At 60.9% G+C, this 108,547-nt stretch carries 93 protein-coding genes; 36 read left to right on the forward strand and 57 right to left on the reverse strand.

Features of this window, described 5'->3' with window-relative positions; all coding sequences use genetic code 11:
• Positions 1 to 504: 504 nt before the first annotated feature.
• From HBH1_RS19255 to HBH1_RS19275, 5 genes are all read right to left on the reverse strand, one after another.
• Positions 505 to 846 (reverse strand): BON domain-containing protein, encoded by a 342-nt coding sequence (locus HBH1_RS19255; protein ID WP_102664013.1) that lies wholly within the window; start codon positions 844 to 846, stop codon positions 505 to 507.
• Between the two features lie 232 nt (positions 847 to 1,078).
• Complete coding sequence (locus tag HBH1_RS19260; protein WP_102664014.1) at positions 1,079 to 2,461, reverse strand: sigma 54-interacting transcriptional regulator; 1,383 nt, start codon at positions 2,459 to 2,461, stop codon at positions 1,079 to 1,081.
• 49 nt (positions 2,462 to 2,510) lie between these two features.
• Positions 2,511 to 3,011: a hypothetical protein gene (locus tag HBH1_RS19265; RefSeq protein ID WP_006463378.1), complete on the reverse strand. Its 501-nt coding sequence runs from the start codon at positions 3,009 to 3,011 to the stop codon at positions 2,511 to 2,513.
• Positions 3,001 to 4,479: a HAMP domain-containing sensor histidine kinase gene (locus tag HBH1_RS19270; RefSeq protein ID WP_006463379.1), complete on the reverse strand. Its 1,479-nt coding sequence runs from the start codon at positions 4,477 to 4,479 to the stop codon at positions 3,001 to 3,003. The genes HBH1_RS19265 and HBH1_RS19270 overlap by 11 nt, the downstream gene beginning before the upstream one ends.
• 191 nt (positions 4,480 to 4,670) lie before the next feature.
• Positions 4,671 to 5,915, reverse strand: coding sequence for an ArgE/DapE family deacylase (locus tag HBH1_RS19275; RefSeq protein ID WP_102664015.1), 1,245 nt, complete (start codon positions 5,913 to 5,915; stop codon positions 4,671 to 4,673).
• A 240-nt stretch (positions 5,916 to 6,155) separates the two neighbouring features.
• Between HBH1_RS19275 and HBH1_RS19280 the strand changes: the two genes are divergently transcribed.
• Positions 6,156 to 7,583: an MFS transporter gene (locus tag HBH1_RS19280; protein WP_006463381.1), complete on the forward strand. Its 1,428-nt coding sequence runs from the start codon at positions 6,156 to 6,158 to the stop codon at positions 7,581 to 7,583.
• A 329-nt stretch (positions 7,584 to 7,912) separates the two neighbouring features.
• Positions 7,913 to 9,157, forward strand: coding sequence for an HD-GYP domain-containing protein (locus tag HBH1_RS19285; RefSeq protein WP_102664016.1), 1,245 nt, complete (start codon positions 7,913 to 7,915; stop codon positions 9,155 to 9,157).
• 74 nt (positions 9,158 to 9,231) lie between these two features.
• Here the strand turns inward: HBH1_RS19285 and HBH1_RS19290 are convergent, their stop codons facing one another.
• Together HBH1_RS19290 and folE are read right to left on the reverse strand one after the other, a co-directional pair.
• The gene (locus HBH1_RS19290; protein ID WP_006463383.1) at positions 9,232 to 9,657 is read right to left on the reverse strand and encodes a BLUF domain-containing protein; all 426 of its coding nucleotides are present in this window, start codon (positions 9,655 to 9,657) and stop codon (positions 9,232 to 9,234) included.
• A gap of 2 nt (positions 9,658 to 9,659) precedes the next feature.
• A complete protein-coding gene (gene folE, locus HBH1_RS19295; RefSeq protein ID WP_102664017.1) occupies positions 9,660 to 10,409 on the reverse strand; it encodes a GTP cyclohydrolase I in 750 nt (249 codons plus the stop codon).
• A 290-nt stretch (positions 10,410 to 10,699) separates the two neighbouring features.
• Between folE and HBH1_RS19300 the strand changes: the two genes are divergently transcribed.
• Entirely contained in the window at positions 10,700 to 11,365 is a 666-nt protein-coding gene (locus HBH1_RS19300) for a flagellar basal body L-ring protein FlgH (RefSeq protein ID WP_006463385.1), read from the forward strand.
• Positions 11,366 to 11,478: 113 nt separating this feature from the next.
• Here HBH1_RS19300 and HBH1_RS19305 read toward each other — a convergent pair whose 3' ends face one another.
• Entirely contained in the window at positions 11,479 to 12,054 is a 576-nt protein-coding gene (locus tag HBH1_RS19305) for a cell division protein FtsI (protein ID WP_102664018.1), read from the reverse strand.
• A 255-nt stretch (positions 12,055 to 12,309) separates the two neighbouring features.
• On the opposite strand from HBH1_RS19305, the gene HBH1_RS19310 reads away from it, so the two are divergent.
• Positions 12,310 to 12,750, forward strand: a complete 441-nt coding sequence (locus HBH1_RS19310; RefSeq protein ID WP_102664019.1) for a hypothetical protein — start codon at positions 12,310 to 12,312, stop codon at positions 12,748 to 12,750.
• Positions 12,751 to 12,772: 22 nt separating this feature from the next.
• Here HBH1_RS19310 and HBH1_RS19315 read toward each other — a convergent pair whose 3' ends face one another.
• Both HBH1_RS19315 and HBH1_RS19320 read right to left on the reverse strand, forming a co-directional pair.
• Positions 12,773 to 14,038, reverse strand: a complete 1,266-nt coding sequence (locus tag HBH1_RS19315) for a D-amino acid dehydrogenase (RefSeq protein ID WP_102664020.1) — start codon at positions 14,036 to 14,038, stop codon at positions 12,773 to 12,775.
• Positions 14,039 to 14,109: 71 nt separating this feature from the next.
• Positions 14,110 to 14,892 (reverse strand): SDR family NAD(P)-dependent oxidoreductase, encoded by a 783-nt coding sequence (locus HBH1_RS19320; protein ID WP_102664021.1) that lies wholly within the window; start codon positions 14,890 to 14,892, stop codon positions 14,110 to 14,112.
• Between the two features lie 377 nt (positions 14,893 to 15,269).
• Here HBH1_RS19320 and HBH1_RS19325 point away from each other — a divergent pair, with 377 nt between their 5' ends.
• Genes HBH1_RS19325 through HBH1_RS19340 form a run of 4 tightly spaced genes read left to right on the forward strand, consistent with a single transcriptional unit; the run spans position 15,270 to position 17,205 of the window.
• Positions 15,270 to 15,935, forward strand: a complete 666-nt coding sequence (locus HBH1_RS19325) for an amino acid ABC transporter permease (RefSeq protein ID WP_006463391.1) — start codon at positions 15,270 to 15,272, stop codon at positions 15,933 to 15,935.
• A 10-nt stretch (positions 15,936 to 15,945) separates the two neighbouring features.
• Positions 15,946 to 16,728 (forward strand): amino acid ABC transporter ATP-binding protein, encoded by a 783-nt coding sequence (locus HBH1_RS19330; protein ID WP_006463392.1) that lies wholly within the window; start codon positions 15,946 to 15,948, stop codon positions 16,726 to 16,728.
• 22 nt (positions 16,729 to 16,750) lie between these two features.
• A complete protein-coding gene (locus HBH1_RS19335) occupies positions 16,751 to 17,014 on the forward strand; it encodes a hypothetical protein (RefSeq protein WP_208399336.1) in 264 nt (87 codons plus the stop codon).
• Positions 17,014 to 17,205 carry a hypothetical protein gene (locus tag HBH1_RS19340; protein ID WP_102664023.1) on the forward strand — a complete coding sequence of 64 codons (192 nt, stop codon included), beginning with the start codon at positions 17,014 to 17,016 and terminating at the stop codon, positions 17,203 to 17,205. Before HBH1_RS19335 ends, HBH1_RS19340 begins: the two co-directional genes overlap by 1 nt.
• Positions 17,206 to 17,349: 144 nt before the next feature.
• Here the strand turns inward: HBH1_RS19340 and HBH1_RS19345 are convergent, their stop codons facing one another.
• Entirely contained in the window at positions 17,350 to 18,195 is an 846-nt protein-coding gene (locus HBH1_RS19345) for a transporter substrate-binding domain-containing protein (protein ID WP_006463395.1), read from the reverse strand.
• A 427-nt stretch (positions 18,196 to 18,622) separates the two neighbouring features.
• On the opposite strand from HBH1_RS19345, the gene HBH1_RS19350 reads away from it, so the two are divergent.
• Complete coding sequence (locus HBH1_RS19350; protein ID WP_102664024.1) at positions 18,623 to 18,946, forward strand: hypothetical protein; 324 nt, start codon at positions 18,623 to 18,625, stop codon at positions 18,944 to 18,946.
• Here HBH1_RS19350 and HBH1_RS19355 read toward each other — a convergent pair.
• The 5 genes from HBH1_RS19355 to HBH1_RS19375 all read right to left on the reverse strand — a co-directional run bounded on the left by HBH1_RS19355 (position 18,943) and on the right by HBH1_RS19375 (position 24,946).
• Positions 18,943 to 20,277 carry a DUF2863 family protein gene (locus HBH1_RS19355; protein WP_102664025.1) on the reverse strand — a complete coding sequence of 445 codons (1,335 nt, stop codon included), beginning with the start codon at positions 20,275 to 20,277 and terminating at the stop codon, positions 18,943 to 18,945. The two genes, HBH1_RS19350 and HBH1_RS19355, sit on opposite strands and share 4 nt — an antisense overlap.
• An 11-nt stretch (positions 20,278 to 20,288) precedes the next feature.
• A complete protein-coding gene (locus tag HBH1_RS19360; RefSeq protein ID WP_102664026.1) occupies positions 20,289 to 21,224 on the reverse strand; it encodes a DMT family transporter in 936 nt (311 codons plus the stop codon).
• A 125-nt stretch (positions 21,225 to 21,349) separates the two neighbouring features.
• Positions 21,350 to 22,171: a MetQ/NlpA family ABC transporter substrate-binding protein gene (locus HBH1_RS19365; protein ID WP_102664027.1), complete on the reverse strand. Its 822-nt coding sequence runs from the start codon at positions 22,169 to 22,171 to the stop codon at positions 21,350 to 21,352.
• A 121-nt stretch (positions 22,172 to 22,292) separates the two neighbouring features.
• A complete protein-coding gene (locus tag HBH1_RS19370) occupies positions 22,293 to 23,672 on the reverse strand; it encodes an LLM class flavin-dependent oxidoreductase (protein WP_102664028.1) in 1,380 nt (459 codons plus the stop codon).
• A 17-nt stretch (positions 23,673 to 23,689) separates the two neighbouring features.
• Positions 23,690 to 24,946, reverse strand: coding sequence for an SfnB family sulfur acquisition oxidoreductase (locus HBH1_RS19375; RefSeq protein ID WP_102664029.1), 1,257 nt, complete (start codon positions 24,944 to 24,946; stop codon positions 23,690 to 23,692).
• A gap of 310 nt (positions 24,947 to 25,256) precedes the next feature.
• Here HBH1_RS19375 and HBH1_RS19380 point away from each other — a divergent pair, with 310 nt between their 5' ends.
• From HBH1_RS19380 to phaP, 3 genes are all read left to right on the forward strand, one after another.
• The gene (locus HBH1_RS19380; RefSeq protein ID WP_006463402.1) at positions 25,257 to 25,463 is read left to right on the forward strand and encodes a DUF3717 domain-containing protein; all 207 of its coding nucleotides are present in this window, start codon (positions 25,257 to 25,259) and stop codon (positions 25,461 to 25,463) included.
• A gap of 129 nt (positions 25,464 to 25,592) precedes the next feature.
• Positions 25,593 to 26,807, forward strand: coding sequence for a patatin-like phospholipase family protein (locus HBH1_RS19385; protein WP_102664030.1), 1,215 nt, complete (start codon positions 25,593 to 25,595; stop codon positions 26,805 to 26,807).
• 249 nt (positions 26,808 to 27,056) lie between these two features.
• Entirely contained in the window at positions 27,057 to 27,626 is a 570-nt protein-coding gene (phaP, locus tag HBH1_RS19390) for a TIGR01841 family phasin (RefSeq protein ID WP_006463404.1), read from the forward strand.
• Between the two features lie 100 nt (positions 27,627 to 27,726).
• Here phaP and HBH1_RS19395 read toward each other — a convergent pair whose 3' ends face one another.
• A complete protein-coding gene (locus HBH1_RS19395; RefSeq protein ID WP_102664031.1) occupies positions 27,727 to 29,334 on the reverse strand; it encodes an NAD(P)/FAD-dependent oxidoreductase in 1,608 nt (535 codons plus the stop codon).
• Between the two features lie 256 nt (positions 29,335 to 29,590).
• Between HBH1_RS19395 and HBH1_RS19400 the strand changes: the two genes are divergently transcribed.
• Positions 29,591 to 30,604, forward strand: a complete 1,014-nt coding sequence (locus tag HBH1_RS19400; RefSeq protein ID WP_102664032.1) for a helix-turn-helix domain-containing GNAT family N-acetyltransferase — start codon at positions 29,591 to 29,593, stop codon at positions 30,602 to 30,604.
• Between the two features lie 222 nt (positions 30,605 to 30,826).
• Positions 30,827 to 31,165 carry a YXWGXW repeat-containing protein gene (locus HBH1_RS19405; protein WP_102664033.1) on the forward strand — a complete coding sequence of 113 codons (339 nt, stop codon included), beginning with the start codon at positions 30,827 to 30,829 and terminating at the stop codon, positions 31,163 to 31,165.
• Here the strand turns inward: HBH1_RS19405 and mnmC are convergent.
• Positions 31,140 to 33,062: an FAD-dependent 5-carboxymethylaminomethyl-2-thiouridine(34) oxidoreductase MnmC1 gene (gene mnmC / locus HBH1_RS19410; protein WP_102664034.1), complete on the reverse strand. Its 1,923-nt coding sequence runs from the start codon at positions 33,060 to 33,062 to the stop codon at positions 31,140 to 31,142. The genes HBH1_RS19405 and mnmC overlap by 26 nt on opposite strands.
• A 136-nt stretch (positions 33,063 to 33,198) precedes the next feature.
• Here mnmC and HBH1_RS19415 point away from each other — a divergent pair, with 136 nt between their 5' ends.
• Positions 33,199 to 33,924: a GntR family transcriptional regulator gene (locus tag HBH1_RS19415; protein WP_102664035.1), complete on the forward strand. Its 726-nt coding sequence runs from the start codon at positions 33,199 to 33,201 to the stop codon at positions 33,922 to 33,924.
• Positions 33,925 to 33,972: 48 nt separating this feature from the next.
• Positions 33,973 to 34,908, forward strand: a complete 936-nt coding sequence (locus HBH1_RS19420) for an AEC family transporter (RefSeq protein WP_102664036.1) — start codon at positions 33,973 to 33,975, stop codon at positions 34,906 to 34,908.
• A gap of 39 nt (positions 34,909 to 34,947) precedes the next feature.
• Here the strand turns inward: HBH1_RS19420 and HBH1_RS19425 are convergent, their stop codons facing one another.
• The 7 genes from HBH1_RS19425 to HBH1_RS19455 all read right to left on the reverse strand — a co-directional run bounded on the left by HBH1_RS19425 (position 34,948) and on the right by HBH1_RS19455 (position 43,080).
• Positions 34,948 to 37,788 carry a bifunctional diguanylate cyclase/phosphodiesterase gene (locus HBH1_RS19425; protein ID WP_102664037.1) on the reverse strand — a complete coding sequence of 947 codons (2,841 nt, stop codon included), beginning with the start codon at positions 37,786 to 37,788 and terminating at the stop codon, positions 34,948 to 34,950.
• 173 nt (positions 37,789 to 37,961) lie between these two features.
• Positions 37,962 to 39,161, reverse strand: a complete 1,200-nt coding sequence (locus HBH1_RS19430) for a CobW family GTP-binding protein (protein WP_102664038.1) — start codon at positions 39,159 to 39,161, stop codon at positions 37,962 to 37,964.
• Between the two features lie 146 nt (positions 39,162 to 39,307).
• Positions 39,308 to 40,000 (reverse strand): GTP cyclohydrolase II, encoded by a 693-nt coding sequence (ribA, locus tag HBH1_RS19435; protein ID WP_006463413.1) that lies wholly within the window; start codon positions 39,998 to 40,000, stop codon positions 39,308 to 39,310.
• A gap of 147 nt (positions 40,001 to 40,147) precedes the next feature.
• Positions 40,148 to 40,897, reverse strand: a complete 750-nt coding sequence (locus tag HBH1_RS19440) for a Fic family protein (RefSeq protein ID WP_102664039.1) — start codon at positions 40,895 to 40,897, stop codon at positions 40,148 to 40,150.
• Between the two features lie 26 nt (positions 40,898 to 40,923).
• Complete coding sequence (gene lipA, locus HBH1_RS19445) at positions 40,924 to 41,922, reverse strand: lipoyl synthase (RefSeq protein WP_006463414.1); 999 nt, start codon at positions 41,920 to 41,922, stop codon at positions 40,924 to 40,926.
• Between the two features lie 40 nt (positions 41,923 to 41,962).
• Complete coding sequence (gene lipB, locus HBH1_RS19450) at positions 41,963 to 42,664, reverse strand: lipoyl(octanoyl) transferase LipB (RefSeq protein ID WP_102664040.1); 702 nt, start codon at positions 42,662 to 42,664, stop codon at positions 41,963 to 41,965.
• Positions 42,665 to 42,699: 35 nt separating this feature from the next.
• On the reverse strand, positions 42,700 to 43,080 hold the full coding sequence (locus tag HBH1_RS19455) for a DUF2917 domain-containing protein (RefSeq protein WP_102664041.1): 381 nt from the start codon (positions 43,078 to 43,080) through the stop codon (positions 42,700 to 42,702).
• A gap of 187 nt (positions 43,081 to 43,267) precedes the next feature.
• Between HBH1_RS19455 and gcvA the strand changes: the two genes are divergently transcribed.
• Positions 43,268 to 44,236, forward strand: coding sequence for a transcriptional regulator GcvA (gcvA, locus tag HBH1_RS19460; protein WP_102664042.1), 969 nt, complete (start codon positions 43,268 to 43,270; stop codon positions 44,234 to 44,236).
• A gap of 64 nt (positions 44,237 to 44,300) precedes the next feature.
• On the opposite strand, the gene HBH1_RS19465 is transcribed toward gcvA, so the two are convergent.
• The 3 genes from HBH1_RS19465 to HBH1_RS19475 all read right to left on the reverse strand — a co-directional run bounded on the left by HBH1_RS19465 (position 44,301) and on the right by HBH1_RS19475 (position 47,550).
• Positions 44,301 to 44,582, reverse strand: a complete 282-nt coding sequence (locus HBH1_RS19465; protein WP_039875317.1) for an HP0495 family protein — start codon at positions 44,580 to 44,582, stop codon at positions 44,301 to 44,303.
• A 187-nt stretch (positions 44,583 to 44,769) separates the two neighbouring features.
• A complete protein-coding gene (locus HBH1_RS19470; RefSeq protein ID WP_102664043.1) occupies positions 44,770 to 45,618 on the reverse strand; it encodes a D-amino acid aminotransferase in 849 nt (282 codons plus the stop codon).
• A 126-nt stretch (positions 45,619 to 45,744) separates the two neighbouring features.
• Positions 45,745 to 47,550, reverse strand: coding sequence for an ABC transporter ATP-binding protein/permease (locus HBH1_RS19475; RefSeq protein ID WP_102664044.1), 1,806 nt, complete (start codon positions 47,548 to 47,550; stop codon positions 45,745 to 45,747).
• A 320-nt stretch (positions 47,551 to 47,870) separates the two neighbouring features.
• On the opposite strand from HBH1_RS19475, the gene HBH1_RS19480 reads away from it, so the two are divergent.
• Positions 47,871 to 49,592 carry a methyl-accepting chemotaxis protein gene (locus HBH1_RS19480; protein ID WP_102664045.1) on the forward strand — a complete coding sequence of 574 codons (1,722 nt, stop codon included), beginning with the start codon at positions 47,871 to 47,873 and terminating at the stop codon, positions 49,590 to 49,592.
• Positions 49,593 to 49,704: 112 nt separating this feature from the next.
• On the opposite strand, the gene HBH1_RS19485 is transcribed toward HBH1_RS19480, so the two are convergent.
• The gene (locus HBH1_RS19485; RefSeq protein ID WP_102664046.1) at positions 49,705 to 50,361 is read right to left on the reverse strand and encodes an HD domain-containing protein; all 657 of its coding nucleotides are present in this window, start codon (positions 50,359 to 50,361) and stop codon (positions 49,705 to 49,707) included.
• Between the two features lie 309 nt (positions 50,362 to 50,670).
• Between HBH1_RS19485 and HBH1_RS19490 the strand changes: the two genes are divergently transcribed.
• On the forward strand, positions 50,671 to 52,524 hold the full coding sequence (locus HBH1_RS19490; protein ID WP_102664047.1) for an ABC transporter ATP-binding protein: 1,854 nt from the start codon (positions 50,671 to 50,673) through the stop codon (positions 52,522 to 52,524).
• Between the two features lie 190 nt (positions 52,525 to 52,714).
• Here the strand turns inward: HBH1_RS19490 and bglX are convergent, their stop codons facing one another.
• On the reverse strand, positions 52,715 to 55,069 hold the full coding sequence (gene bglX / locus HBH1_RS19495) for a beta-glucosidase BglX (protein ID WP_006463424.1): 2,355 nt from the start codon (positions 55,067 to 55,069) through the stop codon (positions 52,715 to 52,717).
• 268 nt (positions 55,070 to 55,337) lie between these two features.
• Here bglX and HBH1_RS19500 point away from each other — a divergent pair, with 268 nt between their 5' ends.
• Positions 55,338 to 56,882, forward strand: a complete 1,545-nt coding sequence (locus HBH1_RS19500) for a glucan biosynthesis protein G (protein WP_102664078.1) — start codon at positions 55,338 to 55,340, stop codon at positions 56,880 to 56,882.
• Positions 56,883 to 57,023: 141 nt separating this feature from the next.
• Here HBH1_RS19500 and HBH1_RS19505 read toward each other — a convergent pair whose 3' ends face one another.
• From HBH1_RS19505 to HBH1_RS19570, 14 genes are all read right to left on the reverse strand, one after another.
• The gene (locus HBH1_RS19505) at positions 57,024 to 57,938 is read right to left on the reverse strand and encodes a ParB/RepB/Spo0J family partition protein (protein ID WP_006463426.1); all 915 of its coding nucleotides are present in this window, start codon (positions 57,936 to 57,938) and stop codon (positions 57,024 to 57,026) included.
• Between the two features lie 28 nt (positions 57,939 to 57,966).
• On the reverse strand, positions 57,967 to 58,737 hold the full coding sequence (locus tag HBH1_RS19510) for a ParA family protein (RefSeq protein ID WP_006463427.1): 771 nt from the start codon (positions 58,735 to 58,737) through the stop codon (positions 57,967 to 57,969).
• A gap of 18 nt (positions 58,738 to 58,755) precedes the next feature.
• Complete coding sequence (gene leuE, locus HBH1_RS19515; RefSeq protein WP_102664048.1) at positions 58,756 to 59,388, reverse strand: leucine efflux protein LeuE; 633 nt, start codon at positions 59,386 to 59,388, stop codon at positions 58,756 to 58,758.
• A gap of 70 nt (positions 59,389 to 59,458) precedes the next feature.
• Positions 59,459 to 60,004, reverse strand: a complete 546-nt coding sequence (locus tag HBH1_RS19520) for a lipocalin family protein (RefSeq protein ID WP_102664049.1) — start codon at positions 60,002 to 60,004, stop codon at positions 59,459 to 59,461.
• Positions 60,004 to 60,666: a 16S rRNA (guanine(527)-N(7))-methyltransferase RsmG gene (gene rsmG / locus HBH1_RS19525; RefSeq protein WP_102664050.1), complete on the reverse strand. Its 663-nt coding sequence runs from the start codon at positions 60,664 to 60,666 to the stop codon at positions 60,004 to 60,006. The genes HBH1_RS19520 and rsmG overlap by 1 nt, the downstream gene beginning before the upstream one ends.
• Before the next feature lie 67 nt (positions 60,667 to 60,733).
• Entirely contained in the window at positions 60,734 to 62,662 is a 1,929-nt protein-coding gene (mnmG, locus tag HBH1_RS19530) for a tRNA uridine-5-carboxymethylaminomethyl(34) synthesis enzyme MnmG (RefSeq protein WP_102664051.1), read from the reverse strand.
• A 302-nt stretch (positions 62,663 to 62,964) separates the two neighbouring features.
• The gene (locus HBH1_RS19535) at positions 62,965 to 63,726 is read right to left on the reverse strand and encodes a sulfite exporter TauE/SafE family protein (RefSeq protein WP_102664052.1); all 762 of its coding nucleotides are present in this window, start codon (positions 63,724 to 63,726) and stop codon (positions 62,965 to 62,967) included.
• Positions 63,727 to 64,115: 389 nt separating this feature from the next.
• Positions 64,116 to 65,096 carry a branched-chain amino acid ABC transporter permease gene (locus HBH1_RS19540; protein ID WP_039875323.1) on the reverse strand — a complete coding sequence of 327 codons (981 nt, stop codon included), beginning with the start codon at positions 65,094 to 65,096 and terminating at the stop codon, positions 64,116 to 64,118.
• Between the two features lie 12 nt (positions 65,097 to 65,108).
• The gene (locus tag HBH1_RS19545) at positions 65,109 to 65,993 is read right to left on the reverse strand and encodes a branched-chain amino acid ABC transporter permease (protein WP_006463434.1); all 885 of its coding nucleotides are present in this window, start codon (positions 65,991 to 65,993) and stop codon (positions 65,109 to 65,111) included.
• Positions 65,994 to 66,142: 149 nt separating this feature from the next.
• Positions 66,143 to 67,351, reverse strand: a complete 1,209-nt coding sequence (locus tag HBH1_RS19550; RefSeq protein ID WP_006463435.1) for an ABC transporter substrate-binding protein — start codon at positions 67,349 to 67,351, stop codon at positions 66,143 to 66,145.
• Between the two features lie 189 nt (positions 67,352 to 67,540).
• A complete protein-coding gene (locus HBH1_RS19555; protein ID WP_102664053.1) occupies positions 67,541 to 68,296 on the reverse strand; it encodes an ABC transporter ATP-binding protein in 756 nt (251 codons plus the stop codon).
• Positions 68,296 to 69,066: an ABC transporter ATP-binding protein gene (locus tag HBH1_RS19560; protein ID WP_102664079.1), complete on the reverse strand. Its 771-nt coding sequence runs from the start codon at positions 69,064 to 69,066 to the stop codon at positions 68,296 to 68,298. Before HBH1_RS19560 ends, HBH1_RS19555 begins: the two co-directional genes overlap by 1 nt.
• A gap of 213 nt (positions 69,067 to 69,279) precedes the next feature.
• The gene (locus tag HBH1_RS19565) at positions 69,280 to 70,899 is read right to left on the reverse strand and encodes a GMC family oxidoreductase (protein WP_102664054.1); all 1,620 of its coding nucleotides are present in this window, start codon (positions 70,897 to 70,899) and stop codon (positions 69,280 to 69,282) included.
• Positions 70,900 to 71,055: 156 nt separating this feature from the next.
• Positions 71,056 to 72,567 carry a CoA-acylating methylmalonate-semialdehyde dehydrogenase gene (locus HBH1_RS19570; RefSeq protein WP_102664055.1) on the reverse strand — a complete coding sequence of 504 codons (1,512 nt, stop codon included), beginning with the start codon at positions 72,565 to 72,567 and terminating at the stop codon, positions 71,056 to 71,058.
• 283 nt (positions 72,568 to 72,850) lie between these two features.
• Here HBH1_RS19570 and HBH1_RS19575 point away from each other — a divergent pair, with 283 nt between their 5' ends.
• Together HBH1_RS19575 and HBH1_RS19580 are read left to right on the forward strand one after the other, a co-directional pair.
• A complete protein-coding gene (locus tag HBH1_RS19575; RefSeq protein ID WP_102664080.1) occupies positions 72,851 to 73,735 on the forward strand; it encodes a LysR family transcriptional regulator in 885 nt (294 codons plus the stop codon).
• A 457-nt stretch (positions 73,736 to 74,192) separates the two neighbouring features.
• A complete protein-coding gene (locus HBH1_RS19580; RefSeq protein ID WP_102664056.1) occupies positions 74,193 to 74,498 on the forward strand; it encodes a 2Fe-2S iron-sulfur cluster-binding protein in 306 nt (101 codons plus the stop codon).
• A gap of 777 nt (positions 74,499 to 75,275) precedes the next feature.
• Here the strand turns inward: HBH1_RS19580 and HBH1_RS19585 are convergent.
• Together HBH1_RS19585 and HBH1_RS19590 are read right to left on the reverse strand one after the other, a co-directional pair.
• Positions 75,276 to 77,324 (reverse strand): AsmA family protein, encoded by a 2,049-nt coding sequence (locus HBH1_RS19585; protein WP_102664057.1) that lies wholly within the window; start codon positions 77,322 to 77,324, stop codon positions 75,276 to 75,278.
• A gap of 131 nt (positions 77,325 to 77,455) precedes the next feature.
• Positions 77,456 to 78,415 carry a LysR family transcriptional regulator gene (locus HBH1_RS19590; protein ID WP_102664058.1) on the reverse strand — a complete coding sequence of 320 codons (960 nt, stop codon included), beginning with the start codon at positions 78,413 to 78,415 and terminating at the stop codon, positions 77,456 to 77,458.
• A 177-nt stretch (positions 78,416 to 78,592) separates the two neighbouring features.
• On the opposite strand from HBH1_RS19590, the gene HBH1_RS19595 reads away from it, so the two are divergent.
• The 3 genes from HBH1_RS19595 (at position 78,593) to HBH1_RS19605 (ending at position 80,717) form a co-directional block, all read left to right on the forward strand.
• Positions 78,593 to 78,826, forward strand: coding sequence for a hypothetical protein (locus HBH1_RS19595; protein WP_006463444.1), 234 nt, complete (start codon positions 78,593 to 78,595; stop codon positions 78,824 to 78,826).
• A gap of 590 nt (positions 78,827 to 79,416) precedes the next feature.
• On the forward strand, positions 79,417 to 79,734 hold the full coding sequence (locus HBH1_RS19600; protein ID WP_006463445.1) for a hypothetical protein: 318 nt from the start codon (positions 79,417 to 79,419) through the stop codon (positions 79,732 to 79,734).
• Positions 79,735 to 79,949: 215 nt separating this feature from the next.
• A complete protein-coding gene (locus tag HBH1_RS19605; RefSeq protein WP_102664059.1) occupies positions 79,950 to 80,717 on the forward strand; it encodes a class II glutamine amidotransferase in 768 nt (255 codons plus the stop codon).
• Between the two features lie 148 nt (positions 80,718 to 80,865).
• Here HBH1_RS19605 and HBH1_RS24990 read toward each other — a convergent pair whose 3' ends face one another.
• Complete coding sequence (locus HBH1_RS24990) at positions 80,866 to 81,081, reverse strand: hypothetical protein (protein ID WP_146012878.1); 216 nt, start codon at positions 81,079 to 81,081, stop codon at positions 80,866 to 80,868.
• On the opposite strand from HBH1_RS24990, the gene dnaA reads away from it, so the two are divergent.
• From dnaA to gyrB, 3 genes are all read left to right on the forward strand, one after another.
• The gene (gene dnaA, locus HBH1_RS19610) at positions 81,080 to 82,480 is read left to right on the forward strand and encodes a chromosomal replication initiator protein DnaA (RefSeq protein ID WP_006463447.1); all 1,401 of its coding nucleotides are present in this window, start codon (positions 81,080 to 81,082) and stop codon (positions 82,478 to 82,480) included. The genes HBH1_RS24990 and dnaA overlap by 2 nt on opposite strands.
• 639 nt (positions 82,481 to 83,119) lie before the next feature.
• The gene (dnaN, locus tag HBH1_RS19615; protein WP_006463448.1) at positions 83,120 to 84,226 is read left to right on the forward strand and encodes a DNA polymerase III subunit beta; all 1,107 of its coding nucleotides are present in this window, start codon (positions 83,120 to 83,122) and stop codon (positions 84,224 to 84,226) included.
• Positions 84,227 to 84,361: 135 nt separating this feature from the next.
• A complete protein-coding gene (gene gyrB / locus HBH1_RS19620) occupies positions 84,362 to 86,860 on the forward strand; it encodes a DNA topoisomerase (ATP-hydrolyzing) subunit B (protein WP_102664060.1) in 2,499 nt (832 codons plus the stop codon).
• A 236-nt stretch (positions 86,861 to 87,096) separates the two neighbouring features.
• Here the strand turns inward: gyrB and HBH1_RS19625 are convergent, their stop codons facing one another.
• The 5 genes from HBH1_RS19625 to HBH1_RS19655 all read right to left on the reverse strand — a co-directional run bounded on the left by HBH1_RS19625 (position 87,097) and on the right by HBH1_RS19655 (position 93,211).
• Entirely contained in the window at positions 87,097 to 88,011 is a 915-nt protein-coding gene (locus HBH1_RS19625; RefSeq protein WP_102664061.1) for an HNH endonuclease, read from the reverse strand.
• A 128-nt stretch (positions 88,012 to 88,139) separates the two neighbouring features.
• Positions 88,140 to 89,591: a hypothetical protein gene (locus HBH1_RS19630; protein ID WP_102664062.1), complete on the reverse strand. Its 1,452-nt coding sequence runs from the start codon at positions 89,589 to 89,591 to the stop codon at positions 88,140 to 88,142.
• 207 nt (positions 89,592 to 89,798) lie between these two features.
• Positions 89,799 to 90,785: a hypothetical protein gene (locus HBH1_RS19640; protein WP_102664064.1), complete on the reverse strand. Its 987-nt coding sequence runs from the start codon at positions 90,783 to 90,785 to the stop codon at positions 89,799 to 89,801.
• A 9-nt stretch (positions 90,786 to 90,794) separates the two neighbouring features.
• Positions 90,795 to 91,100, reverse strand: a complete 306-nt coding sequence (locus HBH1_RS19645; RefSeq protein WP_102664065.1) for a hypothetical protein — start codon at positions 91,098 to 91,100, stop codon at positions 90,795 to 90,797.
• Positions 91,101 to 91,864: 764 nt separating this feature from the next.
• Entirely contained in the window at positions 91,865 to 93,211 is a 1,347-nt protein-coding gene (locus HBH1_RS19655) for a HipA domain-containing protein (protein ID WP_102664066.1), read from the reverse strand.
• 136 nt (positions 93,212 to 93,347) lie between these two features.
• On the opposite strand from HBH1_RS19655, the gene HBH1_RS19660 reads away from it, so the two are divergent.
• Positions 93,348 to 93,848, forward strand: coding sequence for a hypothetical protein (locus HBH1_RS19660; RefSeq protein WP_102664067.1), 501 nt, complete (start codon positions 93,348 to 93,350; stop codon positions 93,846 to 93,848).
• Between the two features lie 660 nt (positions 93,849 to 94,508).
• Here the strand turns inward: HBH1_RS19660 and HBH1_RS19670 are convergent.
• Positions 94,509 to 95,096 (reverse strand): XRE family transcriptional regulator, encoded by a 588-nt coding sequence (locus HBH1_RS19670; protein ID WP_102664069.1) that lies wholly within the window; start codon positions 95,094 to 95,096, stop codon positions 94,509 to 94,511.
• A gap of 488 nt (positions 95,097 to 95,584) precedes the next feature.
• On the opposite strand from HBH1_RS19670, the gene HBH1_RS19675 reads away from it, so the two are divergent.
• Positions 95,585 to 95,893 (forward strand): helix-turn-helix domain-containing protein, encoded by a 309-nt coding sequence (locus HBH1_RS19675; RefSeq protein ID WP_102664070.1) that lies wholly within the window; start codon positions 95,585 to 95,587, stop codon positions 95,891 to 95,893.
• A 778-nt stretch (positions 95,894 to 96,671) separates the two neighbouring features.
• On the opposite strand, the gene HBH1_RS19680 is transcribed toward HBH1_RS19675, so the two are convergent.
• Positions 96,672 to 97,589 (reverse strand): AbiTii domain-containing protein, encoded by a 918-nt coding sequence (locus HBH1_RS19680; protein ID WP_102664071.1) that lies wholly within the window; start codon positions 97,587 to 97,589, stop codon positions 96,672 to 96,674.
• A 24-nt stretch (positions 97,590 to 97,613) separates the two neighbouring features.
• Complete coding sequence (locus HBH1_RS19685; protein WP_146012879.1) at positions 97,614 to 98,816, reverse strand: reverse transcriptase domain-containing protein; 1,203 nt, start codon at positions 98,814 to 98,816, stop codon at positions 97,614 to 97,616.
• A gap of 932 nt (positions 98,817 to 99,748) precedes the next feature.
• Here HBH1_RS19685 and HBH1_RS19695 point away from each other — a divergent pair.
• The 6 genes from HBH1_RS19695 (at position 99,749) to HBH1_RS19715 (ending at position 107,154) form a co-directional block, all read left to right on the forward strand.
• A complete protein-coding gene (locus tag HBH1_RS19695) occupies positions 99,749 to 100,267 on the forward strand; it encodes a hypothetical protein (protein ID WP_102664074.1) in 519 nt (172 codons plus the stop codon).
• A 674-nt stretch (positions 100,268 to 100,941) separates the two neighbouring features.
• Positions 100,942 to 101,451 carry a hypothetical protein gene (locus HBH1_RS19700; protein ID WP_146012880.1) on the forward strand — a complete coding sequence of 170 codons (510 nt, stop codon included), beginning with the start codon at positions 100,942 to 100,944 and terminating at the stop codon, positions 101,449 to 101,451.
• 373 nt (positions 101,452 to 101,824) lie between these two features.
• The gene (locus tag HBH1_RS19705; RefSeq protein ID WP_102664081.1) at positions 101,825 to 103,963 is read left to right on the forward strand and encodes an ATP-dependent nuclease; all 2,139 of its coding nucleotides are present in this window, start codon (positions 101,825 to 101,827) and stop codon (positions 103,961 to 103,963) included.
• Entirely contained in the window at positions 103,960 to 105,744 is a 1,785-nt protein-coding gene (locus HBH1_RS19710) for a UvrD-helicase domain-containing protein (RefSeq protein ID WP_102664076.1), read from the forward strand. Before HBH1_RS19705 ends, HBH1_RS19710 begins: the two co-directional genes overlap by 4 nt.
• 269 nt (positions 105,745 to 106,013) lie before the next feature.
• Positions 106,014 to 106,184, forward strand: a complete 171-nt coding sequence (locus tag HBH1_RS25145; RefSeq protein WP_158243311.1) for a hypothetical protein — start codon at positions 106,014 to 106,016, stop codon at positions 106,182 to 106,184.
• Positions 106,185 to 106,788: 604 nt separating this feature from the next.
• Positions 106,789 to 107,154 (forward strand): helix-turn-helix domain-containing protein, encoded by a 366-nt coding sequence (locus HBH1_RS19715; RefSeq protein WP_158243312.1) that lies wholly within the window; start codon positions 106,789 to 106,791, stop codon positions 107,152 to 107,154.
• A 652-nt stretch (positions 107,155 to 107,806) separates the two neighbouring features.
• On the opposite strand, the gene HBH1_RS19725 is transcribed toward HBH1_RS19715, so the two are convergent.
• Positions 107,807 to 108,268, reverse strand: a complete 462-nt coding sequence (locus HBH1_RS19725; protein ID WP_102664082.1) for a mobile mystery protein A — start codon at positions 108,266 to 108,268, stop codon at positions 107,807 to 107,809.
• 7 nt (positions 108,269 to 108,275) lie between these two features.
• A partial coding sequence (locus HBH1_RS25505) for a hypothetical protein (RefSeq protein WP_233207659.1) occupies positions 108,276 to 108,547 on the reverse strand: 272 nt, incomplete at its 5' end.

Consider the following 108,547-nt stretch of genomic DNA (forward strand, 5'->3'; position numbering starts at 1 on the left):
ACGCGCCTGGCGCTGTTTGCATCGCTGCGAATCGTTGTGTTCGTCAGCAGCAGAGAAACGAGATTATGTAGCAGTTAGTTCATCGCGTCAACTACTTTTTTGCGATCCGTTTTAAATTTTTTCGTCTCGCTTTTCACTACCGCTCGACTACTTCCATTTAAAACGTACTTCAAACTGCTTCACTACTCACCTGCTTCGCCCACCTTCGTCGCTTCGTTTTTCAACTTCGCTTCGTGTGTCGCGTCAGCAGGGGGCGAACTATAGCAACGCCCCCAACACCGCGCAAGCACTTTTTGAAAAATATTCGAAAATAATTTAGCCAAGCCGGGAAGCCGTCCGGGACAATCGCCCGCAAACCCAAGCCCATCATGGATTACAGGACCTCCACGGCGCGAATCGATGAACCCAAAAGAGAGCGGGCCATCCCTGACGGGACGGCCCGCTCTCTTCTTCATTGGGATTCGGCGAAGGCGCTGGTCTCAATCGCGCCCCCACCTGGCGCGCTTATCCGGCCTTTACAGTGAGGTCGCTCTTGACGTCGCGCACCCCTTCGATGCCGGCTGCCAACTGCAAGGCATGCTGCCCCAGCTCGGCACTGGGCACCGCCCCCTTGAGGGTGACCACGCCATCCTTGGTAGTGACGCTGATCTTCATGGCGGAAATCTGCTTGTCCTCGACCAATGCCGCCTTGACCTTGGCGGTAATGACCGAGTCGTCTATATAAGCCCCGGCCTTCTGGACGCTGGGAGCCGCGGCTCGCGATGTATCCGCAGCATGGACAGCAGGCGCGGCAGTCATCACCAACAGACTGGCGGCCAGCAGATGGGAAGCGAAGGTCTTTTTCATGGCGTTCTCCTTTTAGTCAATTCACTCATTCCGACTCTGCTCTGAAAGTCTCTATATAGAGCAGCACTTGCAGCCCTAGTCGCAAAGGCCATGCCAGCAGAAAATCTTCCTTTTAAATCAATCACTTAGAAATTCAAGTGGGTGGAAACAGGCTCAACCCATGCAGCAAACCCCTCGTTTCCGTCGGCTTGCCACGACGTGCCACCGGCCTCTTCCACGTAAGCCCTTGTTTTCAAAGGGGTCCATCCTGTCGCTCCATGACGACGGGCTCCTCCCCGCCGCGGAAGCGTCGCGGATCAAGTCCGTTCTTTTGCAGCAAGCGATAGAACTCGGTGCGATTGCGGTCAGCCAGCCTGGCCGCATCCGAGACATTGCCATCGGTCAGCTTCAGCAGACGGACGAGATAGTCTCGCTCGAATTTCTGCTTGGCTTCGGCATAGCGCAGCAGGTCCAGGGTCGGCACCCTCAATGCCCGCTGCACCAGCGTGGCGGGGATCAAGGGTGCTGTCGACAACGCGCACACCTGTTCCACCACGTTGTAGAGCTGCCGCACATTACCCGGCCAGTGCGCCAGGCTCAGTACCTCCAGCGCATCCGGTGCAAACCCGGTCAGGCGCTTGGGATACTTGGCAGCGATGCTCTTGAGGAAATGATTGGCCAGCAGGGCGATATCCTCGCGCCGCTCTTCCAGGGCGGGCAACTGCAAGGTCACCACATTGAGCCGGTAATACAGGTCTTCCCGGAACTGACCTTCGGTCATGGCCGCCTCCAGGTCGCGATGGGTGGCGGAAATCACCCGTACGTCCACCTCGCCGGACTGGTTGGCGCCCACCTGGCGCACGGTCTTCTCCTGCAGCACGCGCAGCAGCTTGACCTGCAATGCCATGGGCATGTCGCCGATCTCGTCCAGGAACAGGGTGCCGCCGTCGGCCGCCTGGAACAGCCCCTCCCGATGTTCGACCGCTCCGGTGAAGGCGCCCTTGACGTGGCCGAACAGCTCAGACTCCAGCAGTTGCTCGGGAATGGCGCCGCAATTGACGGCGATGAACGGCTTGTCGGCCCGCGGGCTGGCCCGGTGGATGGCACGGGCCAGCAGCTCCTTGCCGGTGCCGCTGTCGCCACGGATCAGGATGCTGGCATCGGACGCTGCCACCAGGCGCGCCTCGGCCAGCAGCTCATCGACCCGCTGACTGCGGCTGATGATATCGGCGCGCCAGGCCTCGTCCGGCGCTTCCTGGGCCGGTGCGGACAGGCTCAGCGCCTGGGCCACCTTATCCAGCAGCACATGACCATCGAAAGGCTTGGTGAGATAGGCGAAAGCGCCCTTGGTCGTCGCATCGACCGCATCGGGGATGGTGCCGTGCGCGGTCAGCAGGATCACCGGCAGGGCCGGATAGCGGCTGCGGATCTCCGCAAACAGCGCCAAGCCGTCCATCCCCGGCAGCCGCACATCGGTGATCACCAGTGCCGGCAAGGCAATGGCCAACTGCGCCAGCGCAGCCTCGGCACTTTCCACGGCCAGGATGCGGTAACCGCTGGCGTTGAGGCGCAGGGTCAACAGGCGCAGCAGGTCGGGATCATCATCGACCAGCATCAGGGGGGCAGTTTTTCCCATCGGGACTCCAGTTCCAGTAAAAATGGAACGGGCCCCGACGGCGCTGGCCTTACTTGCCGCCGGCCGGCAGGGTCCGTTCGATGTTCTTCAGCGCTTCCAGCTTGTCATTGAGCTGGTCTACCTTGCGCTGCGCTTCCTTGAGTTGCACCGAGGACTTCTCGGCATTGTCGGCCACCCGGCGCAGATCAGCATAATGACCTGCCAGCAACTGCGCCAACGGCTTGAGCTTCTCCGCTTCGACGCTGCGATCGGCCATGACGTTCCATAGCTGGGCTTCGGCCTTGGCCAGATCGATGGGGTCCCGGGTGAGCGAAAGCGCCATCGCACGGCGTACCGTCGTGGCAGGGCCGGCCGGATAGGCGTTCAAACGTTGCACTTCGCGCCCCAGTTCGGCCGGCGACATCTTGCGCAACTGGGCGTTATAGGCCAGCAGTTCGTCGATGTTGCTACTGGACTGGATGAGCTGGACGGTCGAGGTGGGTGCTTGCGGCTGCGCCGTACACGCCGCCAGCACCATGCAGGAAGCCAGGATCAGGATCTTATTTTTCATCAGGCAACTCGATTCGGAAATGCGCCCCGCCCTCGCGCGGAACCAGATAGACCTTGCCACTATGGGCTTGCACATACTCGCGCACCACCGACAGGCCGATACCGTTGCCACGGCGCGCGCCCGGAGGCTGGTGCAGGCCCTGATAGAACGGCTCAAAGATGCGGGCCGCGTCCGTCGGCGCCACCCCCGGCCCCTGATCGATGCACTCGACCCGCACCAGGCCCGGCGCCTCGGTCAGCATGAAACGGATGAACCCGCCCTCGGGGCTGAAGCGTACGGCGTTGGAAAGCAGATTGGCCAGCACGATGGCCATCTTCTCGGGGTCCACCACCACGGTACGTGCCGCCCCTTCGATCTCCACCTTCAGCTGGCGCGCCAGCCATTGCAGCCGCTGGTCATCGATCACCTTGTGCAGCAAGGCGCGCAGGTCGACCGGCACCGGATGGATGCGCTGGGCATCGAAGGACACCTCGTTATAGCGCAGCAGGTCCTCGATCTGGGTCTGCAGCGACTGCGTATTCTGGCGCAGGATGCGGGCAATCTCGCGCTGGTTCTCGCTCAACTGGCCGGCCACGCCGTCATCGAGCAGCGCCGCACCCTCGCACAAGGCGGACAAGGGCGTCTTCAGTTCATGCGAAACATGGCGCAGGAAGCGCGACTTCTCGGCCTCCAGATCGGCCAGGCGCTGGCGCAGCCAGTCCAGTTGCTGACCCAGGCGACGGATGTCGGCCGGGCCGCGCACGTCGATAGGCTGATCGAAGCGATTGTCGCCCAGGCGGCCGATGGCCTGCTCCAGCCGTGCCATCGGCCGCGACAGCCACAGGCCGAAGCAGAACGCCAGCAACACCGCCAGCACGATGGCGCCCACCACCTGGGCCGTAAGCAGCTGGCGCTGCTGTTCCAGAGCGGCAGACAAGGCATTGTTGCGGCGATCGACCTCGCGCCGGCTTTCCAGCGCGATGCGCTCGTTCAGGGCCGGCAGGCGGGCGAAGTCCTGGAACAGCTTGGCCTGCTCGCCCTTGTCCTTGCGCGAATCGGCTTCCAGCACGGCCGCCGCTTCATCGACATACAGGCCCCATTGACTGAACATTTCCCGCGGCGCCATCGGCAACGCGTCGGACAGCTCGCCCACCGCCTGCCGGGCCTGGTCGCGCGCTTCGTTGAAACGGTCGTGGAAAGCGGCGTCGTCCAGCACCAGGTACTGGCGCGCACTGCGCTCCATGGCCACGGTGCGCTCGGCCAGGCGCTGTGCCGCCTCGGTCAGTTGCACCGCCTGCCGGGCGGTGTCCCGGCTGTTGGCCGACATGCGGTCCAGCGTGAACAGGGCGTGGATGGAGGTACCGCTGAGCAGGGCCGCAATCAGCAGGAACGCCGCCAGCAGCAATTGGCGGAACGACAAGCCGAGATAGCCGGGCTTGCGCGTGGCTGCCGATGGGGGCGGATGGGTGTGCTCGATGGCGTTCAACATGCGATTGATCTCGGTCCCTCAAGACTTGCTTCGTTACCCGGGCAAGCAGGAAGCCGCCCGGCCCGGAAGATGCCGACAGGAAACGTCGGCCATCAGCGCGCGGGCACACATTGTAATCATTTGTCGATCCGGCGGCGATCCGGCCAACTTCCCGGCGGGCAACTTCAATTCGCGCCCGCCAGGCGTCGCACTCAGTCCTGCGGCCCGAGGAAGTCCAGCAGCATCAGCGCCACCACCTTGGTGGCCTTGCGCAGGTCGTCCAGGGCCAGGTTCTCATCGGCCTGCTTGGCGTTGGACTCCATCAGCGTGCGCGGACCCGCGCCGAACAGCACCACCGGGATGCCATGCTCGCCGTACAGGCGGGCATCCGTATAGAGCGCCGAGCCGTTGGTGGTGAGCGTTTCGCCCATGACCGTCTCGGCATTGCGCAGCAGGCTCCGCACCAGCTTCTCGTGACCCGGCAGCGGGCGCAGTGCACGCGCCAGCAGCAGGCGCCGGATTTCCACGCGGATGCCCGGCAGCCCCGCCACCGCATCCTCGATCAGCTTGCGTACGCCGGCCTCGACCTGCGCCGGGTCTTCCTCGGGGATCATGCGACGATCCATCTTCAGCACCACCTTGCCCGGCACCACATTGGTATTGGTGCCACCATCGATGCGGCCGACGATCATGGTCGGATGGCTGATACCGGGGATGGAGGAACGGATGTCCTTCAGGCCGGGCAAGGCGCCATAGATGGCATTGAGGACGGCATTGGCGGCCTGCAGCGCATCGTGGCCGGTCTCCGGCATGGAGCCGTGGGTGGCGCGCCCATGCACGGTCACCTCGAACTGCAGGCAGGCATTGTGGGCGGTCACCACGTTGTAGCTGAAGCCGGCCGCCAGCACGTAATCCGGCCGGGTCAGCTTCTGCTCCAGCAGCCAGCCGGGGCCAAGCAGGCCACCGAACTCCTCGTCGTAGGTGAAATGCAGCTCCACCGCACCGCGCAGCGAAGCGCCCAGCGCCTCCAGCGCGCGGGTAGCGAAGATATAGCTGGCGAAGTCACTCTTGGAGACCGCCGCCGCCCGGCCATAGATGCGGCCATCGGCCACTTCACCGCCGTAGGGGTCATGCGACCAGCCCTCGCCCGGCGGCACCACGTCGCCATGCGCATTCAGGGCCAGCGTCGGGCCGCCCTCGGCATAGGGGCGGCGCACGATCAGGTTGGTGATGCTCTGCATGCCATAGTCACGCACCTGCTCTTGCGGCACCGGAAACTTCTCGGCATTCCAGCCCCAGGCCTGCACCAGCTCGGCCACCACATCGGCGTGCGGGGCATTGTTGCCGGGGGGCGTATCGGTGGGGATGCGGATCAATTGCTGCAGCACGCCGACCTCCTCGTCGAAATGCTGATCGATCCACGCGCACAGGCGCTCCGACAACTGCTGTTTGGACATGCTGATGACTCCGTGATCAAAACGCGCCAGCCACGCCAGCGCAAACCGCCATCATAGCGCAGCCGCCCCGCTCGTGACCGCCGCCAGCGCGCTTGCACGTTCCCCGCTATCATTGTGCGGCGCTGCCCAGCCGGGCTGCACCTGTCTTCATTGCAGGATTCCAAGAGCAAACAAGCGGCGGCAGAGCTCCGGTACCGGTGCCATGCCAGCACGCACTCCTTCGCCAGATACCCAAGACCCATGTCCACGCTGCCCTCCTCCCCCGGCGCCACCGATCCCAAACACCACATCGTCATCGCAGGGGAAGGCCTGCCGCCCGACCAGCGCGGCCGCGCCATCCTGGCGCTGGGCATCGCCGTCGGCCTGGCCACGCTCGACACCGCCATCGCCAACACCGCCCTGCCAGCCATGGCGCTGGACCTCAACACCACGCCGGCCGCCTCGGTCTGGATCGTGACCGCCTACCAGCTGGCGATGATGGTGTCGCTGCTGCCCCTGGCGGCGCTGGGCGAGATCGTCGGTTATCGCCGTATCTATGTCTGGGGACTGGTGCTGTTTACCGCAGCCTCCCTGCTTTGCGCCGTAGCCTGGTCGCTGCCCACGCTGGTGATGGCACGCTTTCTCCAGGGACTGGGCGGGGCCGGCATCATGAGTGTCAACACCGCGCTGATCCGCTTCATCTATCCGACCCGCTCGCTGGGCCGCGGCGTGGGATTGAACACGCTCATCGTCGCCATCGCCTTCACAGTGGGTCCCTCGGTGGCATCGGGCATCCTCGCCATCGCACCGTGGCCCTGGCTGTTCGCCGTCAACGTGCCGCTGGGTGTGCTGGCGGTGGTACTGGCCCTGCCCTCGCTGCCGCATACCACGCTGTCCACCCATACCTTCGACCTGCGCAGCGCAGTGCTCAACGCCGCCGCCTTCGGCCTGCTGATCCTGGCCATCGGCGAAGGCGCGCACCAGGCCCAGGCCAGCGTGGTCGGGTTGGAACTGGCGGCCGCCATTGTCTGCGGCCTGTTCCTGCTCAAGCGCGAACTGTCGCATCCGGCGCCGATGCTGCCGGTGGACCTGTTCCGCCATGCGATGTTTTCACTCTCGACGGTCACTGCCATCTGCTCCTTCGCCGCGCAAGGCCTGGCCTTCGTCTCGCTCCCCTTCTTCTTCCATCATGACCTGGGACGCAGCCAGGTCGAGATCGGCCTGTTGATGACGCCCTGGCCGGTGGCCGTGGCCATCATGGCCCCCATCGCGGGACGCCTGTCGGACCGCTATCCGGTCGGCATCCTCGGTGGCGTCGGTCTGGCGCTGCTGTGCGCCGGGCTCTTGTCGATGACCTTCATGCCGGCCGCACCCACCGTCTGGGAAATCAGCTGGCGCATGCTTCTGTGCGGCATGGGCTTCGGCTTCTTCCAGTCACCCAACCTGAAAGCGCTGATGACCAGTGCGCCACCCCATCGCAGTGGCGGCGCATCCGGCATCGTGGCCACAGCCCGCCTGCTCGGTCAAAGCGTGGGCGCAGCGCTGGTCGCGCTATGCTTCAATCTTTCCGAAACGCAAGGCTCGCGCCTGGCATTGGGCTTCGGCGCCGCCTTTGCGGGGGTCGCATGCATTGCCAGCTTCCTGCGCCTGCTGACCAAGAATCCCTACGCACCACCGTTGAAAAAATAAGTTTTTCTCACCATTCCTCACGGCCGCAGCCTGCCGGATTCTCAGGCGGCGGCTATCCTTCCTCAGCATCTTGTCAGCTTCGGCGGACGCTGCATTCTCACTCTTTTCCACGCGCCAACATTGGCGAACGCAAACGGAAATTTCAGCCCGGAATTCCCGCTTAATCAACCTCAAGCAAAACGCATTCTGTTACGATAATTTCAGACAGCTTCGCCATGCAAGCGAGTCTGCCACGTAGGAGACACTACCAATAATTGGCGTCATTTCATCAGGGAAATCGAACCGCTTTCAGTGCGGGAAACAGTGACAGGCACAGACCTGAATTCGATATGTTGAAATCAATCGCCTTAGAACAATTGCGTTTGGGCATGTATGTCCACTCCATCCCCGGGGGATGGATCAGTCATCCTTTCTGGCGCAAATCCTTCAAGATCGAGAGCCTGGAAGACCTGCAGACGCTGCGCGACTGTCCGGTCGACGAGGTCACCATCGATACCGCCAAGGGCCGCGACATCGCGCCGGACCACCTGGAAGAAGACCCGGAAGATGCTCACGAAGAGCATGAGCATGACCCTACCGCAGTGGTCGCACTGGCCAGCCACACGGCTGATACCGCCGTGGCCGTGCGCAAGCCGGTCCAGCGCACCGAATCCGTGGTCGAGCGCGAACGTGCGGCACGCATCATTTCCTCTTCCAAGTCCACCGTGCTCAACATGTTTTCCGAAGCGCGCATGGGCAAGGCGGTGGACGTCAAGGATGCCGCCGAGCTGGTCACCGAGATCACCTCCTCGGTCTCCCGCAACGCCGACGCCCTCATCAGTCTGGCCCGCCTGAAGACCACTGACGATTACACCTACATGCATTCGGTGGCCGTCTGCGCCATGATGATCTCCCTGGCCAACCAGCTGGGCATGACGCAGGAGCAGACCAAGCAGGCCGGCATGGCGGGGCTGCTGCATGACGTGGGCAAGATGGCCGTGCCGTTGGACATCCTCAACAAGCCGGCCAAGCTGACCGAAGAAGAGTTCGCCTCCATCCGTTCGCACACCGTACAAGGCCACAGCATCCTGCAGCAGATCGAAGGCATCGGCGAGGTTCCGCTGGATGTCTCGCTGCACCATCACGAGAAGATCGATGGCAGCGGCTATCCCTTCAATCTCAAGTCCGACGGTATTTCCATCATGGCCAAGATGGGGGCGGTATGTGACGTCTACGACGCCATCACCTCCAATCGTCCCTACAAGGCGGGCTGGGACCCGGCCCGTTCGATCCGCCACATGGCCAGCAGTGCCGGGCATTTCGACCCGGTGACGATGCAGGCCTTCGTCAAGGCCATCGGCATCTACCCGACCGGCTCCTGCGTCATCCTGCAGTCGGGTCGCCTGGGCGTGGTGGTGGACCAGCGTCCGGACCAGTTGCTCACGCCGCGCGTGAAGGTGTTCTACTCGACCACCAGCCGCATGCCGCTGAAGTCCGACATCGTCGACCTCGCGCACGGCAGCGACAAGATCGTCGCCTACGCCGACCCGGCCAAGTGGGGCATCCGCAGCCTGCCCAGCATCGACCTGCTCTAGGGCCTGCCCAAAAAGAAACGGCGCCAGTTTCGTCCCTGGCGCCGTTGCTATGTCAGTACTGCCGCAAACCCGGTTCAGTCACGTTGCGCAAATGCCGCCGTCGAGGCCAGCTCATTCAACAGTGCCACGGTGGAACAGCAGGACACCTCGTAGGGATTGAGTTCACCGGTGACCGAATACTTCAGCAGCAGGGAACGATTGATCTTGTCCAGCCGGATCTTGCCCATGGTCCAGGAGGAATACTGGCGTTCGTCGATCGACTCATAGGCCAGCAGGATCACGTCCTGATGTCGCGCATCGCCCAGCAGCCGGCCGTACAGTCGGTTGACCTGATCGCGTCCGCCTTCGAGCACCTGCACGAAGATGGTATCGCTGTAGCACAGCACCCCGGTGATGCCCTGTTGCGGATTGCGCTGACGCGACGCCGCCAGGATGCCTTCGATGGTCTCGTGGGTGATGGTCTCGCGTGCGCGGCTTGCATAGATCAGACGAACCAGCATGATTAACCTCGTTGACGTTGAGAAATCAGCGCCAGGAATTCACGGCGCAGGTTGGCGTCACGCAGGAAAGAGCCACGCATGACGCTGTTGATCATCTTCGACTCCACGTCCTTGACGCCGCGCCAGTGCATGCAGAAGTGGTCGGCTTCCATGACGATGGCCAGGCCGTCCGGCTGCAGCTTCTGCATCAGCAGGTCGGCCGCCTGCGAGACCGCCTCTTCCTGGATCTGCGGACGGCTCATCACCCACTCCAGCAGGCGCGCATACTTGGACAGGCCGATCAGGTTGGAATGCTCATTGGGCATCACCCCCACCCACACCTTGCCCATGATCGGGCACAGGTGGTGCGAGCAGGCGCTGCGCACCGTGATGGGGCCGACGATCATGAGCTCGTTGAGGCGCTCGATGTTGGGAAACTCGGTCACCGGCGGCGCCACCTGGTAGCGGCCCTTGAAGACTTCATTGAGGTACATCTTGGCCACGCGCTTGGCGGTGTCCTGGGTGTTGTGGTCACTCTCGACATCAATCACCAGGCTCTCCAGGACAGCGGCCAGCTTGGACTGCACCTCGGCCTGCAACTGCTCCAGTTCACCCTCCTTGATGAAGGCGGCGATATTGTCGTTGGCGTGGAAACGCACGCCGGCCGCCTTGATGCGCTGGCGAATACGGGCCGAGACCAACTGATCATGCATCGTCGGTGCGGCTGCGGCTGCCTCGGAGCTCACCGCGGCCTGGTTTTTTTCTGTTGCCATGATGGTATGCGATCACGCACGACGGGATCGCAGAGTTGGGGGTGGCGCCATTATGCACGGAAATGCGCGACCGCATTGCCGCCCAACCTGCGTCAAGCCCGGGTCAATCCACCGGCTCGCAAGGTCTGCACTTAACTCTCGTTGAAGATTGTTTACCGCACTTTACAAGGACCTAACCGCTGCTTACACCGTTACCCACCATCATCCCTGCCAGTGCTGCCACGCCTGCAACGGCGTCGGTGGCCACGCGCGCCGGGCATCCAGCCAGGCCGTCCAACGGGGGGATCGTCATGTCATTCCAGTTTCGCCTTGCCGGCGCCTGCGCGCTGGCCGTTTCGCTGTCGGCCTGCAACAGCCCGGCACCGATGGTCAACGGACCTACCAGCGTACGCCCTGCCTATCAGGTGCCCAACGTGGAAAACAATGGCGCCATCTTCCGCGTCTCCAGCGCCCAGCTATTCGAAGAGCCGACCACCTACAACGTCGGTGACATCATCAAGATCGACATTTCCGAGTCGATCAGCAGCAGCAACAAGGCCGCCACCAACAACAGCCGTGACAGCTCCCTCACGCAGAAGGGACCCGGCTCGGGCGCACCGCTGGGCGGCCTGTTCACCCAGCTCTACGACGCCAACTATTCGGCCTCCGGCAACAACACCTTCAAGGGGTCGGGTGACAGCAGCAATACCAACACCATGAGCGGCACGCTGATGGTCTCCATCGTCGAAGTGCTTCCCAACCGCAACCTGGTGGTGGCCGGTGAAAAACGCATCGGCGTCAACGGCAACATCAACACGCTGCGCTTCTCGGGCGTGGTGCGCACACGCGATATCCGGGGCGGCATCGTGGCCTCCTCCAACGTCGCCGATGCCCGGCTGGAACAGGTCGGCGGCGGCTCCATTGCCGACGCCAGCACCGATGGCAACTTCTTCCGCCGCCTGCTGACGATCTGGTAAGCACGTTGACAGCGAAGGCAACAAAAGACAAACGGCAAGCCTGGCTTGCCGTTTTTCATTGTGTACTGGATAGCGTTGGATGTACGGGCCAGACGAACGCCCCGCCCCTTTTCTCAGAAACCGTTGGCGGCACCGCGCATGTTGTCCGGCGAATTGTCCGCCACGATGGGATTGCCCGGGAACAGCGCATCGATCAGGGGCGCCAGCTTGTCACCGGCAGACGCCCACTTGTCCTGGCCGAAGGAGCCCAGCCGGTATTGCGCCGTACCCAGTACGCGACCATCGCGCCGCAGGGTCAGCGCGGCATAGGTGAGATAGGGGGTATAGGCATCGGTGAAGACCTTGGTATCCCATTTGACGTAACCGACGTAACTCAAGGTCACCGGGCAGGCCAGCGACTGGGTGCCGGCATCATAGACCCGGCTTTGCACCCCGTGCTTCTGCAGCTCGCCCTGCAGGCCCGGCACGAAATCGCTCAGGGCCACCGAGCCATTCCACTCGATGCAGACATCGCGGATCGGATCCTTGCTGTAAACGATGGGATTCTGGGTGGTGTTGGGCGTCATCGCCTTGACGCTGGACGCCGCCGAGCCCACCAGGCCCACGGCATCCACCAGGGCATTACCGGAAGTGACGACGCAACCCGCGAGCGATGAAACCAGCAAGGTGGCAGTGATGATGGTGCGCATGATGCTCTCCCCCGAGCGCAATCCGATGTGCCGCATCCCGCATGGCGCGGGTGGCCGGATCACAGGCTGCCCATCATAGCGGCGCACGGCAGGGCGACTGTTCCGTTTTACCTGTATTTACGCTGGCCGCTTGCGCGCTTAACAGCAGGCAGCAAGACGCAAAGCCGCGCCGGCACGAACGGATGCAACATGGCCCACGGTGCTGGCACAATAGCCGGCTGTGGCCACCTGTGCCATGCCCACAAGGAGATTTCCATGTCCGCTTTCATCCCCCGCACCCTGCTGGCCGCGCTGGCCCTGGTCGTACTGCCGGCCGCGCAGGCCGATACCCTGAAGTCCGAAACCGAGGTGCGCGCCCTGACCGACAAGGTCATGGCCCAGGCCGGTGCCGGCCGTACCGACGACGCCTACGGCATGCTCTCGCCGTATGCGCTGGTCGACATCCGCGCCTTTGAAACCGCCCGCACCAACGCCCGCAGTTCGCGCATGGCCATCGAAGCCCTGGTCGGCAATTCGGTCGGCTATGAATTCATCCGTTCGGAAAAGGTCGGTGAATCCCTCATCAAGCTGACCTACATCGAAAAGACCGAGCGCCAGGCCATCCCCTGGATGTTCATCTTCTACAAGGCGCCGACCGGCTGGGCGGTCAGCACCTTCAGCAACGGCGCCAACGTCGACGCCCTGTTCGATCGCTGACGCCAGCCCGGCGACGCTCCACTCAGATCACGCGCTGCGGCTCCAGGTCGGCGCTCTCGATCTCGCTGGCCACGCCCGATATCTTGTCGGCGATCAGGCGCGAGGAACCGCAGGCCGTGGTCCAGCCATTGGAACCATGGCCGGCGTTGAGCCAGAGATTCGGATAACGGGTCGCACCGATCAGCGGCGCACCGTCCGGGGTCATCGGTCGCAGGCCAGCCCAGTATTCCACCTTGGCCAGGTCGGCGCCCTGTGGATAAAGATTCTTCAGCGACTTCAGCGCCGTGGCGCAATCGCGCGGCGTGACGCGCGTGTCCCAGCTGCCGATCTCGGCCGTGCCGGCGGCGCGGATATGCTGGCCCATGCGGGTGATGGCCACCTTGTAGTATTCGTCCATGACGCCACTGCGCGGCGCGCTGGCAGGGTCGGCCACCGGCACCGTGATGGCATAGCCCTTGACCGGATAGATGGGCAGGTCCAGGCCCAGCGGCTTCAACATCGGCACCGAGGCACTGGCGCAGGCCACCACGTAGGCATCGGCGCGCAGCGTGGCGTTCCTGGTGCGCACGCCGCTGACCTGACCACCGGCCACCTCGATGGCCTCTACCTCTGTGGACAAGTGGAACTCCACCCCATGCGCCTGCAGCCAGGCCGCCAGGGCGCGCGCGAACAACGGGCAGTTGCCGGTCTCGTCCAGGGGCAACAGCAGGCCCCCTTTCAGCTCGTGGCGCGCTGCGTGCAGGCCGGGATCGAAGGCCACGCAGCCATCGGCATCCAGCAATTCGAAAGGCACGCCCGCTTCGGCCAGCACCCGCGTCGACAGACCAGCATTGTCCAATCCCTCCTGGGTACGGAACAGCTGCAGGTTGCCGCCAGTGGTCTGTTCGTAGCGGATGTCCAGGCGTTCGCGGATCTGCTTCAACTGGCCGTGGCTGTAGCGCGCCAGACGCCCCATGCGCGCCTTGTTGATGGCATAGCGCTCAGGCGTGCATTGTGCCAGGAAGCGCTGCAGCCACTTCCACTGGTGCGCATCCAGGCGCGGTGTAAAGCGCAGCGCCGCCTCGATGCCCAGCCAGCTCTGCACCGACCACTTCAGCGACTTGGCCGGCATGCCCGGTGCGGCCCAGGGCGTGGCGTAGGACGGACAGACGTGTCCGGCATTGCCCACGCTGGTCTCGGCCGCCACTTCGGCGCGGCGCTCGACCACGACCACTTCATGGCCGCGCTCGCGGAGGAAATAAGCAGTGGTGACGCCGACGATGCCGGCGCCCAGCACGATGATGCGCATGGTTTGGACTTCTCGAAGAAAGATGAATGACGTAAATCTTATAAATTATTTCGTGGATGACAGCATGTGCACTACAGCGTCAGGCCACCATCCACATGCCACACCTGGCCGGTGACATAGGACGCCGCTGGGCTCAGCAGAAAGCCGATCACGTTGGCAATCTCCTGCGGCTGGCCCAGGCGCTGCATGGGAATACGCGCCAATGCCGCCTGCCACGCTGCCGGATCGATGGCCGACTTGGCCGGATCACTCTTCTGAACGTAACCCGGCGCCACCGCGTTGACCGTCACGCCTGCCGGCGCCAGTTGCACCGCCAGTGACTTGACCAGCGCCTCGATGCCGGCCTTGGCCGCCGCCGATGCCGGGAAGCCCGATTCACCCAGCCGATACACGTGGGCCACGAAGGAGCTCACCGCCACCACCCTGCCCTGTCCACTGGCCATCAACGGCTCGCGGCACGCCGTGACCAGACGGAAGAAGCCGCTCAACAAGGCATCCAGCGAACGCGACCAGTCCGCCTCGGAGAGCTCGCCGATGCGCTTGCGATCGGCAAAGCCGGCATTGGCCACCAGCGCATCGAGCCGACCGTGTTGCAGCAGCGCCGTATCACGCAGATGTGCGGCGGTCTGCGGATCGGCCAGGTCGCCCAATGCCAGGGTGCAGCGCGCACGCAGAGCGCGGCAGTGTTGCGCCACCGCCTGCAACTCGGGGGAGTCGCTGCGTGCATGGAGGATCAAGGCCACGCCAGGCGCGGCCACGGTGGTGGCGACCGCCGCGCCAATGCCGCGGGCAGCGCCCGTGATGAGAATGGTACGGACGGTTTCGCCATCGATGGCCGGGGAAGATGCGCTCATGGTCCTGAAGAAAAGAAGGCGCGTTCCCGGATGCCGGGAATTGACGTGAATGCACGTCAGCGCAATCCCGCCATTTTAGCCAAAGCCAGTCGCGGCGTGGGCTTGCGGGCTGTCGATTGCTGTCCTGCGCGATGCGCCGGCCGACCGTTCTCCATTACAATGGCCGGATTTGCAGGATTCACGACATGCGCCACCGGCCATGCTGGTCCATGTGATGACGCCCCTTCCCATGTCCGACCTTCTACCTGACCCATGCCTGCATGCGCCCCGGGCGCACAGGGCATGGTTCGTGCATGCGATGCGGGCATCCCTCTTCCACGGAGCCGGCCCCCGCCCTTCGCTGGAATCACGCGTTTCGTAACCAAGGAAAAACACAGATGTATCAATGGGACTTCGGCTCGCTCTGGCAATTCAGGAGCATCATCGGCATCGGCTTCGTCTATACGCTGAGCTATACGGTTGCCTGTATTGCCCTTGGCTTGCTGGTGGGCCTGGTGGTCGGTCTGGGTCGGCTGTCCACCAACCCCTTCATCTCCGGTCCGCTGCGCGCCTTCGTCGAAGTGTTCCGCTGCACCCCGGTGCTGGTGCAACTGGTGTGGTTCTACTACGCGCTGCCGGTGCTGCTGGGTATCGAGATGTCGGCCGGCACCGCCGCCATGCTGTCGCTGGCGCTGTACGGCGGCGCCTTCTATTCCGAGATCATCCGCGGCGGCATCGTCTCCATCGACCTGGGCCAGTCCGAAGCCGGCTGGGCACTGGGCATGACGCGCTTCCAGCTGATGAAGCGCGTGATCCTGCCGCAAGCCTTCAAGCGCATGACCCCGCCGCTGGTGAACCAGTCCATCATGCAGTTGAAGAACACCTCGCTGCTGTCGGTGCTGGCCGTGCCGGACCTGCTGTACCAGGGCCAGATCATCGCCCACGAAACCTATCGTCCGCTGGAAATCTACACGCTGGTGGCGATCATCTATTTCATCATCCTGCTGCCGGCCACCATCTTGGCCAAGCGCCTGGAAAATCGCCTGTCGGCGCAGCATGGTTGAGGAGAACAGGATGAACACCCAGGTCAACAACAACGCCAACGCGATGATCCAGATCAGCAATCTCAAGAAGGCCTTCGGCGAGCACGTGGTGCTCAAGGACATCTCCATCCAGATCGGCAAGGGCAGCGTGGTCGCCATGATCGGGCCATCCGGCTCGGGCAAGTCCACCCTGCTGCGCTGCCTGAACCTGCTGACCGTGCCCGACCAGGGCGCGGTGCGCATCGGCGAGCGCCACTTCGAATTCGACGGTCGCAAGTCGCGCCTGCCCAAGGATCGTGAACTGGCCGCCTTCCGCGCCCGCACCGGCATGGTGTTCCAGCATTTCAACCTGTTCCCGCACATGACGGCGCTGGAGAACGTGATGGAAGGCATGGTCACCGTACTGCGCACGCCCAAGGCACAGGCTCGCACGCAGGCCATGGAACTGCTGCAGAAGGTCGGCCTGGCAGACCGTGCCGACATGTATCCGCAAAAGCTCTCCGGCGGCCAGAAGCAGCGCGTCGCCATCGCCCGCGCCCTGGCCATGCAACCGGACGTGATGCTGTTCGACGAAGCCACTTCGGCACTGGACCCGGAACTGGTGGGCGAAGTGCTCAACGTGATCCGCAGCCTGGCCGCCGATGGCATGACCATGATCCTGGTCACCCACGAAATCGCCTTCGCCCGTGAAGTCGCGGACCAGGTCGTCTTCATGCGCGACGGTGTGGTGGTGGAAGCCGGACCGCCGTCACAGGTAATCGACAATCCGCAGCAGGCGGCGACCCAGGCCTTCCTGTCACGTTTCAATGCTTGACTACCAGTTACATTGAATTACGTTGAACGTAACTCATGAAAAGCTGGTCATCTCCGCCAAGGCGCGCAGGCTCGGTCTGGACGTACCGGACCTGATGTGCAAGGGCGCACTGGCCTACGAAGGCGGACAGATGGATGAGGCGCTGGGCGAACTGGCCAGCCTGGCCCGGCAGGCTGCCGAACGGGCTTGTGCCGCCATCGATGAGACGCTGGACTTTGTTGCCGCCAGCAACGCCCGCCTGGCGGCACTGGAGGCGCAACGGCAGATCAGCGCGGCGAGGTCCTGATGTTCGGTCTCACCGGGCGGCTGTGGACGGCATTGACCGCCATCATCAAACTGGAAGACAAGGTCACGCGACAAAGCGAAGCGATCCGCCAGCAACAGGCCAAGATAGAGAACCTTACCGAGCGCATGATCAGGCTCGAGACCCTGCTGGAAGTGGTGATCCGCTCCAGCGAATTCAAACGTCTCAATTGACGACAAACGCCCGGCCTTCGACGGGCAGTTCCACCCCTCCCCCGAATCAAGCAAAGTTCTCAACCCGGCCCTGCACAGGCAAAAAAAAAACCGCACCATCGCTGGTGCGGTCCGAGTGCTGGCGTGCGGGACGCCGGCCTGTACTTACAGCGGGATCTGCGGCGGCACATCTTCCGGCTTCACGCCGGAGAGCTTCTGCAGGTTGCCCAGCACGGTCGGCTTGATCTTGCCGGCAGCGCGCTCGGCCACGATCCACTTGTTGATGGTCTCGACCCAGGCCTTGTCTTCTTCCTTGGGGACGCCGATGTTGGTGGAGGTGGCTTCCAGCGGTTGCGGCACGTACATCTTGCCCAGCGCCGGGTTCTTCTTCAGGATGTTCAGCGCCAGCAGCCACACCAGCACCTGCGCATCGACACGACCGGTCTGCAGTGCCAGGGTGGCATCGTCGGCCTTTTCCAGGCGCACGATGGTGGCGTTGGGACAGACGCGGCTGATCATCTGGTCGTGCGAAGAACCGATGTCCACGGCGATCTTCACTTCCGGCTTGTTCAGGTCGGCCCAGGTCTTGAATTCCTTCTTGGAGACCACGGTGAAGGCATTCAGGAACAGCGGTTCGGTAAAGCCGATCACCTCGCGGCGTGCCGGCGTCGGATTCATGCCGAAGAACAGGTCGATCTTGTGGGTCTGCAGATCCAGCACCGAGTTGCCCCAGGTGGTTTCGGTGATGTCCAGCTTGACGTTCAGGCTGGCCGCCAGGCTCTTGGCGAAATCGATCATGAAACCGCCCCACTCACCGCTGGCCAGATCCTTGTTGTAGTAAGGCGCAGCACCACGCACGGCGCCGATACGCAGGGTCTTGGTACGCTGCACGCGGGCCAGGGTCGGTTCGGTCGAGCCGGTCGCAGCGGCGGCCTGGGCGAAGACATTCGGAATCGCGCTGGCAGCGGCAAGGCCGGCCACGCTGGTGATGAAACTGCGACGGTTGGTCATTTCTCTGTTCTCCCTGATTTGGCGGATGGCGCGGCCGCCGCGTGGACGGCAGCGTTGCGCAAGTGGTCTGCGCCCGGCCCACGCCGGACGGCGTCGACGATTTTAGCCCAGCCGCAGGCGGCCCGCCCGGGCAATTGCCGGCAGCAGGGACCCGAGTGGGGCTGCCTCCCAGCAGGCAGGAAAATCTTCCCGGCTACCGCACAGACAGTGGCGGCCTCACACCGTTGAACGAAATTTGACAGCCTGCGCATACGTGCAAGCCGGGTTGAAGATTTTCTTACAGCCACGCCATCCGGGTAAAAACGGGTAAGGCCGGCGCTCCACGGAAACCCACAAGCTTAATCTGGGACCTCTCGCATCGATGCCGCACGGCAATGCCACGATTGCCATGCACACACACGCGAGGACCAGTCAACGGGGGGATTTCATGCGTATTGAACAAACCAGCCAGCGTAGGGGCGGCATCGTGCTCGCCTGCCTGAGCGCCGTCGCCCTGGGCGGCTGCGCCAACTTCAGCGAAGTCAGCGCCGGACAGGACGAGCTCTATCAGGTCTCGGCCACGGGTGTGAGCTACACCATGTCCATTCCTGCCCTCACCGCAGCTGCGCGTGAAAAGGCCCGCGACTTCTGCGGCCGGCAGCAGATGCAGGCCGACTTGCGCCAGCTGGTGCGCGGTTGGCGGCCGATGCAGGTGGACCTGTATTTTCGCTGCCAGCCCACGGGCGTGAGCTTGCAGGCGCTGCTGGACTAGGCCTTCGGGAAATCGCGCTCGCGCAGCGGCTGGCCATCGGGGTCGATCGCCTCGGCCAGCTTCACTGCGGCCACACCCAACGAAGCGACGGCATCGGCAGCATCGAACAGGGCGACCTGCACATCCCCGTCGACAGGCTGTACCGAACGCGCCAGGAGTCCCTGCGCGCCCCGCAGCACGACCTGCAGCTGGATCTCGCCCTCTGCATCGTCGATGGCAAAGAAGGCGCTGGCCTGCGCGGCCTGCGCACCTGCTTGCGCCAGCCCAGCCTCCAGTTCCGACAGCATCTGCAGCGTACGATATTCCGCATTGCCGGTCTGCTTGGCACCGTGGAACAGGTCCTGGTACAGGAAGTGCAGCTGGCACTGCGCCGCCTCCCCGGATTGCCCGGTCAGGCAGCGCTGCATCAGCGGCGTGATCTGCTCGCTCCACTGGCGGAAGCGCTGCGCGCGCGCTTCGAAATAGGCATCGGCTGCCGCCTCTTCCGCCGGAATGGCATAGAAGGGATCGTCCACATCCTTCAAGGCGAAGCCCAGCAGGAAGCGTAATTCGAGCGCCTCATCGTCAGCTCCGAAGGCGCTCTCCGGCCAGCCGCGCATGCTGCGCTCGATGGCCGGCACGCTCAGTATCTTCTTGTCGGTGAGCGAGGCGAAGGCGTCGCGGTTCATGGCCTCGACTTCGCTGAAGCTGAGCGCATTGATTTCTTCAGGATGATAGAGATGGTGGACCAGCACCACGCGCGCGCCGGGGCTTTCCAGGCCGGCCTCCTGCAGGCTGGTGCGCAGCGCATCGAAGGCATCGCCATCGGCCAGCGCCAGCGCTTCCTTCAGGCCGCCACGGGTGCGCACCAGCAGCGGGATCAGGAAGGCGTTGATCTCCAGCTCCTTCTCTCCCCGTCGCAGCACGATGATGTCCGCGCCCTCTTCCACCACCTCGCGCAGGAAGGCATGACCACGCTGATCGTCGTAGCGCAATTGTTCCAGTGCTTCGTAGAGGGTATCGTCGTCGCGCTCGCGCAGGGTATTGCGCACCATGCGCTCCAGCTCATCCTGGCCGGTACGGCGACCGCGACGGTCTGGCGCACTGGCGGCCACGGCGCTGGCCAGGGCCACCATCTGCTGCACACGCAGTTCGTCTTCGTCCAGGCTCTGCGAGGCCGCGTGGGCCTGATGCTGGCGCCGACGTGCCGCTTCGGTGGAGACGTGGGTGCGGGGCTTGTCGCGGACCGGGCCCTGGGCGACCGGCTTGGCCGGCGGGCGGGGCTGGCTGGCAGCCGGTTTCCGGGCTGCGTTCGAGGGTGATTTGCCGGAGGGGCGCTTGGCTTGATTCATGTCTTCCTCGCTCAATGCAGCGGTAATTTTTCAGAACTGGAACGGCCAGGCAAGGTCGCCAGGAACATCCCCGCCAGGGCCACCGCAAAGGCCGTGGCCTGCAGCGCCGACAGGTTCTCGCCCAGCGCCAGCACACCGACCACGGCGGCCGATATCGGCAGCATCACCGTGAACACGCCCGCGCGCGCGGCCGGCACCACCTTCAGGCCGGTCATCCACAGCCAAACGGTCCACACACTGGCCGCCAGCGCGTAGAACACCAGCAACAGCCAGATGTTGGCCGGCACCGAAACGAAGTCGAACTGCAGCGCGGTATAGAGGCCCATGGGCGTCATCAGCAGCAGTCCCCACAGGTTGATGACGGCGCTGATGCGCTTGGGCGTAAGCACGGCGGTCAGCTTCTTGCCGATGACGGCATAGGCGGCCTCGCACAGCACCGCACAGAACACCAGCACATTGCCCAGCCACGCGTATTGGCCGTGGCTGGTTGCGGCCGCTGCTCCGTGATGATCCTTGGCCAGCGACAGCAACCCGATACCGATGGCGCCGCAGGCCACCGCACCCCAGACGCGCAGGCTGATCTTCTCCTTCAGGAAGACCCAGCTCATCACCGCCACCACCGCCGGAATCGCCGACATGATCACGCCGGCCGAGACCGCGTTGGTCATCGACACCCCGGTAATCATGCACAGCGTGAAGAGAAAATTGCCGAGGAAGGATTCGAGGAAGACCAGCCAGCGCGATTGCGGGCTCAGCGGCTTTTCATCGGCCGGCTTCTTCAGCCAGCGCAGCATGGCGATGGCGCCGATGCCAAAGCGCAGCCAGGCCAGCAGGAACACCGGCAGCATCGCCGCCAGCGGTTTGGTCAGCGCCACATAGGCGCCCACCATGGACATGCTCAGGATCAGGCAGCCGTAGCCCATGGGGCGGCTGGGGGTGTAGCTCATGTGCGGTTTGATGTTTGTCTCGGGACCAGGCGCCATGAAATGTGGCGCGCTGGGGGAGCCAGCATTTTACCCGTTCAATAGCTACCGACCGAAAGGTGACGCACGGCGGCCAGCGCCGCCCATGTTTACCACGCCGCCAGAATCCCGCCCTTGAATTCCGTCTCGATGTATTGCTTCACCTCCGGCGACTGATAGGCCTGCACCAGCTTGCCCAGCCATGGCTGGCCGCGATCCTTCTCGCGCACGGCGATCAGGCAGGCATAGGGGCTGTCGCCGCTTTCCACTACCAGGCTGTCGCGGGCGGGATTGAAGCCGGCCTTGGAAGCATAGTCGGCGTTGATGGCGGAGGCATCGAGGTCGTCCAGCGTGCGTGGCAGTTGCGCAGCGTCGATCTCGACGAACTTCCACTTCTTCGGATTTTCGGTGATGTCGATGGGGGTGGCGTTGGTGCCGATGAGCGGGTCGATGCCGGCACGCAGCTTGATGACGCCATGCTTCTGCAGCAGCAACAGCACACGGCTTTCGTTGGCGGGGTCGTTGGGGATGCCGATCTTGGCGCCAGTGGGGACGTCCTCAAGCTTGCGGTACTTCTTCGAATAGACCGCCATCGGGCCGATCATGGTCTTGCCCTCGGCGTACAGCTTGTAGCCGCGTGCCTTGATCTGGGCATTGAGGAAGGGGCGATGCTGGTAGCTGTTGGCGTCGAGTTCGCCCGCATCGAGGGCGGCGTTGGGCTGGATGTAGTCGTTGAACTCGATGATCTTGACCTTGTAGCCTGGGTTGTCGCGTTCGAAGACGCGTCGTGCCTGCTCAAAGATCTGTGCGTGCGGACCACTGGTGACGCCGACGCGGATCACCTGATCCGGTGCGGCCTGTGCCGTCCCGCCGATGCTGGCGAGCGCGCACAGGGCGACGCCGGAAATCCATTTCGCTGCGTTGAACTTCATTCTCTTCCCCGATTGAAAAAGGTCCAATGTAGCGACCGCTCAAGCGGGGCGGAAGGAATCATTTCCGCTTTGCATATGTGCTGCGCGCATGTGCCAACACGCGCCAGCACCTGGGGTGGAATCAGGCGTGCTCGACCGCAGCGGTCCTTCGGAAGCCCGCGCCTACGTGCTCTTGCGGCAGGGTCGCGGCACGCTGGAAGAGTTTTTCGCGCAGGCTGCCCTGTGCGTATTCGCGCTTGTAGGAGCCGCGCTCCTGCAATACCGGAATGACCAGATCGACGAAGTCTTCGAAACTCTCCGGCGTCACCGTGCGGGTCAGGTTGTAGCCGTCGATGCCGGTGTCGGCGACCCAGCTTTCCAGTTCGTCGGCGATGCGATCCGGGGCGCCGACGATGCTGGCATAGCGGCCACCCAGTTCGAGTTGCTGCAGCAGCTTGCGCTTGGTCCAGTTCGACTCCGGTTGCGTGACCGTCTTGGTGAGCGACTCGATGGCGTTGGTCTTGGCAGGGCGGATCGGTTCATCCAGGTCGTAACGCGAAAAGTCGATACCGGTGCCGGCCGAGAAGTGGGCCAGGCCGGCTTCCGGGCTGGCGTAACTGGCGTATTCGCGATAGCGGTCCTGGGCTTCCTGTTCGGTGCGGCCGGTGACCACGGTCAGGCCCATGAAGATCTTGATCGCCTCCGGATCGCGCCCCTCGCGCACGGCGCCGTCGCGGATGCTCTGCACCAGCTTGCGGGTGGCGTCCTTGCTCTGGCTGGAGATGAAGACGCACTCGGCATGACGCGCGCCGAAGGCCTGACCACGCCCGGAGGAACCGGCCTGGTACAGCACCGGCGTGCGCTGGCGCGAGGGTTCGCTCAGGTGGATGCCTTCGACGTGATAGTAGTCGCCATGGTGGGCGATCTTGTGCACCTTGGCCGGGTCGGCATAGATGCGGCGCGCGCGGTCGCGCAGCACGGCACCGTCTTCCCAGCTGCCTTCCCAGAGCTTGTAGACGACGTCCATGAATTCGTCGGCGCGGTCATAGCGCTGGTCGTGTTCCAGCTGTTCGTGCAGGCCCATGGCGCGGGCGGCGCTGTCCAGATAGCCGGTGACGATGTTCCAGCCCACACGTCCCTTGCTCAGGTGATCCAGGGTGGACATGCGGCGTGCAAACAGGAACGGGGCTTCGTAGCTCAGGTTGGCGGTGATGCCGAAACCCAGGTGCTCGGTCACGGCAGCCATGGCCGACACCAGCATCATGGGATCGTTGACCGGCAACTGGATGGTTTCGCGCAGGGTGAGGTCGGTATTGCCCTGGTAGACGTCATAGACGCCGACGATGTCGGCCAGGAACAGGCCATCGAACTTGCCGCGTTCCAGCAGGCGCGCCAGGCCGGTCCAATAGGCGATATCGGTGTAGTCCTGCGAGCGGTCGCGGGGATGCGTCCACAGGCCGTGATTGATGTGACTGACGCAGTTCATGTTGAATGCGTTGAGGCGGATTTCCTTCCTGCTCATGATGGCTCCCGGATGGCTCAGAGCGCGCCGTGGCGCGGTGGATTCTGGCCGTTGAGCACGTAGTTGCCGATGGCGTGGTATTTCCAGCGCACCGGATCATGCAGGGTGTGGGTACGGGCATTGCGCCAGTGGCGATCGAGGTTGTGCTCCGCCAGGGTGGCCTGAGAACCGGCCAGTTCGAAGAGCTTGCTGCCGGCGGCCAGCGAGACATCGGTGGTCAAGACCCGCGCTTCGGCCACGGCGATGGAGGCAGCGGCCACACTGTCTTCGGTCGGCTCTGCGGCGGCGGTGTCGAGCCGGTCACCGGCACGCTGCAGCAATGCCTCGGCGGCATGCAGCTGGATGGTCAGGTCACCCACTTCACGCAGGGTCAACGGATCGTCACCGGCGCGTTCGACACCGCTGTCGATCCAGGGACGCGATCGGGTGCGCACGAATTCCAGCAGGTCGGCATACGCGGCGCGGGCGATGCCCAGGTCGATGGCGGCGTGCAGGATCTGCGCCAGCGGGCCGATCTGGGTCGGGCGCGTGAAGGCCGAGGCAAACCCGATCACGGCGTCGGCCGGGACCTGCACGTTGTCGAATACGGCACTGCCGCTGCCGGTGGTGCGCTGGCCGAAGCCGGACCAGTCATCGATGACGGTCAGGCCGGCGGCATGGCGCGGGACGATGGCCAGTTGCTGCACGCCCTGTTCGTCGATCACCGAGGTCGGGACCCAGTCGGCATAGAGTGCGCCGGTGGCGTAGAACTTGCGGCCATTGATGCGGTAGCCGGGGCCGTGCGGGTTGCGTGCGAGGCTGGTCTTGCGCTCGTGCGAGGTGCGGGTGCCCAGCTCGGCCAGGGCATTGCCGAAGCGGTCGCCCTGCAGCACGCGCTCAAAGAAGAAGCGCTTCTGCGTTTCGTTGCCGTTGACGCGGATGAGCTCCACCGCATAGAAGTGATTCTGCGGAATCTGTCCGAGCGAGCCATCGGCAGCGGAGATGATGGCGATCACCTCGGCCAGCGTGCCATAGGACACACCGGCGCCACCGTATTCACGCGGCACGCTGATGCCCCACAGGCCGGAACGCACGTAGCGCTCCAGCTCGTCCCAGGGCAGCTTGCGTTCGCGGTCGCGCAGGCCGGCTTCACGGCGGAAATCCTCGGCCAGCTTGCGGGCAGCGGCCAGCGCCTCGGCCTCGTCGCGGATGCGGGCGACCAGGCGGGTGGAGGTCGCCGAGGGCGGCGGCAGGGTATCGAGCAGGGTGGCGGAAGCAGCAGCAGTCTGGGTCATGGCGGGCGATCGAGTTCGGGGAGAGGTCAGCGCAAGGTCGGGGCCAGCTCAGTAGAAAATGGGAGACCGGTGGTGCAAGCCTTGCGTCAGCAGACGGTCATTAGAGCAAAGCGACCTGTGAATCCGAACGAAGCATTACGCATGTGCTTGTTTGCTTTTCGCATGCTGTCCATGGCGAGACCAGCGCCGGGCCGTGGGTTGATGCCCTCCGGCAAGCGCGTCAGCACTGTATTTCCAACCAGTATTCGGGGGCGAAATGCGTTAGAATGCGCCGACGTTTCAGCTTAAGTCTTTATCAAGAATCACCGCCATGCTCACCCTCACCGAACTCGAAGATGCAATCAACTACTGGCGCCAGCAGCGTCCGGCCAGCGGAGAGGAGTGCGCACTATCCCCCGAAGTCAATGCCCTCGCCGGGCTGTACGCGCTGATGATCTTCCATCGCCGTCATGAGGTCGACCTGGAACAGATCGATGCACAGGCACGTCAACTGATCGAGGCCTGGCTGGCCAGCTGATCGGTGCCGCCGGGCATTTGCCGGCACTTGCATATTGGTCCGGTCACGTTCCCGTAAGCGCGCTATCCTAGACTCCTTGGACGAAGTGGTCGCCCTGGCGGTGACAGGCACTCCCTGAAAGGATGAACGATGCGCAAGGACCCCGAACAGACAGCCCCGTCCGCTCCCCGCAAATCCGCCAGCCGGTCCGCCGCGCCGGCGGTCAAGCCGCGCGTGGCGCTGGTGCTGCAGGGCGGCGGCGCGCTGGGGGCTTACCAGGCCGGTGTCTATCAGGCCTTGCACGAGCACGACCTCACGCCGGACTGGGTGGTGGGGACCTCGATCGGTGCCATCAATGCCGCCCTGATCGCCGGCAATCCGCGCGAGACCCGCATCGCCCGTCTGCGCGAGTTCTGGGAAACGGTGGCCCACCCCGACCTGTTCGACCTGCGCCAGGTGCCCGATGCACTGCGCCCCTGGGCCACCCGCGTGACTACGCTGGATACCTTCCTGCGGGGTGCACCCGGCTTCTTCCGGCCGCGCCCGCTCAATGCCTTTTCGCTGGGCCTGCCGGTGTCACCCGAGGACGCCAGTTTCTATAGCACCGCCGAGCTGGGCGAGACCTTGTCGCGGCTGGTGGATTTCGATTACCTCAACAGCCAGTCCGGTATCCGCATGACGGTGGCGGCGGTCAAGGTCACCTGTGGCACGCTGGTCAACTTCGACTCCCGAGAGCAGCCACTGGGACCGGAACACGTCATGGCCAGCGGCGCCCTGCCCCCGGGTTTCGCACCGGTACGGGTGGATGGCGAGCTGTACTGGGACGGTGGCCTGTATTCCAACACGCCGCTGGAAGCCGTCCTCAACGATGAGCCCCGCACCAACCTGCTGTGCATGATGGTGGATCTGTGGCATGCCGACGGTCCCGAACCGCGCACCCTGGAAGAGGTGCAGACGCGGGAGAAGGACGTCACCTTCGCCTCGCGTTCGCAGCGCCACATCGATGCCTACCTGCAGCAGTACCACCTGCGGCGCGCCGCCCATGCGCTCTACAAGCGCCTGCCGCGTGAAATGCTGACCCAGGAAGACAAGCAGATGATGGCCGAGCTCGGCGCCGACAGTACCATTCACATCGTGCGGCTGGCCTATGCCGGGCGTGACTGGAACATGGCCTCCAAGGACGTCAATTTCGCCCGTGGCTCCGTGTTATGGCGCTGGGAACAGGGTTATCAGGACGGCCTGCGCGCCATCGCCCTGGGCAAGGGCTGTGCCTTCAGCGAGACCGATGCCGGCATCGTGGTGCATGACCTGCCCAGCGGCCATACGCAGGTGCAGCCGGAGAAAACGACCGAACGTTCGGCTTGATCGCCCGCAAAGCCGCTGCGGGCGCGGCGTCGCATAATTTCAACGACCTCGCCACTATTTTTGTGCGGCGCACAAAAAACACTTGATTTCACCAAAGAAGTGCATAAAATAGGAATTGTTGCGGCGCACAAATCATGATTGTTTGTTGATTCTGGTCGAAAGCCGCTCTCGAAAGCCGATTGTTTGATCGTCACGCTCGTCGGCAAGCTCATTTGCTCATTTGTCATATCTATCACCTAGGAGATGAACATGTTTTCGTACCAAGATCAGTTTTCCGCCGCTACCAAGGCCAACCTGCAAGCCCACCTGGACCTCATCAACAACCTGACTGCCAAGGCCTTCGAAGGCGTGGAAAAGATCGTTGAACTGAACCTGTCGGCCACCAAGGCCACCCTGGAAGAAGCCACCGCCGCCGCCAAGCAGCTGGCCGCCGCCAAGGACCCGCAGGAACTGCTGTCGCTGGCCGCTGCACAAGCCCAGCCGGGCGCCGAGAAGGCCACCGCCTACAGCCGTCACCTGGCCGGCATCGTGTCCTCGACCCAGGCTGAATTCACCAAGGCGGCTGAAGCCCAGATTTCCGAAACCAGCCGCAAGCTGTCGGCCCTGATCGACGAGATCAGCAAGAATGCGCCCCCGGGTTCGGAACAGGCCGTGTCCATCCTCAAGGCCACCCTGACCAACGCCAACGCTGCCTACGAGCAACTGTCCAAGAACTCCAAGCAGGCTGTGGAAACCCTGGAAGCCAACCTGGCCAACGCCACCAAGCAATTCACGGCTGCAGCTGAAAAGACCGTCGCCTCGGCCCGCGCCAAGAAGTAAGCCAGGCAGCAAGCCAACGCGTCAGACAATACGCAGCAAGGCAAACGAAAAACGCCGCTCCGGGCAACCGGAGCGGCGTTTTGCATGGGCGGTCCGACCATCAGGCCTGCGCCACCATGTCCAGCGCCAGCGCCTCGGCCACACGGATACCGTCGATGGCGGCCGACATGATGCCACCGGCATAACCAGCACCCTCACCGGCCGGATACAAACCCTTGGTGTTGAGACTCTGCAGGCTGTGGTCGTCGCGCTTGATGCGGATGGGCGATGAGGTGCGCGTTTCGATGCCGGTCAGCACGGCGTCGTGCATGGAATAGCCGCGGATCTGCTTCTCGAAGGCCGGCAGCGCTTCGCGGATGGCCTCGATGGCGTAGCTCGGCAACGAAGGATTGAGGTCGCCCAGCTTCACGCCCGGCTTGTAGGACGGCTCCACGCTGCCCAGTTGCGTCGAGGGACGGTTGGCGATGAAGTCGCCCACCAGTTGCGCCGGGGCGTCGTAGTTGCTGCCACCCAGCTCATAGGCGCGGCTTTCCCACTCGCGCTGGAAGGCGATGCCGGCCAGCGGATGACCGGGATAGTCGGCCGGCGAAATGCCCACCACGATGCCGCTGTTGGCATTGCGCTCGTTGCGGGAATACTGGCTCATGCCATTGGTGACCACCCGGCCCGGCTCGGAGGTGGCCGCCACCACCGTGCCACCCGGGCACATGCAGAAGCTGTACACCGAACGTCCGTTGGAAGCATGGTGCACCAGCTTGTAATCGGCCGCGCCCAGGATGGGATGGCCGGCCCCGGGACCGAAGCGGCACTTGTCGATCAGCGACTGCGGGTGTTCGGCGCGGAAGCCGATGGAGAACGGCTTGGCCTCGATGTAGACACCCCGCTCGTAGAGCATCTCGAAGGTATCGCGGGCGCTGTGGCCGATGGCCAGCACCACATGGTCGGCCTCGATCTGTTCGCCGGTGGCCAGGGTCAGGCCACGGATGCGGCCATCCTCGATCAGTACATCCTCGACCCGCTGTTCGAAGCGGAATTCACCGCCCAGCTTTTCGATCTTGTCACGCATCAGCTGGATCATCTTGACCAGACGGAAGGTGCCGATGTGGGGCTTGCTGACGTACATGATCTCCGGCGGCGCATCGGCGGCCACGAATTCGGACAGCACCTTGCGACCGTAATGCTTGGGGTCCTTGACCTGGCTGTAGAGCTTGCCGTCGGAGAAGGTACCGGCACCGCCTTCGCCGAATTGCACGTTGGACTCGGGCTTGAGCTCGCGCTGGCGCCACAGGCCCCAGGTGTCCTTGGTGCGCTCGCGCACGGTCTTGCCGCGTTCCAGAATGATGGGGTTGAAGCCCATCTCGGCCAGGATCAGCGCGGCAAACAGCCCGCACGGCCCGAACCCGATCACCACCGGGCGCTTCTTCAGGGTCGCCGGGGCACGGGTGACGAAATGATAGGAAGTGTCGGGCGTAGGGCCGACATTGGTTTTCTTCGCGTTGCGCTGCAGGACTTCGGCTTCGTTCCTGAGCGCGACGTCGATGGTGTAGTTCAGGGTGATGGCCGTCTTCTTGCGGGCATCGTAGCTGCGCCGAAACAGCGTGAAGGACAGCATCTCGTCGGCCTGGATGCCCAGGCGGTCGAGGATGGCGGCGTTCAGTTCATCTTCCGTATGGTTCAACGGAAGGCTTAGCTCAGAGATGCGCAACATGTGCGGAGACTTTCAACAAGGCTGGGGATGCAGGAGGTGGCGCGCCACGGCGGCCGGCAGGGTCACGGCGGGCGGGCTGCGCGAAAGGCGACATTCTACTCCAGCAGGCTGTCCGCCCCCAACCCGACGCCGCCCGACGCCAGTTGCGCGCGCGAGACAGCTCAGCGAGCGGCCTGCAAAACTGGTTGCACTACGCAATCATCTGGCCGTACATTGATTGCATATCGCAACCATAAGACTGAATCGGGAGAACACCATGGACTACGACGGCCTGCAGCTACCGTCACGGGAACACACCATCCGCCAGTTGCGGGAGCTCTCCCGCAAGCTGGTGCGCGAACTGGGCTTCATGCGCAGCACGCTGGCCGGCAGCGACATGGCGCCCTCGGCGGTGCACGCCATCATCGAGATCGGGCTCAATCCCGGCATCCAGGCGCGCGATCTGGGCGAGCTGCTGTATCTGGACAAGTCCAATACCAGCCGCCAGCTGGCCAAGCTGGAAGCCCTGGGCCTGGTGCGCCGTACGCCACTGGAGGCTGACGGGCGGGCCTTCAGCCTGGCGCTGACCGAGGCCGGGCAGGCCCTGCGCAAGAAGATCGACAAGTTCGCCACCGACCAGGTCTCGGCGGCGCTGCGGCGGATCGTGCCGGAAGACCAGCAGGGCCTGCTACGCGCACTGGCGCTGTATTCGCAGGCCCTGTCGCGTGAAAACCCGAATGCCGCAGCCTCGCAAGAGAAGCAGCCGATACCGTTGTGCCTCGGCTACCAGCCCGGCTGCATCGGCGACATCGCCAGCCTGCATGCGCGCTATTACGCCGAGGCGGCCGGTTTTGGCGTGTTCTTCGAGCACAAGGTGGGTAGCGAACTGGGGGCCTTCGCCCAGCTGCTGCCGGCCGCCGGCAAGCAACTCTGGACGCATGTGGAGCAGGGACGCACCCTGGCGTCGATCGTCATCGATGGTGATCCCGCCAGCGGGGTGGCCCACCTGCGCTGGTTCATCGTCGATGACAGCCTGCGCGGCGCCGGTGTGGGCCGGCGCCTGCTGGAGGAGGCCATGGCCTTTGTCGATGCGCATGGATTCGCATGCTACCTGTGGACTTTCCAGGGGCTGGATGCGGCGCGCCACCTGTATCTGGCGGCAGGCTTCACGCTGGCCGAGGAGTCGCCCGGGGAGCAATGGGGCAGCCGGGTGGTGGAGCAGCGCTATGTGCGGGCAGCGCGTAGCAAGGTGACTGAAGTAACTGAAGTGACTGAACCGGCCCGGCGCTGATCGAGCCGGTATCGCAAAGTATCAATCTGCCCGGAGTTGTTACGGCAGCCGGATGCAGTGCTGCGCCCGCCCCGATGCCGGCGCGGCGCACACCCGCACCAGGAAACAACTGGAAACACAACATTACAGTCTTAAAGAAGAGCGGCTCCTACAGTGGCTTCACGGCGCGACCACAGCGACGCGCTGCATCCACCGCCATGCTGTCCATTACAGGAGTCCATGATGAAAACCACAACAAGTCGCATCGCCTTCGCCCTTGTCACCACCCTCTCCGCCCTGGGCGCCGCCCTGGCCGCCGGCCCCGCCGCCCAGGCGCAGGTGGTGGGCGTGGATGTGCGCATCGGCACGCCACCACCGGCCCCGCGCTATGAAGTCGCCCCGCCGCCCCGCCATGGCTATGCCTGGGCACCGGGCTACTGGGCCTGGAACGGTCACCGCCACGTCTGGGTGGGTGGCCACTGGGAACGCGTGCGTCGCGGTTATGCGCGCTACGAGCCGGCCCACTGGCAACAAGGCCCGGGCGGCGGCTGGCACTTCATTCCGGGTCACTGGGCGCGTTGATCGCGTCGAACGCACCGGCTGACACGCCCGCGAAACGAGCCGGGTCCAGCGCCGCCACCAGATCACGCGGCAGCGGCAAGGGCTCGCGCTCGATCATCGACGCCAGCAGTTCCGCCATCAGCGGTGCCCAGATCAGGCCCCGCGACGCATAGCCCAGCACACCGTAGAGCCCCGGGTCCTGCCCCGGCAGTGCTCCCACCAGCGGCAGCCGGTCGGGCGCGATACAGCGCTGACCGACCCGCCCGCCCAGATCGGGATCGGCGGCATCCGGCAACCCCGGCTGCCCATGGTGCTGGTCGATCTGCGGCAGCATGTGACGCAGACGGTCGAGATTGTCGGCATGACTGTCGACCCGCAAGACGGGATCGTCGAAGCGGTCGTAGCTGGCACCCATGCAGACTTGCCCGGCATAGGGCCGGGTCAGGTAGCCGTCACCGCACAGGGCGTACGGCAGGTCGGGAAATCCTTGCGCCGGCAGATGCGTGACCTGGCCGCGCACCGCGTTCAGTGGCAGGTCGGCTGCCTGGATCAGCGCCCTGGCCTGTGCACCGGCGGCCAGGATCACCACCGGCGCCTGGGCGATCACGCTGCCGTCTGCGGCCTGCGCCTGCCACTGCCTGTTCTCGTCCTTGCGCTGCAGGCGCGCCACAGCGCGACTGAAGTGGGTGGCAAGCTGTCCATATGAGCCGGCCTGCGCCAGCAGGCGGCGGCAGACCGAAGGCGGATGCAACCAGCCCGCTTCCGGAAAGAAATAGCCCCCGCCCATGGTCGGCATGCCCAGTGCGGCGGCGGTGTCGTCGGCCGACATCCAGCGCGCATAACGGGCGGGATACTGCCATTGCTGCGCCCCCTGTTCGAAGGACCAGGCCTGCTTGGCATCGCGCCCGAACTGCAGGATGCCGCAGCATTCGCCGGTGATGGCCGCACCCTCCTCCAAGCCCACGCCCCCCAGTGCCTGCCAGCGTTGCGCTGCGAACAGGAAGGCCGCACGCGTCAGGCGCGCCAGCGGACTGTCGTCGCGTGCCAACGCGGGCATGAAGAGACCGCCGTGATTGCCGGAAGCACGCGTGGCCACGTCCGGCCCGGCATCCACCAGATCGATGCGCCAGCCACGTGCGGCCAGACGTTCGGCGATGGCCGTGCCGGCCAGGCCGGCGCCGATCACCAGGGCATGGCGGGACTGGCGCGGGTGACGCTGCAAAGGTGTATCGCTGCTCGCCACATGCGAAGCCGGACGCGCCCAGGTCGGCGCGTAGCGCAAGGTCAACGCGCCGTCCCGAAGTGGGCCACGCGGGTGAGCGGTAAAACCGACCTGGCGCATCGCCGCCGTCAAGGCCGCAGCCGCCGCCTCCTCGATTCCCCACACCATGGCCTGGGCGCCGGTCCACGCCAGGCGCGCCAGCCGTTTGCAGGCATGTGCATGCCAGGGCGGCGCAGCGGCGTCGAAGCGCTGCGGATCGGCATGCAGGTAGAACAGATCGACTGGCGCCTCCAGCCGCGCCAGCTCTTCTTCCAGTGCGCCCCAGATCAGTGTCAGCACCACCCTGCCCTGGTCCAGCAGCAGCCGGTGCGTGCCTGGCAGCGGCAAGGGCCAGGCTTCGCGCAAGGCCTGTGCATAAGTCAAATCTGAATGGAGGGCGTCCGCCGTCGGCGGGTGCGGCAGGATGGCGATGTAATGCAGGCGCTGCACTGGCCCCTGCGCCCACTGTCGCGCGAAGGTATGCCAGGTGGCGAAAAAAGCATGGCCCAGACCGAAATGCAGGTCCAGCACCACGGCCGTGGACTGCTCGCTCAGGCAGTCAGGGATCGCCACCGGGCCGGGCGCAGATTGCGCGGCGTCGGCACGCCAGGCGGCCAGCAATTCCGGGGAGGCAGGTTGGAGGGGGCAGGCAGGCATTCTCGGGGCATCCAGGGGCGGAATCGATCAAGGCCGCCATTCTACGCCGCCCGCCTGCGCAGACCTTGCGCCTTGACAAAGCCCACCGCTCTCCATAATCTGCATACAGAACACAGAAAAAGCGAACCTACACGCAATGCTCAAGATTGCCGCCCCCGCCCAGCTCATCGAACAGGTCTACCACGCCATCCTGGATGCCATCTGCACCGGCACGCTGGCGCCCAATAGCAAGATCACGCAGGAAGGCCTGGCCGAACAGTTGGGCGTGTCGCGCCAGCCCATCCTGCAGGCGTTCCAGATCCTGCGGCGTGAGGGCTTCATCACTGATGCCGGTCGCAAGGGGGTGATGGTGACCGCCCTGGATCCGCAGCGGCTGCTGCAGCTCTACCAGGTGCGTGCGGTCCTGGACGGCCTGGCCGCACGCGACTGTGCCGCGCACTGCAAGCAGGATGCGGCCCGCCGCACCGCCACGGCCAGCGAGGGCCTGGCCCTGATCGCGGCGGCCCGCGCCCTGCCGGACATGGACGACCTGTCGGCGCGCATCCGGGCCGACATGGACTTCCACCAGTTCCTCTATCGCAGCAGCGGCAATCCCGTCATCGCCGAGACCACCTCCCTGCACTGGCAGCACATCCGCCGCGCCATGGGTGCCATCCTGGCCGGAGATGTGCGCTCGCACCAGATGGTGTGGGACGAGCATGAGGCGATCCTGCAGGCCGTGCTGGAGGGCAAGCCGGCGCTGGCCGACAAGCTGGCGCGCGAGCATGCCGAAGGCGCGGCCGAACACCTGGCGCGGGCGCTGGATGGCGCACAACAAACAGAACAAAGAGAACAGACAGGCCAGGCCGGCCGGCAGGCCTGACCGCTTCACCCTCACCTTCATTCGCTCGCAGCACGGCTGCGCCCAGCCATGCTTGCCATCTTCAATATCGTCTTTCCGATCTTTTCACTGATCTTCCTGGGCTGGATCTGCCGTCGCCGCAACATCCTGTCGGCCGGTGCGGCCAGCGAGCTGAACCGCTTCGTGATCTGGCTGGCGCTGCCGGCCCTGCTGTTCGATTCCATGTCGCGACTGACAGCGGCCGACTTCGCCAACCTGCGCTTCATCGGCGTCTTCGCGGCGGGCGTGGCACTGGTGTTCCTGCTGACCGCCTGGCTGCGTCTGCGGCAGAAGGCGGCGGCGGCCGACGTCATCATCGACAGCCTGGGCAGCTCCTACGCCAATGTCGGTTTCATCGGGATTCCCCTGTGCTACCTGGCCTTCGGCCGGGATGGCCTGCCGCCCTCGGTGATCGCAATGATGATGACAGCCTGCCTGCTCTTCGCGGTGGCCATCGTGTTGCTGGAGACCTGTCTGCATGCCCAGGCCGGGCTGGGGCAGACGGTGCTCAAGGTGGGGCGCTCGCTGCTGCGCAATCCCATCATGATCGCGCCGGTGGCGGGGATTGCAGTGGCCCTGAGCGGGGCCACCATCCCCAGCGGGGTGCAGCAGTTGTTCAAGATTCTGGGGGGCGCGGCCAGCCCCTGTGCGCTGGTGTCGCTGGGGCTGTTCCTGGCGCAGCCGGTACAGCGTGGCGAGAGTGCGCCGGTGTGGCTGCTGGTGGCCTTCAAGCTGCTGCTGCAACCGGCGGTGACGGCCGTGCTGGCCTACTGGATCTTGCCCCTGCCCCGGGTGTGGGCTGACAGTGCGGTCTTGCTGGCGGCCATGCCGATCGGCACCGGGCCGTTCATGCTGGCCGAGCTGTATCAGCGGGAAGTGACGGCCATGTCGCGCGCCATCCTGATCTCCACCACGCTCTCGCTGCCGACCATCGCCGTGATCCTGGCCTGGATCGCACACCACTGAAGGTGATACGCAGTAGCGGCCACGGCAGCGCGGGCGCGCTTACAGCATGACCCGTTCCTCGCGCAGGATCTGCTCGAACTTGTCGGCCGGCACCGGCGGGCTGAACAGGTAACCCTGGATCTCGTCGCAACCGTAGTGGCGCAGGTAATCCAGCTGCTCGTCGGTTTCCACGCCTTCGGCGATCACGCGCAGCTTCAGGTGGCGTGCCAGCGAAATGATGGATGCGGTGATGGCGGCATCGTCGGCGTCGATGGTGATGTCGCGCACGAAGGAGCGGTCGATCTTGAGTACGTCGATGGGGAAGCGTTTCAGGTAGGCCAGCGAGGAATAGCCGGTGCCGAAGTCGTCGATGGACAGGCGCACGCCGAGCTTCTTCAACCCCGCCAGGATGCCGATGGCGTGCTCGACATCGGTCATCATCAGGCTCTCGGTCAGTTCCAGTTCCAGCGAGGCCGGCGGCAGGCCGGTGTCTTCCAGCACGTCGGCAATGGAGGAGACCAGGTCCTTCTGCAGGAACTGGCCCACCGAGAGGTTGACCGAGACGCTGATGTCTTCATGCCCCTTCAACTGCCACTGGCGGCACTGCACGCAGGCAGTGCGCAAAACCCAGGCGCCGATGGGCAGGATCAGGCCGGTCTCCTCGGCCAGGCCGATGAAGCGAGCCGGCGAGACCATGCCCAGTTGCGGATGCTGCCAGCGGATCAATGCCTCGCTGCCGATCACGCGGCCGCTGGCCAGGTCCACCTTGGGCTGGTAATGCAGCAGGAATTCGCCGTGGTCCAGCGCATTGCGCAGGTCGCCTTCGATGCGCAGGCGTTCCAGCGCCTGCTCGTTCATCGCCGGGGTATAGAACTGGAAATTGTTGCGACCGGTCTGCTTGCCGCGATACATGGCGATATCGGCGTGCTTGATCAGGGTCTCGCCATCGGTGCCGTCGTTGGGATAGCAGGCCACGCCGATGCTGCAGGTCATGAAGAGGGTATGCCCGCCCAGCGTCACCGGTGCCGCCACCGCATCCATGATGCGTTGCAGGCTGCGCGTATCCAGTGACAGCTCATCCTGCTCCGGCAGGATCATGATGAATTCGTCACCCCCCAGGCGCGCCACGGTATCGGCTTCGCGCACCGCCGCGCGCAGTCGCCCGGCCACCGTGCGCAGCAGGGTATCGCCGGCCTTGTGGCCGAGGGTGTCGTTGACGAACTTGAAGCGGTCCAGGTCGACGAACACCACCCACAGGGCCTGCTTCTGTCGCTCGGCCACGCCGATGGCCTGTTCCAGATGGTGCCGCAGCATGTGGCGGTTGATCAGGCCGGTGAGCGTATCGCGACTGGCCTGGAATTCCAGTTCGGCTTCATAGCGCTTCATCGAGGTGATGTCGTAGAGCGCCGCCACGAAGTGGGTGACCTCGCCGCTCTCGTCGCGCACCGGGGCGATGTAGAAGTCGTTCCACAGCTCCGAACCGTCCTTGTGATAGTTGCGCAGGACCACGTTGTGCTCGCGCTGCTCGCGCATGGCGATCCAGACGGTCTCGAAACCTTCGGGATCGCTGTCGCGTCCCTCCAGGAAGCGGATGCTCTTGCCCACCGCCTCGGCGCTGCTGTAGCCGGTGATGCGGGCAAACGCCGGGTTGACGTATTCGATGGTGTAGTCGGGCTGTTGGGCCGACAGGATCAGGATGGCATTGGCACTGGCCTCGATGGCCTGATGGCGCAGGCGCAATGCGCGCTCGGCCAGCCGGCGTGCCTTGATGTCGTCCGACAGCAGGGCGTTGGTGGTGCGCAGCTCGGCGGTCTTGTCTTCCACCAGTTGCTGCACCCGGTGCGAGCGCATCGACAGAGCGCGCATGTAGGCCGCGCCCAGCAGCGAGGCGATCACCCCCACCAGCAGGATCAGCAGCGAACCGTAATGGTCGGCGAAGACCGAGCGCGGGGGGATGCTGATCTCCATGTGCCAGGTCTGGCCGGCGATGTCGAAACGGGTGACGGTGCTGGAAGGATGGCGAAACAGGGTACCGGGCTTGAGCAGCTGGTCCAGCCAGTGCGTCTCCCGCGGTGCGCTGTCATGGCGATACACCAGGTTGCCCGGCTCGGCCTCCCGGCCGACGTAGATGCGCAGGCCGATCTCGTGATCCGAGGTCAGGCCGGCACCGTCGAGGATCTTCTGCACCAGGCCATTGAGTTCCAGCACCGCCGTGGTATCGCCCACCAGCAGGGCGCGCCGCGCCGCGTGGTCGGTGGGCTGCACACCGCCCCGGTAGACCGGCTGGATCACCAGCAGGCCGCGCTCGTCCGGGCCGGACTGGGCCAGCTGGAGCGGCAGCGTCGAGGCCGGCCGGCCGCTGACCAGGGCCGCATCCAGGGCATGCCGGATGGCGGCGTTGCCGGAAACGTCCAAGCCCAGCGCGGCTTCATTGCCGGCGGTCGGTTCGACATAATCCACCACCAGATAGGAAGCCTGTTGCGGCGCGCTTTGCAGACGGCCATCCTGCAGGGCGGTGATTTCGAATCCCGGCTTGGCCCCCTGGCGTAGAGCCTCGAAGACCGGCCGGTCTTCGTCGGACACGAAACGCTGCACGCTGAAGGCGCGCACGTAGGGATAGCGCTCCAGCAGCGGGCGGGTGAAGCTCTCGAACTGCTCGCGGCTGGGGTCTCCCACGGTGGCATAGAAGTGATTCACCACCGACTGCACCTGGACCGCCTCTTCCAGCCCGCGCTGGATGGTAAAGGCGCGCAGACCGGCCCGGCGCTCGAAGTCCAGGTTGACGGCATCCTCTTCCAGGTGGCTGGTGGCGACGAAGACCGTCACGGTGGCGCACAAACCCAGCATCAGCGTGAGCGATGCCGACAACGTTGCCCCCAGCTTGTTGATCACACGCTGCATAAATGAATCGTTATATCTTTAGTGAGCCCGATCATAATCCGGACTATCCCTCGTTATCGGCCGTAGCGGATTTATTTTTAATCGGCACACTCCCGGCGGGCGCGGATCCCATCGCCAGGTCGTTTTCATGTTTCCCCACGGGAACATGCGGCCGCCTGCGCGGCCGGTCCTGCTCAGTAGGCGGCCGGTGCCGCATTGCGCTTCTGCTGCGCCTCGCGCGCCTCCCGCTCGATCTGCTGGGCCTGCATGAAGGCGTCGAAGGAGCGCTCGATGGTGGCGCGCTCGACGTCGCGGGTGATGAAGACGATGCGGCTGCGGCGATCCTCGGAAGGCCACTGCGGCAAGGTGGCAGTCGGATGGAAGATGTGCTGCACGCCATGGATCACGGTCGGCAGTTCCTCGCCCTTGAGGTTGAGGATGCCCTTGATGCGCAGGATGTTGGGCCCCTTGAAGCCCACCAGCAAGCTCAGCCATTCATCGAAGAGCACCGGGTCGATCGGTTCGTCGAAGGTAAAGCAGAAGGCACGGATATGGTCGTCGTGACGGTTCACGTCGTGGGCGTGATCATGCTCGTGATGCGCGTGTGCATGCGCGTGGCCGTGATCATCATGTCCATGGTCATGATGACCGTGGTGATGGTGGTCATGCCCGTGATGGTGATGCTGGGCCGCTTTCTCGGCGAAGGCTTCCTCGTTGAGCCAGCGCGCCACGTCGGGCATCTTCTCGCCCGGCTTGAACAGGCCCGCATCCAGCAGCTCGCCTGCCGCGATCTGGCCCACCTGCGGCTGCAACTGGCGCGCACCGGGGTTCAGCGTACGCAGGCGCGCCTGCAGCGCCGACAGCGTGGCAGCGTCGGCCAGGTCAGTCTTGGTCAGCAGCAGGCGGTCGGCGACCGCCGCCTGTTGCACGGCTTCCGGATGATTGTCCAGGGTCGACATGCCATTGACCGCATCGACCGTGACGATCACGCCATCGAGACGATAGCGCTCCGAAATGAAGGGGTCCGTCATCAGCGTGTGCAGGATGGGCGTGGGCGAGGCCAGGCCGGTGGTCTCGATGACCACCCGGTTGAACTTGCGCTGGCCGCCTTCGGCGAAGCGCCAGCTGATGTCCTTGAGCGTCTTCTTGAGATCGCCACGGATGGTGCAGCACAGGCAGCCGCTGCTCATCTCGACGATGGTTTCTTCCTGGCTGTGCGCCACCAGCAGATGATCCAGCCCGATCTCGCCGAACTCGTTGATGATGACCAGCGTGTCCTTCATTTCCGGCTGGGTGATCAGGTGATTCAACAGCGTGGTCTTGCCGCTGCCCAGGAAACCGGTGAGCAGGGAAACGGGAATCGGCGCAGCGCCGGCGGGTACGGATGGGTTCATGTTGTAAAGACGGGATGAGAATGGACAGTCCAGTCACCATGCTAACCGATGCGTCAAGGGGGCAGGCCGGAACGGGCAAAAAAAAGACGGACCGTATCGGCCCGTCTGGTGTTGTGCGATTCCCTCGCGCAGCTTACCCGTGCAGTTCACTCATTGTCGTGCGCATCCAGCGGCACCTTCTCCGGCTGCGGCTGGGCCTCGCCCTTGCCCAGGCCCGGCAGCAGGTGCCCCAGCTTGCGCGCCTTGGTCCCCAGGTAGCCGATGTTGAAGGGATTGTGGTTGGCGATCAGGGCAATGCGCTCGGCCACGGTGATGCCGCTCTCTTCCAGCGCCTTCACCTTGCGCGGGTTGTTGGTCATCAGGCGCAGGCTGGTGATCTTCAGGTGGGCCAGCATGGGCAAGACGATGGTGTAGCGCCGCATGTCCGCCGGGAAGCCCAGGCGTTCATTGGCTTCCACGGTATCGGCGCCCTGGTCCTGCAGGTGGTAGGCGCGGATCTTGTTCAACAGGCCGATGCCGCGGCCTTCCTGGCGCAGGTAGAACAGCACGCCCCGGCCTTCCTTGGCGATCTTCTTCAGGGCGGCCTCCAGCTGGGCGCCGCAGTCGCAGCGCTGGGAGAACAAGGCGTCGCCGGTGAGGCACTCGGAATGCACGCGGCCCAGCACCGGCACGCCGTTGCCGACATCGCCCAGGGTCAGGGCCAGATGTTCCTTGCCGGAAACTTCATCGTAGAAGGCGTGCAGCTCGAAGGTGGCCCAGGGCATGGGCAACTTGCACGAACTGACGAAGACCAGTTTTTCTTCCGGCGCGGCGGCGGCCGGGGCGATGGATGAGGACATGACAACCTGCTTTCGAATCGAATGCTCAGAACCGCGTATCTTACCTTGCGGCCGGGTTTCTTTCAGCGCCTCGCCTGCGGCGGTGAAGGCAATTGTCCAATTCGTGCAGGGAATTTGAACAGGCTGCGGCCAACCGGCCAGGTCCGGCTAGCCGGGCGCGGGAAGCAGATCGAGATACAGGCTCAACGAGCGCTGCACGCTCTCGGCGACCAGCGCGGTGATGTCATCATGATCACCACTGACGCAGGCCTCATCGAGAGCATCGTAATAGGCCAGGCGGTCTTCCTTGCGGATCACGGCCGGCGGGTAGCCTGCCTTCATCAGTTCCAGGTTCAGCAGCAATCGGCCGGTACGACCGTTGCCATCCACAAAGGGATGGATCTTCACGAAGCGCGTATGCAGCTGCGCCGCCCGCTCGACCGCATGCAGCTTGCCTGCCTGGCGATACCAGTCCAGCAGCGCCGCCATTTCATCGTTGAGGTGCAGGAAATCCGGCGGCGTGGTGCTGGCACCGGCGATCACCACGTTTTCACGGCGGTAGCGGCCGGCCTCATCGGCATCGATACCCTTCAGGACCAGGCTATGGAGGTCCTTGATATGCGACTCGCTCAAGGCTTCATTGCCGGCGACGATCTGTTCCACCAGCAGGATGGCATCGCGGTGATTGATGGCCTCGAAGTGTTCGCGCAGGGACTTGCCGCCGACGGTGATGCCTTCCAGCACCACCTTGGTCTCGCGCAGGGTCAGCGTATTGCCTTCGATGGCGTTGGAGTGATAGGTCCACTCCAGCATCAATTTGTCGCGCAGGGAGGCGACCGTGTGAGGGGGTAATGGCCGGGCGGCGTCCAGCCTCGCCCGGTCGGCATCGATGCGGTCGAACCTGACTGGGGGCGGCATCTGGCTGCCTCGGCTCGGACCCGGGCTTACACCAGCCCGTGTGCCTGCTGGTCGGCGTGATAGCTGGAACGCACCATGGCGCCCACGGCGGCGTGCACGAAGCCCATCTTGTAGGCCTCTTCCTCGTACATCTTGAAGGTGTCGGGGTGCACGTAGCGGCGTACCGGCAGGTGGTCGCCGCTGGGCATGAGGTACTGGCCGATGGTGAGCATGTCGACGTTGTGGGCGCGCATGTCGCGCATGACCTGCAGCACTTCCTCGTCGGTCTCGCCCAGGCCGACCATGATGCCGGACTTGGTCGGCACTTCCGGATGCAGGTCCTTGAAGCGCTTCAACAGGCTCAGCGAATACTCGTAGTCGGAACCGGGGCGGGCTTCCTTGTACAGGCGCGGCGCGGTTTCCAGGTTGTGGTTCATCACGTCCGGCGGGGCCATCTTGAGGATTTCCAGGGCGCGGTCCATGCGGCCACGGAAGTCCGGGGTCAGGATCTCGATGCGGGTCTCGGGCGATAACTCGCGTACACGCTGGATGCAGGCCGCGAAGTGGGCGGCACCGCCGTCACGCAGGTCGTCGCGGTCCACGCTGGTGATGACCACGTAGGACAGGCGCAGCTGGGCGATGGTCTTGGCCAGGTTTTCCGGCTCGTTGGGGTCCAGCGGGTCGGGACGACCGTGGCCGACGTCGCAGAACGGGCAGCGGCGGGTGCACTTGTCACCCATGATCATGAAGGTCGCCGTGCCCTTGCCGAAGCATTCGCCGATGTTGGGGCAGGAGGCTTCCTCACAGACCGTCACCAGGTTGTTGGCGCGCAGGATGTCCTTGATCTCGTAGAAGCGCGTGGTCGGCGAGCCGGCCTTGACGCGAATCCAGTCCGGCTTCTTCAGCTTTTCGGCGGCCACCACCTTGATGGGAATCCAGGCCGTCTTGCCGGCGCCCTTCTGCTTGTCCAGCGGGTTCACGCGGGCCGCACCGGCGGCATTGGCATTGGAGGAGGAATCTGCTGCGGGAGTGATTTCGGTCGTCATGTCGGTCGTTCCGGCCCCGGGCGCGCTCAGCGCGTGAGGCTCAAGCCATGCCCGCGAAGCGGGCGATCAGTTGGTCGGCAAGCAAGTCCTGGACATCGGCCAGGCGGGCCTGTCCGGCCCCCAGGGTCTGCATGTCCACGGTGGCCAGGCCTTCGTAGCCACAGGGGTTGATCCAGGAAAACGGTGCCAGGTCCATGGCCACGTTGAGCGATACCCCGTGGTAGGTGCAGCCGTTGCCCCGTATCTTCAAGCCCAGCGCGGCCACCTTGGCGCCCTGCCAGGGGCCGTCGGCGGCGTAGATGCCGGGCGCCCCTTCCTTGCGTACACCGGCGAGATTATACGCCGCCAGCGTGGCGATCACCGCCTCTTCGATGTTGTGCACGAATTCCCGGGCGAACAGGCGCGCCCCGCTGCGATTGCGGCGCAGGTCCATCAGGAGGTAGATGACCACCTGTCCGGGACCGTGGTAGGTGACCTCGCCTCCCCGGTCGGTCTGCACCACCGGGATGTCGTGCGGGTTCAACACATGGGCGCGGTCGGCGCCCAGGCCCAGGGTATAGACAGGGGGATGTTCGACGATCCAGAGCTGGTCGGGGCTGTCGGCGGTACGCGCATCGGTGTAGGCGCGCATGGCGGCGAAGCTGGTCTCGTAGGACTCGACGCCGCGCCGTACGAGCTCTGGACGGCGGGCCGTGGCGGCGGGCGTGATGCTGGCGCTGGCGGGGGGTAGTGCGGTTTGCATGCCCGCCAGTGTAGCGAAATTCGGACAGGGCCGTGTCAGAACCAGCGGATCAGTCCGTGCGGCAACAACTTGCTGATACGTACCGTATCGCCACCCTCGGCGCCGGACAGCAAGGGCGCCTGCGGGGCGATGGCAGAACCTGCGCCGGACAGCCAGCCGCGCCAGCCCGCCCGACGCAGGGGCGACACCGTGAACTCGGCCGCGCCGTGCACCGCTTCGAGTATGGCCAGCCCGCGCCCGTGGTAGTCAAAGCAACGTCCGGCCGCGAGCCAGATGTCCTGCCGGCAGCCGGCAATGGTCAGCCACACCAGGCCGCTGGTGACGCGGATGCGCACCCCACCGCGCAGGCGGCGGGTCTGCGTCTGTCCTTCCAGAAGCCGTTCCGGAATTGTCTGATCTGCGAATGAAATTGCCATGTCGGGTACTCCCTTGCGAAAATCCAGGCAAGCCGCGTCCCTGCCGCGCTGCCCGATCGGGTGCGGCTTTCAGAGGGAAAATGCCTGGAGTGATGGTGAATGAGTCACCATTGTAGGAAAACCCTGCAGCACAACAAAACGATATATATTGCGTTTCTTTGCGAATGGAATTCACAAGGAGCCCACCATGGCCGATCTCCGGAAACTGCCCAACCTGCCCGCCCTGCGTGGCTTCGACGCGGCCGCCCGCCACGAATGCTTCTCGCGCGCGGCCGAGGAGGTGCATGTCACCCCCAGCGCCATCAGCCACCAGGTGCGCGCGCTGGAAGCAGACCTGGGCCTGCAGCTCTTCAAACGCCACGGCAAGCGTATCGCCATCACCGAGACCGGCCAGCGTCTCGCCGCCACCATCCGCAAGTCGCTCGGCGAAATCGCCCAGGCCGCCGAACACCTGCGCAGCCTGAACCGCCAGCAGCGCCTGGTGATCTCGGTCACGCCCTCGTTCGCGTCACGCTGGCTGGCGCCGCGCCTGTGGAAGTTCATCGATGTCCATCCGGAGATCGAGGTGGTGCTGCAATCGGGCAGCCATCTGGCCGACCTGCGTCTGGACGGGGTGGATGTGGGCATCCGCTTCGGTCGCGGAAAGTACAGCGGCGTGGTCACCGAAAAGCTCAGCGACGATTACTACTACCCGGTGGCCGCGCCCGGCTATCGCGGCAACGGTGGTCGTAGCCGCAAGCTCACGCGCCCGGCCGACCTGGCCCATTGCACCCTGTTGCGCATGGATACCCGCGAGTCCTGGCAACCCTGGCTGACCCTGGCCGGGCTGGATCTGCCGGAACCCAGCGGCACGCTGGTGGTGGAAGACTCCTCACTGACCCTGCGCCATGCCGTCGAGGGCAAGGGCGTGGCGCTGTCGCGACACACCATCGCCTCGCAGGAAATCGCCAGTGGCACGCTGGTGCGCCTGTTCGATGTAGCGCTGCTGTGCGAGGAAGCGCATTACCTGGTGCACCTGCCGGAGGGGATGGAAAAGCCCGGCGTGGTGGCCTTCCGCCGATGGATCTTCGAGGAGATGCAACGCTTCCAGGCCATCCCCGGCTGGCCGGGCGATGTGCCGAAAACGCCAGCCCGCAAAAAAGCGAAAAGCCCATGAAAAAACCGGCGCATCCCGAAGGACTGCGCCGGTCTTTGCCGACCTTGCGACACCGCGAACCGGATCAGAGCACGAACTTGACCATCTCGTGGGTGGACAGCGCGCGATAGATGTTGTCGAGCTGGGTGCGGCTGGTCGCGCGCACGGTCAGCGTCAGCGACAGATACTTGCCCTGGGTGGACGGCCGCATCTCGACCTTGCCCGCATGAAACTCGGGATCGTGCTCGATGACCATGGCGACGATGGTTTCGGCGAAATCGTCATGGGTGATCCCGACCACCTTGATGGGGAAGTCGCTGGGATATTCGATCAGGGATTCTTCAGGGGAAATAGTGGGCATAGTCATGGCAAACCGCCTTGGCGTTGTCCGCTTCGGCGCTCCTGGTTTCAATGCTCCCAGATGGGGATGAACCGGCGCGCTTCAAGCGGAGGGTCAGGTGAATACGGGTGGGGGATGCCTGCATTCTACGCCATGCCGGCGACCCGACGTGCAGAAAACGTCAGGGTCGCCATTGACCACATTGCCGACACGCTTACAGACGGGCCTTGGCTGCCTGGTAGGCCGCATAGACCTTGCCGAACACCGGACCCGGACGTCCGCTACCCACCGGCTGGCCGTCCAGCTTGACCACCGGCAGCACTTCCTTGCTGGCCGAGGAAATGATGAGCTCGTCGGCGGCCAGCACTTCCTCGCGGGTGATGCGACGCGACTGCAGCACGATGCCCTCTTCGGCGCACAGCTCTTCCATCAGGCCATAGCGGATGCCTTCCAGGATCAGGTTGTCCTTGGGCGGCGCCGATATCTGGCCATCCTTGACCACCCACACATTGGAGGACGACGCCTCCGACAGGAAACCATCACGGAACTGGATCGCCTCGGTCACTTCATTCTCGGCGGCGAACTGGGCGGCCAGCACATTGCCCAGCAGCGAGGTCGACTTGATCTGGCAGTTGAGCCAGCGGCGATCTTCCATGGTCACGCAGGCCACACCCTGCTCGATGGCCGAAGCTGGCGGCAGCGCCATGGGGTTGGTCATGATCAGTACCGTCGGCACCACTTCCTTGGGGAAGGCGTGGGCGCGCTTGGCCACACCCCGGGTGACCTGCAGGTAGATCATCTGGTCGTCCAGACCGTTGGCCTGCACGACCTGGTCGATCAGGGCGTTCCAGCCGGCCTCGTCATGCGGATTGGGAATACCGATGCTGTCCAGGCTGCGGAACAGGCGCGCCAGGTGCTGGCGACCACGGAAGGCCTTGCGGCGATACATGGGGATCACCTCGTAGATGCCATCGCCGAAGATGAAACCGCGATCCAGCACCGGGACGCGGGCTTCGGACAGCGGCGTGAGTTCGCCATTGAGATAGACGATGGGATCGTTCATGGTGGGCTTTCCAGTAATCATGGGTGAGCGGGTGGATGCGGCGAACCGTGCCGCGATGAATCCATTCTGTCACGCCCTCTCTGCCGAGCTTATGCAAAAACGGTATGGTCGTACCAACCGGTGAGGTCACGACGCGATGGGCTGCATCTGTACCCGATGCCCCGCGCCCTCTCCCTCGCCCGCTGCCGCCGGCACGAACTTCCAGCGCACGTCGTGGAAACGTGCCAGCGTCTCGCGGTGCGCGATGCTGATCACGGTCACGCCCGGCAGCTCGCGCGGCAAGGCGGCATAGAGCACCTCTTCGGTCTCGCCATCCATGGCGCTGCTGGCTTCATCCAGGAACACGATGCGCGGACGATTCAGAAACACCCGCACGAAGGCCAGCCGCTGCTGCTCACCCGGCGACAGTGCCTGGCTCCAGTTGGCCGCCACATCCAGCCGGTCGGCCAGGTGCGACAGCCGGCACAGGGCCAGGTAACGGGTGATGAGGGCATCTTCGAAACTGCCTTCGGCCGCCGGATAGGAGAGCGCGGCCCGCAGGCTGCCGATGGGCAGGTAGCTGCGCTGGGGCAGGAACATCACCGGCGCATCCTGCGGCAGGCCGACCTGGCCATGACCATAGGGCCAGACATCGGCCATGGCGCGGATCAGCGTGGACTTGCCACATCCCGAGGGGCCGCTGATGAGCACGTGCTCGCCCGACTCCACCCGGGCATCGAGACTGCGCATCATCGGCGCACCATCCGGGAAGGACAGCTGCAGACCCGACACCGTCACCGCACTGCCCGCATGCGGTGTGACCTCGATGGTGCGCGCCATGCCGGCCGCGCGCTCCACATCGGCATGAAAGCCCGCCAGCCGGTTGATACTGGCCTTCCAGCTGGCCAGCGTGGTGAAGGCATTGATGAACCATGACAGCGCATCCTGCACCTGGCCGAAGGCATCGCTGATCTGCATCAGTACACCCAGCGAGATGGCGCCCGAGAAGTAGCGCGGCGCCGACACCAGCATGGGGAAGATCACGGCGAACTGGCCATAGAAATTGACGGCCACATTGAGCTTCTTGGTCAGCCGCATGATGTCCCACCAGTTGCGGCGGATATCGTCCAGGCGTGCCGTGAGCTGCGTGCGTTCCTGCGCCTCGCCGCGGTACAGGGCCACCGCCTCCGCATGCTCGCGCACGCGGATCAGGCCGAAACGGAAGTTGGCCTCGAAGCGCTCCTGGTTGAAGCTCAGTCCCACCAGCGGACGACCGATCCACCACACCAGCCCGGACCCGACGGCGGCATAGGCGATGACGAACCAGACCATGTAACCGGGAATGACCCAGCTGTGACCACCGGCCGAAAAACTCAGCGGGCCACTGACCGACCACAGGATATGGATGAAGGAAAACAGGGTGACGCTGCTGGAGATGAACCCGAGCACCAGCGACAGCGTGTCGGAGGTCAGTGCATGCAGGTCCTCGGCGATGCGCTGGTCGGGGTTGTCCGAGAGCCGCCCCTCCTGCCCCTGCTCGATGCGGTAATAGGCGCGATGCGCGAGCCACTGGTCGAGATAGCGGGTGCTCATCCAGTAGCGCCAGCGGATCTGCAGCGCCTGCTTCAGGTAGACGCTATAGATGGCGATGGCCACGAAGACGAAGGCCAGGCCCGAGAACTGCCACAGCAGCGATTTGAACTGCGGATAGTCGCGCGATTGCAGCACGTTGTACATGTCGCGGTTCCACGAGTTCAGGCGCACGTTGATGTAGACCATGCCCAGGTTCAGGGCAATGATGGACAGCAGCAGCGCCCAGGCCTTCCACTTTTCTTCGGACACCCAGAATGGCCGGATGAGCCGCCATATCTGAGCGCGGGTGGCACGGTTGGCGAGATGGCCGGGATCGGCCGGTGGTGTGGAAGCGACTGCAGGGGACGGGTGTTCGGTCATGTCGTGGTCCTGGCGGTTGTTTTGCTGCCCAGCTTGCCGCAGAAGACTTAACGCAGGCTTAAGCACCCTCTCCCCGCCCATCCCGCGGGACTGCGCAGAGGCTATCGCTTCCATCGGAAGATTCAATCCAGGGCCGTGGCGATTGCCGCTAGACTGCCCTCTTCGCACCATGTTGCCGGTCATCAATGCCGTGTCCGAGGGTGGACTAATACCATCGTCTGGTAGGCGCCTGCGGGCTGACCCGCAATAATCAGCAACATCGGCAACATCGGTCACAAGTCACTGTCGCGTCACCAGTCCATCATTCCAGGGAGCCTGTCATGCATCCACTTACCCCCAAGCGCCGCTCACTGAGCGTCGCCGCCCAATTGTCACTGAGCTTTGCGCTGGTACTGGCGATGATGCTGGTGCTGACCGTGGTCAGCATTACCAAGGTCAATGCCATCGAAGGCAGCCTGGCGCGGGTCAGCGAAGACAACAACGTCAAGCAGCGCTACGCCATCAACTTCCGCGGCAGCGTGCATGACCGCGCCATCGCCCTGCGCGACCTGACCCTGGTGGGCGATGCCGAGGTCAAGGACGTGATGGCGCTGATCGACAAGCTCGACGCCGATTACCAGCAGTCGGCCAAGCCGCTCGATGCGGTCTTCGCCAGCATGAGCGTGCGTCCCGACGAGCGCGCCAGCCTGGAACGCATCAAGGCCGTGGAAGTCCGCGCCATGCCGCTGGCTGCCAAGGCCATCGCGGCACGCAAGGCGGGTGACATCGACGCTGCGCGCCAGTTGATGCTGGGCCAGGTCAAGCCGGCCTTTGTCGAATGGCTGGCCGCGATCAACCAGTTCATCGACCTGGAAGAAGGCATGAGCCAGGCTGAATCAGCCAAGGCCCGCAGCACCGCACGCGGCTTCCAGGCCTTCATGCTGATCCTGCTCAGCGCCGCGCTGGTGGCCGGAGTGGTGCTGGCCACGCTGATCACCCGCTCCATCCGTGGCGCACTGGGCGCCGAGCCGGACGAGGTCAAGCACGTGGCGCTGGCCGTGGACCGTGGCGAGCTGTACCACGAGGTGACGCTGCGCCATGCCGGCAATGCGCGTCGCCAGAGCATCATGGAAGCCCTGGCCGAAATGAGCGGCAACCTGCGCAACACCGTCAGCGAAGTGCGCGATGCCGCCGCCGGTGTGGCCACCATCAGCGCCCAGATCGCCGCCGGCAACAGTGACCTCTCGGCCCGCACCGAAGACCAGGCCGCCTCGCTGGAAGAAACCGCCTCGGCCATGGAACAGCTGACCGCGACCGTCAAGCAGAACGACGGCCATGCCCGCGAAGCCAACCAGCTGGCGCGCAATGCCTCCGACATCGCCAAGCAGGGTGGCGCGATCGTCGAAGAGGTGGTCGATACCATGGCCGCCATCAACACCTCGTCGCGCAAGATCGTGGACATCATCGGGGTGATCGACGGCATCGCCTTCCAGACCAATATCCTGGCCTTGAATGCCGCAGTGGAAGCGGCCCGCGCCGGTGAACAGGGCCGTGGTTTCGCCGTGGTCGCCACCGAGGTGCGCAGCCTGGCCCAACGCAGCGCGGCGGCCGCCAAGGAAGTCAAGCAACTGATCGACGCCTCGGTCAACAACGTCGAAGCCGGGACCCGCCTGGTGGAACGGGCCGGCGAGACCATGGAACAGATCGTGGCCAGCGTGCAGCAGGTCACCGATGTGATGGGCGAGATTTCCACCGCCAGCCATGAGCAGAGCGTGGGCATCGAGGAAGTCAACAAGGCCATTGCCCTGATGGATCAGGTGACCCAGCACAATGCCGCGCTGGTGGAACAGGCCAGCGCCGCCGTGGCCACGCTGCAGGAGCAGGCGGTGAACCTGAACCAGGCGGTGGGCGTCTTCCAGCTGGAAGCACCGGACGCGCTGGTGGCGGCACCGGTAGCGGGGGTGGCCCCGGCAAGGACAGCGCAAACCGCACCGCTGTTGCGTACCGTACAGGTCCCGCTGCAAGTGGCACCAGCACTGGCGATGGAAAAACTGGCGGCGTGATGCTCAAGTGAAGTGCTCTGGTGATCAGGTGGCCTCGGTCCGGGCCACCTGCTCTTCCCCTCGCGAGCGGGCAGGCGCTGCTGGCGCTACTCCCTGCGCACCACCCTCCCCCTCACAACTCCCCCAGGAAATCCTCCACGAACGCGCGCATGCGTGCCTGCCGTGCGCTGGCCATGGCCGCTCCGCTGGCGGTCTGGAAGCCCTCCTGCAAGCGCAATAGCTTGGCCGGGAAATGGTCCAGCGCGAAGCGACGATCCTCCAGTACCCGCCCGTGCGCCTGTGGGTCCAGCGGTTCATAGAGCGCCGACCCCATCCGCCCCGCCACATAGAAGCAACGAGCCACGCCAATGGCGCCGATGGCGTCCAGCCGGTCGGCATCCTGCACGATCTTCGCCTCCAGCGACTGCGGCGTGATCTGCGCCGAGTAGCTGTGGGCCTGCACGGCATGGGCTACGCGGTCGGCGTCTTGCGCGGTCCACCCCAGCGCGTCCAGGATTTCCCGCGCGCGTTGCGCCGAGAGCGTCGAGGCCTGGGCGCGCAGGGGCGAATCCTTCTCCACCCGCACGCAGTCATGCAAGAGCACGGCGGCCAGCAGGATGCGCAGGTCACCGCCCTCCTCCTGCTGGAGGCGACGTGCATTGTTCCAGACCCGCAGCAGGTGCGAGAGATCATGCGAACCATCAGCGGCGTCGTCGAGGACATGGGGCAACAACGATAGGGCCAACTGCTCCTGTGGCAGGAAGGCGACGGCGGCTTGAGAGAGATTCATGGCTGCAACAGATGAATAGATGGCAATTCATCAGTATCGCCGATCAGGGAACTTCAAGCGCCGGCCACCATTCCGATTTTCCGACAAGTGTTTTTGTCTTGTCCGATACACCTGGGCCCCACGCCTATGAGATGATGCGGCTTCCATGGCGTCCACCCTATCGCGGGCCAGCCCCGGATCACGATAGCGGCCCTGCTGCCGCAACGATCCGCCAGCCACGCATGAAGCCGCGCCGCAGGCCAACCTGGCCTGTCCTGCGTCCGCCGCAGTATCGCCGTCGCCCGCCGCCCCCTTTTTGGAGTTTGTTGCATGTTCAGCTGGTTCGAAAAACTGGTCCATCCCTACCCGGAAACACATCCCCTGCCGCCGCCACGCGGCTTCATGCGCTTCATCTGGTTCTGTACCCGGGGCGTACGCCCCTACATCGCCGCCATGACGCTGATGACGGCCATCATCGGTGTATTCGAGGCACTGCTGTTTGCGGCGCTGGGCCGCATCGTCGACTGGCTGGCCAAGGTCGAGCCGGCGCACCTGTGGGCGCAAGAAGGGCATACGCTGCTGTGGCTGTTGCTGATCCTGGCCGCCAGTCCGCTGCTGATCGCCCTGCAGACCATGTTCAAGCACCAGACCCTGGCCGGCAACTTCCCCATGCTGCTGCGCTGGAATTTCCATCGCCTCATGCTCAGCCAGAGCATGAGCTTCTACCAGAACGAATTCGCCGGCCGGGTCGCCACCAAGGTCATGCAAAGCGCGCTGGCGGTGCGTGACTTCTGCATGATCGTGGGCGACATCCTGGTCTTCATCACCATCTATTTCGCGACCCTGATCGGCGTGGTCGGCAGCTTCGACATGTGGATGCTGGCACCCTTCTTCGTCTGGCTGGCGACCTTCGCGGTGGCGCTGCGCTATTTCGTGCCACGCCTGTCGGCGGTGGCACGCAGCCAGGCCGATGCGCGTTCGCTGATGACCGGTCGCATCACGGATGCCTATACCAACATCGCCACCGTCAAGCTGTTCTCGCATGCCGGCCGCGAGGCTGATTATGCCCGCAGCGCGATGCGCGAATTCCTGTCGACGGTCAATCGCCAGATGCGGCTGGTGTCCGGTTTCGAGGTGGTCAACCACATCCTGAACATGATCCTCATCATCGGAGCCAGCGGGGTATCGCTGTACCTGTGGACCCAAGGCAAGGTGGGCATCGGTGCGGTGGCCGCCAGCACCGCCATGGCGCTGCGCCTGAACGGCATCGCCCACTGGGTGATGTGGGAAATGTCGGCCCTGTTCGAGCACGTCGGCACGGTGCAGGACGGTATCAATACGCTGGCGCTGGCGCATGACGTCAAGGATGCGCCGGATGCCAAGCCGCTGAAGGTCACGCAGGGCGAACTGCGCTTCGAAGGCGTGAGCTTCAGCTATGGTGGCGCGGCGCCACGTCCGGTGGTGGACCGCCTGGACCTGGTGATCAAACCCGGCGAAAAGATCGGCCTGGTCGGCCGCTCCGGTGCCGGCAAGTCGACCATCGTCAACCTGCTGCTGCGCTTCTACGATATCGAGGGCGGTCGCATCACCATCGATGGCCAGGACATCGCCCACGTCACCCAGGACAGCCTGCGCGCGCAGATCGGCATGGTCACCCAGGACACCTCCCTGCTGCATCGTTCGGTGCGCGAGAACGTGATCTATGGCCGCCCCGACGCCAGCGATGCCGAGATGGTCCACGCCGCCGAACAGGCCGAGGCGCATGATTTCATCGGCACCCTGGCCGACGCCAAGGGCCGCACCGGTTACGACGCCCATGTCGGCGAACGCGGCGTGAAGCTGTCCGGCGGCCAGCGCCAGCGCATCGCGATTGCCCGCGTGATGCTCAAGGACGCTCCCATCCTGTTGCTGGACGAGGCCACCAGCGCGCTCGATTCGGAAGTGGAAGCGGCCATCCAGACCAGCCTGTACAAGCTGATGGAAGGCAAGACCGTGGTCGCCATCGCGCACCGTCTGTCCACCATCGCGGCCATGGATCGCCTGATCGTGCTGGACCAGGGGCGCATTGTCGAGCAAGGCACGCATAGCCAGCTGCTGGCGGCCAACGGCTTGTATGCGCGGCTGTGGGCGCACCAGAGCGGTGGCTTCCTGGGCGAAGAGGAAGACGAAGCAGCAGCGGCCTGATACCGTCGCCGGATAAATGATTTATATCATTTACGCAAAGCCGGGCCGGAAATGAAAATGGGCACACTCTGTTGAGCGTGCCCATTTTTCTTTGTCTGACGAAGATCCGCATGATCATCCATGGCGGTTCCCATCTCAGTCCGAACGGATGTCCCGCTGATGGGAGACCTATCGCCCTTTCTGCAGACCCTTACTGCAGATTGAACGAAGCCGTCTTCACCTCCTTGGAATCCAGGCCCACCTGCACCTGGAATTCACCCGGCTCGGCCACGTATTCCAGCTTGGCGTTGTAGAAGGACAGCGCCTTGCGGTCGATGCTGAAGCGCACCTGCTTTTCTTCTCCCGGCTGCAGCATCAGCTTGCGGAAATCCTTCAGTTCCTTGACCGGCCGCACCACCGAGGCCGCCACGTCGCGGATGTACAGCTGCACCACGGTCGCACCGGCGCGGCGGCCGATATTCTTCACGGTGACGCTGGCCTCCACCTTGCCATCGGCCTGCATGGTGGGCTGCGACAGGCTCACCTCGGAGAGCTTGAACTCGGTATAGCTGAGGCCATAGCCGAAGGGATAGAGCGGGCCATTGGGCTCGTCGAAGTATTGCGAGGTGTAGTTGCCGGGCTTGCCTTCGGTAAAGGGACGACCGACACGCGGATGGTTGTAGTAGCTCGGGATCTGCCCCACCGACCGCGGGAAGGTCAGCGGCAGCTTGCCGGACGGATTGACGTCGCCGAACAGCACATCGGCGATCGCATTGCCCCCCTCGGTGCCGGTGTACCAGGTCTCCAGCACGGCCGAGGCGTTCTCGCGTGCCCAGTTCAGGTCCAGCGGGCGGCCATTCATCAAGACCAGCACCAGCGGCTTGCCGGTGGCCTTGAGCGCCTTGAGCAGATCTTGCTGGCTCTGCGGCAGCGACAGCGAAGTGCGGCTGGAGGATTCATGCGACATGCCACGCGACTCACCCACGGCGGCCACGATGACGTCGGCATTGGCGGCCGCCTGCACGGCTTCGGCGATCATCGCCTGCGGGCTGCGCTTGTCCTGCACCACCTCCGGATCATCCCAGTTCAGGAAGTTGAGGTAATCGACGATGTGCTTGTCTTCGGTGATGTTGGCGCCACGGGCATAGACCAGCCTGCCCTGCGTGCCCACCGCGGCCTGCAGGCCCTGGCGCACGGTGATGGTCTGCTTGTCGCGGCCGGCGGCCGACCAGCTGCCCAGCATGTCGATGTGCGAATCGGCCAGCGGGCCGACCAGCGCGATGCGGGCATTCTTCTTCAGCGGCAGCGTGGCATTGCGGTTTTCCAGCAGCACCATGGACTGCTGCGCGACTTCACGGGCAGCGGCGCGATGCAGGCGTGCATCGGCATAGACATCGGCCGGATCATCGGCAGCACGGCCGATGCGCACGAACGGGTCCTTGAACAGGCCCAGGTCGTACTTGGCGCCGAGGATGTCGCGCACGGCGTTGTCCAGTTCCTGCTGCGAGACCTTGCCCGAGCGCACCAGCTCCGGCAGTTGCTTGATGTAGACCTGGTCGGCCATGCTCATGTCGGTGCCGGCCTTCATGGACAGGCGCGCCGCTTCGCTGTCGTTCTGCGCCACGCCGTGGTTGACCAGTTCGGTGATGGCGCCGTGGTCAGACACGGTCAGGCCCTTGAAGCCCCAATCGCGGCGCAGCAGGTCCTGCAGCAGCCAGGTGTTGGAGGTGGCCGGGGCGCCATTGATGGAATTGAGCGCCACCATCACGGCACCGGCGCCGGCATCGATGGCGGCGCGATACGGCGGCAGGTAGTCGTTGTACATGCGTTGCGGGTCCATGTTGACCACGTTGTAGTCGCGCCCGCCCTCCACCGCCCCATACAGTGCAAAGTGCTTGACGCTGGCCATGACGCGATTGGCAGCGATGGGCCGGGTCTCGCCCTGCAGTGCGCGCACCGAGACATCGGCGATGCGCGAGACCAGGTAGGGGTCTTCACCGAAGCCTTCCGAGGTGCGGCCCCAGCGCGGGTCGCGGCTGATGTCCACCATCGGCGCGAAGGTCATGTCGATGCTGTCGGCGGCGGCTTCCTCGGCGGAGGTGCGCATGGCCTTGGCGACCAGGTCCATGTCCCAGCTGGAGGCCAGGCCCAGACCGATCGGGAAGGTGGTGCGGTGGCCGTGGATCACGTCATAGGCGAAGAACATCGGGATCTTCAGGCGCGAGCGCATCGCGCCTTCCTGCAGCGGCCGGTTCTCGGCGCGGGTGACCGAATTGAAGGTGCCACCGACGCGGCCGGCGGCCAGTTCCTCGGCCAGTTTCTTGGCGGGCATTTCCGGGCCGATGCTGATCAGGCGCAACTGGCCGATCTTTTCTTCCAGCGTCATCTGACGCAGCAGGTCGTCGATGAAGGCGGTCTTGTCACCCAGCAAGGCGGGGTTGGCTTGCGCATGGGCCGCGGGGCCACTGAGCGCGGCGCTACAGGCCAGCGCGCACAGGGTCATGGCCAAGGCCAGGCGGGGGCGGCGCACGGGCGCGGCTTGCCGCTCGGTAAGCTTGTGGGACACGGGTTTCCTCTCTTTTTCTAAACTTTGGCGGCGCGCTGCTCTCTACAGGGTGCAGCGGCCCGTCGAAGGCGGTCTGGCCGGCGGGATCAGTTATTGCTTGTCTTCTATGATGCTTAGCCGGTCGGACGGTTCGCTATATTATTCTGTTTTGATGCCTGTAGGACAGACAGGACCATGGCGGTGACCAGCCCGTTTGTGCTGGAATGCCGCCTCTTTGTGGAGAGATGCATTGATCAAACGTGGATTGAAATGGAATTTCCTGCACGGCATGGTGCTGACAGCTTCGCTGCTGGCAGCCTCGGTGCAGGCGCAGAGCAACCAGGGCTTCGACCTCAACCAGGCCGTGGCACGCGCCAGGGCGCTGGCCGACAAGCCTTACCAGAAACCGGCGAGCAATCTCTCGCCGACCTTTGCGGCGATGCAGTTCGCCGACTACATGAAGATCCAGCCGAAGAGCGAGAAGTTCGAATGGCGCGACCAGAAGACGCCCTTCAAGCTGGCCTTCTACCACCAGGGCATGCAGTTCAACGCGCCGGTGGCGATCCACGAGATCATCGATGGTCGCGTGCAGGATGTGGGCTACAGCACCGACCGCTTCAACTTCGGTGACCTGGCGCTGGCCAAGGACAGCACCGCGCACCTGGGCTATGCGGGCTTCCGGGTGGTCTATCCGCTCAACCGCGATGACAAGGAAGACGAGGTCATGAGCGTGCTGGGCGCGAGCTATTTCCGCGTGATCGGCAAGGGCCAGGTCTATGGCCTGTCGGCGCGCGGCCTGGCCATCGATACGGCCATGCTGAGCGGCGAGGAATTCCCCCACTTCACCGAATTCTGGATCCAGCGTCCAGCCCCGGGCGAGAAGCAGCTGACCTTCTATGCGCTGCTGGATTCGCCACGCGCCACCGGCGCCTACAAGTTCACGTTGACCCCGGGCCAGGATGCGCTGCTGGATGTGCAGGCCCGCGTGTTCCTGCGCGGCGAAGTGGGTCGCCTGGGCATTGCACCGCTGACCAGCATGTTCCTGTTCGGCCCCAACCAGCAATCCTCGCGCCGCAACTTCCGCCCGGCCATCCATGACTCCAACGGTCTGGCGATCCACACCGGCAATGGCGAATGGCTGTGGCGTCCGCTCAACGATCCGCAGAACGTGGAAGTGAGTTCCTTCGAGGTGACCAATCCGCGTGGCTTCGGGCTGCTGCAGCGGGGCCGCGCGTTCTCGGCCTTCGAAGACCTGAAGGACCGCTACGACCTGCGTCCTTCGGCCTGGATCGAACCGCGTGGCGACTGGGGTCGTGGCGCGGTGCAACTGGTGGAAATCCCCACTGCCGACGAGACCAACGACAACATCGTGGCCTACTGGCTGCCGTCGCAATTGCCGGCCCGCGGCACACCGGTGGCCTACGACTACCGCATCCACTGGACCATGGATGAGCCGGCCATCATCAACAACGAGGTGGGCTGGGTCAAGCAGACCTTCCATACCGATGGCGAGCTCACGCAGGCCAACCTGATCCGCGCCTTCGACGGTACCACGGCCCTGCTGGTGGACTTCACCGGCGGCCCGCTGGGCAAGCTGCCGGCCGGGACCCAGGTGCAGCCGCAGGTGAGCGTGTCCAACAATGGCGAGCTGATCGATGCGCAACTGCAGCCCAATCCTGCCATCAACGGCTGGCGCCTGACCTTGCGGGTGAAGATCCGCAACGTCGCACAGGCGGTGGAATTGCGGGCCGCGCTCACTGCCAACGGCAAGCCGCTGACCGAGACCTGGAGCTATCAGCTGCCGCCGCGCTCGGACGTGCAGCGGACCTTCTGATCCCGAGGCACAGAAAAAGTAAATTATTTATATCAATAAAAATGGGCTGCAAGTGACATCACTTGCAGCCCATTTTTTTCGGCGTCGCATCTTGCCTCGTGCCGTGCATCACACCCGGCGCAAACAGGCACAAGCAGGCGATCAGCTCTCCACCGACTCGCCGCGCAGGCGGGCGATGACGCCATCGAGGGCATCGAGGTCGTTGAAGTTGATGATCAGCTGACCCTTGTTGCGGGCGCCGGTCTTGATGCTGACCTGGGTCGCCAGGAGGTCGGAGAGTTCTTCTTCCAGGCGGGCGATGTCACGCGACTTGTCGCGGGCTTCGCGTGGCTTGGCGGCCTGTTCGGCGGAAGCGCGGGTGACCAGCTTTTCGGCGTCGCGCACCGACATGCGCTTGGCCACGATCTGGTTGGCCAGCTGGATCTGGGTCGCCGAATCCACCGCCAGCAGCGCGCGGGCATGGCCCATGTCGATGTCGCCGGCCATGAGCATGGTCTGCACCGGCTTGGCCAGGTTCAGCAGGCGCAGCAGGTTGGACACTGCACTGCGCGAACGGCCCACGGCCAGCGCTGCCTGCTCGTGGGTGAAGGCGAAATCGGTGATCAGGCGATGGATGCCCTGGGCTTCTTCCAGGGGATTGAGGTCCTCGCGCTGCATGTTTTCGATCAGCGCCATGGCGGCGGTGGTCTGGTCGTCCACGTTCTTGACCAGCACCGGCACTTCGGTCAGGCCGGCGATCTTGGCGGCGCGGAAGCGGCGCTCGCCGGCGATGATCTCGTAGACGTCACGGCCGTTCTTCTGGCCGATGGCGCGGATCAGGATGGGCTGCAGCAGGCCCTGTTCCTTGATGGAAGCGGCCAGCTCGTTGAGCGCGCCCTCGTCCATGCGGGTGCGCGGCTGGTACTTGCCGGCCTGCAGCTCGGTGACGGCCATCACGCTGGGCAGGCCGGCCTTGGCCGCTTGCGCCTGCGCTTCTTCGGTGATGTCGGAGGAGCCACCCAGGAGTGCGTCCAGTCCGCGTCCCAGTCCCTTGGATTTTTTCGGTAGAGTTGCCATGCGATTGCCTGATGAAAACGATGCCTGATTACAGCGTCTTGATGCGCTCGACCATTTCCGCGCCGAACGCGATATAGGCCTGCGCACCCTTGGAGGAAGGATCGAAGGTCACGCCCGGCAAGCCGTACGACGGCGCTTCGGCCAGTCGCACATTGCGCGGGATGACGGTCTTGAAGACCTTGTCGCCGAAGTGCTGTTCCAGCTGGTCCGAGACCTGTTGCGACAGCGTCATGCGCGGGTCGAACATCACCCGCAGCAGACCGATCACCTTCAACTCCGGGTTCAGCTTGGCATGCACCTTCTTGATGGTGTTGACCAGGTCCGACAGGCCTTCGAGTGCGTAGTATTCGCACTGCATCGGGATGATCACGCCATGCGCCGAGCACAGGCCGTTCAGGGTCAGCATGGACAGTGCCGGCGGGCAGTCGATGAGGATGAAGTCGTAGTCTTCCGCCACCTCGGCGAAGGCAATCTTCAGGCGCGCCTCGCGCTGCTCCAGTTCGACCATCTCGACTTCGGCACCGGCCAGCTCACGATTGGCCGGCAGCACGTCGAAACCGCCCGCCTCCGAACGCTTGCGCACGCTGCGGATATCGGACATGCCCAACAGCACTTCGTAGATCGACGCTTCCAGCGTGGCCTTGTTGATGCCGGCACCCATGGTGGCATTGCCCTGGGGGTCGAGGTCGGCCAGCAGCACGCGCTGGTTCAGCTGCGCCAGACCGGCGGCCAGGTTGACCGCGGTGGTGGTCTTGCCTACGCCACCTTTCTGGTTGGCGACACAAAATATTTTTGCCATATCTTTTTTATGTGAGCGTTATTGCGTGGTCAACTTGATGCCGAAACCGATCAGGAAGACCCCGGCCGCACGCGAGGCCAGCTTGGCGATGGTGCGATTGCGGGCCATGCGACGGGCGGCGGCATTGCCGACGAAGATCAGGAAACTGCCGTAGAACAAGGTGCAGGTACTGATCACGGCACCCATCGTGAAGAAGGTGAGCGAGCCCTGTTGCGTGGCGGGGTCCAGGAACAGCGGGAAGAACGCCATGTAAAACACGATGGCTTTCGGGTTGAACAAGGTGACCAGAAAGCCGCGCCGGAATTCTGCGGCGTTGGAAAAGGGTACGACTGTACCACCGCCCTCGCCTCTTGCAAACAAAAGACGCCCGCCGAGGTAGGCCAGGTAGGCCGCGCCCAGGTATTGCAGGCCGTGGAACAGCAAGGGGTTGGCATGCAGCAGCGCGGCCACGCCGGCCGCCGCCAGGAACATGAGCACGATGTCACCCAGCATGAGACCCGCCTGCGCCATGAAGCCACCGCGCAAGCCCCCCTTGGCGGCGCAGGTCAGCACGCAGAAGGTACCGGGGCCGGGCAGCAGCAGGAACACCATGGTGGCGGCAATCAATTGCCAGATATCGGTGATGCCGAGGGAATGAAAGATCGCCTGCATGGTGGGTCTCCTTGAATGTGAGCGGCCCGGGTTGCTGCCCGGGCCGCCGGCCTGATGTCAGGTGCCGTATTTACGGCTTGCTCTTGACCACCCGCGCGGTATCGAAACCCTGCTTGGTGGCGTTGTTGAGTGCGTTCTCGTATTGCTCGTCGCTGATGGTCGGCGTGCGCGAGAGTATCCACAGGTATTCGCGCGAGGGGCTGCCGACGGTGGCCAGCGTGTATTGCTCGTCCAGGTCCATGATCCAGTAGTCGCCCCAGACCATCGGCACCCACGACAGCCAGGCCGGCGCAAAGCGCACTTCCAGCTTGCTGTTGTTGCTGCCCGGGACCACCCGCGCCACGCCTTTGGCTTCATCGATGCCATCGGCGGTCTTGCAGCGGTTGGTGACGTCGATCATGCCATCGTCACGGGCAGCATACTCGGCACTGGTGCCGGAGATGCATTTTTTCTGGAAGCTGTTGGGAATCTTGGCGATTTCGTACCACTTGCCCGCATAGCGCTTCAGGTCCACGGAGGGCACGGTCTTGACTTCCTGGGCGCTGGCGGTGGCGATGACGCCATAGGCTGCCATCGAGACCATGGTAGCCACCAGGGCCTGTTTGAGTTTGTTCATCAGGTCGCTCTTTCCATGAAGATGAGATGCCGTTCGGCATCCAGGCCCGGTACCTGCAGGGGCTGCACTCGCTGCACCTTCCACCCCGCCGGCAACCGGTCGATTTCCTCTTGCGGCAGCACACCCTTGAGGGCGATGTATTTGCCACCTTGTTGCAGGAGGTGGTTCGACCATGTGACGAAGTCCTTCAGTTCCGCAAAGGCGCGCGACGTGATGACATCGTACTGTTGCTCGACTGGCAACTGCTCGACACGGGCATGCAGCACCGTCACATTGCCCAGTTGCAATTCAGCCTTGACCTGGTTGAGGAAGGCGGTCTTCTTCTGGACTGTATCGACCAGGGTGATCTTCATCTGCGGCTCGGCCTCGGCGGCCCAGATCGCCAGCACGATGCCCGGCAGGCCACCGCCGGCGCCCACATCCAGCACGCGCTGCGCGCCGGCAAAGGCGGTCATGGCCGAGAGCGAATCCAGCAGGTGGTGCGACACCATCTGGGCCGGGTCACGCAAGGCGGTCAGGTTGTAGACCTTGTTCCACTTCGCCAGCAGGGCCTGGTAGGCCATCAGCCTTGCGATCTGCGCCTCCGAGAGCGTGAGCCCGAGGGCCTGGGCCCCCTCTTTCAGGGTGCGGGTCAGTGAGGACAGGTCTGCAGTGTTGCTCATCCGTGATGCCTTGTTATTGATCTGGGTCGGTAGTGCCGTGGGCAGTAATGTGAATCTTTGCGCAGCCTCAGGCCGCCTGGTTGTCGCTGGCGGCCAGCTGCTTCAGGCCACCCTTCTTCAGGTGCACCAGCAACAGCGACAGCGCCGCCGGGGTGACGCCGGAAATGCGCGAGGCCTGGCCCAGGGTTTCCGGACGGTGCTTGTTGAGCTTCTGGCGCACTTCGATGGACAGTGCCTTGACGTCCATGTAGTCCAGATCGGCGGGCAGCTTCAGGTTTTCGTTATGGTCCTGACGGCTGATCTCGTTGGCCTGGCGGGCGATGTAGCCGGCGTACTTGACCTGGATCTCGACCTGCTCGCGCACCGGACCGTCTTCGATGCCTGGGCCGGCCAGGGGCTGGCCTTCCGTACCGGTCAGGCTCATCAGGCTGTCGTAGTTGACGTTGGGACGGCGCAGCAGGTCCAGCAGGTTGTATTCGCGCTCGATGGCCTTGCCCAGCACACGTTCGGCTTCGGCAGCGGCGAGGATGCGCGGATTCACCCAGGTGGACTTGAGGCGTTCCATTTCACGTGAAACGGCTTCGCGCTTGCGTTCGAAGGCTTCCCACTGGGCATCGCCCACGCAACCCAGTTCGCGGCCGATTTCGGTCAGGCGCAGGTCGGCATTGTCTTCGCGCAGAGAGAGACGGTATTCGGCGCGGCTGGTGAACATGCGATACGGCTCCTGCACGCCCTGGGTGACCAGGTCGTCGACCAGCACGCCGAGATAGGCTTCGTCGCGGCGCGGGGTCCAGGCATCGCGGCCCTGGGTCTGCAAGGCAGCGTTGATGCCGGCCAGCATGCCCTGGGCGGCGGCTTCTTCGTAACCGGTGGTGCCATTGATCTGGCCGGCGAAGAACAGGCCCTGCACCTGGCGGGTCTCCAGCGAGGACTTCAGGCCACGCGGGTCGTAGTAATCGTATTCGATGGCATAGCCGGGGCGCAGGATGTGGGCGTTTTCCATGCCCTTCATCGAGCGCACCAGTTCCAGCTGCACGTCGAATGGCAGGCTGGTGGAGATGCCATTGGGGTAGAACTCGTGGGTGGTCAGGCCCTCGGGTTCCAGATAGATCTGGTGCGAATCCTTGCTGGCGAAGCGGTGGATCTTGTCTTCGATGGAGGGGCAGTAACGCGGGCCCACGCCTTCGATGACGCCGGTGTACATGGGGCTGCGATCCAGGCCGCCACGGATGATGTCGTGGGTACGGCTATTGGTATGGGTGATCCAGCACGGCATCTGGCGCGGATGCATGGCGGCGTTGCCCATGACGGAGAACACCGGTACCGGATCGAGATCGCCCGGTTGTTCTTCCAGGATGGCCAGGTTGATGCTGCGGCCATCGATACGCGGCGGCGTGCCGGTTTTCAAACGGCCTTGCGGCAGCTTCAATTCCTTCAATCGGGCGGAAAGCGAGACGGCAGGCGGATCACCGGCACGGCCGCCGGAATAATTGTTCAGTCCTACGTGGATTTTCCCGTCCAGGAAGGTACCCGCGGTCAATACCACTGCGTGGCCTGCGAAGCGGATACCGGCCTGCGTCACGGCGCCGACGACGCGGTCACCTTCCAGCATCAGATCATCCACTGCCTGCTGGAACAGCCACAGGTTGGGCTGGTTCTCCAGGCGGGAGCGGATCGCTGCCTTGTACAGGATGCGGTCAGCCTGGGCGCGGGTAGCGCGCACGGCCGGCCCCTTGGAGGAGTTCAGGATGCGGAACTGGATGCCCGCCTCGTCAGTGGCAATGGCCATCGCCCCACCCATGGCATCGACTTCCTTGACCAGGTGGCCCTTGCCGATCCCGCCAATGGAGGGATTGCAGGACATCTGGCCCAGGGTCTCGATGTTGTGCGTCAGGAGCAGGGTTTTCTGGCCCATGCGTGCTGCGGCCAGTGCAGCTTCGGTGCCGGCGTGACCGCCGCCAACGACAATGACGTCAAATTGTGTGGGGAATAGCATGATGCGGGCCTCGTGGTGAGGTGAGAACAGAGGCGAGATTATAAGACCTTTTATCCGGACGGGTCGGCAGGCAGGTCCCTGGCTGTTGGTTTACCGCACTTCCCTGCCCTGTCGAACGCTATCGGCGATGACTTCCGATAGGTATAGCTGATCAACGAAACATCATCGCTACTGTTTCACGTGGAACATCGGGAGGATGTCTTTGTGCTTAGATGAAATTCAACGAGCAAATAAAAACGGAGCCCCCGGCTCCGTCTTCAACTTCATTCACGCTGTTTCACGTGAAACATCAAACATGTTTTCTACCGAAGAAACGCGTCATACCCGGACTTCAGGATCAACGCCCCGACCACGATCAGGAACAACTTGCGCACAAAGACGCTGCCATGTTTCATCGCCAGTCGGGTACCGACCAGCGAACCACCGATGTTGAATACCGCCATCAGCAGACCCAATTGCCAGATCACATGGCCGCTATACCCGAACCAGCACAAGGCCGCCAGATTGGTCGCGATGTTGACGAACTTGGAGACCGCCGAGGCCGACAGGAAGTCGTAGCTGAACACCCGTACGAACAGGAAAACCAGGAAGCTCCCCGTACCCGGGCCGAACACACCATCGTAGAAGCCGACCGCACCACCGATCAGGGCGGCGTAGATCATCTCCCTGCTCCCGCTCAGCGTGGGCGCATGGGTCGTACCGAAATCCTTCCTCTTCAGCGTGTACAGCGCCACCGCGATCAATACAAAGGGCAAGGCCTTGCGGATCAGATCGGTCGGGATATGCGTCACCACATACGCACCGAAGAAGGAAAAGGCAAACGCTGCCATGGCTGCCGGTGTCACAGTGCTCCAACGTACTGCCACCTTGCGCGCAAAATTGATGGCGGCAGCACTGGTACCCATGACGCCGGCCACTTTGTTGGTACCCAGCAGCGTGGCCGGTGCGGTGTTGGGAAAGACCGAGAACAAGGTCGGTACCAGCACCAGCCCTCCCCCGCCTACCACCGCATCAATCAGACCGGCAACGAACGCGGCGCCGCACAGGATGACGTAATCAAGCATGCCCTGCCTCCGTGACGAAACGGACCGGGCCGGCATGAGGTGATGTGGAAAAGAGAGACGATGGGGATGATGGCAGTGATGCAAGGCTGTGCATAAGATAAGGCGCGGACTGGTGATCTGGATAATCGGAGAACCGGGATGGCGGACCGGTGCCGTCAATAAGCACCCGCTTTGGCCGGCCCACATTCTACCGCCGCGCCACCAGCAGCATCAGCAACAGATTCGCCCTGCACATTCCTGTTCCGGAACATGAACGATCTGTTATGCCTGGCACAGGACGACGAAAAGACTGTGGACAAAAAAATTACCGCCGGGAAATCACCTGATCGGTGACTTGCCGGCGGCAAGCGGATCACCCTGGGGGTGACCCGCGCTCTGTCGAAGATAGGCTAGTGCGAGCTCTTGGCCTGCCCTTTCCCGATCAGCGCCTGGATTTCCCCGACGATGCCCTTGCGGAAGGCCAGCACGCAGACGATGAAGATGAAGCCGGTCACGATCGTCACCGAATCACCCAGCGTGTTGAACCAGTCGATGCTGGTGGCATTGGCCAGCCAGCTGCCGATGTCACCCAGCTTGTTCTCCAGCATGATGATGATGACCGCGCCGACGATGGGACCAAGGATGGTGCCCAGGCCGCCCACCAGGGTCATCAGCACCACCAGGCCGGACATGCTCCAGTGCACGTCGGTCAGGGTCTCGAAGCCCAGCACCAGCGTCTTGGTGGCACCAGCCAGGCCCGCCAGACCAGCCGACAGCACGAAGGCCAGCAGCTTGTAGCGCGCCACGTCATAGCCCAGCGAGATGGCGCGGGGCTCGTTCTCCTTGATCGCCTTCAACACCTGGCCGAAGGGCGAATGGATGGTGCGCACGATCAGGGCAAAGCCCGCCACCGCGATGGCCAGCACCACGTAGTACAGGGTCATGTCGCTTTCCAGGCTCAGGAAGCCCAGCAGCTTGCCGCGCGGCACGCCCTGCAAGCCATCCTCGCCGCCGGTGAACGGCATCTGCAAGGCCACGAAGAACAGCATCTGCGCCAGCGCCAGGGTGATCATGGTGAAGTAGATGCCTTGCCGGCGGATCGCCAGCAAACCCATCACCAGGCCGATCAGGGCGCCCACCAGGGTGCCGATGATCAAACCCAGCTCGGTTGGCAGTCCCCATACCTTCAGCGCCTGGCCGCACATGTAGCCGGCCCAGCCGAAGAAGGCGGCGTGACCGAAGGACAGCAGGCCGGTGTAGCCGATCAGCAGGTTGAAGGCGCAGGCGAAGAGTGCGAAGCACAGCATCTTCATCAGGAACACCGGGTAGATGCCGAACGGTGCAGCCAACAACAATATTAGTAAAACAGCAATTCCGATTTTCTTGTTCATGCCGGTCTCCGATTATTTCTCTTTGCCGAACAGGCCGGCCGGACGGACCATCAGGACGATGGCCATGATGATGAAGACCACGGTGGCCGACAGCTCAGGGTAGAACACCCGGGTGAGGCCCTCGACCAGGCCGAGCATCAGCCCGGTCAGGATGGAGCCGAGGATGGAGCCCATCCCACCGATGACCACCACCGCAAACACCGTGATGATGAGGTTGGAGCCCATCAGCGGCGAAACCTGGATCACCGGTGCGGCCAGCACGCCGGCGAAAGCTGCCAGTGCCACGCCGAAGCCGTAGGTCAGGGTCACCATCAGCGGCACGTTGATGCCGAAGGCTTCCACCAGCTTGGGATTCTCGGTACCGGCGCGCAGGTAGGCACCCAGGCGGGTCTTTTCGATCACGAACCAGGTCGCGAAACAGACGATCAGCGAAGCCACCACGACCCAGGCGCGGTAGTTGGGCAGCACCATGAAGCCGAGGTTGGTAGCGCCCTGCAGCAGGTCAGGCACCGAATACGGCTGGCCGGAGACGCCATAGATGGAGCGGAAGATGCCCTCGATCATCAGCGTGATACCGAAGGTCAGCAGCAGCCCGTAGAGGTGGTCCAGCTTGTAGAGCCAGCGCAGCATGGTCTTCTCGATGACGATGCCGAATGCGCCCACCAGGATCGGTGCCACGATGAGCATGACCCAGTAGTTCAGGCCGAGATAGGACAGGCCCATCCACGCCAGGAAGGCGCCCAGCATGTACAGCGTGCCGTGCGCGAAGTTGATCACGTTGAGCAAGCCGAAGATCACCGCCAGGCCCAGCGAGAGCATGGCGTAGAAGGAGCCGTTGACCAGTCCCAGCAGGAGCTGGCTCAACAGGGCTTGCAGGGGTATGCCGAATAGTTCCATAAAAACCCGTTCATCCAGATGGGTGAAAATCACCATCGCCCGGCGCCCTACAGCAAAAATCTGCCATCCCCGCGTGAACAGAAATGACAGATTTTGCTGGGCTGTGCGATGGCCTTACTGCTTGTTGCGCGCTGCTCGGTGCGTCCTGCTTACTTCCAGGCCGCGCACTTGGATTCAGCCTTGGTGGTCCAGGCCTGCTCGGCAGGAATGGTCTGCACCAGCTTGTAGTAGTCCCACGGATACTTCGATTCCGACTGGGCCTTGACCTGGTACAGGTACATGTCGTGCATCACGCGGCCGTCGGCGCGCAGGTAGCCGTTCTTCTGGTACATGTCGTTGAACTTGGCCTTGCGCAGGGCAGCCATGACCTTGTCCGAATCGTCGGTACCGATTTCCTTGACCACCTTCAGGTATTGCAGGGCGGCCGAGTAGTCGGCGGCTTGCAGGGACGACGGCATTTTCTTGCGCACGGCGAAGTAGCGCTTGGCGAAGGCACGGGTCTCTTCGTTGGCATCCCAGTACCAGCTGTCGGTCAGGTACAGGCCTTCGGTGTTCTTCAGGGTCAGCGAGTGCACGTCGTTGATGAACACCAGCAGACCTGCCAGCTTGGCGGTCTTGGTGATGCCGAACTCGTTGGCGGCCTTCACCGAGTTGATGAAGTCGCCACCGGCGTTGGCCAGGCCGATGATCTGGGCCTTGGAGCTCTGTGCCTGCAGCAGGAAGGAGGAGAAGTCGGACGCACCCAGCGGGTGCTTGACCGAACCCACCACGGTGCCGCCGGATGCCTTCACGACGTTGGCGGTGTCGGATTCCAGGGAGTGGCCGAAGGCGTAGTCAGCGGTCAGGAAGAACCAGCTCTTGCCGCCCTGCTTCACCACTGCCGAACCGGTGCCCTTGGCCAGGGCGACGGTATCGTAGGCGTAGTGCACGGTGTAGGGCGAGCACTCTTCATTGGTCAGGCGGGCCGAACCGGCGCCGATCTGCATGTAGACCTTCTTCTTCTCGGCCGCTACCTTGGCGCTGGCCAGGGCGGTACCGGAGTTGGTGCCACCGATGAGCATGTCCACGCCCTGCTGGTCGAACCATTCACGGGCCTTGCTGGCGGCCACGTCGGCCTTGTTCTGGTGGTCGGCCACGACCAGTTCGATCTTCTTGCCGTTGATGGCGCCGCCCATGTCGGCGATCGCCATCTTGATGGCTTCTGCGCCACCCTGGCCATCGATGTCGGAATACACGCCCGAGATATCGGTGATGAAACCGATCTTGATCACGTCGCCCGAAATCTGGGCCGAAGCCGATGCCGTCGCGAATGCTGCCGCTGCAGCGGTAATCGCCAGTGCCATTGCCTTAAGTTTCATATTCATCTCCTCTGTTATGAAGCCCGCGTGTCATAGTGAAGCGAGACAACTTGGTGGAACGGGGAAAGGATCGCTCACCCCGCTGACGTACTTGTTTGGCAGTACTTCTTGTTCTGGTGATGCAGGTGCTACGGAAAAATCAGGAAGGCGGCGCAGCCGTGGCGCCGCTCACGCGAGCGTGGATCGGGATCAGACGCCCAGCAGCTCGTTCAGGGTCTGCATCTTCGCTTCCAGCTGCGAGGAGGCGAAGGACTCGACGATCTGGCCATGTTCCATGACATAGAAGCGATCGGCCAGGGGCGCGGCGAAGCGGAAGTTCTGCTCGACCATCACGATGGTGTAGCCCTTGGCCTTCAGGGTCGTGATCATGCGCGCCAGTGCCTGCACGATGACCGGTGCCAGGCCTTCGGAAATCTCGTCGAGCAGCAGCAGGCGGGCACCGGTGCGCAGGATGCGGGCCACCGCCAGCATCTGCTGTTCGCCACCGGACAGACGCGTACCCTGGCTGTTGCGACGTTCCTTCAGGTTGGGGAACATGTCGTAGATCTCTTCGATCGACATGCCCTTCTCGGTCTTGGAGACGAAGGGCGGCAGCATCAGGTTTTCCTCGGCGGAGAGCGAGGAAAAGATGCCGCGTTCTTCCGGGCAGTAACCGACGCCGTGGTGGGCGATCTTGTGGGTGGGCAGATTGATGGTTTCCTGGCCGTTGATCTTGATCGATCCCTTGCGGGTACCGACCAGGCCCATGATGGAGCGCAGCGTGGTGGTACGGCCAGCGCCGTTGCGGCCCAGCAGCGTGACCACTTCGCCCTGGTGCACGTTCAGGTCGACGTTGTGCAGGATGTGCGATTCGCCGTACCAGGATTGCAGGTCACTGATCTGCAGTACCAGCGGCGCGTTGGAAGACGAGGTGCTGGTGGTGACATTCATGGTGGCGGTGCTCATCAGTGCGCTCCCTGCAGTTCGGCCGAGGTGCTGCCCATGTAGGCTTCCATCACCTGCGGATTGCGCGAGACTTCTTCATAGCTGCCTTCGGCCAGCAGCGCGCCACGTTGCAGCACGCTGATGCGGTCGCAGATGCCGGAGATCACGCTCATGTTGTGCTCCACCATGAGGATGGTGCGGCCGGCCGAGACCTTCTTGATCAGCGCCGTGACGCGGTCCACGTCTTCGTGGCCCATGCCCTGGGTGGGCTCGTCCAACAGCATCAGTTCCGGTTCCATGGCCAGGGTGGTGGCGATCTCCAGCGCGCGCTTGCGGCCGTAGGGCAGGTCCACCGTGGTGGTGTGGGCGAAACCGGTGAGGTCCACTTCTTCCAGCAACTGCATGGCACGCTGGTCGAGCTGCTTCAGGCTCTCGCCGTTCTTCCAGAAATGGAAGGAGGTACCGAGCTTGCGCTGCAGGCCGATGCGCACGTTTTCCAGCACGCTCATGTGCGGGAAGACGGCGGAAATCTGGAAGGAACGGATGATGCCCTGGCGCGCGATCTGCGCCGGTGCATCCATGGTGATGTCTTTGCCGTTGAACAGGATCTGGCCCGAGGTCGGTACCAGGAACTTGGTCAGCAGGTTGAAACAGGTGGTCTTGCCGGCGCCATTGGGGCCGATCAATGCATGAATATGGCCGCGCTCAATTTGCAGGTTGACCGCGCTCACTGCCGTGAAACCCTTGAATTCCTTCGTCAGGTTTCTTGTCTCCAGAATGACGTCTGTCATGGTCTCTTCTTTCCCTTTGATGCCCGCGCCGGTTGATCCGGTCGTCAAGGCCTGCCTGCTGCGGTTGGCCTGCATCTTGTGGATGCAGGCGCCGCCGTTTTCTACCTGGCGAATCGAGAAGCTCGTTTTAATATTTGGCGCATAGTAGCCGGTTCGTACCATTCATACAATACGTATAAACACCGTATCCGCCAGCGGCTGAGAATACCCCGTTTACGCCCGGGAAAGCAGGCTGGAAGCGACTTTCTCGGCAATCATGACAGTCGGCGAATTGGTATTGCCGGAGGTGATGGAGGGCATCACGGAGGCATCGGCCACGCTCAGTCCCGACACCCCGCGCACGCGGCAATGCGCGTCCACGACGGCGGCGGCATCGTCGCTGCGCCCCATGCGGCAGGTGCCGACCGGATGGAAGATGGTGGTGCCCACGTCGCCGGCGGCGCGGCGCAGATCCTCTTCGCTCTGGTACTGCACGCCGGGCTTGTACTCCTCGGGCTGATAGCGTGCCAGGGCGGGAGAGCCGGCGATGCGCCGGGTCAGGCGCAGGGCGTCGGCGGCGACCTTCAGGTCTTCTTCGGTGGACAGATAGTTGGTGGTGATGCGCGGCGCCAGCGCGTGATCGGTGGAGGCCAGGCGCACGTGACCGCGCGAGGTCGGACGCAGGTTGCACACGCTGGCCGTGAAGGCCGGGAAAGCATGCAGCGGGTCGCCGAATTTTTCCAGCGACAGCGGCTGCACGTGGTACTGCAGATTGGCGCTGGCCTGCTGCGCATCGGACCTGGCAAAGGCGCCCAGCTGCGAAGGCGCCATCGACATCGGGCCGCTTTGCATCAACAGGTATTCCAGTCCGATCTTCATCTTTCCGAAGAGAGTCGAGGCCATGGCATTGAGGGTCCTGGTGCCGTTGACCTTGAACACCATGCGCATCTGCAGGTGATCCTGCAAATTCTCGCCCACGCCGGCCAGGGCCTGGACTACCGGGATCTGATGCTGCTGCAACAGCGCAGGCGCACCGATGCCCGACATCTGCAGGATATGCGGCGAGCCGATGGCGCCGGCGCACAGGATGGTCTCCTTGGCCTCGGCCAGCCACTCGCTGCCACCACCGGTGAATTCGACGCCGGTGCAGACCGGTCCGTTGGCACCCTGCTCCATGCGCAGCTTCCTGACGTGCGAGCCGGTCATGATGGTCAGGCTGCCATCCTTCATGGCAGGCCGCAGGAAGGCCTTGGAAGCGTTCCAGCGCACGCCACGCTTCTGGTTGACGTCGAAGTAGCCACAGCCCTCGTTGTCGCCCCGATTGAAGTCATCAAGCTTGGGGATACCGTTCTCAGCAGCGGCCTCGCGGAAGGCGTCCAGGATGTCCCAGCGCAGGCGCTGCTTCTCCACCCGCCACTCGCCCCCGGCGCCGTGGAATTCGCTCTCGCCCAGGTGATAGTCCTCGCTCTTGCGGAACCAGGGCAGCACCTGGTTCCAGCGCCAGCTGTCGTCGCCGGTGACGTCCGCCCAGTGCTCGTAGTCACGCGCCTGGCCGCGCATGTAGATCATGCCGTTGATGGAGGAACTGCCGCCCAGCACCTTGCCGCGCGGGTAGATCAGGCTGCGCCCGTTCAGGCCGGGATCGGCCTCGGTGCGGAACATCCAGTCGGTGCGCGGATTGTTGATGCAGTAGAGATAGCCCACCGGAATATGGATCCAGATGTAATCGTCCTTGGCGCCCGCTTCGATCAGCAGCACCTTCTTGCCGGTCTTCCTGGACAGCCGGTTGGCCATGACGCAGCCGGCTGTCCCGGCGCCGATGATGATGTAGTCGTATTGCCCTGCCGATTGCATGTTGTCTCCGCTATGTTCTTGTTCTTGCCGTTGAGTTGCTTCGGCCGTTCGGCCTGGGTAGTCGCGTAGCGACGTATCGAAGGTGCGTCTACGGTGAATCTTCGATACGCGCCTGCGGCGCTACTCAGTCCGAACGGTCGGTATTGTCTCGTCGGCTTACTTGGCCACCGGCATGGTGAACTCCGCCCCCTTGCCGATGGTGGCCGACCAGCGCTGCATGATGGACTTGTAGCGCGTATAGAAGCGGATGCCCTCCTCGCCATAGGCATGGGTATCGCCAAAGAGCGACCGCTTCCAGCCGCCGAAGGAATGCCAGGCCATCGGCACCGGGATGGGCACGTTGATGCCCACCATGCCGACCTGGATGCGGCGCGAGAACTCGTGCGCGGTATTGCCATCGGCGGTGAACAGCGACACACCGTTGCCATATTCGTGGGCGTTGATCAGCTGCACGGCCGAGGCGAAATCCGGTACCCGCACCACGCACAGCACGGGACCGAAGATTTCTTCCTGATAGATCTTCATGTCGGTGCTGACGTTGTCGAAGAGCGTACCGCCGATGAAGAAACCTTCTTCATGGCCCGGCACCTTCAGGCCGCGACCATCGACCAGCAGCCTGGCGCCGGCATCCACACCGCTCTGGATATAGCCTTCCACCTTGGCCTTGTGGGCCGCGGTCACCAGCGGGCCCATCTCGGCATCGTCTTCCATGCCGTTCTTGACCTTCAAGGCCTTCACGCGCGGGATCAGGGCGTCCACCAGCTTGTCGGCCACGCTGCCCACGGCCACCGCCACCGAGATCGCCATGCAGCGCTCGCCAGCCGAGCCATAGGCCGCGCCGATGAGCGCATCCACGGCCTGCTCAAGGTTGGCGTCGGGCATGACCACCAGGTGGTTCTTGGCGCCGCCCAGGGCCTGTGCGCGCAGCGGGAAGGTGCCGGCGCGTTCGGTGGCCTTGCGATAGATGTATTCGGCGATCGGGGTGGAACCGACGAAGGAGACCGCCTGCACCTCAGGATGCTCCAGCAGCGCATCCACCGCCACCTTGTCGCCCTGCACCACGTTGAAGACGCCATCGGGCAGGCCGGCGCGCTTGAACAGTTCAGCCAGCATCAGCGAAGGTGAAGGATCACGCTCGGAGGGCTTGAGCACGAAGCTGTTGCCGGTGGCGATCGCAATCGGCGCCATCCACAGCGGCACCATCACCGGGAAGTTGAATGGCGTGATGCCGGCCGTCACGCCCAGCGGCTGGCGCAGGTTCCAGTTGTCGATACCGCCGCCGATGTTGTCGGTGAACTGGGTCTTGAGCAATTGCGGGATACCGGTGGCGAATTCGACGATTTCCAGGCCACGCGTCACCTCCCCTTTCGCATCCGAGAACACCTTGCCATGTTCCAGCGTGATGGCGCGGGCCAGGGCATCGTGGTTCTGCTCGATCAACTCCTTGAACTTGAACAGCACACGGGCGCGCTTCAGGGGCGCGGTCTCGGCCCAGGCCGGTGCGGCGGCACTGGCAGCGGCCACTGCAGCGTTGACTTCGGCCACCGATGCCAGCGACACCTTGGCTGCAACGGCGCCGGTAGCCGGATTGAAGACATCCTGGCTGCGGCCGCTTTCCGAACGCGAAAGCTGGCCATTGATGAAGTGGTCGATGTGCGGGAGGCTCATAAGTTTTCCTTTGGTGTTGTCGATGTCGGGTGAAGGCGCCGTCTCCTGCGCCTTCCTGCGATGCGTCGACCAGGTCGGGGTCGGCATGGAACCGCAAGAATAGTCCTCGCCCGAGCCCGCATCCAATGAGGAATTATCAAGAGCAATATAAAGGATGCTTATAATCCATCTTTATTGTTCACATACTACCCACACGATTCCCACAAGCTATTCACCTGGATATCCACGGCCTTATCCACAAGTGTGGAAAGCCAGGATAGACCAGTAATCGCTGGAGATGATGATGGATTTGACGCAATTACGTGCATTTATCTCGGTTGCCCATGAAGGTAACCTGACCCGGGCCGCTGAAAAGCTGCATCTGACCCAACCAGCTGTCAGTCTGCAGATCAAGGGGCTGCAGGAAAGCCTGGGCCTGCAATTGTTCAATCGCAGTGCATCCGGCATGGTCTTGACGGTGGAAGGCAATACCTTGCTGCCGCTGGCCGAGCGTATCCTCGCCGATGTCCAGGAATTGCGGCGCCATGCCAGCGGACTGCGCTCCAGTGACGATGTTTTGACCGGGACACTGGCCATCGGCACCATCCTCGATCCAGAATTCATCCGGCTCGGTGCTTTCCTGAAGTTGCTGGTCGAACATCATCCGCGCCTGTCGACCCAGCTGTCACATCACATGTCGGGGTCGGTCCTCAACGAGGTGCGGGCCGGCCATCTGGACGTCGGTTATTTTCTGGGCGATCCCGGCAAGGGCTTCCACGCCATGACGCTGACCTCCTTCACCTACAACGTCATCGCCCCGGCGGGATGGAAGAACCGGGTCTCGGGCAAAAGCTGGAAGGAACTGGCACGCCTGCCCTGGATCTGGACTCCGGCAGAATCAGCACATCATCGCCTATTAAGCCGTATCTTCGCGCAACATCAATCAAAGCTGCACACGGTTGCACTGGTGGACCAGGAGTCATCGATGCTGGACCTGGTCAAGTCCGGCGTCGGGCTGTCCCTGGCGCGCGAGTCGATTGCCTTGAACCAGGCACAGGCGCATGGTCTGGTCATCGCCGATGCAGTCGAGTTGTCCACTGACTTGAGTTTTATTTCATTAGAAAAAAGACAACACGAAGATGCCATCAAGGCAGTGTTTCAATTATTGCAAGAAGTCTGGCAGGCCTAATGAAGTGAAATACCCGCCTGAAAGCGGCGTTACAGATATCTCCGATGTATCTGCATGGCAATAGACGGACCGATTTCACCGTCTTCCTGCCGAACCCAAAGGGCCGTAATGCCGTTACATGCCTTTGCCAAGGGCTTTCTGCCGGGTTTTGGTGTTTGAAAGCCAAGTTTTTGGAAAGATGTCCACCGCGTGCGCTCTTCTGCTCTTTTAATTCAGATGTGGATATATATAAGTAGTAGTAGTAGTTAACGTCGCCAAAAACTGTGGATAACTCGGTTTACACGAAAAAAATCAAGCATTTAGCTTTCTGATAAACGCTTGGTAAGCTTCTGCACATCAAAGGCATAGATTCTGGACAAAAAATCGGAGGTGGATAAATTATCCAGATATACCCAAAGCGCCCAGCGGATATGCAAAGACTTATCCACAGACGCCTTCAAACCCTGGCCAAACCGACATGACAGAAACCAAACGCTACCGGGTTGTCCTGCAACCATCGGGTTTGCAATTTGAACAAGTACCGCATCTTTCCTTGCTGCAGTCGGGACTGGCTGCCGGCATCCGCATGCCCAACTCCTGCCGCAATGGCAGCTGCCGCACCTGCATGTGCAAACTGTCCACAGGCGAAATCGCCTACCAGATCGAATGGCCCGGGCTGACCCGGGAGGAAAAGGCGGAGGGCTGGCTGCTACCCTGTGTCGCCGAGGCCCGCAGTGACCTGGTGTTGCATGTGCCGGATGCGGTTTCACAGCGCGGCGACTGATTTATCCACCGCCGATTTCTGCGAACGGCGGCAATTGGCTTTTTTCACCCTGGCTTGTGGATAAAAAAGCTTCCCAGGCATCCCATTTGCCCATAGGCGGCGCGATCTGCCTGCGGTGACCTGCCCCCTGCATTGATTTTGGACGCTCTCCGTGGCGAGGCTCTGACGGCCCGTGCCTGGCAGAGAGTGATATCACCGCCTTTTCCAGTCGTGTGTGATTCCCCTATCTGGTAAACCCAAATGAGTGGGTCCTGCCCTGCCGGCAGAGTGGTGTGCGCTGCGAAAGCTCGCGCACCTAGACTTTATATCTAAGCTGTTTATAAGATTAGTAGTGATGGTTAACGTCACCGGTTTACTGTGGATAACTTGGTTTACTGGCGAAAAATCAATCGATTGCGCGCGGGATAAACACAAGGGCAAACTCTGTATGAGCCCATCACCAATCTTGGATAAAAATTCGGCTCTGGATAACTTTTCGAGTTTTCCCCAATCGATGAAAAAGTTATTCAGAACTTTATCCACAGGCGAATCGAATTTGGGGGAATGACGGGCTTGGAAACGGCAAAAGTGACGAAGTGGGTGAAATCGGTCATTTGGTCACCGATTTCGGTCTTTGATGGGGTAGTGACAGGGGTAAAGCAGGGGAATTTGTCTTGTAATGGCAACGACCCCCAAGGCGGTCAATTCCACTGTTGCGAAAAACGTGGCTAAAACGAGGCGGGGGCAGGAAAGTTATCCCCTGCCCCCGCCGATAAAACAACAGTATTTTCGTGCTGCCTATTTTTTAGGCGCCACCTTCCCGGAGGCACTCTTGCCTGGTGGCGGTGCCTGCGGCGCCTTCTTCACTTCTTCGAGCAGATGATCGCAGTCGGCCTTCTGGTCGCCGTCAACATTGATCAGGGGCAGGATGGCCGTCACCGGTGCCAGCAGGCCCAGCGCCACCGCACCGCCCGCCCGCAGGGCCAGCACCCCCTTGTTCACGCCCACGTCCGGATCCTTGAAGCTGCCCTTCACGTACAACGGCGAACGCAGCGAGATGATGCGCAGGCCCTTGCTGCGTGGATGCACGTTCAGGTCCAGCAATTCGCGCTTCATGTCGATGTCGCCGTCCACCACGATCAGGGCGTCTTCGGTGTCCAGCAACAAGGTCTTCACCTGCATCACGCCGTCCTGCACCGGCAGGTCGCCGGCCAGGCAGTTCAGCTTCACCTCCTTGTCGCCAAACAGCTTGCTGATGACCACGTTGCCCACATTGAGCCCGGCGGCCTCCAGCAGGAACTTGCTGATCGCACCCTTGTTGACCAGGGTCTTCACCTCGCCGTTGGCCGAGCCCAGCATGGCGGCGACCGAGTTGCCGGTGGCCGACAGCCTGGCGTCGCCGTTGATCTCGCCAAAGCTGGTGCGCGAGGCATCGAGCTGGGGATACAGCTTCTGGATCTTCAGGTTACGGGCGGCCAGCTTCAGCTCCGATTTCATCTGCGCCGCCTGGCCGTCAAGCCGGATGGTGGAGCGCAGATTGCCGCCGGCCATGCCGAAGTTGAGCGGGTCCAGGCTCAAGACCTTGTCCTTGAGGATGAGGTGGGCCTGCAGGTCGGTGATCGGCAAGTCCTTCTGCCGGACGATGCGCTTGCCGGTGAAACGCACATCGGCATCCAGCGCGCCCCAGGCCTCGGTGCTGAAGGTCTTCACCGGCAGCACCTTGTTGCCCGGCTGGCGTTCCTCCGCGCCACGCTGCGCCTTCTCGGCGTTGGAGTCGGCGCCGATCAGCGGTGCCAGGTCATCGAAGCGCAGCACATTGGAGGTCAGCGCCCCCGTCAGTTGAGGACGCGCGCCACCAGTGACGTAATCCAGGCTGCCGTTGAGATCGCTGTCCCCCACCTTGCCGCTGAAGTCCTGGTAATGCCACTGACTGCCGCTCTCGCCGATCTTGCCCAGCAGATGGCCTTCGGTGGCGAAGGGCGGCGTTTCCGGCAACAGGATGCCGGTCAGCGGATACAGGTTGCCCATGCTGGCCCCGGCCACCGACAGGCGCAGGTCCAGCGCAGCCAGTTCGGCCGGTTTGGTGAGCGTCCCCTGGATACCGATGCTGGTCTTGCCCACCTTGACCTGGGCCTGCAGCGGATACGGCTGCTGCAGGTCCTGCAGCGAGAGCACGCCGCCGGCCTTGCCCTGCCCGCTCACCGGGGCGCCGTTGAAGGTGCCGCCGAGCTTCCAGCCCAGTCCGTAGAGCTTCTCCTTGTCCGGATCCAGGGTGTCGATATCGGCCTTGATGTTGATCTTTTGCACAGCATCGTCCAGCGCCAGCTTGCCCTGGCTGAGACTGATGCGGCCCAGGCTGAGCTGCCAGGCAGAGGGGGCACTGTTGTTGCTGGCGAACGTCCAGTTGTTCACAGCCTGACGGTTGCGCAGCAAGGAAACCGAGGGCGCCTGTACCTCCAGCGACGGCAGGGAAATCTTATGCACAAGCAGCGGCAGCGGATTGAGGGTGAAGCTGACCAGGCGCACGGTGGCCATCTGGCCAGCGCTGCTGAAGGTGGGAGGATTGCCGACCCGGATATCCTCCGCCTGCAGCCGGGGCCAGGGCACCCAGCGCGCCCAGAAGCCCGGTGGCGCCGCACCTGGGGTGGCGTCCGTGCCGGCGCGCTGCCAGTGCAGGGAGAGATTGCCGTCGATGGCGAACTCGCGCCCGATCGCGGTCGAGACGCGTTCGTTGATCCAGGGTTTGGCCCGGTTCCAGTCGAAGGTGAGGATGAAAATGACCGCGGCGGCGATCAGGATGAGCAGACTGGCAAGCAGCCAGAGCAGGATTTTGGTCAGGCGCGACATTGCTTCGGCGTCCCCTATGGAGGGTTATCAACATGCGCCAACGCCCGCCGACAGCGGCTTTCCCGCGCGCCAGTCTCCATGGCGCCTGTGGATAGATCAGACCGGGAAAGCCGTTTGCTGCCAGCGCCGCATCAGCGCTTCATGTTGATACGACCGAATTCGTCATGGGTTGTTGCAGACAAGTGAGCTCGCAGCCACTTATGGGCCGGATTACGGGCGTCGCGTTCATGCCACAACATGTCCACATGCTCTTCCGGCGTCTGGAAGGGCAGTTCCTTCACCACCAGTACCTCGGCCATGCCGGTGGCGGCCACCAGGTGGCGCGGCAGCACGGTGATGAGCTCCGAACTGGCCACGATGCGACCGGCCGTGAAGAACTGGTTCACCGTCAGCAGGATCTTGCGCTCGCGGTTCATGCCGGCCAGCACGTCGTCGATCACCGCATGCGGCTTGCCCGACAGGCTCACCAGCAGGTGGTCGGCGCCGCAATAGCTGTCCAGCGTCAGCGGTTGGCCGGCCAGCGGGTGGTTCTTGTGCATCACGCAGACATATTGACCCGTGTAGAGCCGGGCATGGCTGATCTGGCTCTTGGCCATGCCCTGGCCATCGGCCAGCTGCGCGGTCACGCCGGGGAAGAAGCCCACGGCCAGGTCGATGTCGCCGCGCAACAGCATGGCGCGAGGGTCACGCGTGGTCAGCGGCATCATCCGGATCTTGATGCGGGGGGCGTCGCGCATGATGGTGCGCACCAGCGAGGGCAGCCACAGCGCGGCCGTGGCGTCCACCATGGCCATGCGGAAGGTGTTCTGGGCGCGCGAGATATCGAAACTTTCCGGTGCGATCACCGCTTCCAGTTCCGACAGGGCCCGGCGCACGGTGGGCCACAGCTCCTCGGCGCGGGGCGTGGGCTTGACGCCATGGGCGGTGCGGATCACCAGATCGTCATTGAGCGTGTCGCGTAGCCGGCGTAGCGCATTGGAGACAGCCGGCTGGGTCATGGCCAGCAAGTTGGCCGCACGCGTCAGATTCTGCTCGGTCATGACGGCGTCGAATACGCGCAACAGGTTCAGGTCCAGGGTGAGAAAGCTCATGGGGCGGGCCTTTGCGGCAGGAAGGAAGTCGTGGGGGCGGCAGATGAGCGCGGGTGATCGCCGGCCGAAATATTATTCACAGATTATATAACTGATATCCGAAACGGAAAGTGGTCAAACAAATGTGAGTTCTCTACACTGCAATGCAACATAACACACAACGTCAAGGATCGAATCATGGCAACCATCGCACAAAGCACCAACAGCACCTTCAAGAGCAAGTTCGCCGCCGTCATGCGCAACATCTTCATCCACTTCGTCAAGGCCCACGAGCTGCAAGCCGTTGCTCTGGTGGCCGCCGAACAGGATCGCGCATCGGGCACCCGCCAACTGAACCGCATGGCCGACAAGTTCGAAGCCACCCAGCCGAACCTGGCTGCTGAACTGCGCTTCATCGCTTCGCGCGGTTAATCGAAGGTTTCTGCTTCACCAGATTCAGGTTTTACCCGTCGCGCATGACACTTGCGTGACGCTGGCACCAGGTCCTGGAGACCGGTGCCGGTATCAAGGATTTCGGTAGTTCCGGCGCGTACGGCGCTTATGTTGACGCTGATTCGATCAACGCGTCAGGACACCGATCCGTTGTCTCCTCCTCCCTCTTTAGGAAGGATTAACCCCGTAGGCCATGCCTGCGGGTTTTTTTTTCGTGCATTGCGAACATGTTGTTCACCATCGGCGACGACTTCCGTTCGAGATATTCACAGGCACTTCTCTCTCAGTCAAACGGCGTTGCAAATTTGCCGCATAGCGCTCAGCCAAGTCATCGCCATCTTGCCACCCGGCCAGTGGAAAAAGTGCAATGAAGGCCAGCCATCAAGGGTTTGCTGGCGATTGTCCGCTCCTGGCAGGCCGCTGCAGAGCTATATTCACAAACCCTATATCTGATATGAGAACTCTAAAGTAGTCATACAGGAGGCCAAACTGCATACTGCGACGCAACAACAGTGAACTTGAACGCCGCGCAGTCGTGTCGCGGCCTGATTATCAGAGGTAGAAATATCATGTCCTTCCTGAACCTGGCCTTTCCTGCTGAAGCAGCCCTGCCCTTCGCGCAATCCCTGATGGGCATGCTGGTGGCGTATATCCGCCCGGCACTGGGTCTGGGTGCACTGGTCACGCTGGTCATGGTGTTCAAGCCGCTGATCCTGGGTCTGGCGCAAGCCGCCGTCCTGCTGGTCAAGCCCCGCAAGTCGCTGGAGCAACGCATCCTGGCGCACAAGTTCAGCGGCAAGCGCATGCTCAACCGCATGGCCAACGAATACAGCATGACCCAACCGAATTTTGCAGCCGAGCTGCGCAACATGGCCGCGCGCGACTGAAGTCCGGTCCCCGCATGTGGTGCGACCTCTGATCCGTCTTCTGGTCGTTTTGTAGTTTTGTAGTACGTACTGTGTCTCCTCCTCCCTCTTTAGGAAGGATTAGCCCCGCCAGCGCAAGCTCGCGGGGCTTTTTTTATCCACAGCCCGGACCCGGGCCGGCGGCAACGTGATAACTTGTTCACCCGCCAACCCTCACAGCATTTCCGCAACACATCATGTGCCAGCTCCTCGGGATGAACTGCAATACCCCCACCGACATCGTCTTCAGCTTCACCGGCTTTGCTACCCGGGGCGGCCTTACCGACCACCACCGCGATGGCTGGGGCATTGCCTTCTTCGAGGGCTCGGGCGTGCGCACCTTCGTCGACCACCAGGCGGCCGTCGATTCCCCGGTGGCCGAACTGATCAAGCGCTACCCGATCAAGTCGCAGCACGTGATTGCCCACATCCGCAAGGCCACCCAGGGCCGTGTCACATTGGCCAACTGCCACCCCTTCGTGCGCGAACTGTGGGGGCGCTACTGGGTATTTGCCCACAACGGCGACCTGAAGAACTTCACGCCCGAGCTCGATGGCCCCTACCGCCCGGTCGGCACCACCGACAGCGAACTGGCCTTCTGCTACATCCTGCAGGAAATGCGCAAGCGCTTCGGCGATACCCTGCCCCTGCTGACCGACCTGCGCGCGGCCCTGCGCGAGATCGTCGACGGCATCGCCAGCCATGGCACCTTCAACATGCTGCTCTCGGACGGCTCGGCACTGTATACCCACTGCTCCACCCATCTCTATTACATCGTCCGCCAGCACCCCTTCACCACCGCCAAGCTGTCCGACGACGACCTCTCGGTCGACTTTGCCCAGGTCACCACCACCAATGACCGGGTTGCGGTGATCGTGACCCAGCCCTTGACCGACAATGAAGTCTGGACCGCTTTCCAGGCCGGTGAAATGAAGGTCTTTGTCGACGGTAACGTGGTCGACTGAGCAAGCCGACTGTCCACCACAGTCACCTGTCCACAGCCAAATCCGCGGCAAAAATCCACTTTTGCACGAGCTGTTACAAAAAAGGCGGGCAGATTGCCCGCCTTGTCTTATCCACAGTTGGTGACTCTGTCCCCCTAACACCGCCCGCTCACGGGCTTTCCGGTGTCAGGGTGACGATGCGCTGCTGCGCAGCCTGTGGATAGTTCAGATTTTTCAGGGATTTTTGCCGGTCGACCTGTGGATAACTTGGGTTTACCGGAGTAAAATGCGTCCCTCGTTTCGCGCCCGGACGACTTCGTCCATCCAGGCCCGTCCTCCGGACGCGGCAGGCGGGCGCCGCACTTATCCGATAAGAAAGCTTCATGGAAAACTTCTGGCAGGCTTGCTCCCATAAACTCGAGCAGGAGCTGACCCCTCAGCAATACAGCGCCTGGATCAAGCCGCTGGTGCCGCTCGACTTCGAGGATGGGCTCTTGCGCATCGCCGCGCCCAATCGCTTCAAGCTGGACTGGGTCAAGACCCAGTTCGCCAACCGCATCACCGCACTGGCCTGCGAATACTGGGACGCACCGACCGAAGTCCAGTTCGTGCTGGACCCGCGCGGCAACCAGGGCCGGCGCCCGGCCGCCAGCCCGCAAGCGGCCGGCGGCGGTGCCAACGGCCTGGGTTTGCCCAACCACGAACAGTTGCACCTGGACCCCGAACCGGCCCAGCCGGTGCGTGCCGTGGCGCCACGCCAGGAGCAGTCGCGCATCAACCCGGTCCTGACCTTCGACAACCTGGTCACCGGTAAGGCCAACCAGCTGGCCCGCGCGGCCGCCACCCAGGTCGCCAACAACCCCGGTACCTCGTACAACCCGCTGTTCCTGTATGGCGGCGTGGGCCTGGGTAAGACCCACATCATCCACGCCATCGGCAACCAGGTGCTTGTGGATAACCCGGGCGCCAAGATCCGCTACATCCACGCCGAACAGTACGTGCGCGACGTGGTCACGGCCTACCAGCGCAAGGGTTTCGACGACTTCAAGCGCTATTACCACTCGCTGGACCTGCTGCTGATCGACGATATCCAGTTCTTCGGTGGCAAGAGCCGCACCCAGGAAGAATTCTTCTACGCCTTCGAAGCCCTGATCGCGGCCAAGAAGCAGATCATCATCACCAGTGATACCTATCCCAAGGAAATCAGCGGCATGGATGACCGCCTGATCTCCCGCTTCGACTCCGGCCTGACGGTGGCCATCGAGCCGCCCGAGCTGGAGATGCGCGTGGCCATCCTGATGAAGAAGGCCGCCGCCGAGGACGTGGTGCTGTCCGATGACGTCGCCTTCTTCGTCGCCAAGCACCTGCGCTCCAACGTGCGCGAGCTGGAAGGCGCGCTGCGCAAGATCCTGGCCTACTCGCGCTTCCACGGCAAGGACATCACCATCGATGTCGTCAAGGAAGCCCTGAAGGACCTGCTGTCGGTGCAGAACCGCCAGATCTCGGTGGAAAACATCCAGAAGACGGTGGCCGACTTCTTCAACATCAAGGTCGCCGACATGTATTCCAAGAAGCGTCCGGCCAACATCGCCCGCCCGCGCCAGATCGCCATGTACCTGGCCAAGGAGCTGACCCAGAAGAGCCTGCCGGAGATCGGCGACCTCTTCGGCGGTCGCGACCACACCACGGTGTTGCACGCGGTGCGCAAGATCGCCGCCGACCGCGCCAAGAGCCCGGAATGCAACCACGAGCTGCACGTGCTGGAGCAAACCCTCAAGGGTTGATCCACGCTGCCACCGGCAGCGCCTGTGGATAAGATGACAATGCCGCCCGCGCCCGCGCCGGCGGCATTTTCTTTTCCACAACGAAACTTCCAGGCGCCACCGGCGTGCAAGCCTGTGGATAAAATAACCGGTCCGCTTGCGGCGCCTCCTCTGCCCGTGGAGCGGGAATTTTCCCTCCCCGACCACCGGATTTTTGCTCCTCAGGCGCCCACCCTCCCCCCTGGCGGACTACTCCGAAGAGGGGATGATTGGTACAATGGAAGGTGTTATTTCGCAGGCGGACGCAAGGGCCGGCCACGGAGCAGGAAATCCGCGGGATAGCACGGAAACTTCGAATAAATACCCGGAAACACCCGGCAAAAGTATTCAAATGTTCCAAACGTATAGCCAAGTGTTTCTGGCTGCCAGCCATTGTCTTACCTACCTGGACAATCGCGGGTCGCTGTATCACCAGCTTTGCGGGAACGGATTCCGGACCGGTCGCTTACCGGTCATGCCACATGCAGGAGCGTTGCATATTCAGGCAGGTTGCAGTGCAGACAGCGTTTTTCACCAGAGGAGGAACACGCGCAAGATGGGCATGACGCAAAGCCGGCCGACGGCATCCTTTAAACCATTACTAGCAAGGACAAACTGACTATGCAATTGGTTAAAACCCAACGAGACACGCTCCTGCGTCCTCTGCAGATCGTGAGTGGTATTGTCGAGCGTCGGCACACATTGCCGATTCTGGCCAATATCCTCATCCGCAAGGACGGCGAGAAGGTCTCTTTCCTGTCCACCGACATCGAAGTGCAGATCACCACGCACGCCGACGTCGGCTCCGGCGATGAAACGACCGCCACCACCGTGGCCGCCCGCAAGCTGCTCGACATCCTGCGCGCCCTGCCCGACTCCGGCGAAGTCGCCATCTCCCTGTCCAACAAGCGCCTGACCGTGCAATCGGGCAAGTCCCGCTTCGCGCTGCAGACGCTGGCCGCCGAGGAATTCCCGACAGTCGCCCAGGCCGAGCACTACAACGCCCAGGTCAACCTGCCGCAGAAGACCCTGAAGCACCTGTTCAACATGGTCCACTTCGCCATGGCCCAGCAGGATATCCGTTACTACCTCAACGGCCTGCTGCTGGTGGTCGAAGGCAAGAACGTGATCGCGGTCGCCACCGACGGCCACCGCCTGGCCTTCTGCCAGGTCGAGACCGAGCAGGACTTCCCGCGCCAGGAAGTGATCATCCCGCGCAAGACCATCATCGAACTGCAACGTCTGCTGGACGACAGCGACGATGAAGTCCAGCTGCAGATCGCCAACAACCAGGTCAAGCTGACCTTCGCCGACATCGAGCTGATCTCCAAGCTGGTCGAAGGCAAGTTCCCCGACTACACCCGCGTGGTGCCCAAGGGCTACAAGAACAGCTTCACCATCAGCCGCGACCAGCTGCTGCGCTCGCTGCAACGCGCCGCCATCATGACCAGCGACAAGTTCAAGGGCGTGCGCTGGGTGATCGCCCCCGGCAGCCTGAAGATCAGCTCCACCAACGCCGACCAGGAAGAAGCGGTCGAAGAACTGGAAATCGACTACGGCGGCGACACCGTCGACATCGGTTTCAACGTCAGCTACCTGCTCGACGTGCTCAACAACCTGAAGAACGACTACGTCAACATCGCCCTGGGCGATGCCAATTCCTCGGCCCTGATCACCATCCCCGAGAACGCCGACTTCAAGTACGTCGTCATGCCGATGCGGATCTGAGCAACACCGCTCCACGCGCCCGAGGGGCCGTCCCAGACGGCCCCTCGGTTGCTTTTAAGAATTCCAAGAATCCTCCGACGAATTCCGTTTTTTGCAGTCCCCTAGTCGTTTGGCTAGCAATTTCAGAAGGTAACCATGTCCTCCAGCCCCGCAGACAACACCAATTCCGCGCAACAAAGCTATGGCGCTTCTTCCATCCAGATCCTGGAAGGCCTGGAGGCGGTGCGCAAGCGTCCCGGCATGTACATTGGCGACACCTCTGACGGCACCGGCCTGCACCACCTGGTGTTCGAAGTGCTGGACAACTCCATCGACGAAGCCCTGGCAGGCTACTGCAGCGAGATCCACGTCACCATCCACGCCGACAACTCCATCTCCATCACCGACAACGGCCGCGGCATTCCCACCGGCCTGAAGATGGACGACAAGCACGAACCCAAGCGCTCCGCCGCCGAAATCGTGATGACCGAGCTGCACGCCGGCGGCAAGTTCGACCAGAACTCCTACAAGGTCTCCGGCGGCCTGCACGGCGTGGGCGTGTCCTGTGTGAACGCACTGTCGAAGAAACTGAAGCTGACCATCCGCCGCGACGGCAAGCACTACGCCATGGAATTCGCCAAGGGCATCGTCCAGAACCGCGAACTGGAAATGATCGACGGCGTGCAGGTCTCGCCCATCAAGGTCGTGGGCGACTCCGACAAGCGCGGTACCGAAGTCCACTTCTGGGCCGACGAAGAAATCTTCACCCACGTCGAATTCCACTACGAGATCCTGGCCAAGCGCATCCGCGAACTGTCCTTCCTCAACAACGGCGTACACATCAAGCTGACCGACCAGCGCACCGGCAAGGAAGAAGACTTCGCCTTCGAAGGTGGCACCCGCGGTTTCGTCGAATACATCAACAAGAACAAGAGCATCCTCAACCCGACCATCTTCCAGGCCACCGGCGAGAAGCAATCGGACCAGGGCACGCTGGTCTCGGTGGACGTCTCCATGCAATGGAACGACGCCTTCAACGAACAGGTGCTCTGCTTCACCAACAACATCCCCCAGCGTGACGGCGGCACCCACCTGACCGGCCTGCGCGCCGCCATGACCCGCGTCATCAACAAGTACATCGAAGAAAACGATCTCGCCAAGAAGGCCAAGGTCGAAATCTCCGGCGACGACATGCGCGAAGGCCTGACCTGCGTGCTCTCGGTGAAGGTACCCGAACCCAAGTTCAGCTCCCAGACCAAGGACAAGCTGGTCTCCAGCGAAGTGCGCGGCCCCGTGGAAGAAATCGTCGCCAAGACCCTGACCGACTTCCTCGCCGAGAAGCCCAACGACGCCAAGATCATCTGCGGCAAGATCGTCGAAGCCGCCCGCGCCCGCGAAGCCGCCCGCAAGGCCCGCGAACTGACCCGCCGCAAGGGCGTCATGGACGGCCTGGGTTTGTCGTCCAAGCTGGCCGACTGCCAGGAACGCGACCCGGCCCTGTGCGAGCTCTACATCGTCGAGGGTGACTCCGCAGGCGGCTCGGCCAAGCAAGGCCGCGACCGCAAGTTCCAGGCCATCCTGCCGCTGCGCGGCAAGGTGCTGAACGTGGAGAAGGCACGCTTCGAGAAGATGCTCTCCTCCGAACAGATCACCACCCTCATCGCCACCCTGGGCACCAGCATCGGCGCTGACGAATTCAACCCGGACAAGCTGCGCTACCACCGCATCATCATCATGACCGATGCCGACGTCGACGGCGCCCACATCCGCACCCTGCTGCTGACCCTGTTCTACCGCCAGATGCCGGCCCTGGTCGAACGCGGCCACATCTACATCGCCCAGCCGCCGCTGTACAAGGTCAAGGCCGGCAAGGACGAGCGCTACCTCAAGGACGACATCGAGGAAGCGCAATACATGATGCAGATCGCCCTGAACGACGCCGAGATCAAGCCCGCCGAAGACGCCCCCGCCATCAGCGGCGATGCACTGATCGAACTGGCCCGCCAGTACAACACCGCCAACGCCATCATCATGCGCCTGTCGCGCGCCATCGATGACGCCGCCTTGAGCGCCATCATGACCGGCGGCGTGGTACTGAAGATGGAAAACATCGAACAAGCCACCGCCACCGCGGCCGAACTGAAGAAGGCCATCAACGACAGCAACATCGACGTGCAAGCCCGCGTGGACGAGCTCAGCGAAAAGGTCGCCCTGCACATCCACCGTCGCCAGCACGGCAACATCAAGGCCACCGTGATCGATGCCGACTTCGTCAGCGGCCCCGATTACCAGGTGCTCTCCACCGCTGCCGAAACCTTCAAGGGCCTCATCCTCAAGGGCGCCACGGTGGCCCGTGGCCAGGGCGAAAAGCGCAAGGAATCCGCCATCACCGACTTCCGCCAGGCCATGGGCTGGCTGCGCGACGAAGCCGAACGCGGCGTCAACAAGCAGCGCTACAAAGGCCTGGGCGAGATGAACCCCGAGCAGCTGTGGGAAACCACCATGGACCCGACCGTGCGCCGTTTGTTGAAGGTGCAGATTGAGGATGCCATTGCGGCCGATCAGATCTTCATGACGCTCATGGGCGATGATGTGGAGCCACGTCGGGCATTTATTGAATCTAATGCGTTGCAGGCGGGGAATATTGATGTTTGATGTCGGCTGTAGAGGAACGTATAACCTAAGAAAAACAAACCCATAAACTGAGAAATTTATGGGTTTGTCCTGTTAATAGCTCGAATTTATGGGCTATTAGCGAACTCTTGTAGATACCTCTTGCAAATTGGCTCCGGACAGGAAACAGTGGCTCCAGTATTCGGGGGTAGCTAACTGCCCTGTCAAAGCAAGAAGTTCATGCTTGGGAGAAGACCCTAACTGACTTCGTTGTGACGTTAGTTATCCATCCTGTGGTCTTCGAGTTTTCGTTGTCCAGAGGCGCTCCGTTTAATCTCGAGAGATTTCTCATCCATCGCCTCAAAAAACTCCGTGTCGTTCGGATAATGAACTGCGAGTACGTCCCAAATCATTTTGTCGCGAACAGCATGGCGGTCCTCACCAAAATGCGCACGGCGATGGTCATCGGCGCAGATTGCCACCACGTTGCGAACGTCGTCCGGTCCTCCGCAGTTCAACGGGATGACGTGATGCGCTTCAAGATAGAATCCGCCGCTTGCAGTTTTGAAGCCCTCCTGGCCACAAAACTCGCAACAACCATTAGCTGCCCGTTGCTTCACAGCTTTTACAACTTCTGAGTCACGCTCAAAAATCGCTGTGCCTGAACCTTTCACTTTGTTGGGTGGTGTTGGTGCAGCTGTCTGCTTTTGCTGTGGCTGTTCTTCGTCGTAGGGGTCAAAGTTATCTGGTTGCGGTTTGCCCCGAATGACGCGGATGTTGCCATCCGCCTCCTTATGATGCGGATACCAGAGGACTGAGTCGAGCTCCCTTTGTTTTGCTTGGCTGGTCTCGCGAAGCCCAACTGTTTTGCGTGTGCCGTCGAGAATGGCAACATTAACAGGCGCTTTGGTGTAGTAGGCCGTTTGGATTAGCGAAGATACTGCGCTCGCACGGTTCAGCTGTGTCTGCGTGGCCGTAGCTCGGTTTTCCTCCCCCCAGGCGGACGCTCTGTCGACAAAATAAATGACGCCGTTTTCTTCTTGCATTTGGTCATGCCAGATATTGACCAGATAGGGGCCGCCGGGATTACTGAAACACCAGTCATACTTCGTCGTCATTGCGATGCCGAGGTGGTTGACGATGTCCCGGACGCGCTGTCTTGTTGTTGGTGTTAGGTCTTGCAGGGTTGTCATGGTTGGAAGGAGATAGGTAGAAACGCAGATTTACATATTACATTTCACAACGGTCGCTCTTGAACCAACAGCTACCGTTCAATTCTAGCGTTCTAGCCGAATTTTTCATTAGTTGAAGTATTCCGTAATCAGGTCTTTGACCCTGATGTCTTGTTTTCCCTTCCCGCATCAATAAGTACGATGTCCTCCCTGTCTTGGAGCTTCAAGTCACGGAGAATGCCCATGACCTTCTCCAGCTCACTATCGGAAAAATACAAAATCACCTTGATGGCGCGGTCAGTCTGACTGGCCTTGGCGTAGACTTCGACTTGTTTCTCAAGGTTGCGCCGTAGGCTTGAATTGCTCGCCAGTTTAAACTCGACCAGGCTGGCGTTCCGCTTTCCTTTCGAGACCTTGTAATCCACTGGCCCGCGACCATTATTGACTTCGGCATTTACATCAAACGCCGTTGCATACCAAGTCAGACGGAACATGGTGTGAAGGTCGCTCTCGCGCTTGACGGGTGCGCCGTCTACGTAAAAGACCCGATATCCGTCGTTGTCTTCGATGACGTGTTTCAGATATTTCACTCGTTCCAGGGCTTCCTCGTATGAGTTGCCTCTCTCATAGAACTCGGTACCAGCAAGATGATTCAGTACCAATTCGCGGATGTTCTCTACGAACTGTGTATGTGTTTCCTGAACCTTCTTGTTGCTGATGGTATGCGCCTCGCCAGCATGGTCCTCTTTCCACTTGATGTAGTGGTCAATCAACTCGGTAAATTTCTCAATGGTGCGTAACGCGGCAGCCTTGCGTTCTTCCGTCGTCGACCGTTCATTGATTTGTCGAAGGAAGTGGTCGTTAACTTGGGCACGCAGGTGTTCGTCGGGTAATGAATGTCGAAGCTGGAGGAACTGATTGAGCATGTCACCTTGGTTAATCCAGGCCTCATCGCGGGTCAGAATCTCGCACGGCGTGAGGATGACGTAGTCGCCGGCATGCCATGGCAACGTGAAGTGTCCGGACTGCCAGCGCCGTGTCTCATAGTTGAAGCTGACTCGCTCGATATGGATTCGTTTCGTTCGGTTCGGTTGCAGATGTGCTTTGGCAAAGTCCTCGGTGTACTTAAGCAACTGACCTTTGATGAGGTTCGTGGTGAAGTCGCTCAGGTGGTCTCGGCCCACACCACCGCTTAGCAAGCCGAGCTTTTCCAGATGCGAACCCCTTGTGAGCGTCTCTTCACCAAAGTCCCGGAACACCCGTTGAAAGTTTCGGGCAAGCGCCTGGGCAAAATGTTTGCCAAGACCAGTGCCGCTATTTCCCTGTTGGCTGAACCCAAGCCAGTTTTGTTTGACCTCACGGAAGAAGAGCCACTGAGATATTGCGCCCTCGGTTAGTTCGTCGGCCTGAGCTCTGTCCCGCACGAAGACCAAGTACCTGATGATGTCGTCGTGTAATGCGCGAAATTCGGGCTGCTCGCTGTCGTAGAGGAGAAATGGGTCAACAAATAGCGGTAGGTCGTTCACCAGTGCGATGTTGAAGGCGCCATATGAATCGACAATTTCTGGTTCGATTCCGAACACATCCGAGAAATAAATCACTTGTGATACCTCCCTATCACGTCGACGTCCTTATCGTCACCTCCGCGCCAATCAGCCCACTCACCATACGCTGAATTCTTCCTAAATCTCCGGCCTTGATGGTCTCCTTTGTGTCCACCACTAGGTATAGCCCCGTGTAGTTCGAATCCTGCCCGTTGGCTGAGGGCCCGTACAGCCGGGGATTCTCGCCACTGAACTCCGACACAATCACTTGTATTGAATTTTGAACCCGATGGTCAGCTTGGTCGTATTTACCTGGTTGACACCTAAAACAGGGTCAATCCCTACTTCACGAGCCAATCCGACTGATGGATAGACATTTAGCGCCTTATTGTCGGGGTCAACAAAATCGTAGTTCAGTGAGACTTTCCCATAGCCATCACTTCTTCTCGAATTGCCTGCAGGGGCGGTGAAATCGCGGAAGTATTGATACTGCGCTTTGAATGAAAGTCGAGGCAATATCCCATTCAATAGTGCTGTAGAGAGGAACCCGACATATCCGCCGCGCCAAACTCCCGAATCGGATTTCTCATTGATGCGGTTTTCGTTAAGCACACCAAACTGAGGAATGAGCGAATAGCTGTTGTCCCCGTTTTTGACCGTCCCCGCGTAAGTGGAAATGATGTCGCCATGAAGTTGCAGAATGTTCGAACGACTGTGCCCCACAATATCAATCCGGCGAATCAAGCGTGGTGTGAGGTCGATAGTCCATGACCGGCCGGCCATGTTCCAAAGCGCGCCATTTAAGCCAATACTGAAATCGCGCACATCTTTGGGATTTTTTGCTGGGGAGTCTCGAGTCCATGCGGCTGCGGCAAAAGGCTGCCAAGTTTCAGCTCCTTCTATATTTGCCATAAGAACAGCACCCAGTTTCACGGCACCGTATGCTGCACCGTCTGTTTGGGTCGCAGTGATAGTGCCAGCCTTCGTGCCCAGCGTTGCATCACCGGAGTTCGATATTGTCGCGTCATCGTTCAGTGAAAACGAAAAGAGTGGCGCTGGCTCCGCTGCTGCTGGTGGCTTCTTGTCTTCCGCAGGTATCTTCTGAGCCTGAGGCTTATAGTCAAACTCCCGAAATATGCACTCTTTCTGTTTTGCCTTGTCGTCCGAGCTTGCCAGGCATTTGTCGATATCTGGCTCGGCGAAGGCGCATGGAGGTACACCTAAAATTCCCAGCAATAAGAGTCTCTTCACAATGACTCCTCAACTCGGGAAGATTTGGCTCTGCCGCGAGCACAAATCAACATAAGCACCTATGGTTACACATGCTGCTACCTGGCCTCGGCCCGTTCCATACCATCTTTTCTCGCGCTCTTCGCAGAGCGCTTGCATCCTATTGGCCGTCTCTTCTGCCATATTCCTACGAATGTAGAAATTTAAGCCGATGTCGTCCATCTTTGTATCGCGGTCATATGGCAGACCGGCCCCGTACCTTTCCTTTAGCTCCTTGCGCACAAACAAATTAATGACATCAAGAGCAACGCCCTCAACTTCTTCATATGCTGTCATGCCTACCCCTATTTTTTGATTTATCCCAGGTAATGACTAGGTCGCACACTTCGCGTGCGCGGACCAATTTAACAGCTACTCACAGAGTCAGCATCATTCAAATGTACGAATGGCCTAAATTTACATTGCTTTGAGCGCTTCGCTTATACGCAAGTTAGCCATGTAATTTCCACCAAGAAATCTTAGGTAATGATGATGAAGAATACAGTCCAGCATTTTCTTTTCGTTGATGACATGGCGACGACGCGCCGTGTCCTGAAGCCCGGCTCACTGAGCGGCAAAGATGAGGAGCGACCCAAATGGCCCAGTCCGATGAATACCTTGGACAGCGCAGCTATCAATTGAAACTTCTTGCGAAGAAGAATGCAGGGCGATAACCGGAAGATGATGGAGACATTCTCGGTCTCACACACCAAGGATGGTCTCATCACTATCTCGTCACCGAAGCTCACCGCAAAAGATGTCCAAGAGCTTTCTAAACTAGGTATCAAGATTGACGGCATCCTGGAAGTAGTCTTGCCCAAGAACGCCACCGTGGTAGCTTCCTCTGCCTCCACCAGCGGGTACAACCCTGCCTAGTCGGAGCCACCCCCGCGGTTAAGGACCCATAAAGTGCAGGATTTTGAGCACTGAACTTCGAAACCATCCGGAGGACTTCGCCTTTATGCTCAAGAAAAAGCTGTGCTGGTCGCATTTTTCCCCTCACGTGGTCCTCTCCGAGAGTAGCGTCTGAGAATGTGGGCAGCTTCATAAATCGCCCACAGCTACTCCTGGCCGGGCGACACCGACGCGACTTTCAACAAATGTATTGCACGGCCCTCGATTGAAGTAGCAATCTTACGGACCAATGTCCGCTCCTGCTGAGTGTAGACGTCGCTCTTTGCCAAAATTGGCGCATGTGCCCTCACGGCAGTAGCCAGGGCCTTCAGTTCTTCAACAAGCGTGTCGCGCGCAATACCTGCTTCTTCCGTAAAAATCGTCAGGTCATCAGCAACGACGTCCTCGACCAAGAAGGCATTACCGAACGCCATCGCCATTTCAATACCCATGTCATAGACGCGCGTGCAGACGAGGTCATAGGCCGGGGCCGGCATGATTCCGAGCCTATGCTGGAAGAACGAAAAGTTCTTTGCGTGCGCATCGCTATTTCCAATGAGCATGTTGAAAAGTGCCCATCTCACGATGGCCATTCTTCCTTCCCGTGGCACCATGAAATGCCGGTCCAATTCGAACATTTCACGAAAGCCGATACCGATACGTCTCTCCCGATACGCGCCTCCATACCCCTCTGGACACTCGTACTTGAAGAAGGGATGTTCTCCAAGCGCTTGGCACGCATCCAAGGTGTGCACACGCTCAACCATTTCCGGGTACCGGATAATGCTTCTGGCACGGTCAAAGCGTTCCACCAGCAAGACGGGTTCCGGTACACGTCGGATTTCAACGTTGGCTACAGGTAATCCCACCGCTCTAGCGAGAGACATGCAGAAGTGCTCATTAGCGACCATGCGCCGCGTGCTTTGGCCGTGGGGCTCGGGTTTCAGTATGTGGCTCGAATTCAAACATCCGCCGACGAGCTGGAGGTCATCGCCGTCCAAGCGCACCTGGAGCTTATCTTGGACGCCGGCTAACGACTGGTAGAAAACGTCATCCCAGAAAGCGAATGGGGTGGTGCCCCTGCGTCGGATACGTTTGGACAATTCCGCTGCTGGCAGCTCCCGGACGACTGGCGGTCTATCATCGGGGACGCTCAACTCCTCCACATCCAGGTCGAATCCCACGGCGCCCGCCGGCTCTCGACATAGATAGACGGCCATTGCGCAAGCATTCGCGTGACTGAGCTGATATCGGCGAGCGGCTTCCCCTCGCGCTTCTCCTTCTGGCAGAAGGTTCAACAGATGGTCCCGAATCACCCTGTAGGGAGCTTGGCCCTCCTTGAGAGGAAGGTGAAGTGAAAGTGGATACGAATAGTCGCACGTTCTCCACACCCTGCCATAACTGAAGTTGCACTGCTCCTCTAAAGGGCTGTATTCGATGCCGGCGATAAGCTGGTTTGCTGTAGTCGCGCAGATACTAGCTCGACCTCTCGACAGTAGCGTAGCTATATCCATCACATCCTCCACAGCAAGAAAAACTTATGTTTTAGACGGCACCTCGGATTATGCAAAAGAGAGGCCAACTAAAAACAGCCATTCACACCCGGCTTGACCTTGACACGGCGCCGCGCACGAACGATAAATTTATCCAATGAACACTCGAGTCAAAGACGTCGTTGCCAAACTGTACCGTCCGTCAGCACAGGGCAGGCAGGTATTCGCCCTGTCCCGAGGGGACGCGGAACGCATCCCGCTGATTGACGGGGTGGCCATGATTTCCATTACTGCCCCTGAAAAACATCCGGCCCAGCTGCCCGAGTACAAGTATTTGCTGAGACTAAGCTTCGCAGACGTCGATTTCCTTGGCGAGCTCTCAGCACGAGCGGCAGAGAAGCTCCCTGCGGCAATGACTGAGGATGATGCAGAAGACATATTGCGATTCGCCCAGGCACTTCCGGATAGCGTTCACACTTTGCTCGTCCACTGCGAGGGTGGCTTCTCAAGGTCAGCCGGTGTTGTAACCGCTCTGAGGGATTTGTATGGCTACGTGGCAGAGAACGCAAGGCTCGTCCAGGCAAATCCTAGTGTCGTCAAAACTATCATGGAGGCTGCACGACCGGAAACCACCAAGAAGCGAAAATCAAAAAGGTAGAGAAAATCCGTACCTTGGTGCCTTGAGAGCCTAATCCAAAAAGAGCTGTGGATAATTTGAGTTCATATTCCACGTCAGTCTCGAGAACGCAGAAGCCCCGACTAGCGGGGCTTCTGGTCCATCGGGTCCGATTCCTCTTACCTAGCGATTGCTAGACCAGTTAGCACTTGGTGGGCGACCTCGCGAGTCGGCTCAAGAGGCCCTTTCATACAGCTTAGCAAGCTGGCGCACTTAGCGCAAACTTCAATGCAAATGGGGCGCGATACTGTCCACATGCTCCAACAGGTATCGAAGAACGATGTCAATGACGGCGCGGAGACTCAACCCCGAGTAGTTCTCTGCGAGGCGGAAGGACATTCGTACATGCAACTCAGCCAGGTAATCGCCATTCAGCCGGCAACCAAAGCGAGAGGCCAAGTCCCTACGAATACGCCCCCGTACAGATTCGTTCAGGTGGATACTGGAAAGTATTGCGACTGCGACGATTAACTGGCGGGCACCTGGCATATCGTAAATTCGGATTAGCGCGTGTGACCAGGACAAGACCGAAGTGCGGGACCTTGATTCCCCGACCAGATTAAGGGTCGAACCGAGATGCGCAATCTCACCATAGCTTGGCAACTACGCCATCCGCTGCTCTCCATCACGACCGAGGGCATCTCAGCCTTCGACACGCGGCCCTCCATGCGACATCTCTGCCATCAGGTCGGCCAGCTTGCATCCTGGACTGGCCGGCGTTTCGCCGGCAATCTCCTCCGGACAGCCCCTTAAATGCACTTTTTTTCCCGCGCGCAGTAGCATGTCCACTAGAAAATCGATGGTGAAATTTCGCGGATTCCTTTTGAATATCTCGTCTATCCGTTGAGTCTTCACAACGAGCCTTTCTGCAGCTTGTGCGTGCGTGAGTTGATTCAGCTCTATCCAGCTCACGAGCTCAGCCATCAAACTCTCCATGACGGCCAGTTTTTTCGTGAGGATTGCATCTGCTTGCTCTCCGCCCTCCGCTGGCTCTATCGAGTACACCTCCGCGGTCGGTATGGCGGTCTTCACATCAGCGATTGCGCTCCGAATTGCCTGCTCCAACGAGGTAGCGCTGCGAGAGAATTCCAGAGCTATCTTCCCCGGGGCCCCTATCCCCACTAGCGCGTCTAAGCAACCAGCTTCCCCCAATCGCTCAAGGATATCGTCCACATCGCCGACAGCATCGGCCGGGCCCAGGCTAAACCGAAGGATGAATTCATGTTCCATATCACTTCCTCGTGTGGTCGATGAAATCAGTGTAGACCGCCCCACAACGGAAGCAAGCTGCGCTCCAAGCAGTGCATCGCATGTCCGAAACGAGTGGCGATTTGTCCCGACTTGTCCGAAAACCACTTCGATTTATCGTGCTTTCGTCCGAAAAGTACATAGATTTTTAAGTTTCACGCCTACGCTCAGCCGCCGTTATCCTGAATTATCTTAAATCGGATAATTATCCGACTCCGGTATAACGCGGTATAACGCCGCTCTCGCCTGGCATTCGATGGACTTACAACTAAAATGCCATCGAGAAGAAATCTACCCGTGACCGATAAGGCAGAGACCAGCGATGCGCTGCAGGCTGTCGACAACTGCCGCAGCATTCGGCACGATGAGGTGCATGCCTTAGAACATGGCAAGACATGGTCATCAAAGTAGGATATTTCGATTAAATCCTACTTTGCTGCGCATCCGGAATTGAGACTCAAGAGGCATCAATGCGAAATCTAAGAGACATCGCGATTCTCATGCGTGATGCGATGAAGAAACAGAAAGTAACGCAGCAGGACCTACGTGAGCGTGCCGGGATTGCCAGGCGAACGCTGACCGGGGTACTTAGCGGAGAGCGCGATTACAAGGTCACCCCCTTGATGGCGGTGCTCGACCGATTGGGCTACGAAATTGTTATCGTGCCCAAAGCGGCCGCACGTGCAGTTCCGACGAAGTGGGAGCCGACTGAGCCGGCCGTGAAGACGAAGGTGCAGATTGCAATTGAAAAGCTCAATCAGCTTTCACCAGAGAAGTAGGCAACGCGCTGGAATACTTAAGCGCTCGGCCAAATTCGGCGTCACCGCTGAACCAGCCTCGGAATCTAGCTCTTGACGCCGCACACCAACTCGGCGTCGCGAGCGGGCTTTATCGCCTAGAAAATGGGAAGTCGACGAAATCGTCTTCGAGGAATAGGTCGCGGGACTTCTCTTGATTATTCCACTCCAGGTGGAACCTCATTCAACAATAAGGCGGCGCTTAGCTTTTACGACGAACACCCGCTCATGCTAAGCCTTGCTAGTCTCTCAACTAGACCTTCTTGCTAGCTTTTGGCTCTCACCGAAGCGGCACGAAGGATTTAAGGCACCATAAAATATCAAGATTTTGTCCGCTGCGCTACGTGGGAGTGTCCTCAGCGGATATGGCGTCTCAATTTAGGTAAAACATGGTCATTAAAGTAGGATATTTCGCTGCAATCCTACTTTGCTGCGCACCCCAGAACTAAAGTCTCAAAAGGAATCGATGCGCAATCCAGGAGACATCGCGACTCTAATGTGCGACGTGATGAAGATGCAGGAGGTAATGCAACAGGACCTACGTGAGCGCGCCGGCATTGCCAAGCGAACGCTGACCGGTGTGCTCAGTGGTGGTCGGACTATAAGGTCACCACTCTGATGGCGGTGCTCGACCGCCTGGGCTATGAGATAGTCATAGTGCCCAAGGCGGCCGTGCGGGGGATACCGTCGGAGTGGGAGGTTACTGCGCCGGCCGTGAAGACCAAAGTGCAGATTGCGCTTGAAAAGTTTGGCGATAATCTCAGTTAAAGCCGTAATACTTACCTATCGCGGCGGCTAAGACAGCGGCGCCGGTCTGCATACTGAAGTCCCAGCCTGCAGTTCCGGCTTTAGTCAGCATTGTGTTCAGCCAGCCTCGGACCTCAGGCCCAACATTTCCAGTAGCAATCTCTTCTGAATTTTTGTCGAATTCAATTGCTTGGCGTAGTTCTTGGATATCAGGTTCTTGAACTTTTGCTGCCTTCAGTTCTTTCGCCAGAGATTCAAAGTCTCCTTGGGTGATAGTTACCGTTGCAGTTTGCGTCGCTACATTGTTGTTGCCGACCGCGACATTAAGTACAGCTCCATTGCCAAAAATGGCACCCTTAAACAGTTCGTTCACACCCAGCTCCTTGGATAGTTCTTTAATTGCACTCGGCTCAGGTTCTGCGGGAAATCTATCCGCCAAATTCAGCAAGAAATCTAGCAATCTGGAACGCACTTCGACCAGCACCTGAGTCATGGCACCTTCGCCATAAATTCCCCACGCCCGCTCTATGTAATGGCCTCGCTCGAGGCCTTTAAAAATACCAAAGGTTTCCGGCGAAAATGAGATGCTTAGATTCTCTACTTTTCCCCAGTCGCGAATAACGGCAATGCTATCTCGTAATTTTCGTACGAAGAATTTATCGCGTAGCTCCACTGATAGGCCTCTGGTTGGTAAGCGCATATTCTGGTGTATCACAAAGCCATTGGAGATATTGCCGTATGGGGTGAGAGATACCCTCCGATATTGCGGCACTTCGGTACCTATTGGATACCCCACCAATTCACTTTTCACCCACGTTCCAAAATCCGGCTCTCCAAGCTTGTGCGCAAGAACTTGGGACTTGAAGAGGGCGTTCTCCAAATCTGGCTGTGCAGACGTGAGCATCTCAATGGTTTCATCGACCAGCTTCAAAGCTATTCTCCATAGACTTGTTCTTCAAGCTCCCTGCAGACCTAAGAACGTTCTGGCTTCACGCGAGAGTTTCTTTGTATCGATACCCAAATCGTTTTTATATAACGCGAGAAGTGTCTTTTGCTCAATGTCCCCTAGGTTCTTCTCTACCATGTCCACGTTTTCGCATACGTCGTAGGCAGCCAGGAAACCGTTAGTCTTCGCCGCTAGAACCTGGCCAAGGTTCTTGAGCGTGATGCCCTGCGACAGCAATTTCGAGACGCTCCCCATACTCAAAATGTCATCACGAATCGATTGAATTTGCTTCGTGGAGAGACGCAGCGAATACGACCCCTTGTTTGGTGAGAGTTCTAATCCAAGGAATTCGGTCGGAGTATTGGGGGCACAGATAAAGGATTTTGTATCTGGGGCATCGAGGGCCGGAATACTTAAATCCAGTTTGCGAAGCTCGGCGAGGCAGAAGTCCGCAGCTGCTTCGCATTCTTGCCGGTCGTTTCCGAAGAAAATCAAGTCATCCGCATACCGCAAAGCACTGAATTTCTTCTTCTGGATGGCGGCATCAAAATCATGGAGCAATAAATTCGAGAACAGAGGCGACAAAGGCATCCCCTGGCGTATGCCCTGGCCCGCAATAATCCCCTGCGCCCTTATTTTCTTCGCTACATACTGCCGTCCATCATCAATCTCGCACGCCATCGCTTGGAACAGAATCCCATGAAGCGACCGGTCCTTCACGAATCGCTCAATCGCTGTCCTCAGCTTATCCCGTGGAATATTGTCAAAGAATGCCGTGACGTCCGTCTTGAATACCCAAGGGTGCGCCTTCCGCATGGCCACAGCATTTAGCGCAGCCTGCTTCACCGAGCGCTTCTTGATAAATCCATAGCTGATGTCGTTCGCCAGCTTGTACCCGTACTTCTCAGATAGGAAGTTCACCAACGCGCGCTGGACAATCCGGTCCTTTACCGTCGGAATGGCAATGACCCGCCTCTTGCCATTCGGCTTGATAATTGTCACCGGTTTCAATCGCTGGAATTGGAAATCTCTTGACCGCAATTCACCCGACAGCCTACGTATTGCCGCCATTGCATTCTGGTCGAAATCATTGATAGAGGTGCCGTCAACGCCCTCTGTTCTTCGAGAGGCTGCTGAGGACTTGGTCAGCATTTCCCGCCAGGCGTCATGCAACGCACTTGTGGATAATGCTTTTTGAAAGGCATTCGTCATTAGGAGAACCGCGGGCGACTGAAACCCCAAGACCCGCGACCATAAGCTCCGTCGGCTGCCCGGTTCCTGACTGCCTCAGACGAGGTCAGCCGCTCACCGCGGTTTCCGCCGATGACGCACTCGCGATTGCTCGCTTGGGCGACATTTTGCAGCAGGGTAACGCGCAGCGCAACCAGCAGAGATGCATGCTGGTCGACCCCGTCCACCTCAGCCGCCGCCGAAATGTAAATGCTTCTCATTCCATCGTCCTCCGTACCGATATTCATCGAAAATACGACTAGAATCACGGCGGCCACCCTGCGAAGAGCGCGGAAGTAGCCACGAAGGCGCGCGGGCGTGTCCTTAGGGCACGTCGACGTTTCGGGCGCACCCGCCTCTCCGCGCGCCGGCCGCCCTGCGCGCTTCTTAATCGCCTTCCCGTCAATTCTTGGGGAAGAAGGCGACCCCAGGCCTTCGTCGGCTGCCCGGTTCCTGACTGCCTCAGACGAGGTCAGCCGCTCACCGCGGTTTCCGCCGATGACGCACTCGCGATTGCTCGCTTGGGCGACATGTCGCAGCAGGGTAACGCGCAGCGCAACCAGCAGAGATGCATGCTGGGTGCTACCACAGCTCAACTATATCCCGCCTCGGCCGAGCTAATCAAAGAGCAAACGTAACTATTACATCCCGCAACAACTTATCTGCCCGGGCGACAACACCCATTGCCATCCGAACAAGTAATCAACAAAAGAGGGAATAAAAAGCGTGGCTTTACCGAGATAACGCCTCCTGGAGGGCCCTTCGTGAGCATTTTGCGAAGAGGAAAGCTCGTAATCTTTCCTCTGAAAACACCTCCCTGCCGAGAGTTGCGCAGAACCAAACGCCCATTAGGCTATTTCGCTGGGGTGATAAACCGCTTTAGTTGATTAGTGGCAATAATTAGGGAGTGACACATGACCACCACGCAGGCACAAAACCAGAATCCGCCGACACATCCAAATTCACCGCCGGCAAGCGCGGTTGGATGGGCCACTTTCCAAAGGTTCGTCGCGGGGTTCACCGTGGCTGGATTGTTGGCCATATGCGGCGGTGCCTACAAGGCCGGCGTCTTCTACAGCGACCGTGAAGCAAGCAAAACCATCGATGACCTTAAACACAAGCTGCTGAATGTGCAAACTCAGTTGAAGCTTGCGGAAAATGACAGCCGCTCCCTACGAGAAAAATTGGTAGGTAGGGCTGAACAACTGAAAATAGCTCAAGAACAGGGACAGCGCTTCACGCAAAATCGCCAGAGTGATATTCAGTTTCTTAGGGGGCGCCTAATTACCGTGGATGCTGAGCTATCAGCAAAACTCAGTGAAAATCGCTCGGCTGGCTTCAATCGTGAGGACGATGCAACATTTGCATCCAGAATCGCCGACCTTCGGCAACAAAGAGATAAGCTCATGCAACAGATTGTCGCTTGTCAGTGAGGCACGCGGCAACCACAAATCATGGACCTATTTTGCTGCGCCTGCGAAGTCGTAAAAGGAGGAGGGACTGCCTAAAGTTAATCTGAAATTTCTTAAGCCTTTGATTTATTTGGCTTCGGTCTTCAGCTTAATTTTGAATGCTTACAGGAATCGATGCGTATTTGCTGCGCACCACAATTACAATTAATTGCACTGCAATGGAAATTTGGGCAGCCCGGTCAAGCTAATCGACATGGCGTGCTCGTGGGTTCTTCAACAGCAACCATATCGAGGCAACTGGCCCTACTCATTCCGATGCCGCTGCGGCGTGGAAGGCACAAGCTAAATCTGCCTTCCCCCCTCAGGCATCTATCGCTCGCGACTAAAAGAAAATGGGACAATCAAAGCAGAAGGCTCAGGAATTTCGCCAAAATCATCCGCTTTGCATTTTTTGCGGAGGGCAGCGGCCGACCGAGACCGAAGAACATTGCCCTCCCCGTGCCCTTTTCACTCACAAGCATTGGCCAGAGGGTTTTGTCTTTCCTTCGTGCGCACAGTGCAATAACAGCTCATCCAACGACGATGCCATCGTTTCCCTGATAGGTCGCATGGACCCTGCAAATCCCGCGCGCGGGGCGGACGGAAGAATTCCTGGATTGATGTTGAACGTCCATAACCAAGGAACAGGAGTCCTCTTGGATATGTTCAATGTATCGACCAGAGAGGCTCGAGACGCGATGCGCCGACTCAATATGCAGCCAGTACCAGGACAGCTTCGACGACACTCTGGCATTGTTCATGTCCCAGTGCGGGCAGACGAAGCGGTCATCGTCCTAGCCCGAAAGCTGACGAAAGGCCTCTTCTACAAGGCTTATGGCAATGCGCTCCCTCTCGACGGCGAGATTCTCTTCAATTGGTTCACCAACGCGACCATGCTTGAACACGGAGAAGTGCCGGTACTGACTTATGCCTCGCAATTCACATCGGAATCCATTCCGACCATGCGCAATGGTCAAAACTTGGCTGACCAATTCGAATGTCGAATCGGTCGGTCCAACGAAAACAACCTTTTAATAGTCACGGCTCTATTCGGAGCATCATTCGGCCTGGTCACTGTGGCAAGTAGCACCCCAGGACAACTGTCTGCGATGAATCTGAGATGGCTGGATGAATTTGATGGAAACTCTCTGTTCCGCCTAATCTAACAAATTTGTAGCCACTTCCGGCCGGTACATCACGGGAGAAGCACTCGTTGGTGCCGCCAACTGTCCACGCGCCCTCATCGTCATGAAACCGCTTGGTAGTGGAACATCCCTGATAGCCTCAATACTGAAGGCCGCCGATTGTTGTGCTAACGATGCCTACTCGTCCGGCCAATGATGGGCCGTTCTGTGTAGCTGGTCTCTAGAAGGCTTGAGAGCCCAACTCTCTGCTTCACATCACACGCGACGATTGAATCGCAGTATATTTTTGAGCTTGCAATTTTGTTACGCATGTTCGCTGAGGCTCGAAGATTTTATTCTTCACTTACTGGTGCCTCAGACGTGAATGCCGACGATATAAAAATTCGGGGGAATGATGCATATTTCAAAGTTAACAATCGTCAACTATCGGAACTTCAAGAACGCGACGCTTAAATTCAACAAAGGCGTTAACACCATCATTGGAGAGAATGGTGCTGGAAAGACCAACGTCTTCCGTGCAATTCGCCTTCTGCTAGACGACAGCATGGTGCGGGTCGCTAAAAGCATGGATTTGGCGGACTTTCATCGGGGCCTCGAGCGGTGGCAAGGTCACTGGATATTCATTAGTGCAGAGTTATCAGAGATAAGCCTTGACGAAGAAATTCAGTCATTGTTCGTGCACGGTACCGGGGTGCTTGGTGACCAGCCAGTCCAAACTGCAACCTACAACCTCATTTTTCGCCCCATTAAAGAGGTCCGCCTCCGATTGGCCGCACTTATGAATGGTGATGTCCCTGGCATGAATGCCATTCTTAACTCACTCACAACGGCCGATTACGAGGTGGTTCTCACAGGACGAAGTACCGCGGACTTCGCTAATCCAGCGGACTATGCCCGCATTGTCGGAGATTTCGATAATGCAGTCTTTCCCAAGGAAGTCGATTCACCGGAAATCGGCTCGCGCCTCCCTACATACCTCTCCGTAACAAAAGAGGTTTCTCTGACCTTTATTCAAGCGCTCCGCGACGTCGTCTCTGAATTCCACAATAATCGGACAAATCCGCTCCTTTCCTTGTTGAAGCGGATGAGCGGTGAAATTAACGAGGAGCTTCTTAGGCCAATCATCGGGCAGGTTCAAGCATTGAACCAGTCAATCGAGGGCCTTGAGAACGTAACGTCACTGCGACGAGACATCCGCGAGACAATTTACTCGGCAGCAGGGCAAACGTATTCGCCGTCGTCCCTATCTATCAAGTCCGAACTCCCTCAAGAAACAGATAGATTATTTCAATCGCTGAAATTATTTGTCGGCGAATCCAATGACGAGCATGAAGGGCCAATTCATGAGCTCAGTCTTGGTGGCGCCAATTTGATTTTCCTCACGCTCAAGCTGCTCGAATTTAAGTATCGGAATGCAAGGCACACGATTGCGAACTTCTTGCTAATTGAGGAGCCCGAGGCGCATTTGCACACTCACGTGCAAAAAACCTTGTTTGACAATATCGGCGACAGTGGCGCGCAGATTATTTATTCCACGCACTCAACCCATATCTCGGAAGTCAGCAACGTTAGCAACGTGAATGTCCTGGGCCGCAACGGGAAGGCGTGCGAGGCGTTTCATCCGTCTACCGGGCTAGAACCAGCAGTAGTTGGAGCAGTTCAACGCTACCTAGATGCTGTACGTAGCAATCTTCTCTTTGCGAAAAGTGTTCTTCTTGTCGAGGGCGACGCTGAAGCTATCTTACTCCCGCTTCTTATCAAGAAGACGTTAGGCGTCAGCCTCGATGAGCTTGGAATTAGTTTGGTAAATATCGGCAGCACTGGATTTAGCAATATTTCCATCCTCTTCGACAACCAACGAATTCGGCGTCGTTGCAGCATTATTACGGACCAAGACTCCGCCTATGCTCCCATTCAAATTCTTCCTACTGACGACGAACCCACGCGTAAGTGGAAGAAGAAAATGGAAGGTTCGGCAGCTTCCGGAGCTGCACGAAAGGCCATACTAGATGCAGAGGCACTTGGGAATCGTTGGGTCAAACCGTTTTATGCGACGTACACCTTCGAAGTGGACTTTGCTATCGTCAACCAGAATATTTTGGTCAACTCAATAAATGAGGTCTACGCCCAAGATGCAGCCAAAATTGAGGCAAGAGCAGATTTCCAATCCGGACAAATCGCTCGCTATGGACGACGCACATTGACTATGGCAGCCTACAAAAAGAAGGGATGGTTCGCCATTCTCCTGGGTAAATACATTGACGGCTTTTCTAGGACTCCAACGTACATTCTTCAAGCAGTTGCTTTTGCCCACGGAACGTTCTCACGTGAACTGATTTTCAGAATACTCCACCATCGATTGAGACACTACGTTGGCCAAGACGGCCAATTCCCTACCGTCCAATTGCAAGACTACTGGTCCCGTGTCTGCCTCTATCGAAACGAAGGTGTTGATTTCAATACCATTCGAAATGAGACGTACGCAGCTCTCCCAGACGACCAGGTCTGCGACCTCCTGCGAGCCATACCATGAGCTTCACCTGGACAGATGCAGACTTGAATCAGGAACAGTCTGATGCGGTTGTAGATGAGGGGAACGTGTTCTTGGTGGCATGCCCTGGTAGCGGCAAAACACGCACTCTTACTTATAAAATTGCACATGAACTGTCGCGGATTCAAAGCCCGAAGAAGTTCGTCGTGGCATTCACATATACAAACCGAGCAGCGGATGAAATCCACGAGCGCATCGAGAATCTCGGAATCGATACGTCACAACTTTGGATTGGAACAATTCACTCATTTTGCTTAGAGTGGATTCTGAAACCATACGGGATATATGCCCCGCGCTTGGCCCACGGCTTCCGTATCATTGATGTCCATGAGCAAGAAAAACTGCTAGAAGAATTTTGTCGTGTACAAGGAGTCGACGTCTGGGACTGTGGCTACTACGTCACTGAAGATGACTATCATCTCAGTTGCATCGACAGAAACAAGCATCCAAGACTTCACGCTGTCTATGCCCGCTATTTCCAGCATTTGGCAGATAACCGAATTTTGGATTTCGAGCAAATACTGCAATACGCGTGGCGACTATTAGAAAGCAAGCCTGAAATAGCCCGAGTCTTATCGAACCTGTTCCCGCTCATTCTGGTTGATGAATTCCAGGACACAAAAAGAATTCAATACTCCATGCTTGGCGCGATTCTTCGAGCAGGTGAAGGTCGCACACGAATTTTCATTGTCGGCGACCCAAACCAGGCCATTTATGGCTCACTCGGTGGCTTCGCAATGGCTGCCCAGGACTTTCGGGCATTGTGCGGTCAACCGCTAACTGAGCGGCAACTGTCCGGAAACTATCGTTCATCTGCGCGCATAGTCCAATATTTTTCGAACTACAATGTTTTTGCTACGCAGATTTATGCGGCCTCGCCGGACAGCGGCTTCCCCAGCATCGTCACATACAACAATACTGTCCAGAAGGATGTGCTCATAGACGAAGTGGTTCGCCTTGTTAGACAAGCCTTAGATGCGGGAATAGCGCAAAGTGAGATTTGCATTTTGGCTCCATGGTGGATGCATTTGGCTGCGATGACTCGGCGTCTCATGGCAGCCCTTCCACATTGTGAATTCAATGGCCCTGGCATAGTTCCATTCAGTCGCGACATCGAGAATTTCTGGTACCGGCTTTCCAGAATCGCGCTGACACAAGCGTCACCTTCTCAGTACACACGAAGAATGCGCTGGGCTGCGGAAGTAATCCGTGACCTTGAAAGTGAAGGAATTGACGTTAGCAGCATCAACCCCAAGGTGCTTCTGCGCGAATCAAATTCGATTCATATCGATGAACGCGACGGCCTCGAATATTTGACTGAATATTTCTCGCAACTCATGGAACGCCTCGGAATTGATTGGCGAGCGTTCCCGCTCTTGGCATCCCATCATGCTGCGTTCTTCGCGAGCTCATTGGCACAGTTAAATAAGGTACGAGGAGAAGGCATTGATTTGCGCGATATCGATTTCTTCCGAAAAGTCTTCAAGACGCGCAGTGGAATCAATGTGAGCACCATACATGGTGTAAAAGGGGCCGAATTTGATGTCGTGATTGCCTATGCGCTTCTACAGGGAATGGTACCCAATTCCAAAGATGTCGACGGCGAGGTAAGTGCGAAGAAGATGCTGTACGTTGTTGGCTCTAGGGCCAGAAAGCACCTGCATCTGATTGCGGAAACTGGCAGAAGGTCCGGGCGTACTGGACCTATCTACCGTCCGACCGAGGTACTCGCCAGATGTGTCTTCCCATACAACCTAGCTTAGTTCAACGCTGCCGCGAAACAAATGACGATGTGAAGCTCGCCCGCACTTACGGTAAAACATGGCCATCAAAGTAGGATATTCCGATTGAATCCTACTTTGCTGCGCATCCTGAATTGAGACTCAAGAGGCATCAGCGCGAAATCTAGCAGATATCGCGACTCTCATGCGCAACGCCATGAAGAAGCAGAAGGTAACGCAACAGGACTTACGCGAGCGCCGACATTGCCAGGCGAACGCTGACGGGGGTACTCAGCGGGGACTCGGGTTACATGGTCACAACCCTGATGGCGGTGCTCGACCGATTGGGCCATGAAATGGTCATTGTGCCAAAAACGGCAGTGCGCGCATTTCCGTCGGAGCGGGAGCCCACTGAGCCGATAGTGAAGACGAAGGTGCAGGCCGCAATTGAAAAGCTCAATCGGTTTTCACCAGAGAAGTAGACAACGCGGTGGAGTACCTAGGCTACGAGCATAGAAGCGGTCGCCCAAATCCCGCGTCATCGCTGCTTGGGGTTCTCAGTTTATGCATCCTTCTACATCGTCAGTAGATAGCTACATAATCTGAGAAAAAGAGGGCCCATATATGAGAAATATATGGGCCCTCTTTTCTTAATTCCGATGCCTCATGGACAAATTACGCGATTCCTTACGTAACGGATCAAGAGATCGTATTCTAGTTTAACTATCCTGGGGAAGGGCGCTTAGCAGTGCGAGAGTCTCGTCTAGCATGGTGGTACGTATCAGAGGCCGATCAACAATATCACCCAGCAATGATTGCGCCGACTGTTCTTTGCGCAAGAGACGTTGATATTCGACTTCCTCAATAGAGTTTTCACATATAAGTACGATGTACTCAACAGGGCGTTGCTGTCCACGTCTATGTATTCGATCTAAACTCTGTAGATAGTGTGCGGCTTGATTGGACATCGATGTTGATTTGCATTGAAAACTGACCCAGTTTCCCTGGAAATTTGCATCCTAAATTGACCCATGTTTAGACCACAATCCTGCTCATGACAGCGAGCGGGAGAACGGAGTGATAGACGTGGCCCTACTTGGAATCATTCGACGCTGGTACATCAGAGATCGCGTCTCCATCCGGGAAATTGCCCGCAGGTTGGACATTTCCCGAAACACGGTTCGTCGCTACATTCGATCAGAGGCGATCGAACCTTCCTATGCCAGCAGGCATTCACCGAGCTCTTTGGATGCATATGCCCCAAGGCTTTCCGCGTGGCTGAGCTCAGAGTTGGTCAAATCCCGTAAGCAAAGACGGACCTTGAAACAGATGTTCCTGGAGTTAAGGGGGCTTGGTTATGAGGGGTCGTATGACCGTGTGGCGGCCTTTAGCAGGCAATGGAAGGCGGGTCAGTTAGAGAGGGTTAAATCGGCGAGCAAATCAACAATATGACGGGTATCTTCTTTGGCATCTTCATTGTTCCTTTGACGACTTTGTTTCCTGATTCTTACTGTCTCTACGTCGAGGAGTATCCCAATATGGACTTTTGCAATGAGGGCAAACCTTCGGCAACGTGGACGAGCGACGAACCCAGGTATGTTCGCATCGGCAGCAGCGTAGGCCAGGTAAAAGCACTTCAAAAGGATTCGCGGGCATAGGTGTAGGTGGCAAAGCAATTTTCTGACACTATAACCGCGAAAATAAAATATTACCAAACATCAAATTTAAATATATTCTCTTAATTATAATAAATAAAAAATATTGTTTTAAACATGTGTTTATTAAAATATTTTTATTAATATATAAATATAAATATATACCTATTAGGAAGAGTTTGTGATCTCTACAGCCGCTAGGTCTGCAAACCTTTAATCGGAAAGTCCAGAGCCGCGGCCTTTGAACAGCGAGCAAATGGACGAGCGGTTTAGATCTCTGGTTCGAGACATATCAGCTTCCGATAGACCTAAAAGTATATGAATGGGACTTCGGCAACGCCTCACCTAAATTGCTGAAAGAACAATCGTCATTCAGATCTAAGAACTCTGTTCATCCCAGCTCGTGCATCGTTGAGAGCATGATGTTCTTCAAGTTTATTCTGACCTGCTTATCGCCATAGGTCCGACCAGCGGCCGCGCAGCAGCTCCTCCGTCCTGCGCTCGACCTGCCTGCCCACTATTTCGGCACCTGGCCGCTGGTCTTCCAGGCCCATGGTGTGGGCGACGCTAGCCACTTCTTCCCGGGCGATCGCGCGGGCCTGTTCCTGCACGACCTCGGTGAGAGGGCGGCGCGGAACCAGGGCGTACACCAGCTCGCAGTCCAGCCCGTCGGCAAGCTTGCGTAGTTGCCCGAGCGTGATGCGCTCGTCTGCCTCGGATTGTTCGGACTTGTGCAGGGTCGGTCCGGAAATGCCAAGCCGCTGCGCCTGTTGGCGTTGGGTGCGTCCTAATGCTTCGCGGATCAGCTTCAGCCATCCGCGAGGCGGGGCCTGGCGTTTGGCCAGATCCGCGTACGTGGATAGCTTGGCTTGCAACTGCTCAAGGCGCAGCTGGTTCAGTTCAGGGGACATTGCTAGCCTATAAGCTACTGTGATGACCATTTATGATAGCTGATAGGCTAGCAAGTAGCAATTTTATGCTTCCGTTTAATGAAGCAATGGTGCGGCCGTCGAGACCACATCGCGTTTGTGCCACCCCGTTAATGGCCGGAAACACAAACCAGCCGGGGGCAGGACAACTCAGCATGCCTTCTCTTACACAAAATCTCACATCCTCACGCAAAACGCCAATTACATCGCCGATTTCCCACCAATTGCACACAGCCGTGCCATCCCGCCACACCCCACCCC

Origin of the sequence: Herbaspirillum sp. BH-1 (genome assembly GCF_002870055.1) — a bacterium.
Classification (GTDB): Bacteria; Pseudomonadota; Gammaproteobacteria; order Burkholderiales; family Burkholderiaceae_D; genus Herbaspirillum; species Herbaspirillum frisingense.

What these genes read in the sequence shown, in the direction of transcription:
- HBH1_RS19255 (WP_102664013.1), bottom strand. Translation starts at nt 846, where the DNA reads ATGAAAAAGACCTTCGCTTCCCATCTGCTGGCCGCCAGTCTGTTGGTG.
- HBH1_RS19260 (WP_102664014.1), bottom strand. Translation starts at nt 2,461, where the DNA reads ATGGGAAAAACTGCCCCCCTGATGCTGGTCGATGATGATCCCGACCTG.
- HBH1_RS19265 (WP_006463378.1), bottom strand. Translation starts at nt 3,011, where the DNA reads ATGAAAAATAAGATCCTGATCCTGGCTTCCTGCATGGTGCTGGCGGCG.
- HBH1_RS19270 (WP_006463379.1), bottom strand. Translation starts at nt 4,479, where the DNA reads ATGTTGAACGCCATCGAGCACACCCATCCGCCCCCATCGGCAGCCACG.
- HBH1_RS19275 (WP_102664015.1), bottom strand. Translation starts at nt 5,915, where the DNA reads ATGTCCAAACAGCAGTTGTCGGAGCGCCTGTGCGCGTGGATCGATCAG.
- HBH1_RS19280 (WP_006463381.1), top strand. Translation starts at nt 6,156, where the DNA reads ATGTCCACGCTGCCCTCCTCCCCCGGCGCCACCGATCCCAAACACCAC.
- HBH1_RS19285 (WP_102664016.1), top strand. Translation starts at nt 7,913, where the DNA reads ATGTTGAAATCAATCGCCTTAGAACAATTGCGTTTGGGCATGTATGTC.
- HBH1_RS19290 (WP_006463383.1), bottom strand. Translation starts at nt 9,657, where the DNA reads ATGCTGGTTCGTCTGATCTATGCAAGCCGCGCACGCGAGACCATCACC.
- folE (WP_102664017.1), bottom strand. Translation starts at nt 10,409, where the DNA reads ATGGCAACAGAAAAAAACCAGGCCGCGGTGAGCTCCGAGGCAGCCGCA.
- HBH1_RS19300 (WP_006463385.1), top strand. Translation starts at nt 10,700, where the DNA reads ATGTCATTCCAGTTTCGCCTTGCCGGCGCCTGCGCGCTGGCCGTTTCG.
- HBH1_RS19305 (WP_102664018.1), bottom strand. Translation starts at nt 12,054, where the DNA reads ATGCGCACCATCATCACTGCCACCTTGCTGGTTTCATCGCTCGCGGGT.
- HBH1_RS19310 (WP_102664019.1), top strand. Translation starts at nt 12,310, where the DNA reads ATGTCCGCTTTCATCCCCCGCACCCTGCTGGCCGCGCTGGCCCTGGTC.
- HBH1_RS19315 (WP_102664020.1), bottom strand. Translation starts at nt 14,038, where the DNA reads ATGCGCATCATCGTGCTGGGCGCCGGCATCGTCGGCGTCACCACTGCT.
- HBH1_RS19320 (WP_102664021.1), bottom strand. Translation starts at nt 14,892, where the DNA reads ATGAGCGCATCTTCCCCGGCCATCGATGGCGAAACCGTCCGTACCATT.
- HBH1_RS19325 (WP_006463391.1), top strand. Translation starts at nt 15,270, where the DNA reads ATGTATCAATGGGACTTCGGCTCGCTCTGGCAATTCAGGAGCATCATC.
- HBH1_RS19330 (WP_006463392.1), top strand. Translation starts at nt 15,946, where the DNA reads ATGAACACCCAGGTCAACAACAACGCCAACGCGATGATCCAGATCAGC.
- HBH1_RS19340 (WP_102664023.1), top strand. Translation starts at nt 17,014, where the DNA reads ATGTTCGGTCTCACCGGGCGGCTGTGGACGGCATTGACCGCCATCATC.
- HBH1_RS19345 (WP_006463395.1), bottom strand. Translation starts at nt 18,195, where the DNA reads ATGACCAACCGTCGCAGTTTCATCACCAGCGTGGCCGGCCTTGCCGCT.
- HBH1_RS19350 (WP_102664024.1), top strand. Translation starts at nt 18,623, where the DNA reads ATGCGTATTGAACAAACCAGCCAGCGTAGGGGCGGCATCGTGCTCGCC.
- HBH1_RS19355 (WP_102664025.1), bottom strand. Translation starts at nt 20,277, where the DNA reads ATGAATCAAGCCAAGCGCCCCTCCGGCAAATCACCCTCGAACGCAGCC.
- HBH1_RS19360 (WP_102664026.1), bottom strand. Translation starts at nt 21,224, where the DNA reads ATGAGCTACACCCCCAGCCGCCCCATGGGCTACGGCTGCCTGATCCTG.
- HBH1_RS19365 (WP_102664027.1), bottom strand. Translation starts at nt 22,171, where the DNA reads ATGAAGTTCAACGCAGCGAAATGGATTTCCGGCGTCGCCCTGTGCGCG.
- HBH1_RS19370 (WP_102664028.1), bottom strand. Translation starts at nt 23,672, where the DNA reads ATGAGCAGGAAGGAAATCCGCCTCAACGCATTCAACATGAACTGCGTC.
- HBH1_RS19375 (WP_102664029.1), bottom strand. Translation starts at nt 24,946, where the DNA reads ATGACCCAGACTGCTGCTGCTTCCGCCACCCTGCTCGATACCCTGCCG.
- HBH1_RS19380 (WP_006463402.1), top strand. Translation starts at nt 25,257, where the DNA reads ATGCTCACCCTCACCGAACTCGAAGATGCAATCAACTACTGGCGCCAG.
- HBH1_RS19385 (WP_102664030.1), top strand. Translation starts at nt 25,593, where the DNA reads ATGCGCAAGGACCCCGAACAGACAGCCCCGTCCGCTCCCCGCAAATCC.
- phaP (WP_006463404.1), top strand. Translation starts at nt 27,057, where the DNA reads ATGTTTTCGTACCAAGATCAGTTTTCCGCCGCTACCAAGGCCAACCTG.
- HBH1_RS19395 (WP_102664031.1), bottom strand. Translation starts at nt 29,334, where the DNA reads ATGTTGCGCATCTCTGAGCTAAGCCTTCCGTTGAACCATACGGAAGAT.
- HBH1_RS19400 (WP_102664032.1), top strand. Translation starts at nt 29,591, where the DNA reads ATGGACTACGACGGCCTGCAGCTACCGTCACGGGAACACACCATCCGC.
- HBH1_RS19405 (WP_102664033.1), top strand. Translation starts at nt 30,827, where the DNA reads ATGAAAACCACAACAAGTCGCATCGCCTTCGCCCTTGTCACCACCCTC.
- mnmC (WP_102664034.1), bottom strand. Translation starts at nt 33,062, where the DNA reads ATGCCTGCCTGCCCCCTCCAACCTGCCTCCCCGGAATTGCTGGCCGCC.
- HBH1_RS19415 (WP_102664035.1), top strand. Translation starts at nt 33,199, where the DNA reads ATGCTCAAGATTGCCGCCCCCGCCCAGCTCATCGAACAGGTCTACCAC.
- HBH1_RS19420 (WP_102664036.1), top strand. Translation starts at nt 33,973, where the DNA reads ATGCTTGCCATCTTCAATATCGTCTTTCCGATCTTTTCACTGATCTTC.
- HBH1_RS19425 (WP_102664037.1), bottom strand. Translation starts at nt 37,788, where the DNA reads ATGCAGCGTGTGATCAACAAGCTGGGGGCAACGTTGTCGGCATCGCTC.
- HBH1_RS19430 (WP_102664038.1), bottom strand. Translation starts at nt 39,161, where the DNA reads ATGAACCCATCCGTACCCGCCGGCGCTGCGCCGATTCCCGTTTCCCTG.
- ribA (WP_006463413.1), bottom strand. Translation starts at nt 40,000, where the DNA reads ATGTCCTCATCCATCGCCCCGGCCGCCGCCGCGCCGGAAGAAAAACTG.
- HBH1_RS19440 (WP_102664039.1), bottom strand. Translation starts at nt 40,897, where the DNA reads ATGCCGCCCCCAGTCAGGTTCGACCGCATCGATGCCGACCGGGCGAGG.
- lipA (WP_006463414.1), bottom strand. Translation starts at nt 41,922, where the DNA reads ATGACGACCGAAATCACTCCCGCAGCAGATTCCTCCTCCAATGCCAAT.
- lipB (WP_102664040.1), bottom strand. Translation starts at nt 42,664, where the DNA reads ATGCAAACCGCACTACCCCCCGCCAGCGCCAGCATCACGCCCGCCGCC.
- HBH1_RS19455 (WP_102664041.1), bottom strand. Translation starts at nt 43,080, where the DNA reads ATGGCAATTTCATTCGCAGATCAGACAATTCCGGAACGGCTTCTGGAA.
- gcvA (WP_102664042.1), top strand. Translation starts at nt 43,268, where the DNA reads ATGGCCGATCTCCGGAAACTGCCCAACCTGCCCGCCCTGCGTGGCTTC.
- HBH1_RS19465 (WP_039875317.1), bottom strand. Translation starts at nt 44,582, where the DNA reads ATGACTATGCCCACTATTTCCCCTGAAGAATCCCTGATCGAATATCCC.
- HBH1_RS19470 (WP_102664043.1), bottom strand. Translation starts at nt 45,618, where the DNA reads ATGAACGATCCCATCGTCTATCTCAATGGCGAACTCACGCCGCTGTCC.
- HBH1_RS19475 (WP_102664044.1), bottom strand. Translation starts at nt 47,550, where the DNA reads ATGACCGAACACCCGTCCCCTGCAGTCGCTTCCACACCACCGGCCGAT.
- HBH1_RS19480 (WP_102664045.1), top strand. Translation starts at nt 47,871, where the DNA reads ATGCATCCACTTACCCCCAAGCGCCGCTCACTGAGCGTCGCCGCCCAA.
- HBH1_RS19485 (WP_102664046.1), bottom strand. Translation starts at nt 50,361, where the DNA reads ATGAATCTCTCTCAAGCCGCCGTCGCCTTCCTGCCACAGGAGCAGTTG.
- HBH1_RS19490 (WP_102664047.1), top strand. Translation starts at nt 50,671, where the DNA reads ATGTTCAGCTGGTTCGAAAAACTGGTCCATCCCTACCCGGAAACACAT.
- HBH1_RS19500 (WP_102664078.1), top strand. Translation starts at nt 55,338, where the DNA reads ATGGTGCTGACAGCTTCGCTGCTGGCAGCCTCGGTGCAGGCGCAGAGC.
- HBH1_RS19505 (WP_006463426.1), bottom strand. Translation starts at nt 57,938, where the DNA reads ATGGCAACTCTACCGAAAAAATCCAAGGGACTGGGACGCGGACTGGAC.
- HBH1_RS19510 (WP_006463427.1), bottom strand. Translation starts at nt 58,737, where the DNA reads ATGGCAAAAATATTTTGTGTCGCCAACCAGAAAGGTGGCGTAGGCAAG.
- leuE (WP_102664048.1), bottom strand. Translation starts at nt 59,388, where the DNA reads ATGCAGGCGATCTTTCATTCCCTCGGCATCACCGATATCTGGCAATTG.
- HBH1_RS19520 (WP_102664049.1), bottom strand. Translation starts at nt 60,004, where the DNA reads ATGAACAAACTCAAACAGGCCCTGGTGGCTACCATGGTCTCGATGGCA.
- rsmG (WP_102664050.1), bottom strand. Translation starts at nt 60,666, where the DNA reads ATGAGCAACACTGCAGACCTGTCCTCACTGACCCGCACCCTGAAAGAG.
- mnmG (WP_102664051.1), bottom strand. Translation starts at nt 62,662, where the DNA reads ATGCTATTCCCCACACAATTTGACGTCATTGTCGTTGGCGGCGGTCAC.
- HBH1_RS19535 (WP_102664052.1), bottom strand. Translation starts at nt 63,726, where the DNA reads ATGCTTGATTACGTCATCCTGTGCGGCGCCGCGTTCGTTGCCGGTCTG.
- HBH1_RS19540 (WP_039875323.1), bottom strand. Translation starts at nt 65,096, where the DNA reads ATGAACAAGAAAATCGGAATTGCTGTTTTACTAATATTGTTGTTGGCT.
- HBH1_RS19545 (WP_006463434.1), bottom strand. Translation starts at nt 65,993, where the DNA reads ATGGAACTATTCGGCATACCCCTGCAAGCCCTGTTGAGCCAGCTCCTG.
- HBH1_RS19550 (WP_006463435.1), bottom strand. Translation starts at nt 67,351, where the DNA reads ATGAAACTTAAGGCAATGGCACTGGCGATTACCGCTGCAGCGGCAGCA.
- HBH1_RS19555 (WP_102664053.1), bottom strand. Translation starts at nt 68,296, where the DNA reads ATGAGCACCGCCACCATGAATGTCACCACCAGCACCTCGTCTTCCAAC.
- HBH1_RS19560 (WP_102664079.1), bottom strand. Translation starts at nt 69,066, where the DNA reads ATGACAGACGTCATTCTGGAGACAAGAAACCTGACGAAGGAATTCAAG.
- HBH1_RS19565 (WP_102664054.1), bottom strand. Translation starts at nt 70,899, where the DNA reads ATGCAATCGGCAGGGCAATACGACTACATCATCATCGGCGCCGGGACA.
- HBH1_RS19570 (WP_102664055.1), bottom strand. Translation starts at nt 72,567, where the DNA reads ATGAGCCTCCCGCACATCGACCACTTCATCAATGGCCAGCTTTCGCGT.
- HBH1_RS19575 (WP_102664080.1), top strand. Translation starts at nt 72,851, where the DNA reads ATGGATTTGACGCAATTACGTGCATTTATCTCGGTTGCCCATGAAGGT.
- HBH1_RS19580 (WP_102664056.1), top strand. Translation starts at nt 74,193, where the DNA reads ATGACAGAAACCAAACGCTACCGGGTTGTCCTGCAACCATCGGGTTTG.
- HBH1_RS19585 (WP_102664057.1), bottom strand. Translation starts at nt 77,324, where the DNA reads ATGTCGCGCCTGACCAAAATCCTGCTCTGGCTGCTTGCCAGTCTGCTC.
- HBH1_RS19590 (WP_102664058.1), bottom strand. Translation starts at nt 78,415, where the DNA reads ATGAGCTTTCTCACCCTGGACCTGAACCTGTTGCGCGTATTCGACGCC.
- HBH1_RS19595 (WP_006463444.1), top strand. Translation starts at nt 78,593, where the DNA reads ATGGCAACCATCGCACAAAGCACCAACAGCACCTTCAAGAGCAAGTTC.
- HBH1_RS19600 (WP_006463445.1), top strand. Translation starts at nt 79,417, where the DNA reads ATGTCCTTCCTGAACCTGGCCTTTCCTGCTGAAGCAGCCCTGCCCTTC.
- HBH1_RS19605 (WP_102664059.1), top strand. Translation starts at nt 79,950, where the DNA reads ATGTGCCAGCTCCTCGGGATGAACTGCAATACCCCCACCGACATCGTC.
- dnaA (WP_006463447.1), top strand. Translation starts at nt 81,080, where the DNA reads ATGGAAAACTTCTGGCAGGCTTGCTCCCATAAACTCGAGCAGGAGCTG.
- HBH1_RS24990 (WP_146012878.1), bottom strand. Translation starts at nt 81,081, where the DNA reads ATGAAGCTTTCTTATCGGATAAGTGCGGCGCCCGCCTGCCGCGTCCGG.
- dnaN (WP_006463448.1), top strand. Translation starts at nt 83,120, where the DNA reads ATGCAATTGGTTAAAACCCAACGAGACACGCTCCTGCGTCCTCTGCAG.
- gyrB (WP_102664060.1), top strand. Translation starts at nt 84,362, where the DNA reads ATGTCCTCCAGCCCCGCAGACAACACCAATTCCGCGCAACAAAGCTAT.
- HBH1_RS19625 (WP_102664061.1), bottom strand. Translation starts at nt 88,011, where the DNA reads ATGACAACCCTGCAAGACCTAACACCAACAACAAGACAGCGCGTCCGG.
- HBH1_RS19645 (WP_102664065.1), bottom strand. Translation starts at nt 91,100, where the DNA reads ATGACAGCATATGAAGAAGTTGAGGGCGTTGCTCTTGATGTCATTAAT.
- HBH1_RS19655 (WP_102664066.1), bottom strand. Translation starts at nt 93,211, where the DNA reads ATGGATATAGCTACGCTACTGTCGAGAGGTCGAGCTAGTATCTGCGCG.
- HBH1_RS19660 (WP_102664067.1), top strand. Translation starts at nt 93,348, where the DNA reads ATGAACACTCGAGTCAAAGACGTCGTTGCCAAACTGTACCGTCCGTCA.
- HBH1_RS19670 (WP_102664069.1), bottom strand. Translation starts at nt 95,096, where the DNA reads ATGGAACATGAATTCATCCTTCGGTTTAGCCTGGGCCCGGCCGATGCT.
- HBH1_RS19675 (WP_102664070.1), top strand. Translation starts at nt 95,585, where the DNA reads ATGCGAAATCTAAGAGACATCGCGATTCTCATGCGTGATGCGATGAAG.
- HBH1_RS19685 (WP_146012879.1), bottom strand. Translation starts at nt 98,816, where the DNA reads ATGACGAATGCCTTTCAAAAAGCATTATCCACAAGTGCGTTGCATGAC.
- HBH1_RS19695 (WP_102664074.1), top strand. Translation starts at nt 99,749, where the DNA reads ATGACCACCACGCAGGCACAAAACCAGAATCCGCCGACACATCCAAAT.
- HBH1_RS19705 (WP_102664081.1), top strand. Translation starts at nt 101,825, where the DNA reads ATGCATATTTCAAAGTTAACAATCGTCAACTATCGGAACTTCAAGAAC.
- HBH1_RS19710 (WP_102664076.1), top strand. Translation starts at nt 103,960, where the DNA reads ATGAGCTTCACCTGGACAGATGCAGACTTGAATCAGGAACAGTCTGAT.
- HBH1_RS25145 (WP_158243311.1), top strand. Translation starts at nt 106,014, where the DNA reads ATGGTCACAACCCTGATGGCGGTGCTCGACCGATTGGGCCATGAAATG.
- HBH1_RS19725 (WP_102664082.1), bottom strand. Translation starts at nt 108,268, where the DNA reads ATGTCCCCTGAACTGAACCAGCTGCGCCTTGAGCAGTTGCAAGCCAAG.